We start from the raw sequence: 89133 nt of genomic DNA, 5'->3' as shown, positions 1-89133 counted from the left end.
GCAGGGGAAGCAGGGGAAGCAGGGGAAGCAGGGGAAGCAGGGGAAGCAGGGGAAGCAGGGGAAGCAGGGGAAGCAGGGGAAGCAGGGGAAGCAGGGGAAGCAGGGGAAGCAGGGGAAGAAATCCGATCAGAAATTGTTCCTTGTTCCCTCTTCCCTCAACAACTACTGAGACATCGACTCGATTTCCATGATGCGTCCATCGTTGACCATCACTTGAGTGCCGGGAATAATTTGTCCGAGTTGAGCTCTGGATAAACCGATGTTTACCGTATCCCCATTTTCTAATTCAATACTAGCGATATTACCGGTGATACTGACAACTCGACCTTGCATGGAGGCGCCGACTCCCATCCTCATCATGTCGGGTTTCATCCGATTGTTACTCATGGGATTCATCTCGACGATGCGCCCATCGTTGATCATCACTTGAGTTCCGGGAATAATTTGTCCGCGTTGAACTCTGGATAAACCGATGTTTACCGTGTCCCCATTTTCTAATTCAATACTAGCGATATTACCGGTGATACTGGCAACTCGACCTTCCCTGGGGGCGCCGGCTCCCATCCTCATCATGTCGGGTTTCATCCGATTGTTACTCATGGAATTCATATCAACGATGCTTCTATCGTTGACCATGACTTGAGTTCCAGGACGAATTTGTCCGAGTTGGGCTCTGGATAAACCGATGTTTACCGTGTCCCCATTTCTCAATTTAACCCTGGCGATGCTACCGGTGATATTGGCAACTCGACCTTGCATCGCTGTAGCATAATCAGCTTGAGCTAGGATGTTGTTGTTGAGGCGTTTATCCTGAGAATCAATGGCGACAATTCGACCATAAGCCACCCATACGTTGGTTCCGGGTTCTAATTGATCTAGTTTCCAACGGGCAACGGGAATTGTTTTGGTTTCGCCATTGTTCATTTCAATCGTGGCAAAATTAGAGACAAGCCGGACAACTTCTCCTTGTTCCGGTTGCACGGATTCAGCTTCGGTGGTATTGGGGGTGAGTTGACCTTCACTCAGGGGACGTGCGATCGCAGGAGTCCCAGCAATGGCACAAAGTACGACACTTAGCATTGTACCTGTGAGGAGTTTTGGTGTGAAAATTCGCATATAAACCTTTGTTAATTCGGTAAGGGGTTAATTTTTTCAGGAATTAAACCTATCTCAATAGTAGAAACTATCAGGCAATGAAATCATGACTCGCAGGATAGATTTTTGATTGGCTGGGTAAGTAGGAGAGAAATCATACTGAAATCTACCTTTTGGAGGTTGACCTATTTTATCGGTTATTCCCAACTTAGTTAACTTAGCAAAGTGGATAATTTTTGATCGTGTAATAATTAGCCGCGTTCATACCTGATGATATTGAATCCTTCTGCTTCTACAGGAGCCTGAAAGTATTTTGTTATTGCCTCAAATTCGGCATCGCTGGTAAATGCTGCTCCGTCTGGTTTATTCTGGCTCCGTTTCTTTAGCTGTTGTTTACATAGTTCGTTGGTTGCATCGATAAAATGAAGCTCGTGCGTAGCATTAGTTCTCTCGATAAGCTGACGAAACCACTGACGTTGATTTTGGGTATTGGCGGGAAAATCTAGAACAACTGAGATGCCATTTAATAAAAGAGTACAGATGTGAGCGGAAATGGCGGTTTTGAGACGCCAAGAATATTTAATATAACTAGGTATATCAATAATTTCTTCGGGATATAGTTGGGACAGTAGGTCATCTTCAATTAGCAGAATGGCATCATGGTTATTGGCTAGTTGTTTGGCTAATGTGGATTTTCCAGCTGCCATTTTTCCACAAAAGAAATAGAGTGTAGCTTGGTTATTCATTTAGAATTGTCTCTGTGATTAGTTCCTCTGTTCAGGTACTTATTCGTTGACGTAAGGATTAACAATTTTAGCCCAGTTTAGGTATCCTTTGCCGTTTAAATGCACACCGTCAACGGTGTATAGGGGGTCTAATTGTTTCTGATCGTTGGTAAAATGTTGATGTAAATCAATGTAGGTGTGGGAAAATTCGCTGGCTAGGTTTTGCAGGTGGCGATTGACGGCGATAATATCTGAGTTGTTGACGCTGATGGGATATTGGAGAGTGTTCATGGGTAAGAGGCTTTGAATAAAGACTTGAGTTTCTGGGGTTTGCTGTTGAATTTTCTCCAGGATAAGTCGATAGGTTTGGGCGATTTCGGTGGCGAGTTTTTGTTCATTCCATAAGTCATTAGCACCAATCATCAGAAAGAGTTTTTTGGGTTGGGATGCGGTGATTTCATCGAGGCGATTGAGTACGCCGTCGGTGGTGTCTCCAGATATGCCGCGATTGCGGATATTGGTGTTTCCCAGGAGTTCTGCCCATTCGCCTTGATCGGTGAGACTATCGCCGATGAAGATAATTTCTGTTTCGGAGTTGGGGAGTTGTTCAAACATCTGTTTCCGGATATGGTGATAGGTTGATTGATAGGTGTTGCGACGACGGGCGATTTTTACGGTTTGTTCGACTTGTTGAGGAAAGGGGAGTTTACGGACGAGATAGGGAATGCCGCCTCTGCGAATGATTAGGATACTGAAGAGGATGATAAAGAGTAGGTTTAGGCTGAGGGATGTCCAAAGGATTAGGGGGTTTTTGATCGTCATGGGGAATCGGTAGATGGGTTTGGGAATAATTGTAGGAGGGTTAGATAATGTAGGGGCGGGTTTAGGGACTAAATTTGGCTAGTTAGAACTAACTGAACAACGAAACCCGCCCTGCCTCACCGATAAGTGAACAAGAAAATCTGCCATATTTTACCAATAAATGAACAAAAAACTCGCCATACCTCACCGATAAGTGAACAAAAAAATCTGCCATATTTTACCAATAAATGAACAAAAAACTCGCCATACTTCACCGATAAGTGAACAAGAAAATCTGCCATATTTTACCAATAAACGAACAAAAAACTCGCCATACTTCACCGATAAGTGAACAAAAAATCTGCCATATTTTACCAATAAACGAAGGACAGAATTTGCTTTATATTAACCAATAACTGATCAACAAAATATGCCCTTTTTCTGTAGAAATTGGTTTTATTGATAAGGTGGTGTTGATATTGTGATCATTGGATAGGCTAAAGCCCTTACTACAAACTACAAACTACGGACGAGGATATAATATTTTAGGTGCTTTGAGGGGGAAAGTTGATGAGTGTGATTCCATCAGAAACGTGCTATTGGCTGAAAAATGCTCGTGTGCCAATCTCAATGTTACAGGTTGAGGATGCGTCGATTTTGGAGAGTAAAACGCCTGAGGGGTTGTGTTTGGTGGATATTCAAGTGGCTGAGGGGAAGGTGGCGCAGGTGGTTCGGGCGAATTCTGTGCCGGTGGGAGATGCGGCGGTGGTGGATGTGCAGGGGGGACAGGTTTGGGCGGGGTTTGTGGATTTGCATACTCATCTGGATAAGGGGCATATTTGGCAACGCACGCCGAATCCGGATGGAACGTTTGATAGTGCGTTGGATAGGGTGAAACAGGATAGTTTGCGGTATTGGCAAGCTGAGGATGTTTATCGCCGGATGGAGTTTGGGTTGAGGTGTAGTTACGCCCATGGTACTCAGGCGATTCGGACTCATATTGATGCGTTTGGGGAACAGGCGGGGATTAGTTTTGGGGTGTTTAAGCAGTTGCAGCAGGAGTGGGCGAATCGGTTGGTTTTGCAGGCGGTGGCGTTGGTGTCGCTGGATTATTATTTGACGCCGGAAGGGGTAAGGTTGGCGGATTTGGTGGCGGAATTGGGGGGTGTTTTGGGGGGCGTGGCGTATATGAATCCTGATTTAGAGGCGCAGTTGGATCAGGTGTTTCGGATGGCGCAGGAACGGGATTTGGCGCTGGATTTTCATACGGATGAGACGGATGATCCGGAGTCGATTTGTTTAAGGAAGGTGGCGGAGGCGGCGTTGGGTTGTCAGTTTGGGCGACAGGTGGTTTGTGGACATTGTTGTAGTTTGGCGGTGCAGTCGCCGGAGGTGGTGGCGGAGACGTTGACGCTGGTGAAGGAGGCGGGGATTGGGGTGGTGAGTTTACCGTTGTCGAATCTGTATTTACAGGATCGGAAGTTGGGGAGAACACCGCGTTGGCGTGGGGTGACGGTGATTCAGGAGTTACAGGAGTCTGGGATTGGGGTGACGTTAGCGAGTGATAATTGTCGTGATCCGTTTTTTGGGTTTGGAGATCATGATGTTTTGGAGGTGTTTAGTCAAGGGGTGAGGATTGCTCATTTGGATATGTTGTATGGAGAGTCTCCGGCGATGGTGACGAAAACGGCGGCGGATTTGATGGGGTTGGGGAATGTGGGGCGGATTGGTGTGGGTTTGGCGGCGAATTTGGTTTGGTTTAAGGGGCGCAGTTATAGTGAATTGTTATCACGTACTCAGTGCGATCGCGTGGTGATTCGCGATGGGATGGCGATTGATACGACATTACCGGATTACCGGGAATTGGATTCGTTGGGTTTGTAGTCAGGGATGCGAGCCCTTTAACTCAGTTAGCCAGCCAGGGATTCAAATTTTATCGGATTCGCACAGGAAAATGGTTATTTAAAATTGCACTACTCGCGTTAGCCAGCCAGGGATTCAAATCCCTGGCTCAAAGCTTAAGTCGTCTTCAGACGACTGTGTGGTAAATCAATTGAAAGTTTTGACCTCTCCCCCAGCCCCTCTCCATCCCAATTCCCATCGTTGTTTTCCGCCCCATACCAGAATAGAGAGCAAAATCAGCTAAAGCATTAATTTGCTGAATTGTCTCCGAGTTAACTTCCCCCATAATCCGAAAATTTATGTCCCCAACACAGCCAATAAACTTACTGCGAGAATCGGCAACTAATTCAGTATGAATATCAAAGAAACTGGGAAAAACATGATCCACTAATGTTTTGGGGAATTCTATGCCACTATATTGATTCCAGAAACCGTTACCCGATAAAATAGAAAATCTATCTTATGCGATCCCCTGCACTCAACAAAGCTATGCTACAACAGGCGATTGAATAGTAGGGTGGGCATTGCCCACCGACTAGCCAAACTCTAGGCGCTAAATCCCGCGTCGAAATGCCCGAATCGCTTCGCCTGCATCAGTTTCCGCCATCAAAATACACCGTCTCAGCCAGTCAATATCAAGTTCACTCAATCCAGATAGCTGGCTGCGTTCAATGGGTTGATAGCCACCATCTCCAAGATGATAAAGCTTCAGTAATCCATCTTGCCAAAACCAAACCTCTGGAACGCCCAAAGCTTGATAGCGTTCTAATTTACTGGTATCTCCACTGGTGAAAACGACTTCAATTGACAAATCCGGAATCAGCTTGACACTTCCGATACAAAAAGACTCGTCAGCTTGGGCGGAAACAACGCCGGGTTTTTCCTGAGTCATTGCCCCTGTAGGCTTGAAAAAGATTCCCTGTTCAACCAGAAACGTTGTGATTAAGTAACTAATAATACGAGCAAATGTTTCATGATCTTGCCCCGGCATGAGAATCTCGATCATCCCTTCATAATAACAGAGGCGCACTCCAGAAGAACCATCAAAACCCGTTTGAATACACTTAAACTGTTCCCAGGTTCCCTGATGAACAATGCGTTGATCGGTTGTTTTGTCAAGTAGTGGGGACATGGTATTCGGTTTTGGTTATCGCTGATGGGAGTTATAGAGGATTTCGCCAATTGTCGGCAATTGTAGGGGCTTGGTAACCAAGCCCTTACTTAAATGGGTGTTTCTGTTTCAATCCCTGATAGGGATTATAGAGGAGTTTGACCCTGATGCCAGGTTTACGGCTACCGCTACGACTGGGAAGTTTCAATCCCTGATAGGGATTATAGAGGATTTTGACCTATCGCTACTATCGATGGCGCGAGTGGAACCCAGATTTCAATCCCTGATAGGGATTATAGAGGATTTTGACCTGCCGACCTCTGAAACGCTTGCTGTATTTAGTTTTCAAGGTTCAATGGCGACTACCTCCTCTAAATATAGCATTTCAGCCCTCGGTTTTGACAACCCCTCTACCACAAAAACGCCTCAAATCCTTTCTGAATAAGCCTTTCAGCCATGGCGACCGCCTCCTGATCTGCGAAAAAGGCTGTATCCCTGACCCAGTAAGGAATACAGCCTCAAATTTTGACTCCTCGAAAAAAACACCTACTGGTAGTCGCATCAAGCCAAGAAAATGAACTTATCCCAAAGCACAAACTAAGGTAACTCCACCGATGTCGGTTTAGCAATATGAGGTAATCCCCACCCCAACTTCTCACGCAACACCCGGAAAAACTCAGGCGGTTGCAAGCGAATAAATCGAGCCGAATAGCGCGATCGCTCAACCTGTACGTGATCCTCCGGTAACACATAACAGCCCGCATTCCCATCCACCACCATCACCAACTGATTCGGCGTCGCCGGAAACACCTTCACCTGTTCCGTATCCGCAAACACTAACGCTCTCGACGCCAAAGAATGAGGACATATCGGCATCAACTGCAACACCGGCACCCCAGGAGTTACAACCGTTCCCCCCGCACTCAGGGAATAAGCCGTTGAACCCGTCGGAGTCGAAATAATCACCCCATCTGCAGCAATATCCACAGGAGAATGACGCCCAATTTGCACCTCAAAATGGCACATACAGGTCAAAGGTTCCCGGTGTAATACCATCTCATTCAAACACAGGGCTTCCCACCACATACATTCATCCCGCACCACCCGCACCAACAGCATGGTTCGTTCTTCAATCTCATACTCCCCCGCCATCACCTGTTCCATCGCCTGGGGAAGTTGATTTAGGTAAGCCTCGGTGAGGAATCCCATGTGACCGGTATTAATCGCCAGCAACGGAATCCCAAAGGGCGCCACTTGACGAAACGCCGCCATCACTGTACCGTCTCCGCCCAGAACGATCGCAAACGCCATCGTTTCATCAAATCCAGGCGCCGCCAGCTTATCTATGGGTGTATGACACACTGGAGAATCGGGACGGGAATAGCCTAAAAGTCCGCCAACACCCGTTGCCATATACACGTCCCAACCTGTAGCCATTAGCTGCTCTTGTAGCTCCTGTGCTACCCGACAAGCTACAGGTTTATAGTCGTTATAGATAATCCCTGCTTTGCCCACATTCACCAGTCCGTGTCATACATAATTATCTTCGTTGTAGCCATTTGGATAAGACTTGCTCGCTCAACTTAGACCCCCTTGACGAGAAAGCTTACACCAAAAAGCGACAATCTGTGCCAATTAAAACGTTTACATTCACTCAGGGCGGGTGCGAGTTACATCTGGGAGAGGGAGAGAATTCAAAGCCTTCTCTCTCTAACCCCCCGTTATACCCCCCTTTATACCCCCCTTTATACCCCCCTTTCAAAGGGGGGCTAGGGGGGATGGGGGCTAGGGGGGATGGGGGCTAGGGGGGATGGGGGCTAGGGGGGATGGGGGCTAGGGGGGATGGATAGAGGTTTTCCAGAGAGGTTTTACCGATCCCATGAAAAGTCAGCCCCATCACCCATCAGAACTTAAGGTTTTTTCATCGGCGTCTTCTTCTTCTTCTTCTTCGCTTTGCTCTTCTCGTAATCAATTTCCCTAAGCTTCTTCATAATTCGGCTAAAGTACTCTTGCAGGTATGCTTCCAAGGTGGTTATTTCTTTCGGATCAAGACCAAAAACCGGATAAACCTCATCCATTGAAGCTGTCATCGGTTTCCCCGTGGCTATCACCTCCGTGAATGCCAATCGATCTGCGATATTCCAACCCCACTGGAAAAATCGGGTAATCTGGCGCATTGCTCGCAAGAAATTAAGCGGGAGTCGGGCAATTCTGGCATCCTTACCAGACAAGCGCTCACATAGATTTATAATCTCATCAGCTCGCCACGCCCGTGTTCCCACAACTGGAAAGGTTTTATTTACTGTTTCCGGAACCTCAAGAGCGCGAACCGCAAATTTAGCAATATCCTGAGTATCCATATAACCGGTGGGCGCCGCTTCCCCCGTAATCCAAACCGCTTGTCCTTCTAAAATTGGCACAGCATACTGCATAATCAGTCCTTGCATAAAGCCGGCGGGTTGCAAGATAGTGTAGTTCAATCCCGATTCCGCCAGAAATACTTCAGTACACCGCTTAATCTCCATCAGCGGCACACGGGGAAATTTTTCACAATTGAGAATTGAGAAAAAGACAAAGCGTTCCACTCCCGCCGCCACAGCCGCTTGAATCAGCGCCACTTTGCCATCCCAGTCTACCTGTTTAATGGTTAGAGGTCCTGTTGGTCTAGAGGTTGCTGCATCTATAATGGCAGTTATGCCTTCAAGAGCAGGTGGTAACGTCTGTGGTTCACACAGATCCCCTTGAACCACTTCGGCTCCCCATTCTTTTAAAAACGTGGCTTTCCTAGGGCTGCGAACCATACAGCGTACCTGATGACCCTGATCCAGCGCCCGACGAACCACCTGTCTTCCTAAAGTGCCTGTTGCACCGACGACCAACAAGTTCATTTATAAACTTTTTGCCTGTAAACTTAACGTTTCTATAAGATTCTATCAGAAAGGCTTCAATGATGCTCAAATATAGAGAAGTTTTGACCCTTCACGACCTTCAAGGGCATGGTGCGTGACCCTTGGCGACCTTAGAGGGAAGCTGGTTTTTGGGGAGTGATGTCTCGACAAGCTCCCCCAGCTTCCCCATCAGGTTACCCTTCGCCGCCTTGGATTTTGAGTAACAAAAAGCCCAAACCCATACCCACGAGAATTAGGGTAAAGGATAGTACGGCAGCATTAAAAATTTCAGCGCTCATGTCTTATCTCCTCTTGCGATCGCTTTAGCAGGCTCTAAGTTTAAGATTATCGTGATTGGGTTCAAATCCAAAATGAAAACTGAGAAACATTTGTTTACACAACCGATGCGTCAACCCCTAGGGCGTCCCCGCTTAGCACTCACCTTGGGTGATCCGGCTGGAATAGGTCCAGAGGTGGTACTCAAGGCGTTGGCGGATGAGGAGATTACTCAGGATGCTGAAATAACTGTCATTGGCAGTCGCTGTTTGTTACAGGCGGCGTATAATCAACTACGGCAACAGTTGCACCCAACCACGCCTCTAGCTGAACCGGATACCCTATCAATTTTAGATATTCCCCTAGACACCTCAAGAGAAGATCAAATTACTCCGGGGTTAGGAAATGCGGTGAGTGGTGGTGCGAGTTTTGCTTACCTCAAGAGTGCGATCGCGCAAACCTTAGCGGGTGAGTTTCAGGGGATTGTCACCGCGCCAATTGCCAAGTCATTCTGGAAAGCCGCCGGACATGAGTATCCGGGTCAAACCGAAGTCCTGGCAGAATCTGCTGGTGTGCAGCGATTCGGTATGGTATTCGTGGCGCGATCGCCTCATACCGGGTGGCTATTGCGAACACTCTTAGCGACAACCCATATTCCCTTGCATCAAGTCCCCCATACCTTAACCCCAGACTTGATGAGGTCTAAACTGGATTTACTGGTGGAGTGCTTACGCTTGGATTTTGGTGTAGAAACCCCGCGCATTGCCATTTCTGGGTTAAATCCCCACAGTGGCGAACAGGGACAGCTAGGAAATGAAGAAAAAGACTGGTTGATTCCCTGGCTAGAACAGGAACGACAGCAACGTCCTCAGCTGCAATTGGATGGACCCGTACCACCCGATACCCTTTGGGTCAAAGCGGGTCAAGCCTGGTACGATAATCCAGAAATTCCTAATCTACCCGATGCTTATTTGGCACTTTACCATGACCAAGGCTTAATTCCAGTTAAACTCATGGCATTTGACCGTGCGGTTAACACAACGATTGGTCTACCTTTTGTGCGAACATCTCCGGATCACGGTACGGCTTATGATATTGCAGGTCAGGGAATTGCCAATGCTACAAGCATGAAAGCAGCGATTCAATTAGCGGCACAATTGGTGCGACACAGGCAATTTTTGTAGGGGCGGGTTTTACTGATAACGTTGGGCAAAAACTGATAACTTGACTAAACCCGCCCTCCGAAACATATTCTCTTTACTCTGTCAAGGTGTGATTCCTATAAACTAAATGTTAGCTTAGTGGTGCTAATCCTGAGTGCGATCGCCACATTTTTGGCGGTGGTGATCGCAAGTATGGAGAAAACACTCATCGCCGCCCCACCGGGACGGATATTAATTAATTGAAAAAATGAGTGCAACTTGTTTGTGAAATAAGCAAACAACCGGGAGTAATAAATAGAGGGAAAAGCCGTGAAGGTAGGGTTGCCAAGTTCACTGGAGTAACCCATCCTTATTGATCATCATGATTGACATGGCTTAATCCTCAGACCATTGCCCTCGCGGCACGGTTAAACTGATGGTTGAAATATTTTCTCCCTAGATTTAGTTAAATGGAAAACACCAATACTTTGACCTTTAACAATAACCTCATAGCCCATGTTGTTCAAGTCCACAGTTTTACTGCCTTGAAGGCGGCATTGCACCAGCTCGGTTTTGAGCAACCACGCCCTACCCTAGCCCTGGTGGGTGGGGCGAGTAAGATTAGTGAGTCTGACAAAAATGACTTGCGACATCTTTTTATCGAAGTGATTGCGCCTCTGGCTGAACAACTGGGAATGGCAGTTGTGGATGGGGGTACGGATGCGGGAATTATGCAATTTATTGGTCAAGCGCGGACAATAATTCGTGCAACATTCCCCTTAATTGGTGTCGCCGCCATTGGTACGGTTATCCTGCCTGGTGTTAAGAGTGTGAATGCTGATGCGGCGATGCTAGAGCCCAATCACACGCACTTTGTATTAGTTCCAGGCAGCAATTGGGGAGATGAATCACCCTGGTTATCTCAGATTGGTAGTTATTTAGCAAAAGGTTTACCCTCGGTTACGATTGTTGTGAATGGCGGCGAGATTACCTGGCAGGATGTGGCGCAAAGTGTGAAAGCCAAGCGACCTGCGATTGTCTTAGCCGGGAGTGGACGAACGGCGGATAAATTGGCAGCCGCGTTGCAGGGGAGAGGTAGCGGATGAGCGAGCTATAGATTTAGTAGCATCGGGACTTTTGCACGCTATTGATATGAGTAAAGGTGCAGCGGCACTGGCTCCTATGATTGGGCAGATGCTTTCTTTCCCGCCAGTTGTATTGCCGGAATAAATTGACTCCAGATAAGGTGGGAATAAGCGTTGGTATAGGTATAGAACGTGGCAAAAAAGAACTCTTATAGTCAATATCTTAGGAACCACCTGGGTAAATTAATCGATGAAACTGACTTACCCCCCTTGAAAAAGGAGTTTATGAAATCCCGATGGCTAGATCAAGTGCTGTGGTTGGAAGGACGGGCAACAAAGGAACGCGATCGCCATCACTCGCTGAGGCTACTGACGATTATCGGTGGTGTTATCGTCCCTGCCATGGTGGGATTCAACAGCACTAATCCTAAGATCAAGGAAATTGTCGGATGGTCAGCGTTCGGCTTGAGTCAAGCCGTAGCCATTTCAGCCGCCGTTGAAGAATTTTTTTCTCATGGAGAAAAATACAAACAATTCCGTAATACAGCGGAAAATATGAAAATTGAGGGCTGGCAGTTCCTGCAAATCGACAATTTCTGCTAAGATACTAGCTTGTTACTTCAAAGATAGAGGAGTCGCCACTGCCGCAAAGGTGGGAGATTGGCGCAAAGTCAGAAAATTGGTGAATGGCGGCTATAACGGTTGGGATGTTTTTTCTAAATATGTTGATAAAGCTAAAGCGGTAATTGGTTAAGGTATGGAACCCACAGAAGAAGTTTTTTTTCAACTTCAGGAACTCAAGGAAGTAATCCAGGAGCTTAAAGAACAGATTAAAGAAATGCAAACGATGCATGAGGTGCAACAAGAGTCAATTACATCTTTGATTGCTCTGTCTCAGAAGCAGACGACGGTGATTGAGCAGCAAACCTCTGTGATTCAACAGTTGGTAAGTCGGTAAGGGAACAATGTAGCTGCACTGGCTCATCGGATTGGACAGATGCTGTCTTGACTCCAGATGGGGTGGGAATCAATACAGTTCAATTAATTGTTCCCATCTACTTACTGGAATTTAGACTAAGAGGGCAGAACTTACCAAAAAATGACCATTGGTTTGACCTCTTCGTCCCATAAGGTGGGTTACGATGTTAACGTTCCCACTTCAGCGCTTTAGTTAGCAGTATTTAAGTTCTAGAAACCTGCGTCGGGGCGGGCGCGAGTCACATCTTTTGTGCAACCGAAAAGTAGAGACGTTGCATGCAACGTCTCTACTCTCATCGTTGCGCCACATACCATGAAAACTAAGGGCTATCATCAATGCAATACTCTAACTAGCTCCTTCACTTTAGCCGCCTGCCGATCCTTAAATTGCTCAGGAAAACTTAACTCTAGAGCAATTTTCTTAGGCGCAGAACTACTGCTATCACCAGGAACCAGGATTTCTAATGAGAGGATTTGGGTTAAAAATCGCTCCCGCGATTGGCTTAGGGGATCTTGACTTAAAAGCAAACCAACTAAGGGTTTTTCTTGCTGCATTTTATTTAAGTTATTGGGTTGAAGTAATTTGGCATTCGATGTGATAGAATCATCCAATTCCAACTGCAAGCTTCCCGTACCAATTGCTGTCACAGTTGCCAAATAAAAGTCTCCTTCCCAAAACAGTTGAGCTGAGGCTTGAACCCGCTTGCGGACTTTGGCACTCCCTTTTTCCACTTTAAATTCTTGGAATGCACGGAAAAGACCTGTAGCCAAAAATCCTAAAGACTGCAACGGTTTATCCACATATTCCCGTGTTTGCGAATACCATTCTTTCACGTCAGAATACGTCACTAAGGTTAAATTATCTCGCTGTGCTTGGGTGACATTAATAAACTTAACCGCCAATTCCATTTGATGATCATTGATAGACTTTGCCACCACAATCTGAGCCTCCATAATCACCCTCGCCCCATAATCACCCACCAATTCAACTTCAATTTCATCGGGTAAATTCGGTTGACCTTTGACCTCTAGGATCATGCGAGTTCCCGTTTCCGAAACATCCAGACTCACGCCACTCCAACTTTGGTCATAGCTGTAAATCGTTGCCCCCAGACGTCGCCGTAAGCGGTGGGCGGTGCGTTCTTGCGGTTGTTCAAAGGCAACAAGTAAAGCTGCCATTAATAAAACCATGTTAAAGATACACCATAAGGCGTTAACCAAAACAGCCTCTGCATCCTCCGGACGCAGGATTAACCAAAAGGGAACTGACCCTAACCCCAATACGACAAGAGCCGTTACTCCTAACAAACCCCGTACAGACTGCCAATCAAAGTTGGAGAAGCTAAATTCCCGTTTGATCAGGGTCATGTCTTTGTCTGTGACGTTAAATTCACCTAGATTAGGATTTATCAGCGCCATCAGAGTGACATAGCCGGCTTGGAATGCCATGACAAATTCAAAGATTTCATTCCAGAACGAAAAGCGTACATGCTTATAGGTAATGTAGTTAGCATTGAGGGACAGAAGGATATGAGGAAACGCATAGGCCAAAGTTTCTAATCCCAAACCCTGAATTGGGTTAAGTCCAAACAATAAGAATAGGGTAGGCGCGATCGCATAAATGAGTCGGGGATAGCCGTAGAAGAAGTGAGACGTAGCACTGAAATAACAAATCCGCTGTGGAATTGTCAAATTTAGCTTACGGTTGAACACTGGATTTTCAATCCGCAAAATCTGCGCCATCCCTCGCGCCCACCGGACTTGCTGACCCACATAAGAGGAAAAGTTCTCCGGGGCGAGACCCGCAATCATAATTTTGTCGTAGTAAATCGACTTGTATCCCAAAGAATGCAATCGGAATGCCGTGTGACAATCTTCAGTCACCGTCTCCGTGGCAATCCCACCAATCTGTAGGGCATATTCTTTGCGAATTACCGCTGCTGAACCACAGAAAAAAGCTGCATTCCAAAAGTCATTCCCTTTTTGAAGTACCTTATAAAAAAGTTCATTACCAACCGGAATCCTGCCATCTGTACGCAAGTTCCGTTCAAAAGGATCAGGATTAAAAAACCAGTGAGGTGTTTGGACAAATGCCACTTTTGGATCAAAAAAGAAGCCGGCGGTATGTTTGAGAAAATCTCGCAGCGGAATATGGTCACAGTCAAGAATCATCACCAAATCCCCCTTCGTGCGGCGAAACGCGGTATTAATATTCCCCGCCTTGGCATGTTCGTTATTATCCCGCGTCATCATGGTGCAGCCAACTTCTTCACACATTTTCCGCAACTTCTCGCGACGAGCTTTATATTTTTCGGCTCGACCATCATCCAAAACATACACATGTTTTTTGTCGGCTGGATAGTCAATTGCGATGGCTCCTATTGCCGTTTTGCGGACAATTTCCACATCTTCGTTGTAGGTAGGAATATAGATATCCACCTTGGGCCACTGGTCTTGAGGATATGCCGACAAATCTACAGGTTCACGGTCTTGAATATGCAGGGTTTGAAAATACGCCAGAACTAGCGTCAGGATGGCATACAGTTCAGCCACCAACAACAGCACACAAAATAAGCCATTGAGAAAGGCATCAAAATTGAGAGTGTAGTTGAGGCGATAGTAAAGATACCGAGATGTGGTCACTAAACTCAACCACACTAAAAATAAGTGGTAATACTCACTAATTTGTTTGTCAGAAACGCGGTTTTCCGCCCGCACAACCACTTGCCCGATCGCTAAAAGTAAAAAAGCAACAACACCCTGTTGCCAAACCTTGAGTGGGGTAATAATCAGCGGAATCGAGATCACCAGAAGAAACAGAACCAGCCATTTCAAATGGCTCAAGCCAATTCGTGCCAGCGAGCGGTCAAAAAACCCAGGCAGAACATCAACTAGCCAGTCTGTAGCAAAAGGGCGTTGGGGACGAAATCGCTGGAATTTAGACGATGACGAGGACATAGCAACGGTGTGGGTTTGTGAATAGTACGGTAGGTGTTAGGTGTTAGGTGACAAAAGGCTAACCCTGACAAATGACAAAGGACAAATGACTAATCCCTAATGACTCTTTTGATCGCTAAGCCGCTTGAGATAGAACTGAGAAATTCCATACAGCAGCAGCGCGATGACAAAAATGCCAGCCGGTAAAAAGAACCAGTTATCTTGAATAAAGCGAGACGCCTTACTCAAAAGTCCCGTATTTTCAACGCGACGAGTTGAAGGCGCACGTTCTAAGAATTCCAATGTGTAGGCATCAGGGTCATAGCTAGTTGCGTCTTGCTGATTGCTGCTAATCAGGACTGTATCTTCCTGGAGTTGAAAGAACCAAGGATCTTTGCTAATCACCTGCCGCACTCGTTCTAACCCATCCGCCGTCTGTGCGGTTAGCGCCAACAACACCCGTTCTTTGTTATCTGGCGACATGATTTGCTTAATCATGCCTTCGTTATCTGGTAAGGCTTGAATGCGGCCTTGATTCCACTGGCGAGAAAAAGCATCCTGCAAGCGGAAGCCACTGCCATCAAACACCTCTGGAAAGGGAAATTGCTCTCTTGTACCAATTCCCACCAAATGGTGTCCCTCGCGTACTTCAGCAGGCAACGTCGTCGTTGTATAGGCATCTAAGTTGACCGAATCCGCCTTACTGAGTCGTCCCAGACGTTCGCTAAAGGATAACAGCGTCAGCAAATCCGTATTACTAGGGGAATCCGGCACAACAATCGCGGTTCTGGACAAATCCTGAGGTGCCGCAAAGGGATAGCCTTCCTGCAACAGTTCTAAATCGGGGAGTTGCACCGATTGTTGGCGGTTTAGGTTAAAGCTACTGTCTGCATGGAGGGTTCCTGTCAATTGTTGGTCGGTGACGTTACCGCATACCCCCGGTTCTCTGGGATTGAGTCGGAATGCCACTTCCAGTTGGGAATCAGGTTTGATTAAGTGAGGCGGCAGATCCACTTTCAGGCTTTTTCGGGTGGCGCCGTCTTCTGAGGTCAACCGTGCCCCACCGATAAACGTCCCATCCAGTAAAACTTCTACCGCAGAGGTACGGGGATTGATTTGCGGACCATAGCTATAGCGCACCGTCATGGAACTCCCCCGCGTAAATTGGTCATCTGGCAAAGCGTGAAAATCAATCAGAATCGGGGGTGCAGCTGACCCGCGTACTGTGATGTCTTGGAACGGATCACCGTTGGTTTTGGTTTTAATTTCGCTGAGGGTAAAGGAATTTTTCTCCGGTAAATAACCGGGCCAATTCCGAAGTGATGGAGTGTCTACCTCTTTGAGATTATCCACTAATACGGCTTGACCTGTGCCAAATTTACGGCTCTCAGGCTGGACTAAAAACTGAGCAGCTTTGGCAACACCGTCGGCGCTATTTCCGGTCACGACTAAAACGGGAACGGCTCCGTCTAAAGTCGTGGTCATCATCAAGATACCCACGTCACCGGGTAAAGGGACTTGGTTCCCATCTAAAATTTGGTCGCCACTGATGCTAAAGGGCAAATCCAAATCCGCTAACACCGGTTGATCCGCGGGTGTACCAATGACGACCAACCGTTGACCCCACTCCACATCCTCCAAATCGTTGATGATTTCCGTGTCAATGGGACGGAATTCAGCCATTCTGCCTAACCCGGCTTGAAAGCGAGACGCGGCAGTTAACCAGGTATCGTTAACCTTGGGGAGGAGATAAGCAATGCGATTGGTATCTAAACTGAGGTCGTCAAAGAAGGGATAGGGATAGCGGCTAAAGTTGAGCGGAATCGGTTGGGGCTGATATTCCAACTGTAACTCTGAATCGGGTAACACTTCTGTCCAAAGCGTGGGGTCACCCGGATTGCTACATTCTTCGTCATTACTTTGTCGGGCGACAATTACCAGTTCGTTATAGTCCTGAATCAGTTGGGGTCGGATATTGAAGAGTACGCTGCCAACTTCCGATTGTTGACGGTTAAGGGGGACTGAACCCACACTCGCGCCATTAATTTGTACCGTGAGATTGGAGTCCTTGGCAATCAGGGCGGGTGAATGTTGGAAACGAATCAGGGCTTTAGCCCCTTGGATTTCCCAGCCTCGGGGACGGGTAAAGCCGAGTCGAGCTTCGGAATATACCCCTCGGAAGCGGAAGCGATTACCCACGATGGGTGAGCGATTGAATTGGAGGATGTACTCCCCAGTTGGTAAGGGTTCAGCATCCGCCGTTTCTTCCTCGCGCTCAGCCGGGGATGGCGCTGGAGAACGACGCGCGGGTGCCGGTTCCTCTTCCCTTGGGGATGACGCCGGAGAGCGACGCGCTGGTGCGCTTGATGCTGGCGCCGAGCGAGTGGGCTGGTTCTGAGGTGGCGGTTGACTGGGTGCAGGCGTTGTTCGCTTGCGCGTTGGCGATGTGGATTTTTGCGGGGGGGACGCCGGGAGCGGTTTGTAAACGGGCGTCTTCTCGGGAGCAGCGGGTAAGGTGTATTCGCGAATTAACTGATCTTCCTGCTCTTGCAGGCTGCTGTCGCTTTGAGCGACGGCAAAGTTGGTAGTGAGCACCAGTCCGACGACTAGAACGCTACACAGAAGCAACAATCCGAGTCGTGTTCCATTAGATACACGGTTGGAGTGTTGACGTCCGCGATGGCTTGAAGGAGTTGGAGATTGGAAGTGGCGAAACAGGCGTTTCATAGGAGAACTCTTACGGTTGATGGAAATGCCCAGTTACTATTGCTTGGGGACTGAATTATGGGATTCCAGATAGCTGGAATTCGGGGATGTTTAAACGAGCCAATTTAGTCGGTTGGGTTTGGCTATTGCTCTACCCAAACGACTTTTGCCAAACGGACTCCCATAAACGATGGCAAGGGACATCATTTATTCACGGAACCCGCCAAAATTAGGATTGTCTGTAGATAGCATTCCCGCTTCAGTCCAACGAGTAACAGGTTGACTTAACCTGGTTATTTGTAGAAACGGTGGTGACATTTTTCTAGCCCTCTGAATCGGTATTCGACTGGATGCCACCCTGATTTAAGATGGGATTATTCGGGGTTACGAATCAATTCTCAACGGTTTAAAGCCTTGACAGACCTTATCGGCCTCTGTATCATTGCTTTATCGATTTCCTGGAAAACTGCGGCTGGGGTTGAAAAAACTGAGAATTTTTAACCAGGTCGGGTGATATAAGTGCTATCCAGGCTAAGTTTTGGGTATAATAGGCAGATTCATCATCCCAAATTCCCTGATTGTATTGCGGTAGAAGTTTACCCTCCAGTATTTGCTCAGCTATAGCGGGGTTAATTAAGCGCATAGCTGGGTAAAGCATGGCATATTGGGAGGTTGCATCGTATTTGACCAAAGATTCTCCATCTAGATTAATTCGAGCAGGCAAGCGAGAGGTCGATTGCCATTGGTCTTGAAGATATTGAGTTGCTGTTTTCAGATAATTCAGGGCTTCGGTCGATTGGAACCATTCGGCATCCCAAGCGACTCGCCACCAGACGCGGTACGCATCAAAGCTATAGACGCTTTTCAGTTTGCTTTGTGAGGGTATGGACTGGAATTGATTGGTTTTGAAATCCAGAGCAATCCAATCACTAGGTAACCCAACCGCCGAAACTTGAGAGGAGTTCTCTAAGACGTAGTAGCTACTGTCTACTAAACTCAGCCAGTCTCGTTCGGGATCAACCTGAGCAAACAGGCGAAACGCATAAGGGGCGAGATAGGAAGGATTAAGATAAATCGTCGATGGCGACGGGACAAAGGCTTCCTTTGGTCCAGGAAGCAGATAACGCTTCCCATCAGGTCCTGCGATGGTGGAATAGTCCCACAAATCGCGCAACTTGATTCGCGCTAACTCTAGGTACTCCGGGCGATTCCAGCGGCGGTATGCCCAAATTAATGCTGTAATCGCATCAATATCAGCATCGCTGGCAAAATTTCGATCAATGGCGCCCCAATTTCCCTCATCGTCCTGACCCCACAGCCAAACCCAAAGATTGTCTTCGAGTTCGCCTGTTTTTGAGAGTCGATGCAGGTTCTCTTCTGCCCAGTTTAAGGTGAGGGCAAATGTGCTTGGGTCATTAATCAATACAGCCCTGAGCATAGCGTAGGCTTGTCCTTCTGAGGTAGAGCGATCGCTGGCTTCGTAGTCGATCACTCGCCCGTCTTCTTGAATAAATTGTTGTCTGTAGATGACCCAGCTTTGTTCGAGTATATCCTGAATAGCGGTCGATGGGGATAAAGTTGGAAAATCAGCAACCGGGGAAGCCGTTGCTGTGGGTGGGGAAGGGGATACAGACGCTTCCGGCTGTTCGGGTTCGGAGAATTTTATGGACACACAACTGGTGAGATTCAACAGCAGTAACATAGCGCTTGTAGTAAGCGCTTTAGCGCTTCTGGCACTAAAGTGCCTACTACGAACCCAGCTTTTAAGAACCCTTGGCAACTTTCCCCCTAAATTTAGGATTTGTCCTTTGTCCTTTGTCATTTGTTATTTGTCATTTGTCATTTGTCCTTGGTCATTCGTTATTTATAAAGTAAGTCATAATTCATCATTCGTAATTTAGACGGGGCGGGTTTAGTTACATTAGTGGTTTGAGTCGAAACGTTATCAGTAAAACCCGCCCCTACACATTCAAAACCGTTCCCACGGGGGTTGAAATCCTCGTCGTTGTAAAAAGTCTTCCTGAATTTGTTGCATTTGATTTGATAATTCTGGATTTAGGGTTCCTCCTTGTTGAAGTTGCTCGACTTGTATCGCTTCCAAATCCGCTAAGGCTTCAAGTTGATAGTCTTGAACCCGTTTGAGACTAATCATCGCCTGACGAATCCCTTGATCATTGGGTTCAAGTGCCAAGGCTTGGGAATAAAGATTGCTGGCTTCATCCAATCGTCGTTGTTGAAATCGAACGCCAGCTAGTGCTGATAATGCCTCTTGATTATCAGGTTGCGCCGATAAAATTAACTCATAAGCTTGTTCTGCTAGTTCTAAATCATCGATGGCTTGACCAATTTGCCCTTGTAAGAAGTAGTTGCGGATGTTCGTAGGATCTCGCGCTACCAGTTGCGCTACCCTAACCCGGGCTTGTTCGGGACTGCGTTGAGCGATAAGCTGAATCGCTCGGATTTGCACAGGCAGGTTCGTCGGATCAATCTGAAGTAGTCTGTTATAGAGTGCCTCCCGTTGGGGAGACGGGGGTAATGCTCCCACCAGAGTAAATAACTCCGAAGGCGCATTGGTGGCGGGTTGAGTCTGTAACCAATAGTTGAGAACCCCTTGGGCTTGGGACTCAGAAATCAGATCCGCCTGGTATGCTAGGTTGGCACGCGCTAGTTGTAATGTCGTCTCCTGGGGATTGCGGGCAATTAACTGGTCAAATACGGCTAGGGCTTCCGTGGGACGATTTTGTTGCAGCCGAATATTCGCTAGCCCCCGTATCGCCCCGTTGAGAATATCCCGTTCTGAAGGATTACTGGCAATTAAGGCTTGGTAGCGCTGGGCGCTGGCTTCTAAGTTGCCTTCACGACGCTCAATTTCTGCGGCTAACAACTGTGGGGCTACGTCTTCAGCACCTGCGGGGGTTGCTGCATAAGCCGCTAAAGCCTGTCTTGCTCCTGGTAGGTTATTGTTATCCAGCAAAATCTGGGCGATGCGGAAATTTAAGAAGGGAGCATTGACACCGGATTGGAGGAGACTGGTGTAAATGGGTAATAATTCCGGTCCTGGGGGTTCAATCCCGGCTAAGGCTTGGGCGATGAGTTGGCGTTCATTGGGATCGGCGGGTAGCGGTTGCAGGGCGCTCAATAGACGGGCTTTGAGTTCAGCTTCGGAAATTAAACCCAGTTCCCGTTCCAACGCCACTTGCTTGACTAAGAGGGTGCGGTCATTGGGTTGTAAGCTTAATAATTGCCGATAGAGATTTAGGGCGGTTTGCCGTTCGTTGGGGAATCCACTAAATATATCAGCAATTTCCCGCAAGAGTTTGGGTTCGGGATTGGGGGTTTGATCCAGCGCCTGACGATACAAATTCGCGACTTGTTGGGTTAGGGCTTGGTTACCCGTTTGATTGCGAATTTCATTTAAGGCTCGTGCTAAGGGTAAGGTAGCATTGGGATTTCCTTGTAGGGGGGTTAAGACATTTAACGCTTCAGTTGGCTGCTGATTGGCAAGATAGGCTTGGGATAAGGCGGCTCGGGTGAAGATGGCTAACTGCGGATCAGAGAGGAGTTGGGGCGATCGCAGTTGTCCTTCCAGAATCTGGACAGCCGCCGCCGGATTCCCGGTTTCTTGTAAGGCGCGGGCGTAAGCAACAGCAGGATACCCGGTAATTTGTCCCCCTGTCATCAGATAGCGGTTAAACAGTTCCAATCCCCGTTGCGAATCACCGCTATTGGTAAAGGTTTCGGCGGCTCCGAGAAGAATATCCGGTGTGGGATTTCCTTGTAGAACAATTTGATAGTCTGCCAAGGCTTCGGCAAATCGTTGCTGAAAGCCGTAGAGTTGGGCTCGCAAAGCCCGGGCTTCGATATCGTTGGGATTGAGATTCAGCAATGTCGTGAGTGCTTCAATCCCCTGAACCTGCCATTCCGATCGATAAGTACCAAATAGACCCACCGACTTTAAGGCTAGTTCATTTGTGGGGTCTTGCGCCAATACTCGTTGATAGGCATTCCACGCTTGATCAATATTTCCTTGTCGTCGATGAGCGATCGCTAGACCTAACTTTGCATCCAAGGAATCAGGATAGCGCCGTACCGCTGCCTCAAATGCTGCGATCGCGTCTTGGACTCGTCCTTGACTCAGCAGTGAAAAGGCTTGGCGGACTTCTGTGGGTACCGTTTGGGCATGAACAGCCGGTATGGTGTAAACCATCGGTGCGCTAATCACTAATCCAGCTAGTCCTAATCCAATGAGTTTAGTCATTTGTTATTCGTCATTCGTCATTCGTCATTTGTCATTCGTCATTGGAAAAATCTTTTCTCATCTCCCCCTGCTCCCCCTGCTCCCCCTGCTCCCCCTGCTCCCCCTGCTCCCCCTGCTCTGTTCAATTTCCTCGGGGAATCACATCGAATTCGGTTTTTAAGCGCACACCGACATCCGTCTCGGAGAAGTTATTGCGTTGCTGGAGGGTAAATCCCAGACGAAGATTGGGTAAAAATCGGAAATCATAGAATAGCTCTAAAACATCTGGATCTTCTTCACCTTCGTTATTCGATAATTCTTGACCATACCCTAATCCTAGGCGATCATTTTGGGTAAATACATCCAAAAAGCTAACACCAAAACTATAGGTCGTAGCCGCTTCGTCAATTTCGCGGTTGATATACCGACCATAGCGACCAAAGACCCCCATATTCCACTCTGGAATAAAATATTCAGCATTGAGACCATAAGCCTCTTCCCGATCATCTTCTTCGAGTCCAAAATTATTGTCCCCGCGTGGGATGGAGAAAACCTCGTTAAATCCTGTCTCTGAACCCCCGTCGCGATCAGTCGCATAAGTACCGCGAATAATGCCATTGCCATAGCGCAGACCAATTTCTCCAGCAAATCCATCTAAGGCAAAATCACCGATACTTGCCGATGATGAAAACGCCGCCGCTTTTGCTTCAATATTGTCAGTCAGTGTCCAATTGACCAAGAAGCCGGGGCGAGGGGAAATTCCAGTAGCACTTAGGGCAGGATTTGTTTGAAAAACGGGATTAAAGAAATGGGTGACGCCATCTTTAGCAAAGCTGTTGCGATCAAAGTAAGAGGTTAAGTCTAATTGACCGATAACAAAGCGTAAATTCGGCAAATCGGTAAACGGAGCTGTGGCAAAATAAAGTTCGTTAATGTTTAATCCTTGGTTGGGAGAATCGGCTAAGCCACTATCTTCGCTAGTTAAATCCAATGTGGCAGCAAATAGCGCCCTAGGAGTTAGAGGATAGACTCCAGCCAACCGCGCCCTCGCTACCGATGAATCGCCCTGTACCACATAAGTTCCTTGGAACTGTAAGGAGGGATCTCGCAACGCTGTGCTGCGTAGCAGGGAAGATGCTGGTTGATTGGGCTGGGTTTGGTCAAACTGAGGAGTCGCCACTGGAGGGAGCAGGTTTGGGTTAGGAGTACCGGGTACAACGACTGGATTGGGTGACACAAAAGGAGACTGTGCCAAGGAATTATTCCCGTTCAACCCGTTTGAGTTGGGATTAACCGTTTGGGGTAACGCCGCTTGAGTTTGTGGCAGGGAATAAAACTGTCCTGCACTGGGATTATAGCCATTAAAACTTGGGGAATTTGAATTAATCGGTGCTGGCAAGGAAACTTGGTTTTGCGGTAGATAAGAAAACTGCCCGACACCTGGATTATAGCCATTAAAACTTTGGGGATTTGAATTAACCGGTGCAGGCAAGGGAATTTGGTTTTGCGGTAGATAAGAAAACTGCCCGACACCTGGATTATAGCCGTTAAAACTTTGGGAGTTTACGTTAACTGGTGCGGGTAAGGGAGCTTGGTTTTGGGGAAAGGAATAAAACTGCCCGACACCTGGATTATAGCCGTTAAAACTTGGGGAATTTGGGTTAACTGATGGAGGTAAGGGAGCTTGGTTTTGGGGGAAGGAATAAAACTGCCCTGCACCTGGGTTATAGCTATTAAACCCAACTGGAGTTTGAGTGGGTGGCATTGACCAAACTTGCGGCGTTTGGGGGATGTAAGCAAACTGCCCGCCTCCAGGGTTATAAGGATTTGCTCCCATTGGGATTCCCATGGATTGTATTGGCACCAGGATTAGGGTTTGAGGCATATAGGGAACTTGTCCCCATCCTGGATTATAGATGCTGCCCCCGATTGGCATTCCCATGGTTTGTACAGGTACTAGAATGACAGCTTGAGGCAGATAAGGAACTTGTCCCCATACTGGATTGTAAGGATTGGCTCCCCCAGGAAAGCCCAGAGTTGACGCAGGTATAAAGTTTGGAGTTGGGGCAAAGGAAGAGGATTGTCCCCAGGTGGGGTTGTAGGAATTGATGCCCATAGCCGCTCCAGTACCGGGCATAGGGATAACGTTGGGCATTTGAGTCACCGAAAGGGATTGTCCCCAGGTGGGGTTGTAGGAATTGATGCCCATAGCCGCTCCAGTACCGGACATAGGGATAACATTAGGTGTTTGGTTAAAGGAAGAGGGCTGTCCCCATGTTTGGTTGTAGGGATTAGCTCCCTGGGGTTGCGGAGTGGGTGAAATGATAGAGGGAAAAGCGGGGAGCTGCCCTGAGCCTGAGTTAGAGCCTGTAGAACCTAGAGGAATAGTATTCGTCGGTACAGGTAAGGGAGATGAATTTTGTAAGAGGGTAGGAAGCTGCGCCACCTTCAAGTCAAAGTTATCTCTGAACCTGACAGAGGTTTCGAGGGCAAGTGTGGGGTTACAGGTGGTTTTATCTTGACAATTCTGATTAGAGGAAAGTTTGGGAGTCAGAAACTCTTCCTGAATGATCAAGGTTTGGTGGGAAGAATTTAGAGCCAGTTCTGATAAACCCGACTGAGTCGATATACTGGCTTGAATCGGAAGATTGGGGATGGGGGAAGCAATAGTCCTGAGATACGTGCTACTTTCTGCTTCCTCTATATCGATGGGGGCGGGACTATTTTCCTGACTCTGTTGCTCATCGTGTCTCGCTGGAGCGGTTTGGTCAAGTGTTTCTTTTTTACCAGCTTTAGCATTGGCTTCAAACGCTATGACTGAAGGTGTAGGATTCAGGTTCATCGAGGGAGAAGCATCTAACCCTGAGACGTTGCCAACCCTGTGGGTATAGACGGGAGTCTTATCTGGGCGTTGGCTCAGTTCAAACACCCGTTGATGCGAGCGCTTTGCTTGATTCAGAGATAATGTGAAATCATCTGATGATTTTTCTCCTCCAATATCTTGCTGATTGGCAACCTCTGAGTCAGATAGAGTTGCCTGAGCGGGTTTAATTTCAAGTAATCCTAGCGTCCAAAAAACGATAAGTGATCCAATACTAAGCAAATTAATCCATAGCAGCGGCTTAAGAAAGCCGAATCGTTGAGAATCAGGGACTATTAATTTCATTACCGGAGTTCGTTTGACCGATTGATGTTTGCCCTGCACCCTGTCGCCACTCTAGCAAAGGAATTAATCATTGGCGACTCATACAACCTCAGTTGAATTAAGGTTGAATTTTGTTTTATTGATAACCGAAGAGAGCCGATGATGTTTTTTGGTTATAAACATCCACCTGTTCTAGCTAAAATCACCCGATTACGCCTGAATTCCCGAAAATTGACAGATCAATTCCTGCCATATTTATGGCACTCTTAGCACAACGGTTTAGTTAGGAACTAATCCCCACCCCTGAAATTTTGCCAAGCCACAGAAACGTTTAGCTCTAAATAAAACGGTAAGGCAAAGCCTAAATCCGTCCTAAGCTAAGTTTACCCAAAGGTACAGGCATGGATTGCCGAAACCGTTGAGTTACTATGGCTTCGCTCGTTGCCGAAACAGCGATCGCGCCTCAGTCAATCCCCTTTGATCAAAGGTTCAATCAGCTAGCTGTGTTGGCTTGTGCAACACGATGACAGATGGAGATACTTTGACTTAAGAGAATGGGTACTCATTTCCTAGACCATAGTTTCACAGATTGTTTGCTCTTAGAGCGAAAATTGCATCCCTGAATAATTTTTAGATCCGCTCAAGAGAAGTTAGTCCATATCTAGTTTAATGCGTAGTTTGACAGAGGCTCCAGAACCCTTAAGCCATTGGAGCTGCAATTGAGCATTAATCTACAACCACGCCTTAACTTCTCAGTTTTAACATATTCAAGAAATTTGCCAAGGGGGTACAGAGTGTAGCGCTTCAAAACCTGGAAAACCCCTGGGGCTAAAGCATCGATTCACTATTCCAAATATTCGCTGGTGAAAGGATAATAGATATGAGGCATACAGGAGTAGAGTTCAGTTAATTCTGAGTGAATTCACGCCCTAGGTTCCACTTGTAAGGGCGTTGGGTCAAAACTTTGGTTGGAGTCGGTTTATTAATATGAGGGCGGGAAAAAACGGTCATAGTAAAACCCGCCCCGGAAAGACACGAAGCAAGAACAAAGTCCACACCGAACCCGATCAAGCGAGTTCGGTGTGGGGTAGTTCACCGCCCGATTCCGACATAGCGGAACCCTGCGCCTTCTAGCACTTTAGGATCGAGAAAGTTACGACCATCAATGAGTACAGCATTATGCATCAGCTTTGCCATCTTGCCATAATCCAGAGTCTGGAATTGTTCCCAGTCGGTGACTAATACCAAGGCGTCACAGCCATCAGCCAAGCGATCAGGATCACCTTCCACCTGCACACCAGATAAACCGTGACTCATACCACTTGAGGAAATAATGGGGTCATAGGCTTTGACTTTTGCTCCCAACCGATTGAGATTTTCAATCAGAATCAGCGCAGGAGCATCTCGCATATCATCAGTATCCGGCTTAAAGGTCAATCCCAGAAGTCCCACCGTTTTACCTTTGAGGATTTTGAGTTCTTGCTGGAGTTTTTCCACAGCAATTAAGCGCTGACGCTCATTAACACTAACCGCCGCTTTCAATAGCTGAGCATCGAACCCATAGTCATCAGCGGTATGAATCAACGCGGAGACATCCTTAGGAAAACAGGAACCGCCCCAACCAATCCCAGCTTGCAGGAATTTACCACCAATGCGAGTATCTAAACCAATCCCTTTGGCGACTTGAGTCACATCCGCGCCCACGCGATCGCAGATATTGGCGATTTCGTTAATGAAGCTAATTTTCGTGGCTAAAAAGGAATTGGAGGCATATTTTACCATCTCCGCCGAACTCAAATCCGTCACCACCACAGGGACAGGCGGTAGGGAGTTATCTTCTGCTGGTTGACGCTCAACGATAGGAGCGTAGAGTTCTTTCATCATGGCAATGGCGCGATCGCTATTGCTTCCCAACACGATGCGATCGGGGTTAAAGGTATCATAAATCGCTGACCCTTCCCGCAAAAACTCTGGATTACTCACCACATCAAACTCAACGCTGGAGTCTGACGTTGTATGATCGGCGACACCATCAAGTACAATCATTCGTACCCAATCCCCAGATCCAATGGGCACTGTTGACTTATTCACAATCACCTTGTATCCACCATTGAGGTGAGTACCAATACCACGGGCTACCGCTTCCACATAACGAGTATCACTTTCACCATTTGGTAAAGCTGGTGTTCCCACCGCAATAAACAGAATTTCGCCATGAGCGACACCCGCCGCTAAATCTGAGGTAAACTCCAAACTGCCAGCTTTACTGCAAGCTTGCATCAGCTCGGATAGTCCCGGCTCATAGATTGGCGACTGTCCTGATTTCATCAATTTGACTTTTTCTTCATTGTTATCCACGCAGATAACATGGTGTCCGATATGGGCTAAGCAAACTCCGGTTACTAAGCCGACATATCCAGTACCGATAACACAAACGCGCATGAGCTGATCCTCTCTGGTAGATGGTAGGAATCAGGGCTATCTAGCTGATTGATTCGTTTGCTGGTAAGCCCCCTGACTTAATACTGTAATCGCTTAGCTCGAAACCAGGGAATACCCTTAAGTCGTTAAGCGATCGCGGAAATCCTTAACAGTCGTTTTCAACCCCTCCTGTAAAGGTATAGTCGGTTGCCAACCCAGTAAAGTCTTGGCTTTGGTAATATCCGGACGGCGACGTTGCGGGTCATCTTGCGGTAGCTCTTTAAATATAATTTCTGTATCCGGATTGACCATTTGTTGAACCGCTTGAGCCAGTTGTAAAATCGTATACTCATCCGGATTCCCCAGATTAATCGGTCCGGTATGATCATTATTCATCAACCGAATTAATCCTTCAACCAAATCCGAAACATAGCAGAAACTGCGAGTTTGTGAACCCTTTCCATACACCGTTAGGGATTCACCCTTTAAAGCTTGCACGATAAAATTACTCACGACGCGCCCATCATTTTCCAGCATCCGAGATCCGTAGGTATTAAAAATGCGAGCCACCCGAATTTCCACACCATTTTGCAGATGGTAATCAAACGCCAGTGTTTCCGCCACTCGCTTCCCTTCGTCATAACAGTTGCCGCAAAACGCAACTCGTCCATGGCGACGCACACACACCACATGATTGTGCACATTAACGCAGTAAACATTGCCAGCATATCGAAATGGCTCTGGGGTGACTAAATGAGCGTCTTTTATCGGTCGAATATTCACCCGATATAAATCACGACCCACAGCATGAGACACAACTGACGCCGCATAACCGCAACGCATGGCTAACTCTTGGACATCATCAGCCAGTTGTTTTGATTTCGTGTAATAAACAAATCCATCCCCACGTTGGGAACCATCTCCCATGATTAACGCCTTAAACAAAATCAGCGACTGACGCTTAGATAACGATAAAAACTGGCGCGGAATATATTTCTCACCCGACTTACCCAGAGGAAGTAAAATCTCCGCCAGTTGTTTACTACAAATCCGAAATTGGTGGTCATCTGATGAGAAAAACTTAAAGCCGAGGTTGTTTAAACAGTGGGTGATTTTGGCTCGACCTTCTGGATTTTCTTGGGCAATCAGGATGTTATAGTCAGCCACCTCATAGTCACGTCCACCGACAACTCGCCCTCGTCGTCGGACATGAACGCAGCCTTCAGAAATATAGTAACCGAGGAATTCCAACCAATCATCCATGGAAATTCGCTCGACTCTCACCTTGGCATTTTCCGGCGGAGTTAAGAGTTCAAACCATTCTGACTCTGCTCCATGAAACTCACCCCCGGTAGGGACACGCCAAGAATGCCAATGTCGGTCTTCATCCGCACGCATAAATTGCAATTTTCCGGTTTGGCTGCGTACATACATCCAGTGATTTGGCGTTACACACAGATCGAACTTCCCATTGGCAAACCGGAGCAAATTGCCCACGTAAGGCTGCACAATATACTCATCCGGGACGTGATACTCGACTTGATTATCGGGATTGAGAGTCGCTACTCGCACCCCTGGCTGTAATTCGGGAAAAGGAACCCAGCCATTTTCCGTTAAAATCTCAGTCTCAGCGTCGTAACAACTGCGAGGTCCAATTGGATTAACATTTCCTCGGTATTCTTCCGTTTGAGGATGGACTTCCGGATCACCATACACTTCCGAGGTTGAAGCTAATAAAAATCTCGCCCCTACCCGCTTGGCTAACCCCAACATATAGAGGGTGCCCATGACATTGGTTTTAATGGTCTTGACAGGATTGTACTGATAGTGTATTGGTGAAGCGGGACAAGCCAGATGGTAAATTTGGTCAACCTCTAGTCGAATCGGTTCCGTAATATCGTGGCGGATCAGCTCAAAGTAGGGATTATCCAGCCATTTAACTATATTGCGCTTGGTGCCAGTATAGAAGTTATCTAAACAAAGAACTTCATGACCAGCTTCCATTAACCGATCAACGAGATGGGAGCCAATAAAACCAGCACCACCTGTAACTAGAATTCTCATAGGTTTTTTAGGATAGAACGACCTTGTGGGCTACTTTGAGTAAATTGATTCAGCTCTACCATGTTACATTTAAACCCACACTGGCAAGTCATCGCCATACTTAAAATTGCTTAATTCCTTCATCCCTTAGGCAATAGAACTGTTAGCTGAATAGCCTGATTGGTACCTTTCGATTAATCTTTCAGCAGAGGGATTAAATAACGTTGAACCAAATAACGGCTGCTACATTTTCATATCCGACACTTAAAGTCCCGTGAATCGGTGTTTTAGAACACTAATTCAGCGCCCAAAAGTTGACAAATTGATTTTTATGTGTATATCCGTGGAAAAGTAAGTGTTTTTTCTCCCCCTGTATCCAGAGATGCCATGACACCTCTGGAACATTGCTTCCCCTACTGGGGGTCAAGACGCAATACTGCCATAAATGCTTCCTGAGGCACATCAACTGTCCCTAAGGATTTCATTCGCTTTTTCCCTTTTGCCTGCTTCTGCAACAATTTTTTCTTGCGGCTAATATCTCCTCCGTAACATTTAGCCAGTACGTCTTTCCGCAGTGCTGGAATATGTTCACTAGCAATCACACGACTACCAATCGAGGCTTGCAGGGGAATTTTGAATTGGTGACGGGGAATCAGTTCCCTGAGTTTTTCGACTAACGCCCGACCGACGTTGTACGCTTTATCACGGTGGACAATCATTGCCAGGGAATCAACTGGATCACCATTAATTAACACATCGAGGCGGACGAGAGTGTTTTCTCGATACCCAATGAGGTGATATTCCATACTGGCATAGCCGCGCGATCGCGACTTGAGTTGATCGAAAAAGTCGGTGACAACTTCCGCCAGAGGCAATTCATACACCAAGGTGGTTCGCCCTTGGGTTAAATACCGCATATCTTTAAACTCACCCCGCCGAGTTTGGCAAAGTTCCATCAGCGTACCCACATAGGTTTCTGGGGTAATCATTTCGATGCGAACATAAGGTTCTTCAATTTTCTCCCGCTGCTGGGGTGGAGGGAGTAAGCTGGGGTTGTCAATTTCCCGAACCTCCCCATCCATCGTCGTCACTCGATAGACTACAGACGGGGCGGTAATGATTAAATCTAAATCATATTCCCGTTCTAATCGCTCCTGGACAATTTCCATGTGCAATAAGCCCAAGAAACCACAGCGGAAACCAAACCCCATGGCGCTAGAGGTTTCCGGTTCATAATTTAGGGCAGAATCATTGAGCTTGAGACGGTTGAGGGCTTCTCGTAAATCTTCGTACTGATCGGCGTCGGTGGGGAATAAACCACAGAACACCATGGGTTTAGCTTCCTTGTAACCGGGTAAGGCGCTATCGGCGGGTTCTGCGGCTAGGGTAATTGTATCGCCGACACGGGCATCTTCTACCGTTTTAATCGCCGCCGCTATGTATCCTACTTCTCCGGCGTGCAGTTGATCAACCTGGATTTGAGTCGGTGATAGCACGCCCAGTTCATCAATTTCGTATTCTTGTTTGGATGCCATCAGGCGAACTTTGTCCCCGGTTTTGACTGTACCATCCATTACCCGGAAATAGACAATGACGCCTCGGTAGGGGTCATAGTAGCTATCAAAAATCAAGGCTCGCAGGGGCTGCTGCATCGTATCCTGGGGAGGAGGAACCAGATGCACGATGGATTCTAAAATCTCATTGATACCAATCCCCTCCTTTGCCGATGCCAGGATGGCTCCGCTACAATCGAGACCGATGATCTCTTCGATCTCTGAGATCACTCGTTCCGGTTCGGCACCAGGGAGGTCTATTTTATTAAGAACGGGAATAATTTCTAGGTCATGCTCTAAGGCTAAATAAACATTTGCCAGAGTTTGAGCTTCAACGCCCTGGGAGGCGTCTACCACGAGCAATGCGCCCTCGCAGGCGACAAGCGATCGCGAAACCTCATAAGAGAAATCCACATGTCCTGGGGTGTCAATTAAATTGAGAACGTATTGCTCACCATCTTGCGCCCGATAGTTCATGCGAGCAGCTTGTAGTTTAATGGTAATCCCGCGCTCCCGTTCCAATTCCATGTTGTCCAGGAACTGTTCCTTCATTTGGCGATCGCTCACTGTACCTGTTGTCTGTAAGAGGCGATCGGCTAAAGTGGATTTACCATGATCAATATGGGCAATGATGGAAAAATTGCGAATGCGAGAGACAGGAACATCAGTCATAGAGATTATCGGGTGACAAAAAAATCGGCAACAGGCAAGGATGGGTCTTAATGTATTGTAATGTTTCTGCCCAAAATGGGGATAATACTCCTGATACTCTAACTCTAGAGAACTTTTTCAGGCGGAGCGAGTCACCAATTCTAGGTGGCAACAGAGCAAGTTGTCGTAAAATGAATGTAGGGGAACACAAAAGCGCTGAACATGAATGATCATGCCGTCCGAAGAGAGCATTCAACGGACAAAGAAGAAATATCTATCCTTATGGATGCTCAACTGTTAGACCAAATCAAACACTTAACCAACGATCCGTCTAAGGTGATAGAAACAGCCATTCGTCAGTGGCTAAGAGGAGAGCGCGATCGGGACGATGAGCTAACCCGCACTTTGAGACGAAATCCACCAGTACCGCCACGAGGCGAATGGAATGATTGAGAGCCAAAAGGTCTATCGCTTTATTCTTTCGCCTGAGGCTCCAAGGCGTTAGGGGGTTGCATTTACGTCTTGGTGCGAGCGCTAATCCTTTCGCTGCTTGTAGTTTTCAGGTTTCTTGTAGATGATTGCTCCTGCTGATTTCCACCATCCTCGATTTGGGTATACCACTATGCAATCTACTACTGCACAAGGCTCGTCAAGCTTTTTGCAGGGGCTAGATTTTGACCTGATGTGTAGCCAAGATGCGTCAGGTCAGTATCACTCCTTTTATTGGCGACAAGCCCAGCAGTATGATTTAAGCCAAGAGCAGGTGATTGGGGTTCCCCTCAACGAAACGTTTCATCCCATTGCTCTAGATGCTTATCGGGATCGAATCCAGCGGATTCTAGACAACCGCACCCCAGAACGCTGCATCCACGACTTCTGCTATGGTGATCACGTTTTTCCTTTTGAACTGGTGATCAGCCCAATTTTACAATCCGACGGTCAGGTGACTCAGGTTTTGGTGATGGGTCATCTGTTACCCGAAGGTTCGGTACAAAAAGTTATTGATTCGCTGGTTCCGTTAAGTGTCGATCCCAATCAAAAACTGCTCACTCAAATTGCCCGCCGGATTCGCCGGACGTTAGATTTAGATACAATCTGGCAACAAACGGTAGATAGTCTGGGGAAAGCCCTGCAAGTCAGTCGCTGTATTATCTGCTCCTATAGACCCGACTTCACGGATGTCAAGGTGGAAGCCGAGTATCGCCAAGATTCACTGGATGAAATGCTGGGGATGACGCTGGAACTGGAGTCGGAACTAATACTCAAACAAGCCTTGTGGAGTTCCGAACCTGTGGTGGTTGACCAAGTCCTCCCCAGTCGGTTTCAGGAAAAATCCCTGCTAGTGGTTTCCACGTCTTATAAAGACGAACCCAATGGATTAATTAGTTTACAACAATGCGATCGCCACCGTCCGTGGAGTGATGCAGAAATTGAGCTGGTGCGGGAGTTGGCTGAACAAGTGGGAACCGCGATCGCTCATGGTACGCTCTATAAAGAACTGGAACTGGCAAGAGAGCAAGCTGAAGAAGTATCCCGCCTCAAAAGTGAATTTCTGGCGAGTACATCTCACGAATTGCGGACGCCTTTAAATGGGATGATTGGCTTTCTCAAGCTGATTCTCGAAGGGATGGCGGATGACCCCGAAGAACAGCGGGAGTTTATCCAGGAAGCCCATAATAGCGCCTTACACCTGCTCAACATCATCAACGATATCTTAGATATTGCCAAGATTGAAGCCGGAAAGATGGAACTGGAGTTTAGTCCAGTTGAGTTAGAGTATCTATTCAATAAGGTCTATGATTTTACCGCGCAGCAAGCCCATCACAAGGGTTTGAGCTTCACCCTGGAAATTCCCGCCGTTTATGATGGCATTGTCATGTATGGGAACTATCAACGGCTGCTACAGGTAATGTTAAACCTGGTGGGGAATGCGATTAAATTTACCGATGAAGGGGGAATTACCATCAGCGCCGAAGTCATCCGCAAGAAAGCCCATTTTCAAGGACAGGAGTTTCCTGGACATGTGAAGGTGCGGGTAGCTGATACTGGGATTGGCGTTTCCTTGGATAAGCAAGACAAACTCTTCCAATCCTTCAGCCAGGTACATGGTGGACTCAATCGTCCTTATGGGGGAACCGGGTTAGGGTTAGCGATTTCCCAAAAGCTGGTGGAAACCATGGGCGGTGTCGTACATTTCTTCAGCATGGGAGAAAACTTAGGCTCAACCGTGACATTTACCGTACCCCTCTATCAAGAACCCGTGATGGTGTCTCGCACGGACTGAGAGTATTGTAGGATACCCTTGAATTGGGCGTATAGACGCTTCTTACTTGTGTTTATACTAGCTCTTCGGGAGGAAAAAATCAGGCTTTTGCCCATCATAGAGTCTCAATCTATTGATGAATCATTTACTAATTCCCCCTTTCCCTCACCCATCGCCGAAACGCCCTTAACGCCTGACTCGTTCCCGATAGTCGCGCCATCTCTAAAAACTGAGAAGTCCCCTCAATTACTGGAAAACCAGGAAACGTCGGACTCGTCGCCGACTCGACATACTTTCCCGACTGCAACACATAAACCTGCAATCGGCGATTCTTATAGCGCCAAATTTCTGGCACCCCTAACACCTCATAAGCACTCAACTGAGTCTTAGACGTAACATCTATTTCTATCGCCAAATCAGGAGGTGGATGTACCATTAAATCCAGACTTTCTAGCCCAATCATCTGAGCCGCATTTTGGATATAAAAACAATCATCCGGTTCAATTCCAGCCATCATATCTTGCCGTTTAAACGTCGTTGATCCGAACGGTTCCCAATCAATTTCTAATTCATCCAGTAAAATTTTTAATAAATCTCCAATAATAACCTTAGCTTTTTCATGTTCCGGTAAAGGCATCCTAATCTCCAAGGTGTGATCAAAATAAGCAATTCGACTAGCGCGATGCTCTCCCAATTCCGCTAAAATCGCTTCAAATTCTGACCAACCCACCTCATCAAACAGCACCCGATGTCCCGGCGGTACACTAATTTGTCTCAATTGCAGCGTCACCATAGTTGTTTCACTTCCCTTTTCTTCAATCTACCCGCTAACCGTTTCATCACTCATCCTCTCCCCACTCCTGCCAAATCTATGCTTCTATTGTTCCAGATGTAGCAGGCTACGTCTCTACTTTGCCAAAGGACGCTAGGATTAACGTAGTTGTGCTGTCAAACTAGGTGAACTATGTCTCAAACACTATCTCCCCCCTTGGCATTAACCTCGGAAAACGTCGAAGCCGTCCTCGATGAATTGCGTCCTTACCTGATGGCGGATGGCGGTAACGTTGATTTAGTTGAAATCGACGGTCCGATTGTGAAGCTTCGGCTACAAGGCGCTTGTGGGTCTTGTCCCAGTTCTGCCATGACCCTGAAAATGGGGATTGAGCGCCGCTTACGGGAATTTATCCCGGAAGTTGTGGAAGTTGAACAAGTCATTTGACACTCCCCACGCATAAATGCGGGAGATTCTTGCATCTAGTTACTCGCTCCTAAAAGGAGCGAGTAGTTCATCAAGTTAGGGGCTTTGCCAAGCAGCCCATTCTCTGTAGCAGATGTTAGCGCAGCGTTAGCGAGGTAACGAGCGTCAGCCATTACAGCAGCATCCCTGTGTAGCTCCAGACAACAAGAAAACCCTTATCGTCCGCGTTACTTTAGTCATGCGGTAATCATACCCTAGTCTTTACACAGATGTATAAAATCTGGTTCCTCAAAGGTAATCCAGTAGTAGATAGCGATTTTAGAGCTATCTGTGATGTCCTTGACTTTGACGCTCGATGCAATTGAGCATGATCCGTTCAACTGACGCCTGACACGGCGATTGTTTGGCGAGCGCTCCCCCGACTTCGGTAATTATTCTTCGTTTTTAGTTGAGCGTTAAGGGTTAGGAGTTATAAAGGGAGAGAATTCCTTTGTTCACATATCAACTCGATACCCTTAACGTTTACTATTAGCGATGAGCCATCCATTGTACGTCGCCTTTATCTGGCATCAGCATCAACCCCTCTATAAAAGTCGCAACAACCTGTCCGGGTCAAATGGACGATATCGCCTCCCTTGGGTGCGGCTACATGGGACGAAAGATTATCTGGATTTAGTGCTATTGTTAGAGCGCTATCCCAAGTTACACCAGACGGTCAACTTGGTGCCGTCGCTAATTTTGCAGTTAGAAGATTATATGGCGGGGACAGCCTTTGACCCCTATCTGGAGTTAGCCCTGACGCCGAGTGAGCAACTCAAGCCTGATCAACGACAGTTTATCGTTGAGCATTTTTTTGATGCCAATCACCGTACCTTGATTGACCCCCATCCTCGATATGCCGAGTTATACCAGATGCGGCAAGAACATGGGAAAATCTGGTGTGTGGATCATTGGACGCATCAGGATTACAGCGATTTACTAGCATGGCACAACTTGGCGTGGATTGACCCGATATTCTGGGATGACCCAGAAATTGCGGCTTGGTTAGAGAAAGGACGAAACTTTACATTAAGCGATCGCCAGCGGATTTATTCTAAACAACGAGATATCCTCAAGCGGATTATTCCTCAGCATCGCAAAATGCAAGAGGCGGGTCAGCTAGAGGTGACAACAACCCCTTATACTCACCCGATTTTACCCTTACTCGCCGATACCCATTCCGGGCGGGTAGCGATTCCGGAGATGACATTACCCCTACAGCACTTCCGGTGGGAGGAAGATATTCCCCGCCACCTGGAAAAAGCGTGGCAGATGTATGAAGAACGATTTGGGCGGACACCACGGGGGTTGTGGCCCTCAGAACAGTCGGTGAGTCCAGTGATTCTACCCTATATTGCTGAGGCGGGATTTGAGTGGATTTGTTCCGATGAGGCGGTGTTGGGGTGGACAGTGCAGCACTTTTTCCACCGGGATGAAGCGGGAACCCTAATGGAACCCACATTGTTATATCGCCCCTATCGCTTAGAGACACCCCAGGGGAACTTGGCAGTTGTCTTTCGCGATCACCGCTTATCTGATTTAATTGGCTTTACTTATGGGTCAATGGAACCCAATCAGGCGTCAACGGATTTTGTCAGTCACTTAGAAGCCATTTCTCGTTCCATCCGCCGCCATCAGCAGCAGGGAGAGACGGGGTTAGATCAACCTTGGCTAGTAACGATTGCTTTGGATGGGGAGAATTGTTGGGAATTTTACCAAAAAGATGGGATTCCTTTCCTCACCTCGCTGTATGAAAAACTCTCGGCGCATCCTCAGATAAAATTGGTCACGGTGTCGGAATTTCTGGATCAGTTTCCCCCCACCGCCACACTTCCAGCAGATCGACTCCATAGTGGATCATGGGTAGATGGTAGTTTTAGCACTTGGATTGGTGATCCAGTTAAGAATCGGGCGTGGGATTTACTTACCCAAGCGCGGCAGACTTTAGCCAATCATCCCGAAGCTACACCGGAAAACAATCCTGAAGTCTGGGAAGCTTTATATGCGGCTGAAGGATCTGATTGGTTTTGGTGGTTTGGCGAGGGTCATTCATCGAACCAAGATGCTATTTTTGATCAGTTATTCCGAGAACATTTGAGTGGGATTTATGAGGCATTAAATGAACCGATTCCTGCCAGTCTTAAGCAACCCCTAGACACCTACGAATCGAAAGGCGATCACCGACCGGAAACGTTTATTCATCCGGTGATTGATGGCTTTGGAGATGAGCAAGATTGGGATAAAGCAGGTCGCATAGAAGTTGGTGGCGCACGGGGGACGATGCACCGCAGCAGTGTGATTCAGCGGTTATGGTATGGTTTGGATCACCTGAATTTTTACCTGCGATTGGATTTCCAGGCAGGGATTAAAATTGGTCAGGATATTCCTCCGGAATTGCATTTATTATGGTTTTATCCGAATCGAACGGTTAACAATAGTCCAGCACCTTTAGCCGAGGTTCCTGATACTGCCCCGGTGAACTATTTGTTTCACCACCACTTAGGGATTAATCTGTTAACCGGTTCGACTTGGTTAGAAGAAGCCGCAGACTATTATCAATGGCATCCCCGCACCAGTCGCGCCCAAGTTGCGTTTAAGCAATGTTTAGAGGTGGCTGTACCCTGGGCAGATTTGCATGTTGAACCGGATTATCTGCTACAGTTGGTGATGGTTTCTGCTGATAATGGCATTTTCCGTAGTTATATCCCAGAGAATAACTTGGTGGGGTTACAGGTGCCGTAAACTGGTTGATTGTTCATTGTTCATGGTTTTTTGGCTATGAATGATGAACAATTTAGCCAATTGATTAGGAAAGGAGAATTTGAAGGATGACGGATTTCCGAAAATTGAAAGAATGGAACAAAGCCCATGAGTTAACGGTTGATGTTTATCAGGTGACTAAAGGGTTTCCAGAAGAGGAATTACTGGGATTAACTCAACAGATTCGTCTGGCTTGTGCGGCAATTCCGATTAAAATTGCTCAGGGGTGCGATCGCGAGGAGGCGGAGGACAGACTCAGCTTCCTGCGGCTGGCGCGGGATGCGGCGATTGAGGTGGAGTATTATCTGCTGCTGTGTTATGAGTTGGAATTGCTGAGTGCTACAGATTATGACCGTTTGGTTAGTGGTGTGGTTGAGGTGAAAGAACTATTGGAGTCTTTTATCCAAAAATTCTAGGGGAATTTTTGATAGTGGAGTTTTATCAAGAACACTGATAGTCAGGGCGGGTTTATTTACTTAGGACTCTCAATACCAGATAATGGTAAAACCCGCCCCTACAAATTACCTGGCTATGCGTCATTGTTTATTTTGAGGCAATTTATCTATCTGATTTTCTCTGCCTGTACTCGATCTGTAGATTTCAGATTAGAACTTTTGTACTATATTAACAGAGAGTTTGTTTTTGATCACTTCTGTGCTTGGGTGATTAAGCGCGATCGCACGATGGGTTGGTTGATCCTGATAAGCGATCGCGTTCTCAATAGAATAAGGGCTAAAGCCCTTACTACAAACTATGAACGGTTTCCTCTCCCTCCTGAACATCGCCTAACACATCATCACTCCAATGCACGGGAAACTCATCGCCCCTTTCACCAATAAATTGATCCAGTTTCTCTAGGGGTAGAGGTTCAGGGAGTGGATAACGTACCCGAATCGTCTTGGGTAAATCGGTGTAATAGTGCATAAATGTGGCAAAATCTCTAGGGTATTTGTCCTCATCCACGCCAACAAACTCACCCCGCAAACGGGCGCGGTTGAGAACAGTACGCCAATCCTCAATCGAAGACAAACCGATGGAATCGGTTCCATGAGAAAAGAGCATCATGTAGATCTCATCATAAGCGTCTGTACTGTCTAAATATTGGTTCAACCAATTGAAAGACACTTCTGTATTAAACTTCATCCAAAACGGTACTGAACCTGTTCGCAAAGTCCAAAAAGGTTCTTGCAGGATAAAGGATTCGACTAATAACCGATTAGAAACAATCTGACGCTGCTTGTACCACCACCGATAAAACTCAGCCACAAAGGGACTCATATCCTCCGGTTCCTGAAAAGTGATCCGCCGCACCCGATACCCTCGCTGACGGGCAAAACGCTCCACATCCTCACGCAAACTTGGCTCAAAGCCCCACTCCGCCTCCGGGCGATCATCGCGATCTGGGGTAGGTGAGTCCCATTTTCGTCGGGGTGACTGGTATTTCTCCAAAAACTGGGCAACTCGTTCGCCACCATGGAGGAATTCCTCTGCTGTTGCACCGCCTAAGGCGCCAAACTGGAAAATGTGGCGATCGCTAACCTGAGTGGTGGGGTAGGTACGCTGGCATTCGACGAGAAAGATTGTCCCGCCTCTGGGTAACGAATTCTCCAAAAAGCGCTCGTAAGTTTTACCCAGGCGCAAGCGCTTGACGCGAAAATAGCTCATCCCCTGACTCGTCAGTCGATCCTGACTCGGATCGTGCATCTGGTACAACTTGAGATCAGGATTAGCTTCTAGCAGATTCCTAGCGGGTTGTTTACTCCACTCTAAAATCTTTTTCGGCTCGTCTGGATCAATCCCTGGATGCTTTACTGGGATGAGAAAGGTTTGGGGTAGCCATGGCATGTCCAAAGCTGCATAGAGATGAACTAGCGCCCCACAAGAAGAACCGATCGCAACGGCTGGGTAGGAGCGCTGGGGATACTCACTCACCATCCATTGAGCCACAGCATCAGCACTGACATTCCCTAACTTATCGGCAGCAATTGCTTCACCGGCACTACCTTGAATGTAGATCGATTCCTGGAGAGAACGGGGTAACTGGTTCACTAGGGCAAGCAGCGGTTCTGTCATCGGTGAGGCAATACCGACTCCGGGAAAATCTTCCCCGCGCAAATAAGCCGCCGTCGCCCGCAGCATCCCTGAGGCGGAGTCAAAGCCGGCAAGGTAGGGGGGAGCGATTCCCATCATTGCCAACATAGAAGTTAATATGCGATTGTCAAAAGGTATTTTCATTTAGCTCTCCTGTGTCACCATCTGCTATTGGGTTGCCTCTAGGAACGCTTTCGTTACACGGCTCAATTCTACAGGAGCGCTGTAATTCAGAGTATGTCCGCCGCCGGGAATGATAGCTAATTGACCTTGGGGCAAGAGTTCCACGACTTCCTCTGCCCAATACTGTGGCACAAGCGGATCTTCTCCACCGCGCACAACCAGGGTGGGGACTTTCACGTCGGGAAGCTTTGCCTCAATGCGATCTGCTAAGGCAATTTGGATCGTACAAACAGCCCGCAGCAAACCAGCCTGCCAGTAATCATAAGCTTGAATCGGTGCTTGGGAGGGATCTTCAAGACGTGAGTCTAGAATCAATTGCCACAACTGTTGCCCGAATGTGCGGGCGTGCCGATTCATTGTCGGTCCCTGCAACACTGCCCGTTCGATGCGATGAGGGTGACGGATGGCAAACTCTACGATAATTTGGCAGCCGAAGGAATTCCCTAGCATTGTCGCTCGCTCGATTCCTACGGCATCCATCCATTTACATAAGATATCGGCTAATTCAGGTAACTCCAGCAGATAGTCTGGCTTATCACTTTCACCATAACCGGGCAAGTCGGGCGCGTAGACATGGGCAACTGGTGCGAGTAACTCTGCCGTGGGCATCATATAGCGACTGGAAACCACCAGTCCATGGATTAGGATCACAGTTGGAGCGTCTTCTGGTAGCGCCTCTGTGGATCTGCGATCGTGTATGGACAAACCATCAACTATTGTGTACTGACGTTGCAGTTTTTCTTCAGATAAACTCATTAACCACTAACTATTAAAGTTGAGCATGAACACCAGTCCAGTTATAGGGGTTGACAAATAAACTAAGGTATAAATGCATCATTTATTTTTTTTAAGTGCTGCTGTCCACTCGGCTATTTCTGCTGCTGTCATGCTACCTTGAGGGCGAAGCCGTGCATCTTGATATCCCCAGCATTCGACATCAATCAAGTATTGACTTCCAGATAGCAGTGTACCTTGACAAAGGGGATCTGAAGGAGGCGTCGTACTCATCTCTTTGTGCAAACGGTGTAACAAATCCTGCATCACCCAAGCCGGAATTCGCTCACGCTCACTCGGATAAATAAAGCCAAAGAGAATCAAGTGGGTTAGGAGTACCCGCCAGTGAGAACCGAAACGCTCCAGCAAGTGTGACCAGTTTAGCTGATCCGCACAAGCGCGAAACAAATGTGCCACATCTGCACCATCCCAACGATGGCGCTCCATGATGAATGCCTTGGATCGAATCATCTCTTCGGGTGAGCAGAGTTTAACGGGAACGCCAAAAATTTCGGCTTCGACAGCATGTTCAAACCAGATCTGATCAACCTGATCATTGGCATTGGGTGAGTTGAAGATAAAGTCAATAAAATCCTCTTCCAAGAAAACCTTTCCCAACCAATAGGCTAACGATAGCTCAGTACGCCAACCTATTGCCGCAAATGCCTCAAAGACGCGATCGCGATCGCCACGGCGAACAAATATGTCGAGATCTTTTGTATGGCGGGCAATTCCGGTGTAATGCTCAAACCCATAGGCACCACCCACCAAAAAGGGTATTCCAGCTCCCTGGAGCGTTTTCAGAGCTTTTGTATAGAATTCCTGGGTTTTTGGATCAAGATCATCCAAACTGGGTATATTTGATGACATATCATATCAACTGAGTTCCCTTGTCTACAGTTCTCCCCTCTCAAAAGGATTTAATAACTGTAACTCCCCAATCCATTGAAAGTCATTTAGATTCCGTGTGACTAAGACAAGATTATGTGTCAAAGCTGTTCCTGCAATGATGGCATCTCCTACTGTCATGCGTCTCATTTGCCGTAGTGCTACAGCTTGATTTAAAACGGGCTGCGAAATTGGCAAGACTAACGAAACAGCAAAAAATTCCTCAAGAAGTTGACGCTCCACTTCCGTCAAACGATGATAGCCCAATGTTTCAACATAACTGAGTGCTGAAACTGCGGGTTCATGTTCCGCAATGAATTCACGTAACCAGACATATTCGGGGCGAGTCGCGTAAATAATGATGTTGCTATCAAGTAGCATCATTGACTTCCCCTGGACGTTCCCGATCCTGTCTGCTCTCGCGCTGCCATACTAAAGGATCGATCCCTGAAAATGCCTGTGTCTGCGCTAATTGTTCTAGTACTGCCGCCATTTGTTGCCCACGTCTGTGGGTTGTAATCAGCGATTCTTCCTCGATAAAAGTAACTAGAACCTGAACCGGGCAATCGCCCTGAAGCCCCTGATTGACTTCTTCTTGCCATTCCAGCAAGTTGCCCTTCAGGATAGCCCGAAATGTACGCAGCATAAGCAATGGCTCCAAACTTTGCCATCCATTTTAACTTCCAGAGTTTCCTTTGCCTCAGTTACTAAGTTCTGAAACTTTTGTTAACTTGATTGAAGAACTCAGCAAGCTTACCCTCATCTAATTTGCCATTCGTGCGAACCCCATTACAAACATCCACACCAAAGGGTTTAACCGCTTGAATCGCATCTTTGACATTCTCCGGAGTCAGTCCACCCGCGAGGAAAACTGGCACGTTGACTAACTCCCGAATGCGTCGGCTAATTGTCCAATCATGAACTCGCCCGGTTCTGCCCAGTTCTTTCTCTGGTAACATGGGATTCCCCGAATCGAGGAGCAATGCTGAAACATGGGGTGCAACTGCCAACGCTTCCTCGATCGCGGCTTCGCTGGTGACATAAATCGCTTGGACAATGGCAATTCCTGGTAACGCCTGACGTAAATCATCATGGCTTCCCCATTGCAGGCGATCGCACATCTGAATCGTGTTGACGCCTAAGCGTCGTTGCTGGGCAATAATCGCGATGGTATCAAATTTACTGGTGAGTAGAAATGAACAGACACCCGGAGGTATCCTAGCGGCGACTTGGGCAATCAAGCCTTCAGACACCATACCCGATCCACTGGGCATCTCGGATACTAAGCCTATGGCACAAGCGCCATAACAAATGGCGAGATTGGCTTCGTCAACACTACCGATGCAGCAAATTTTAACTCTCGGTCGGATTGTGGGTTCCATCAAATTCCGAAGAAAAACGTTCTCATACAAAGGCTTGAGGAGAGGGCGAGCCGACCGTCTGTAGGGGCGGGTTTTACCGATACCATGTAAGCAAAAACTGGTAACTTATATAAACCCGCCCTGTTTCTGGTGTTGTTAATTAGGCTAAGCGGGTTGCCCCTACCTTGTCGATGATAACTCTATTCGAGGAACAATTCGTTTTAACTGGAGGATTGATCAACCCATTGGAAAAATAACTTGCTCTGTTGAACACCTTGATTAACACCATAGCTGGTGATGGTTAGCGATCGCAGGTGGTCAAATAAAGGTTGACCAATGAGTTCCACCACCCGCACAATGGGAATCTGACGCTCAAGCAAGGGTTGACTCTCTAACCAGTTGATATAGAGATACCCATCATTTTGAGTCGGTAAGGCTGCGATCGCGTTCTGGAAGCGGGGATTGTGCAGTAGGGAATCCTTCACCCCATTAAGCGCCGCGTCCATTGCTTCAATTGAAGTGGCAAACACTTCGTAGTCTCCCACCGTGGTGTGAACGCCCTGAACTTGGGCTTGTAAACTTAACAACCCATCTTGGCGATTCTTCAGGGCTTTTGCCGTAACCAACTTCGTCCACGCCGTAATTGTGCGATCGGCAAACGGCAGTTCTCCGACATTTAATCCTTGCTGCTGAGCCACTATATCCAAATGCTCAATCCCATCAATTGCCTGATCATTTTTACCCCTTTGTGCCACAAAAATCCAGTCGGGATTCGGCCCGTCCGATCGAGGGAACCAGGATAGGGCATAGTCTCCTTCCACCCAACTGAAAATCTCCTTTGGCAATTGAATCCCCCAACGAGACTTGAACCAGGCAATCCCTTGGTTGAGTAAGCTGTTGAGATTCTCATCGGCTTCGAGTCGGGTGGATAGTTGTCTCCAGAATTGGTTTAAATCAACCCCAGCAATTGCCAAAGCACTTTGGGCGGGAATGTACTGGAGGGCACCAACAGGCTGAGACAGGACTGGAGTAATCGGTTCTAGACTCGATTTTGACCGAGGAATAGCCGTTTGTGCCAACAGCCCCTGAGGAGTTAGGGACAGAGTAAGGGCTAAACTTTTAGACGCCTCAAACGACTCGCGATTGGGAATCGGTTGATTAGAAATCCAGGCGGCTAGGGCGGGTAAATTCACCACGCTGAATCCAATTCGCGGTTCTGTCAAACTTTGCAGCAGTTGTTGATAATCAGGATCTTCTGCCAAACTCAAATCAGCAACTTGTACCGTATTAATCGCATTCCGCAATACCTTGGGGTGATTGGCATATAGCACAAAGCGATCGCCCACGATCGCACTGGTTAAGGTGTCCGGGATGGGACGAGATTCTGTATCGTCGGCAACCTTTTTCCCACCGGGATTAGATGGCTGATAAGTCAGGTTGACTCCTTGATAGGATTCAACGACTAAATCGGCTGAGTCAGCACTCATGCGTCTGGAATAAACCTGTTCCTGGGCGGCTTGGGGTTCATTGGTGGTAAAGATGAGTAAGTATCCCGGTTGTGCGGCATTTTCGGGATTGCGGTCAACATCTAAGGAGGTTACAGCCAGAGTCAGTTCATCATCAATCCAGGGTTGAATGTCCCGTTGATAGTCCAGCCCCAAATTGAAAAGCAGACTGTTTTCCAGTTGTTGGAACTGTGCGATCGCACGTCCTCGCTTCTGGGGCTCAACCACCACTTGCTGCAACGCTGCTAAGCGATCGGGATTCACGAGTAACGATATCATCGCGGGGGCTTGTTTGGGCACGAAAATCGCCGCAGTGGGATTTTTTACCTCCCGTTCCTGCAATAGAGTTAGGGGGCTGTGGGCGTTGACCCAGAACCAGCCACCTCCAGCGAGTAATAGCAACATTACCACACCGGCTGTCAAGGCATAAAAAAACGAGCGTAGTTTCATTGTCATTTGTCATTTGTCATTTGTCATTTGTCCTTTGTCCTTTATCATTTGTCATTTGTCATTTGTCCCTCGTTGAAGAATTTTGGGGCGGGTTTAGGGATATTAGGGTGAAAGCCAAATGTTAGTGGTAAAACCCGCCCCTACAACAAATGTTCCCCCTCACCTCATCTCCTTCATCTCCCAGACACTGCTTGGATCACGTCTCTACTGGTGTGGCACAGCTAACCAGCCCCAAAAAAATGGTAGCCTATTGACAAGCTGATTGAGATTTTGATATGTTCTACACATTACTTCATATAACCTTACAAATGAAAAAAAAATTGACTTGTGTGCGTGTAGGTGATGGGCAAGTAGCCAGCTTACATGAAAAAAATTACACGATCTTGGTATAAAGACTGTAGGGATTATTGATCCCGATCCGGTTAAACAAAAAGAGGCAGCAAAAAGAGGCATAAAGGTATGTAGTTTCGACCAAGCGGCAGAACTAGAGCCTTTTCTTTGGGATATTTGTAGTCCAACCAAGTATCACTTTGAAACAATTAAAACTATTGTAGAATATGACAATAAAGCCAACATAATTGTCGAGAAACCTGCTTGTGAATATGGACAAATAAAAAGTTTGATTGATTTAATTAATAGATTTAATGGTAAGCTGGTTGTCAACGAAAACTATCTCTACTCATCGGTAACAGATAAGATAAAACAAATAATTATTGACCTGGATATAACTCCAAATAGAGTTGTATCAGAAATGACAAAAAATAGAATTAATGATTTTACTAATGGTCGCTTCTTGGATAATCATTTTTATGCCTTTGGATATGAAGGTTCACATATAGTTACCAATGTCCTGGCTCTGGGAGAGGAATATCTTCCCCAAAAAATAGGGAATGTGTTTGATGCCGATCTATGTATTGAACAGAACGGTATAAAGCAGTATCTGCCCAAGCAGGCGATGGGAGAAAAGCACTATAGGGCAGTGAATAACGCCGAAGTTGTACTATATACTTCGATGACAGGAAATATAAAATACTTTTTTCCCGGATACTCTCAGCACCACTTCTACAAAGCGCCTGAAGACCCCCATACTAGATACCGTGTATTGGCTGTAGAAGACCATAGTAAGGGTATAACTGTAGCTGGATTCTATGAGCCTATTCTTGGTCAAAATCGAAGAGAAGGGCGTGTAGTCGTTTGCCAAAATGGTATTGTCAAAACAATCATCTCCCCTATAGTTGATGATACAATGAGTAAATCATTGAAAAATGCTATAGAATATTTTCAGGAAAAACGAGAGAATCCATGCTCTGCCAGAGTAGCTACGGAAATTGTAAATTTTTTATATTTATGGTATAAACAAAAATAACAGCCATTAGCTTCTTAAAATTAGATAGATAGAAGGTCTACATAGGATGATACGTTCTAGCGATAGCATACCCCAAGAAAAAGGACACTGTGGCACGATAAGAAAACTGGTATCCCAAGGGCCAGCTAAATTTATACATCTTTTTGTAGATAATGCCCAAAAGCATTATCACAAAAAAACAACAGAGTATTATTATGTACTTAATGGCTCAGGACATATCTCCCTGGATGACGATATACAACCGATAAAAAAAGGCGACCTGATTGAAATAGAACCAGGAGTTAAGCACCAAGCCATTGAAGGTGAATTACCTTTAGAAATTCTGGTAATTGAAGTACCTCCTGCCATAGGAGACTGTTATATAGTGAATGAATAGTCCCTAATCCTAAATATATCGGTAAGCCAATGTGCATTTAAATTGTATAAGCTGTGATCAATTTAAATTGGGTATTAGTAGCGATCAAGATGATCGCACTACAAGGATGAGAGCCATTATTGACATTAAGGTTTAAATGCCCAACAGCCTGTTGCCTATTGCCTTCCTGGGAATTTAGGTATCCCAATCCAAATGCAGCAACAGGTTATTCTGGTATATATTATTTTCCTTGCATCTGTTATGTCAGCTCAATCCTTTAATCAACCCATTCCCCAAGTCAATGTTGAGGAACTCGCGCATCGGATCAGCCAATCCCCACAAGGACTCCAGCTGATCGACGTGCGTGAACCCCAAGAAGTCGCGATCGCGCATATTCAGGGGTTTGATGTTCTACCCTTGAGCGAATTTGCCCAATGGTCCGACCAAATCCACAGCCGCTTTGAAGCTGATGCTGAAACCGTGGTGATCTGTCACCACGGTATCCGTTCGGCTCAAATGTGCCAGTGGTTAGCGGATCAGGGGTTTACCAATGTCAAAAATGTCGCGGGCGGAATTGATGCCTATGCCGCAATAGTCGATCCTACCATCCCTCGCTACTAGCGGTCGATCATAGCAAGCTACAGAATCCCAGGTTCTTCTGTTATCTTAAAATCAATACCCTTTAAGACGGCATTCATCCTATGGGGAAAGTCCGTTCCTTCAAACGTCACTTTAGCGGCGTTGGCGATTTAACCGATCTCTAGGGATATCTTGGAGAAAAGTTTCTCCATAAATTGCCATGACCATGATGATTTTAAATGATTCTGGGGAAAATCTGATTACGTTCGGCTTTTTTTCAAATGTCTGTACACGTCAGTCTTAATCATCGGCAACAACATATTCTTTGGGCAACTATCCGTCATTACATTGCGACGGCGGAACCTGTGGGTTCCAAAGCTTTAGCCCAGGAGTATGATTTGAGTGTTAGTCCTGCTACAATTCGCTCTTGCATGAGCGTGCTCGAAAAATCTGGCTTACTCTATCAACCTCATACCTCGGCGGGACGAGTTCCCTCGGATTCAGGATATCGCATTTATGTGGATCACCTGATTCAACCATCCAATACGTTGGGACGTCACGCTGAGACATTATTGGCAGATCATTTGAAGGGTGACGATTTCAACTTTGAAGCTTTGCTACGGGATGCAGGGCAAATTCTCTCGACTCTAAGTGGGTATATTACCCTGATCACCTTACCTCAAACCCAAACGACACGATTGCGCCATTTGCAATTAGTATCTGTCACACCAGGGCGGGTAATGTTGATTGTGGTGACTGACGCCTATCAAACCCAATCAATTGTTATGGAATTGTCGTCGGTATCACCGGATGATCAAGCCGATGCAGCGAATGTTGAGCAAGAGTTACAAATATTATCCAACTTTTTAAGTAGTAAGCTGCGGGGACGATCTCTAGGTGAACTGGTGAACTTAAATTGGAGTGAACTTGACCGCGAATTTGTCCAGTATGCCGATTTCTTGAAGAAGGTATTGGCAGAATTGACTCGCCGGATGAAAGCATCGGTAGCCACGCCGATTTTAGTTCGGGGGATTGCTGAGTTATTGCGTCAGCCGGAATTTGCTGAATTGCAACAAGTTCAAATGTTGCTTCACCTGTTGGAAGAAGAACAGCAGCAACTTTGGCCCCTAATCTTTGAACTTCCTGATAGTGTAAGTTCTAAGCGGCGGGCAAAAGTGCGAATTGGTTCAGAGAATCCTTTGGAACCGATGCAAACCTGTACGTTGGTTAGTGCGACTTACGAACAGGATAATCTGCCTGTGGGTAGTGTGGGAATTCTCGGACCTACTCGGATGCTTTATGAAAACGCGATCGCTCTTGTGGAAGCTACGGCTGATTATCTGACGGAGGCGTTGAGTCAGGTGGCTTAGTCATTTGTCATTTGTCATTCGTTCTTTGTGATATAGATGAATCTGGCGACTGGAAGTCGCAGCTACACAAACCAAGTCCGCCTGCGCGGACTCGATTAGAAAGTCCCCCTTTTGAAGGGGGATTTAGGGGGATCGAACAGTGACATCGACAAACTCAATCTGATAAACTTACAATAAAACCATGACTATACTCGCTGAATTAGTCAAACTCTTCCCCACCCTGAACCTTCCCACCAAAGCTTACGCCTAGTCTATAATTTACTGGCAAATTCTTCTCAATTCCGATGGGAGTTTCAATCGTCTTGTTGAATTTAATACCCCCCAAGGTGAGGGGCTTCTAGCTTTCACCGGAAGTCTCTTGCACCTGGGAAAATCAGGGCGGGTTTAGTCACATCTGGATGCAACCAAAAAGATAGTTGTAAAACCCGCCCCTACACAATTCGCCCCCATAAAAAAGGAATTACTCCGATTCCTCCATAATCAATGCATTATAAATAGGATACTTACCAAACTCTCCTACTTCAGATAACTCAATCCTAAATCGCTGACTATCCTGACTAAACCTCCTCGCGGCTGAACCCTCTTCCGGTGGTTGGCAAGGGCGAAACGGATAGCAAACATACGTAAATTCTTGCTGCCCTTCCTCCACCAACGTTTTACCTAATTGAACCAAATCCTGACTCGTTTGCGCCTTAAAAAATATCTTGTCCCCCGCCAACCCTGGTTCTATCGCCTGGGCGACAAATTGATGAGAAACAGCAATCACAGGATTCGGCTGTTTCTGTAAGACTTGAATCGCCGGGAATATACCATCGTGATTTTTCTGTAAAAACTTGACCCCGGCATAACTATTTTTATGAATACTCACCAGCAAAAGGGCAGTAAAGCCAACAATACCGATATACTTTAACCCCCCTGACGAGACATTCAGGATAAACTCTAACTGCTTCGTCGCCAACAAACAAATAATCGGCACGAGAAGCAATAAAAACCTGGCTCCCCATTGTTTACCCCCAGCAATTAAACCCGCCGTTCCCTCTGGCACCATTAAAGAGACGAGGATGATAAAGAGTAATCCCCCCCCATAAATTAGGAGCATTTCCCAATTTAACCTTACATCATACTTTTTCACCCAAGCCAGAAACAACAATCCCGCTAAAACCAAAATCCATAGAACCTTGTACATCCTCCCCTGAGTTACCGAAAGTCCAACAACAGCCGTTATCCCAAAACTTAATCCCAAAAGAACCATCATTGGCATCGTTAACCGCCTCTGGGAATTTCTGCCCAACCCAACCAACAGATAAGCAAGGGCAAAAAAAGTAATCGGTAAATACTCAAACAGAGCCAAGCTTAATCCCTGAAAATTCTGCCATCCCCCTAAAAGTCGCTCCGATAAACCTGTTTCCTCCACCACTTGAATTGCATGAATTCCCAAAGGATGGTTATAAATAAGTTTATTCGACAGAAAGAACAAGCCAACCGTGGCAATTAGACTAATCGCAAAAATTTCTTGGTGTTCCGTCACATAGGATAGCTGACTCAGATTAAATCGCTCAATATTAAACTGTTGCCTACTCCAATTCCACAACGACACACCATAGACAAAAACGATAATCAAACTCACCAACGCTAAAAATTCAGGTCTAAACCAAACTGAACCGCCAATGAGAATTCCGCTAATAATAACCCGCCTTATGGATAGCGGTTGATTTTGTCGAGGAAAGAAGAATAAAGCCAACCCTAACCATGCCAATGCTAAAGAGAGAGTATGCTCCCAATACATCGCACTATAGAGGGTTAACGGTGAAGCAAATATCAAAACAATTAAAGCCACTGATGCAATCGTTTGGGACAATCCTAACCGTTTACATACCCAGTAACCAGTTAACCAGATTACCCAGGTTGACACCAGAGGAATAATATATAATCCGCGATAGCCAAACAGAGCCTGAAAGGGAGCCGTTACCAGGGGGAAGGTATAGGGAAACGTAAGATAATAGCGATCATTTATATAATAAACAAACGGTTCTTCAAAGGGATACAATCCATTTTGCCAAAGTTGACGTACCCAAGGTAAGGAAGGAGGCACCAAATCAAAGCGAAACTGCCCTTGACTCAACTGTTTTGCCAATAACGCCTTCAATCCAGCATCGCCACTAAAGAAAACCCCTTCAGGTATTAGCCATTGTAGGTACAAAGAAAATAAAATACCAACACCAATAATAATTAGAGGTAACTTATAGTCTTTTCTCGTCATTTTTAATATACCGCAGGGTGGGCAATGCCCACCAACCTTAAGTAAGTACCATTCGATTTAAAATATACTGATTATCTATATTATCCTAGATCAGAACCCTATGATAGGGAGCATGTCAGGTTTACACGCAATACCCCAGTTACCCCGATAAGTTGGGTTTCGTCCCTCAACCCAACCTACTGGCGTTGACATGCACCCGATAGATAACCATCAAGCCGTGATTAATTCCAAATCCTGCGCCACCAGCGATTCGGTTTAGTCCCAGGAAAATCAATCTTCTGGCGAATATCCCCAATTTGCCATCCCGTCAGCTTGGCTAACGTCTGCGCCTCCTGTTCAAATCGTTGATTCAAAGAGCGTTTATACTCATCAGCGGCGGGACAATTCATTTCCCCGGTGTAAGGATGTCGCAGTACATATCGACCTTGAAAATTTTGCCGACTCCCCGTTTCTTGGAACATTAAATCTTCAGGAAATGTATCACGAGTGTAGCGGACGTGTAAACGGCTAATAAACACATTATTGGGCGCATTCCCATTCAACCAAAACACACCTGCTTGCTCTAATTCCTCCCTAGTTAAAGGGTCAGCCGCACAGGGATCGCACCATCCCATATCCCAGGCATATTCTAAAAATGCAACTTTTTTCCTTTCTTGCTCATACGCCGTCTGAAACATATCCTTATAGAACTGAGCAAACTCATCCTTAACAAAAACAGGAAGTTCGGCATTAGACGGAATTTGCACAGTGCGATAATTAGTAACTTCTGCTTGACCGTTGGGGGATAAAATATACACAATTAAATCTTGCTCAGTTGTGGCATTAATCATCCCCAAACGAATCGGCAACATAAAACGCGGCGATTCATACGCCATCTGTAAAGGGCGGAGTAATTGAGAACCCCCAGCTGCAAATTCTTTCAGATTAACTTTCGCCACAAAAAACTTCATATCTTGGCGAATATAAGGTTGCAGTAGCCGACTAGCACCACGAGGGATGCGATAATCATTACGCCTCAGCCAGGTTTCCAACCCATCCGATTCTTTGGCACTAAGAATTAAAATATCGTATTCGCCAACCGAAAAACGAGATTCTATCGTAACGCCTAAAGCACTGTCTCCCAGATTTTCCCCATACTCGTCTGATGATGTTACTCCTCTCGCTGAACCTCGAAACTGCGCTGGTGCAGGAGGGATACAGGGATTCGGATCAAAATATTCTACCAATCGCGGCGCACTAAACCCATCCAGTCGTTCGATAATCTTCGGGTTTGCTACCTGTACCTGTTCTTGTTCTAGAACCACAGGAACAGGCACAACCAAGGCAAAATCTTTAACATCGCCTTGATAGTCATTCGCCATCGTCAAAATCGTGCGATCGCTATCCCGTGCGATAATTACTTGAGAGGCTTGGTTGTAAAGCTTTGTATCCGCTTTCGCCACATAAAATCCACAAAAAGCCAAGGCTTTTGGCGCAAATATCATAATGGCAAAAACTGCCAAGAATAACGCAAATAATACCTGTACTAGCTTTTTCATCATTTCCTCATTGGGACAAAGAATTTATTAACCTAGGTGTTTGTTGAATTTCCCTCCTCACCCATCACCGTGAAACCTCCAAACAAATCGCGGTGATGACCAAATCCAATCTAAAATAACGGTTAGGGGAGAAAGGGCAAATAACGCCCAGAAAACCGCCGTAGACATAAAGAAATGATTCCGCAGAATAAAGGTTAAAATCGCAATACTGACAGCCCAGAGTAAACGACTCACCCTAGCATTGGGAATGGAGCGGGGATCAGTTAACATAAACAGGGCAAACAATAAGAACGAGCCACTCATCAACCGATGCGCCCATACATCCCAGGTCCAGCCCAACCAAAGATTGCGAAGGGCTTCGAGTAAAGCATAAGCGCTGAAAAAAGCCGCCGTTGTATCCCAACGCCCCACCCGTTTTAAAATCATGCCCCCAGTCCCGACAAATAATAGGACATACCAACCCTCCTCTCCCCACTGTCCTGGAGAAACCCAGGCATCCTTGGTAAGGATTAAAACTGAAATTATGCCAAAATTAGCCGGATTAAAAAAATGTCTGCCCTGGAATCGAAACAGAAATTTACTTAAAATCGCCAGCGCCCCCGCCAAGATCATCGTGCTGTAGTGATCGACTCGCAGGAGTAGACTTAATCCTAATGCGGTAATCATGGCACTTTTGAGGGATATGGGGGAAGTGTTGAGTGTGGACTCTTCACGGCGTTCGAGGGTAGGGTTTTGAGTGAATTCCTCATCTGCCTTATTTCCCTGAGAGATAGACCAAAGCCTGAGGCTGATATACTGGGTCAGCAAACAAGTCGCGATCGCAACACCAATGAACTGAGGCTGTAATGTCCAATCTCTCGTACCAATACCCAATACCAGGAAGAGTGAGAGAAACAGAATCTGATAGTCTCTGGGATCGGATTGCTGCATTTGACTACCGTGGGAAGATATCACATGCCCATGATCTCATATCCAGCATCGACATATAATACTTGACCCGTGATCCCACTAGCGAGATCACTACATAAAAAGGCGGCTGTATTGCCAACTTCTAGCTGAGTAACCGTTCGTCGCAGGGGTGCTACCTGCTCCACATGATGAATCATATCCAAAATGCCGCCCACGGCTGAAGATGCCAGGGTGCGGATTGGACCTGCGGAAATCCCATTGACGCGAATATTACTTGGTCCTAATTCGGCGGCTAGATAACGGACACTCATCTCCAATCCCGACTTAGCAATCCCCATGACATTGTAATTGGGGATCACCTTCACACCCCCAAGATAGGTCAGGGTGACAATACTTCCCCCCTCTTTCATTAAGGGTTTAGCAGCGGCGGCTAATCGGGTTAGGGAATAGGTACTAATTTCTAAGGCTGTGGTAAACCCTTGTCGCGAGGTTTGGCTAAACTCTCCGGATAAATCCTCTTTGTTGGCAAATGCAAGGCAATGGATGAGGATGTCGAGTTTGCCCCACTGCTTCTCAATCGCCTCAAAGGTGGCATCGATTTGAGCATCATCTTGGACGTTACAGGGTAAAAATACACTGGGCTTTAGGGGTTCTACCAACTCTCTAACTTTCTTCTCAAAGCGCCCCTTGTCATCGGGTAAATAAGTGACCCCCAACTCGGCGCCAGCTTGGTGCAACTGTTGGGCAATGCCCCAGGCGATTGATCGATTGTTGGCAATCCCAGTCACCAGGGCATTCTTTCCAGTCAAATTCAGCATAGGTATCTTAATTTTTCCAGGCAATAGAACAATTCGTTATAGAATAACCGTGTTTGGCGATGTTCGTTGTATGATAACGCCAAACCGTTAACCATCAACTCAACTCGTCAGATGTCCGTTGACATCTCACTTCATTATGTAACAATTGGTACAAAAAACCTATTGGGACTCATATTAAGTATTCTTGAATACAATATAGGGATCGTTCATTGAGCCGATTTTGGAGTCTCAAGCTTCATCGGCGACCACTTAGAAGTCAATAAGGCTTTGGCGCAAGGGTAATAGATATGGTCGTAATGCAAGATAGACCGTTGGCTGCTGTGTTCCGTCAAATCGGCGGAAGCTCATTTCCTCCCGTTGTTGAAACCTTTGAGCGGGGCAAAACTATTTTTTTTCCGGGAGATCCCGCTGAACGGGTCTACTTTTTGATCAAAGGAGCTGTGAAGCTTTCCCGGGTTTATGAAGCGGGGGAAGAAATTACAGTTGCCTTGTTGCGGGAAAATAGTGTCTTTGGGGTATTGTCCTTGATTACAGGTCATCGCTCTGATCGTTTTTACCATGCGGTGGCGTTTACCCCAGTTGAATTGCTTTCGGCTCCGATTGATCAGGTAGAGCAAGCGCTCAAGGACAACCCAGAGCTATCGATGTTGATGCTACAGGGATTGTCCTCGCGGATTTTACAGACGGAAATGATGATCGAGACATTAGCTCACCGGGATATGGGATCTCGCTTGGTCAGTTTTTTATTGATTCTCTGTCGTGATTTTGGGATTCCTGGCAAGGATGGGATTACCATTGACCTGAAGCTATCCCATCAAGCGATCGCGGAAGCCATTGGCTCCACACGAGTAACCGTCACTCGTCTACTGGGGGATCTGCGAACCGATAAAATGATTTCTATTCAAAAGAAAAAAATCACGGTTCACAACCCTGTAGTGCTGAGTCAGCAGTTCACCTAGGCGTTATTAACCATACAGTAGGACAAACTCCCCAACTAAGCCGAGAGTCTTTTTTAGCGCGATCGCAAGAACTATCAAGAATCAAAGGCTTTATTGTGACCAGAATGGGTCACTAATTCATCCTGATTTGATGCTTCACGCTGCACCCGTTCTGGACGCCCCATACCCGTTGTCATGGCATAATGTTGGGCTAACAGTCGCAACCATAGCGCGGGATAACGATTTTCAATCCACGGTTGTAAGCGACGAATCAGATTAGGGAACCACCCTTTAAGGAATCCACTCACTATCGCATTTCCAGTAAACGTGAAGTAGCTCTTGAGCCAACGTAATAAATCCTTTGCCCCTGCCATGTCCCAAATCCAAAAAATCAGGGCAGGATTACGTCTAGCTGCTTTTAATGCCAGTCGGTTGAAGGTTAACCAATCAAAACGGTCTTTAATAAAGGTATCAGCAACCTCTGGCGGTTCATCAGCTAAAAGCCCAAAGAAAGTATTCAGCATGGCGTTAACCCGTTGGGGGGGCAAATGACGCCAGGTTGGCACCATCATGCCTTTGGAAAAGAGCCAGGTGACTGCAATATTGCTTTGATGAGCGCGAATTTGGTTTAAATCTTTGGCACTCAAGAGATTATGCCGCAGGGCGGTATCGAGTAAGTCGGTTAAGCGCTCCAGATTCCGAACCAGGGAACCAAATCCGGTAAACACCAGAGGCGATTGCAGGGAAGCCGCATCTCCAATGGCAACCAGCCGATCAAACGCCACTGTGCGATCGCGACTATCTAGGCTAAAATGTCCGGGAATATAGCCGAATGTGGGTTTCTTCCACACCAATTTTTCCACGTCGCAGCGGCGGTATTCAGGTAAAATTGTAAAAAAGTCTTCATACATTTCTAATAAAGAGCCGGGGTTCTCAGGATGCACCTGATGGTAGTGGAACAAATAGATTGTCAGTTCCTCCCCTGCTCCCGGAAACAGTTCCCAAATCAACTGCCGTCCCCGGGAGATGTCGCCGTGGCTATTAAGAACGTCTCCATAGTTAGAATCCCACACCCCAGGATCAAACCCACTGGCAATTACTGCACCGACGGTGGGGCAGACGCTATCAAATGCCCTGCCACCATTCAGTTGCCAAGCAATGGGGGAAGCGGTACCCATGGCATCGACTAAAAGCCGTCCTATGGCTTGTCGGGGGGTTTTGCTGGGCAGATGCTTTAGACTGACGACAACTTCCTCTGGAGTCATCTCCGCCCGGATAAACTCCGTCTCATCCCAGATGTCGCCGCCCGCTTTTTGTAACTTTTCTCCACATAGTTGTAACAATTTCTCTGAATCAATTGCCAGATTCAGTACAGTTGGTGTATGTAATACAGGTGCTTTTAGATGAGGAGGGTTGTTGCCATCAAAGAATTTGTTGAAGCCATCGATATATTCTCTAGCGATCATGGCTTCAAACTCATCGGGGGTAAATAACCCCAAATCGATGAGACTCTCAAACTCAGCCCGGGAAATATTCCACTCTCGGTTCATGCGCCCAAAGGGTAAGCGTTCTACCAGTAGGACTCGATACCCCCGTTGTGCCATTACAGCGGCGTGAATGACTCCCAGGGCGCCACCGATATAAATTAGGTCATAGGTGGACTTTGATCGGCTGCTTCCTCGAAGCTGTGTTGGTTCCTCGGTTGCCTTAAACACAACTTGTTTAGGCTGTTGTGGATATAGCACTCCTTCGCGCCATCGTTTCTCCCACCAATAGACGCGGTTGAGGTCATATTCCCCTTTGGGCATTTTTTGGAAGAAATGAACCGTCTGGGGATAATAGGGTGCGAGCGCCTCAAAGATAGACTGTTGGGATAAATCAACCTCTGGGGGTTCAGGATAGTGGTAGGGAAACTTACCGCGTAAATCCGCAGTCAGCTTCTGGAGCAATTTCCGTTCGAGAGCGATCGCGCGATCGCAACCGCGAAAGGCTTTCAAGTACGTGGTTCGCTGCACCGACCAAACAAAAATGGAGATTTCCGGAATCGGAAGCTTTATCGGTGTAGATGAATTGGCTAAAGGCGCAGGTTCAATTTGTACCAGGATACCATCAGGGGTTATAGTTTTCTTCCCCAGCTCAAAGTGCCAGTCCTGCTGCAACCAGGTGCGAACAGTGTCGGTGTCGGGGTTCGGTATTTCTACGTAGAGCAGTTCTTTCATCGGAGTGATCTGATTCGCTGAGGAATTACGCAAGATAACGGAGGTGAGTTGAAGCAAAATACGCTACACTTCCGGATACTGATTGGTTTAATATTAGTAAAAAAAGTTTACACTCTTCTCATTTTTAGTCAATTAGGGTGCTTTTGTTAACTCACCATGAATTATCCCATCCCAGTTAGTCCTCAAGAAATGGCGGCTCTCCGTCAAAAACCAGTGAACGAAGAATTAGTGGCATCGGCAATTGCCGGTGTCATTCAGATTGCTCGTTCTCAGGGACAGTCCCTAGACGAGCTTACCGCCGAAGTGCTTGCAGAAGATAGTGTCTTAGATCAGGCACAACGCCGCTGGCTTAGTGATATTGTCGCCCAAGCCTGGAACATTCTGCCATCCATAGAGGCGGTAGAGAGTATTCCGGTTTCTTGAAGATGTCAAGCGGTGTCAATCATCGCTTGTCGTCAGGTTAGGCGTCAGGTTGCTCCCGCGTCCTAGCCGTCCCCTACAGAGTCTGTGCGTAAGTCCTACCCCAGGCGTCGTTTTACACTATCCGGACGGCTATTCGGGATAAAGGATTTTTCTTTATTGAGTGAAATATATCTTGATTAAAGATTTAATAAAAAATTAGCAATTGAGGGAATTATCGGACAGCTTCAGGAACTGGCTAAGCTAGCATTAGAGTAATCTGGTTAACCCCAACGTTATGTTTAAAGCCCGCACTCTGATTAAATTCCTGATCATTTTTTTGCTGACGGTCTTTATTTTAACATTTAACTGCCTTCACTATTTTATTTTCGGGGTATTCAATATTCTCGGTCAAGACTCTCTAGCAGGCAATCAGTACAATTACGGAGAAGTTTTGCAGAAAGCGGTCTATTTTTATGATGTGCAGCGTTCCGGAAAACTCCCTGCCAATAATCGGGTGGAATGGCGGGGGGATTCAGCATTAACTGATGGTGCGGATAATGGGATTGACCTAACTGGAGGCTGGTATGATGCAGGCGATCATCTAAAATTTGGCTTTCCCATGGCAGCTTCAACCACACTTCTGGCTTGGGGAGTCATTGAATACGAAGACGCCTATAAACAAAGTGGTCAATATAACGCCATGCTGGATAATTTGCGCTGGGTTAATGACTATTTTATTAAAGCCCATTCTGCACCAACGGTGTTGTGGGGTCAGGTGGGTAAAGGGAGTTTAGATCATGATTGGTGGGGGGCGGCGGAGGTGATGCCGATGGAGCGTCCTACCTATAAAATTGATGCCACTTGTTCGGGTTCGGATTTAGCAGGAGAAACCGCCGCCGCGATGGCAGCTTCGGCAATGGTTTTTCAAGAAACCGATGCAAATTATGCCCAAACTTTATTAAAACATGCCCAAGAACTCTATGACTTTGCCGAGCAATATCCGGGCAACTATTCGGATTGTATTACCGAGGCGGCGGACTATTATAAATCCAGTGGTTATACTGATGAACTGGTTTGGGGTGCGGCATGGCTTTATCGAGCAACCCAAGCGCCAGAGTATTTACAGAAAGCTGAAAACTATTATGAGAAGTTAAGGGATCAACCTAATGCAACTCTCGCCTATAATTGGACGCATACCTGGGATGATAAATCTTATGGGAGTTATGTATTATTAGCTGAATTAACCGGAAAAAACAAGTATCGACAAGACGCAGAACGCTGGTTAGACTATTGGTGCGATCGCTGTCAGTGGAAACACGTCTCCTATACCCCAGGGGGACTGGCTTGGCTGGATGAATGGGGTTCGTTGAGATATGCGGCAAAAACGGCATTTTTAGCGTTTATTTATGGGGACTCCGTAGACTCGGCTTGGACGCGACGAAAGTATCATGCCTTTGCTGAACGGCAGATTAATTATATTTTAGGGTCTAATCCAGATCAGCGGAGTTATGTGGTCGGATTTGGCAATAACCCACCGCAACAACCCCATCATCGGACAGCACATGGTTCTTGGGCAAATAGTAAAGAAATTCCGGAAGAAACGCGGCATATTTTGTATGGAGCCTTAGTTGGTGGACCGGATCAGCAAGATAACTTTATCGATGAACGGTCTAATTTTAAGATGACTGAAGTGGCGACAGATTATAATGCCGGATTTATCGGCGCTGTGGCGAAACTCTATCAGAAGTATGGGGGGAATCCATTAGCAAATTTTCCTCCAACCGAACCACGAGACGATGAATTTTTTGTTGAGGCGCAAGGGAATCAACTCAGTGATAATTTGATGGAGGTTCAAGCCACCGTTTATAACCAATCCGCCTGGCCCGCCCGGATTATTCCTAATTTATCATTTCGGTATTTTATTGATATTAGTGAGGTGATTGAAGCCGGAGGAAACCCAAAGGATATCCAAGTCAATACCAGTCCGGAATCAGGAATAACGGTATCTGGACTCACGCCTTGGCAAAATTCGCCAACGATTTACTATATCCAGGTGGATGTAGACGGAACTCAACTTTATCCTGGGGGAGAAGCGTATTATCAGAAAGATGTTCAGTTTCAGGTAAATACACCAACAGGTATCTGGACTATGAATAACGACTGGTCATACCCAGTAGAACAAGCCGGGAATGGCAAGGGCATTCATATTCCGGTTTATAATAGTGGAAAATTAATTTTTGGAATTGAACCGCCAAAGGAGGTATAAAATCAAATATAGGGGCGATTACCTTGTCTAGATAAACAACTCCAGAAACAGGGCGGGTTTATATACGTTACCCGTTTTGAAGAGCATATTATCGGTAAAACCCGCCCCTACAGACCTTCGGGTTAGCCTCTTCTCAAACCCTTGTGTCAGAACGTGTTTTTCAGGAATTAAAGGTGCGTCTACAGATTAAAATCTGTAAATAAATGGGATGGAATGATGCCATGAAAATCGATAGACGTTTTTTCCTCGGTTGGGCAATATCAATGGCTTATGGATTCTGGGCTAAAGGACAAGCGCAATCGGTAAATTTAGATAATCTAACTAAACTGTTGATTAATCAAGTCGGATATTCGCCAACCCGTCCTAAATTAGCCTTTTTACTCAATTCCCCTCATTCTGCCACGAATCCAGTCCAATTAATTAACGTCCGTAATAACCGCCCCGTATTCGAGGTGGAGTTATCAGCACCGATGCAAGATGCAGCCAGTCAGGATAATATCCAAGGGGTTGATTTCAGCGCATTCAACCGTCCCGGACGCTATTACCTGAAATCTGGAGATATTCAGTCTTATCCCTTTGATATTGGTCAGGATATTTATCAGGATGCCTTCAATACAATGCTGCGTTCCTACTATTTACAACGCTGCGGGGTAGCCATACGAGATTCTATCAATGGGATTGGTCATTCTCCTTGCCATTTAAATGATGGCAGCTTTGCTCATACCGATGATATGCATCGGGGGGGTGAAATGAAACGCGCCCAAGGGGGTTGGCATGATGCAGGAGATTTTGGCAAATATGTAGGACCCACGGCGGTAACTGTGGGTCGTTTATTAAGTTTATATGAGCAATATCCATCGTTATTTTCTGACCGCCAATTAATGATTCCTGAAAGTGGCAATGGCAGACCCGATGTGCTGGATGAAATAAAGGTAGGATTGGATTGGATGGTGACTATGCAACGGCGTGATGGTGCGGTTTATCGGAAGCTTTCGGGGAAAGAGTGGCCCCCCATGATTCTACCGAATGAAGATATCCAAACTCGCTATATTTATGGGATTTCTACACCAGAAACGGCAAAATTCGCTGCCGCGTTGGCAATGGCGGCGAGAGTGTATTCAGCTTATGATGTGTTATTGGCGAAGAATTATTTGAAAGCGGCGCAAAAAGCTTGGGAATTTTTGCAAAGTGAACCATCTATGCGGGTGGATTGGGTTGAGGGTGATGATAGTGGTTCGGGGAAATATCTGGCTGGAGAGTGGGATACGGAAGCCTCGTTAACGACGGATAAAGATGATCGTTTTTGGGCGGCGGCGGAATTGTTGATTACGACAGGGGAGGCGAGTTTTGCTGAGTATTTAGAGCAAGAGCTTCCTGAGTTGTCTTATACTTTATTTGAATGGAAAGATCCCTCAGCTTTGGGGATGGCAGATTATCTGCTGCAACCGCGTCAGCAAGGTTCAGAGAATCTGAAGGCGCAAATGAAGCAGAAGTTATTAGAACGGGCAGATCGTTTGCTGGAGACGGTGAATGGTAGTGGTTATCGCTTGGCAATTGATAAGTTTATCTGGGCGTCGAATAAGATGGTGGCGGAGGAGGGGATTACCTTGTTTTATGCCTATAAATTAACTGGAAATCAAGGGTATTTTCAGGCGGCGGTAGATCAGTTAGATTATTTGTTAGGACGCAATCATTTTAATCTATCCTTTGTTACGACTGTGGGGTCAAATTCAGTCCGCAATGTCCATCACCGAGTTGCTGTAGCGAAAAAAACGGTGATTCCTGGGTTAATGGTAGGGGGGGCGAATGCAGAAGCCCAGGATGGAATTGCCCCGAAAGGATTGGGTCCGCTAAGTTATTTAGATGATGAGCGATCTTATGCCACGAACGAATATGCGATTGATTATAATGCCTCCGCGATCGCACTGATGGGGATGGTGATGGCGGAAGGTTCATAGTTGTGCTGTCTTCGCGATCGCATCCCGTTGATGAGGATAACAATAGCCCCTACGTTATTTGGGGATGGTGGGTTGAGTTGCGGTGGTGAGGGCGGGTTTTGTTGAGGCGTTAGGGGTTAATGTTGTTGAGTTAGCGGTGGTGAGGGCGGGTTTTGTTGAGGCGTTAGGGGTTAATGTTGTTGAGGTAGCGTCTAAACCCGCCCCTACATTATTTGGGGATGGTGGGTTGAGGGTGTTTTTTGGGTTGGTTGCGGTGGTGAGGGCGGGTTTTGTTGAGGCGTTAGGGGTTAATGTTGTTGAGGTAGCGCCTAAACCCGCCCCTACGTTATTTGGGGATGGTGGGTTGAGGGTGTTTTTTGGGTTGGTTGCGGTGGTGAGGGCGGGTTTTGTTGGGGCGTTAGGGGTTAATGTGGTTGAGTTAGCGCCTAAACCCGCCCCTACGTTATTTGGGGATTAAGTTCATCATGAAGTTCATAGTGGAAAACCTTAACCTTAGATTTTGTTGGGTTTCCTTACGTCAACCCAACCTACAATGCTTAATCCCAATCAAAGTCCCCCTTAAAAAGGGGGATTTAGGGGGATAAAAAATGCATCAACGAAGCCATAGCGACTTTTCCAACAACCTCTCAGGCGCGGTTTCATTTTCGCAATAATCTACCAAGTTAGATGGTGTAGGGTGGAACATTTCATGATTCATAGTTTATCTAAGCTTATCCATTGAGTAACGCATTGATAATCGTTGCTAGTTTCTTCAAATTAACAGGTTTGGTCATATAATAGGATACACCGGCGGCTAAACATTTTTCGCGATCGCCTGACATCGCTAGCGCGGTTATCGCAATAATTGGAATGTTGGCAGTGCGGGGATTGGCGCGAATCTGCTGCGTGGCGCTTAACCCATCAAGTTCTGGCATCTGAATGTCCATTAAAATCAGATCAGGCTTCCGCCTTTGGCTGAGTTGTACGGCTTCTTTGCCATCTTTTGCTATGATCATTTCATAGCCGATTCCCTGTAAGTAATCGGATAAGGTTTGGGTGTTGGCTTCGTTGTCTTCGGCTAATAAAATTAAGGGAGTCGTTCGCGGCAACTTCGTGTCTTCAATGTCTGATAAACTACACCCCAACGTCGCCTTTTCCTCTGGGGAATTGATGGGATGATTTGCTGAATGAGAACGCCAAGGAAGTCTCACGGTAAAACAACTTCCTTTTCCGAGTTCACTGTCTACTGTTACCCATCCCCCATGTAATTCCACAATTCGCCGGACTAATGCCAATCCTAACCCTGTTCCCTGATGACGCCGGGATAAACTGCTATCAATTTGGACGAAGGATTGAAAGAGTTTCTCTAGATGTTCTTGGGCTATTCCAATTCCGGTATCACTAACACTAATATAGAGAATCTCTTCTGGGGATGTAGAGACGTAGCCGGCTAAGTCTCTACATTCCATATCTTGATGAATTTCTACCGTAACCCGTCCCCCCTCTGGGGTAAATTTCACCGCATTACTTAATAAGTTAATTAAGACTTGCTGTAAGCGTCGTTCATCGCCCAGAATCGTCCCTAATCCTTCGGCAATATTAGCCGTCAACGTAATATTTTTATCCAAAGCGAGAGGTTTAATCAAGGTTAAACTCGCATCACACAGTTGGGTAATACTAACGGATGTCAGGTTTAACTCTAACTTCCCCGATTCAATCTTTGCTAAATCGAGAATATCGTTAATTAACTCCAGTAAATGTCTACCACTTTTTTCAATCGTGGCGAGAGATTTGCGCTGCTTCTGAGTAATCTCCCCATAGACTTCTTCTTGTAAGCTTTCAGATAAACCCAGAATCGCATTTAGAGGCGTTCGCAATTCATGACTCATATTTGCCAGAAACTCGTCTTTTAACTGGGTGGCGTGGGCGAGTTCCGCATTTGTTGTCGCCAAGATATCGTTATTGTGGCGCAATTGCTCGTATAATTGAGACTGTTTAATCGCGATCGCGAGTTGGGTGGCTAGGGATAGGAGTAACTCAATTTCCCAGGTTTTCCACTCTCGCGGATGGGAACATTGATGCACGATTAGCAATCCCCAAAGGATATCCTGTTGCACAATGGGGACAACCAGTTTTGCCCGGATTGCGTACTCCCCCATGAAGTCTACCATACAGGGTAGAACCTCTTCGCGATCGCGATCGGCTAAAGTATACACTTTCCCCTGAACATAATTCTGATAACAGCTTCTGGGAAAGGCTTCCGCCGAAAAAATAATATTCAATAACTGGGGAAATCCTGACGCTACCCCTTCCGCAATTGCCCGTCCCCGATTATCCTCAAAAAGCTGATACACTAATACTCGGTCAGCCATCAGTAATTGTTGGACTTCTTTAACCGTTGTAGTGAGAATTGTCTCCAAGTCTAGGGATTGACGAATGCGTTGAGACATCGCACTGATTAATCGTTCCCGTTCAACCTGTTGACGCAGAGTTTCTTCAGCCTGTTTGCGCGACGTAATATCTGACGCCGTACCCAGAATCTGCTTCGGTTTCCCCTCAGATGTGCGAGTAAAAATGGTATCCCAACTATACAACCAACGCCATTGACCATTTGCATGGCGCATCCGATACTCACATTCAATAATATCCCCATCTTTCGCCTGATCAAAGCGTTGTTGCTTGAGTGACATTAAAGCTAAATCATCGGGATGCATCAGAGAGGGAAACAATCTAGATTCCATCTGCTGAATTTCTTCTGGGCTATAGCCCAGAATTTGAGCAACGGAACGGTTAATGTAGATATTTCGTTGTTCTACTAGGTCATAAATATATAACACATTCGGGTTCGTATCCGCAATCCGTTGGATAAATCGCTGACTTTCTTGCAGCGCCAATTCTGCTTGTTTGCGATCGCTAATATCCCGAAAATAGACAGATAACCCCTCCTCCGAGGGATATACCCGCACTTCAAACCAGATATTATGGGGTGCATACAACTCCTCAAACGCCATCGGTTTTTGTTCCCGCGCCGCTTGGCGATAGACGTCTTCAAATTTCGTTCCCATGGCGTCAGGAAATTCATCCCAGATACATCTACCAATCATGTCGGGTACTGGACGATTAATTAAGGGGGCTAAGAGGGAGTTAAAGTGGGTAAACCGCCAATTTTGATCCAGGGCAAAAAAGCCTTCAGTAATACTTTCTAATATATTATTAATCTTGCGATGAGAGTCTTGTAGAGCTAATTCCGTTTGATGGCGTTCATTAATTTCTCGGTGCAGTTGTTCCACCGTCTGTTCTAACGCCGTTGTTCGTTCTTGCACCCGCCGTTCTAGGGCTTCATTCAAGTGTTTCAGCGATTCTTCGGCTTGTTTGCGATCGCTAATATCTCGATAGGCACTTAAAAAGAAAATTTGATTATCTTGGTAAATAATTGAATTCGATACTAACAGGGTTTTCTGTCTGCCGATTTTATCGACAAATGTGGTTTCAATATTTCGCAGTTTGCGTCTGCGATTGGGATTTTTTTGCCATTGCTTCACTTGCTGATATAGAACCGGATCAGGGTAAACTTGGAGGAGAAAATCATCACAACGATTTGCCTCCTGGCGTGTATATCCGGTAATTTGCTGCATTTGATGATTAAAGATGCGGAATTTTCCCTGACTATTACTCAGGGTAATTCCTTCGCCTACGGTATCAATCACTGTAGACAATTGTCCCGCCATAGATTGAATCGCTTGTTCGGCTTTTTTTCGTTCCGTAATATCCGTAACCGTGGTTACCCGCAAACAGCGTTCCCCTTGCTGCATGATTGGTCCAGTGGTAACCTGAATATCAATTAATTTACCATCATGACGCCGTACCTGCCATTCACCGGAATGGTTAGGGTTAAGGAATTCAGTTAAGGATCGTCCTAATAAATAATCACACGGATAGGCAAATAGTTGGCAAAAGGCAGGATTTACCCGAACCAGTTGCCATTGTTCATCGGTAATACATAAGCCCACTGGGGCAGATTCATAAAATAACTCTAACAGTTTTTCACTGGTTTGGGCTTTTTCCTGCGCCTGAACCCGATGGGAAATATCCAGCCACGCACCAATTATTTCTTGGGGAATTCCTTGTTCATTGCGAATCAATTTCCAATCATCTTGTAGCCAAATATACTCTCCATTTTTCTGTTTAAATCGATATTCTTGAATCGAATATCCTTGCTGAAAAAGTTGAGCAAATCCGGTGAGGGCGGTGGGTAAGTCTTGGGGATGAATATGATTTAACCAAAAATCTGCTTGTTCGAGAATTTCCGCTGGTGTATAGCCAATCAGGGCGGTAATATTATCACTAATAAATGTAGTTTGATAGGGAGGAATAAACTGGCGACTATAAATTGCTGTGGGACTCGCGGAGAGTAAATAATGCAGTCGTTCTTGAGTCGCCTTTGCCAATTTTTCTGCCTTTTGCCGTTCAGCGAGTTCAGTTTGCAATTGGGCAAAAGCATTCGCTTGTTGAATCGCGATCGCGATTTGAATGCTGAGTTGTTCTAATAAGTCCAATTCCTGGGGTTGCCATTGATGGGGGGCGGCACAGTGATGGGCGACTAATAAGCCCCAGAGTTGTTCGTTAATAATAATGGGTACGGTGAGAATAGCTTTGACTTGAAACTGTTCGAGTAATTCTAAATGGCAGGGGTTTAACCCTTGATGATAGATATTATTCGTCACCTGACGCCGCCCATTCAGATAGTCAGCCCCCTTGGTTTCTTGGAAGTAACTATCACGAATTTGTGATCCGATAACTGGGGGAAAATCACCCACCGATTCAGCGACAATCTCCCCACTCCAATCCTCAGTGAACTGATAAACCAAGACGCGATCGCAATGGAGTAATTGCCGCACTTCCTGAACCGTGGCTTGGAAGATATCCGGCAGTTTCAGGAAGCAGCGAATCCGTTGGGCAATGGAACGTAAAATATGTTCCCGTTCTGCCTGTTTTTGTAACTGTTCGGTGCGGGATTGTACTAATTCTTCTAGCTGAGTATTGCGACTTTCTAATAACTCAATCTTTTCCGCTTCTAACTGACCGATGACTTGCTGTAATTGGTCAATCACGCCATACATTTCCATCGGATCAAGAACTTGCAGCAACCGAGTTTGGGTGACAATTCCCAACAATTCCCCCTCGTCACCCGTGACGACTAATCGCCGTACATAGCGACGCTGCATTTCCTGATTTGCGTACCAAAGATTATCTGTGGAACCCAGGCAAAATAGGGGTTGACTCATGACATCATTTGCCTTTAATCCACTCAGATTGACGCCCAATACCTGAAACTGGACAATATCCCGTTCCGTCACAATTCCTACAGGTTTTTGTTGATTTTTTCCCGGAATCTCTTGACAAATTACCACACAACTGACTCGATGTCGTGCCATCAACTGTGCCAGTTTGAGAACTGAGGTATCGACGGTTGCTTTAATTACGGTAGTATTCATCACCTCATCTACCGTTCGTAGTTTCAGCAGATGAGATGGTTCAATGACTGAACGCAGGGTGGAAAGCGTAATTAAACCTAGCAACTGTTCGTGATCATCCACCACAGGTAGATGACGAACCTGGTATTGTTTGAGAATACGCAGGACACTAAAAACATCTCGAAACTCGCTCGACTTGAGGCGATAATCTGGGGGACTCATTACCTGGCGAATACTCACCCCCGCCAAATTTCGCCCTTGTGCAGTTAAGCGCACCACATCCCGTTCAGTAAAGATACCCATAAGCTGTGATCCTTGGGTGACTAACACACAGCTAGTGGAGAGAAACAGTAAGGGATTCTCAGAGGGTTCTGGCGTCTGATCTTTATCCTGGGAACAGGAACATCCCTGCACCTGACTCATTCGCGCCAAAACCTCAACCACCGGGGTATCCAGCGTCACTGTAACCGGCTGGCGATCGAGGATATCGTTCAGTTGGGGAGAGTGGAAGCACCAAGGTTGGTTAGGGAGATGAGGAGCGGATGCCATAGGGATGCTAAACTAATAAGCTATGAGTGATTAAGTCATAAAGTCGAATGGAAGGTCGCATTAGTGACCGTTTTGGGATAGAGGTGTACTATTCCTTTTTCAGCATACTGTTTTGATTGCTGTTCGTAGTTGCGATGCAAGCGCCATAAGCCAGTGGAGCGCTGAGGACTGGCGTGATACAGCTAAAATAGTTCTTGTTGGAAACGTGGAAAAGCCTAACTCCCCAGCCCCCTTAAAAGCCTATGGCTTACTCACATCTTTCTGGGCTCAATAGGTTTTTCTCTATATCTATAGAGGTAGAAAGCCGCTTTTGAGATGGTGATCGCTAAAACGATTATGGGATAAAGCTTTAGTATTGCTGTAGTATATCTACACTGGGGAGAGTTCCTTCTAAGATTGCTACTGCGCCGAAAATCAAAAATAACACTCCCCCTAACGCCGTCACCCAACGTTCAGAAATTCGTCCTGCAATTAATCGTCCACCGATTACCGCAATCGCCGTGCAAATCCCATGACCTAAAATTGCCCCTAAAGTAACGCCAATCGGTTGATAGGAGGCGGCTAAGGCGATGGTGCTAATTTGGGTGCGATCGCCCCACTCCGCCAGAAAGGTCATGGTAAAGGCTTGCAGTACAATAGCGAGATTGGCAGAACGTGACTTATCTTTTGCTGAACGTGCGATCGCGCCATCCGGATTCTGCTTGGCGACTTCCATCGCCGCTTCCTTTGCCCCTGTATTTTCAGCTTGAGCTGGCATTTGACTGGCATCATACAACAGCTTAAAGCCAAATCCTAAAAATAAAGCAATTTCCCCATAATGAATATAATATTGAGGGAGCAACGACACCACCTGTCCCAATAACACGGATAGTAATGTCATCGCGGCTAACGCCCCTAGGACTCCTAAAAAGACCAGCCGCCGCGAATGGCGCATGGACAAGATTACGCCGATAAAAAACGTCTTATCCCCTAACTCAGAAATCGTAATCAGTAATAATCCGGCGGTAAATGCGGCTAACATTCTCTCAAGCTCCTTAACTAATATACCGCTGATAGAGCTTGATGAGAAAAGGCAGACCTCACCAAGCTCACATCAACTTGTGAACTTAGTGAAAGTCTCGCTACCAAGGGACTAGAAAAAAGTGCAGATCGTGATTCTGGAAATTTAACTGAAATTACACTTCAGTCCCTTGTCACCTGAACCAGGCTCATCGCCAGTATGTTGATTCAGGTATCCTGGTAATATTATGACCAGGAGCTACTCCCTTTCATTATTTTTTAATATAGCATAATTTAAAGTTTTAATCCAGCATTTTTAGTAACTAAATTTAGAATCCCTTTTTCTACTATTTTCATTTTTTATTCATATTTGTCTCATTTTTATGATTAGATAAATTTGGTTTCTAGCAAGGGATTTAGCCTTTTTTGTGAGGTAACAAGCTCCTCGACCCAACCTACCTATCCCATCCTTTGACTTATGCCAAGCTAGCAACTCTCTTGGAGAAGGATAATGGAGCTACTCAACGGCTCAGGGCAAGCTCATCAATCAAGTTTTTCAATCGTAGAGATAGACACAGGCAACATCCGTCTACACCGGATCAGCTTGACTAAATTTTCAGTATCAGTTGTAGCAGATTTAGGTTCAACGTCCTGGAAAATGATTCTCCAAATGCCAATTGACGAATCTTGCCGAAACCTGCAAGCTTGAAAAGAATTGACAATCCGTCTATAAACAGTAGGAGATACCTAACTCTTGAGCAGGGAGCATTCTAAAGAAAACCTAAAGAAGACGCGGGTACAGCTAATGTCATGTCAGACGAATGCTACTGAAAACGCTTACATTGGCATTGGCTGATACTTAGTATGCTCCCCTTTGACGCTGTACCCTAGAGCATACCCTGGCATACTCAGTACAAATTAACCAAAAGGAGAATTTCATGGCACCTATCAAAGTCGGCATTAATGGATTTGGTCGCATCGGACGCCTAGTTTTCCGGGCTGGACTAGAAAACCCCAATATCGAGTTTTGCTGCATTAACGACCTGGTTCCGCCAGAGAGTATCGCCTATTTGTTAAAGTACGACTCAACCCATGGTCGTTTCAACGGTAAGGTAGAAGCCAAACCCGACGCCATTGTCGTCAACGATAAGGTAATCCCCTGCGTCTCAATCAAGAATCCCGAAGAACTACCGTGGGGTAAATATGGCGCTGAGTATGTGGTTGAGTCCACGGGTCTATTTACCGATTATGCTGGTGCATCCAAGCACCTCACCGCAGGGGCGAAGCGAGTCGTCATCTCGGCTCCCACTAAAGAAAAAGACCCAGAAAAAGTCCCCACCCTCTTGATGGGTGTGAATCACAAAAGCTACGATCCCGACAAGCATACTGTCGTATCCAACGCCAGTTGCACCACAAACTGCCTCGCTCCCATTGCCAAAGTCATTCAAGACAACTTCGGTTTGGCAGAAGGTTTGATGACCACCGTTCACGCCATGACCGCAACCCAACCCACTGTAGACGGACCGAGTAAGAAAGACTTGCGGGGTGGACGCAGTGCGACTCAAAACATTATCCCCGCCTCTACAGGTGCAGCCAAAGCCGTCACTTTGGTTCTACCCGAACTCAAAGGCAAACTTACCGGCATGGCATTCCGTGTACCGACTCCCGATGTCTCGGTGGTTGACCTCACCTTCCGTACCGACAAAGCCACCAGCTATCAAGAAATCTGTGACGCGATGAAGAAAGCCTCGGAAGGGGAACTCAAAGGAATTCTGGGATATACGGACGACTCCGTTGTTTCCACAGACTTCACCACCGATCCCCGTTCTAGCATCTTTGATGCTGGGGCAGGTATGGAACTCAACTCCAACTTCTTCAAAGTCGTGGCTTGGTATGACAACGAGTGGGGCTATTCTAATCGCATGATTGACCTAATCCTGTCCATGGCAGCACAAGGGTAAGTAGCGGTAGAACATCCTCGACAAAATCTATCTTGGGTAGGGGTACAGCAAAGACAAGGGCTTGCTTTAACTTGCGGTGGGGGATTGGGGGAGGAACCATAAGTCCCACACCATAATCTGGAGATTTGGTGTGGGATACTTGGGATCACCCCCAAGCTGATTTTATCCGGTCAAACAGGCGTAAAATCAGCAATTACTGTGACTTGCCTTTTGTGGTAAGATTACTTCTATGCTGAATCTCAACTACACTTATCGAATTTACCCAGACGAGAAACAGGTCGAGTTATTGAATGAATGGCTCGAAACTTGCCGTCATGCGTATAACTATGCACTCAGGGAACTAAAAGATTGGATGGCTTCATAGAGCCAGGACGCAAATTTTTCAAGGATATGCACCGTAGGCTGAAAGTGCTGCAACGCAGATTATCCAAGAAAAAGCGACGAGACCCCGCGTCGCCGAAAGGCGCACCTTGTAGCTCGTCAAGACAGAAGCGCTCTAAAAACTATGAAAAAGCCAGACTCAAGGTAGAGCGTCAACACAATCATATTGCTTTCAAGCGGAAAGACTATCAGTTCAAATTGGCTCACAAACTGTGTGACATGGCAGGAACCATCTTCTTGGAAGATATCGACTTCCGAATTATGGCGAAAGGGTTTCTAGGCAAACATACAGTTGATGGAGCGTTTGGTCAGTTCAGGGATATTCTCTTCTATGTGGGCAAGCAGCGAGGTGTTTATATTGCTGAAGTTGACCACAAAGGCACATCTCAGACTTGTCCAAATTGCCGCATTGAAGTCAGAAAAGAACTGTCGGATAGATGGCATAGTTGCCCAGAATGCAAGTATGAGGTCGATAGAGATATAGCCTCAGCACAGGAAATCTGTAACCGAGGCTATGAGCAACTGAGTACCCAGGGACTCTGGGGGAAAGAAATTGGCTGTCAAGTCGGGCTGTCGGGGGCATTTTGCCTAGATAAGTGGCGCAGGGCAGCAATGTCTAACAGCGATGTTGGAAGCCCACACCAAATCAAAGATTATGGTGTGGGAGGATGTCACTCAAACCAAGTTGCTACCCCCAACAAGGGCGGGTGTGAGTAAAGTTATCGGACATCGACAAAACTTTGCTCTGTTAAACCCGCCCCTGTCCCCCTGTTGACAATTGTTTGACAATTCCGAAACTGATTCCGTAAAATCGTATTTTTTCATAGCGCTGTTGAAGACAACCAACCGGGTTGTCTTTACAATTTTTATAGCCAGATTAAGGATAAAGTGGGATGACAGAACCTTTTGCGGATGTCTTTTGGTTGACCTCGGTGAATCGGCATCAGTTATTATATGTCAATGGGGCGGCTGAGCAGATATGGGGTCACACTCCTGAACAATTATTGAATCATCCGGGAGGGTATCTACAGTGTATCCTCAATGGGATTGAGCCCAGGGATCGAGAGCGAGTGGCGGCGGCTTGGACTCAACAACCCGCAAGTGAAGTGCCGCAAGAGTATCGAATTGTCAAATCTGATGGCTCAATCCGATGGGTGCGATCGCGCTCTTTTATCATCCCTAATCCCTGGGGGGAAAGCCAAACAGGTGTTCCTCAAGTTCTCCTCGCCACGATTACCGAAGATATTACCGAAGACAAACAGATTGCAGACACGCTCAATCAACGGGAACAGGAATTTCGAGTCCTACTGGATCATTCTCCGGATATCGTCGCTCGCTTTGATCTCAATCTGCGTCATGTCTACGTCAATCCAGTCATTGAACAGCAAACAGGTATACCCTATCAGGACTTTCTGGGGAAAACCCACCGGGAATTAGGATTACCAGAATCTGTTATCCCAGTATGGGAGGAATCCTTACAAACTGTGTTCCACAAGGGTGAGGAAAATGAGAGTGAATTCAGTTTCTTGACCCCCCATGGACAACGGTATTACCAATCGCGTCTGGTGCCCGAATTTGCCCCGGATGGTTCCGTCGAATTCGTCCTCAGCGTTTGCCGCGATATTACCGAAATTCATCAGGCTCAACAAGCTGTGCGTGACAGTGAAGCGCGTTTCCGCACCGTATTTGAGTTAGCGCCGATTGGGATGGCGATCGCGAATGCTCAAGGGCGGGTCATGCATACTAATCGGGCGCTGCAAGATCTACTCGGCTACAGCGCTGATCAATTATTAAATAAGTCATTCCATCTGTTTATCCATGCCGATGATCTGACAGAGTGCTATCAAAACTTACAGAAACTGATCACTGGGGAAATTACTCACCTGAACGCCGAAAAACGCTATATTCACAAGCAAGGTCATCTGGTTTGGGTGAATGTGTCGGTGTCAGCCGTTCGTGGCGCTAATGGCTTCTCCGAGTACACGATTGCTCTGATTCAAGATATTAGCGATCGCAAACAGGCTGAATTTCTCCTGCAACAGGCTCATCTCCAATTGGAACAACGAGTTAGCGAACGAACCGCCGAATTAGAACAAGCGAATATCCGCCTCCAGCAAGAAATTACTCACCGTCAGACGATAGAGATACAATTACAACAAGCCAAGGAGCAACTGCAAGCGGTTTTGGATGCGGTGCCAGGGTGCGTCTCCTGGATGAATCGCCAAGGACAATACCTGGGAGTTAATCAGTATTTGGCAGACATGTTCAACCTGTCGCCGATAAATTTTGTCGGTCAACCCCTCGGCTTTCTCAACAATAATCCGACCTTTGTCAGCCATATCGAGCAGTTTATAGAGAGTTCGGCTCAAACTGACCAAAATATTCTTGAAATTAATATTAATGGTTCCCGTAGATACCACCTGATTGCTGCTCAGAAATACCAGCAAGGAACAAACATTGTTTGTGTGGGAATTGATGTCACTCAAAGTCAAAAGGCTCAGCAAGAATTGCAAGATCAAAAAGATTTTTTGCAAACAATTATTGACACAAATCCGAATTTAATTCATGTTAAAGACAAAGTGGGAAATTATATTTTAGCAAATCGCATGTTTGCCGAGCATTGGGGTATTCCGGTAGAGGAATTGCTGGGAAAAACAACAGCACAACTCCATAATAATGCGGCAGAGGTAGAACGCTTCCTCGCTGAAGACCAAGAGATATTGACGACCTTACAGCCCAAGTTAATTCCCGAAGAATTTTCCTGGAATCACAGGGGTGAAATGCGGTGGTATCAAACTATTAAAACTCCCTTAGTTTCTCCAGATGGACAGGTAAATCAAGTTCTAGGTGTGAGTACAGATATCACCGCCCGTAAACTAGCAGAGGAACTCTTACAGCAAAGTGAAGCCCGCTTACGTCTTGCCCTAGATGCCGCACAAATGGCAAAGTGGGATTGGAATTTGCAAACTGGAACCATCACTTGGTCTCATCGCCTCGAACAACTCTATGGATTGGCATTTGATCGTCCAGAAATTCCCTACGAAAAATTTTTAGAAAAGGTTCATCCGGAAGATAAAGAACTGGTTAAGAAAAATATGCAAAAGGCGATTAAAACGGGGGAGGATTATGATATTGAATACCGGATTATTTGGCCCGATCAGATTGTGCGTTGGATTCAAAGCAAAGGTCAGATTATTTATGACAAAACAGGTCAGCCTATCTGGACAATTGGACTAAATCTCGATGTGACAGAACGTAAGCTCGCCGAAGAACAGCTACGCCAACGTGAAGAGCAATTACGTTTAGCCCTAGATGCGGCTCGTATGGGATTCTGGGATAGAAATCTGGAGACGGAACAAATTACCTGTTCCTATCATCTGCAACATCTGTATGGGTTAGACGCCAAAACTACGCAGATTAGCTACGAAACGTTCCTGGAAATGGTTCATCCCGAAGATCGCGATCGCGTCAACCAGGCGGATCGACGAGCGATTGATCAGCAGGAAGATTGCTATGATATTGAATTTCGCATTCTCAGAAACGAGGGTAACCTGCGTTGGGTGGAAAGCAAATCTCAGGTATTTTACGATGAAGCAGGTCAGCCTGTACGGGTGATGGGAATTAATCTGGATATCACGGAGCGCAAGCAAGCTGAAATCCAAATTCAAGCCTCTCTGCGAGAAAAAGAAGTCTTGCTTCAGGAAATTCACCATCGGGTTAAAAATAATTTGCAGGTGATTTCGAGTCTGTTGGATTTACAATCTCAGTACATTACCGATCCAACGACAGTGGAGTTATTCCAGGAAAGTCAGAATCGGGTTAAGTCAATGGCGCTGGTTCATGAAAAATTATATCAATCTCAAGATTTTGCCCGGATTAACTTTGCCGAGTACATAGAGAATCTGACCAGTTATTTGTTTCAAATTTATATTGTCGAATCCAACCCAGTGAATTTAGAATTTTGTATCCATGAGGTTAACTTAACCATTGATACAGCCATTCCCTGTGGTTTGATTATTAGTGAATTAGTCTCCAACGCTCTCAAATATGCGTTTCCGGATGACAGAGAAGGGACGATTGAGGTATTTCTTACCGCAGAATCTGGTGATCGATGTCACCTAACGGTCAAAGATAATGGCGTGGGATTTCCACCAAACCTTGAATTTGCTAAACCTAAATCATTAGGATTACAACTCATTAATGTTCTGACTGAACAATTGGAGGGTGATCTAAGCTTTAACCTGGAAAAGGGAACAGAAGTTAATATTACTTTTCCCATGGGAAGTTGTAATTATAGCAATCGCCATATCGGTTAGGACGCATCATTTTGTATTTTCAACTAAACAAATGGTCAAAGCCAAAATTTTAGTCGTTGAAGATGAGAGGGTTGTCGCTCTCAGTATTCAAAATCGACTAGAAGCCCTCGGATATATCATAACCGCCAATGTGATATCCGCCGAAGTTGCGATTACTGGAATCCGGCAAAACCCTCCCGACTTAGTGCTGATGGATATCAAGCTCAAAGGCAAGATGGATGGAATTGAAGCGGCTGCTCAAATGCGCCAACAGTTCCAACTACCCATAGTATATCTGAGTGCCTATAATGATGCGGAGACTCTGGAGCGGGCTGAACTCACAGAACCTTATGGTTACTTGCTCAAGCCCTTTGAATCCAAAGATTTAGCGACCACGATTGAAGTAGCGCTCTACAAGCATAAAATGGAGCAACAGCTTCTGGAGCGAGAGCAAAGTAGAAACTCAAGCAGTTTTTAACCCGATAATTTAATCCCACACCTTTACGGTAATCTTGCCCGTGCCGGAATCAGTGGGATGATAAGTGTGGCACACCCAGAAACCGTAAGGGCGCAAAGGATGGTGTCCGATTTAACCGTAAAATCTCTTCCACAATTTTAGCTGTGTCACACCACTAGATTTAGGTGATTCCGTTTCAGTGTACTTTAGCGTAAAATCGAAACATAAGTACACACTTAGAACCAACATGCAACAGGGGCATCTGTCAACGATGGAAAGTAGAAGCACTCAAAGTCAGCCAGATATGAAAAAACCCGAAATGCAAATGAGACGGATTACCAGTTATCAGGCACTGTGGAGACCCCTAGACAATAAAGGTCACTTTTGGTTTACCTATTTTGATGGCGATAGAGAACGCACGGAAGATTTAGATGCCGACAATTTCCGAATCATGCTCGATATTTTAGATACAGATAAGCCGATTTTCGGCGATCACTCCACATCGGCTGTTGCCGTACATTGGCCCGATAACGATATCCAGACTGGAGCCTGGGCGTAAATAGGGAAGATGGGGGAGGTGGGGAAGATGGGGAAGGTGGGATGAAACGAATTACCAGCTATCAGGCATTGTGGAAATCTCTGGAAAACAAAGGTCACTTTTGGTTTACCTATGCAGATGGTGAGCAAGAACGCACCGTTGATTTAGATGCCAAAAACTTCCAGATGATTCTGGAAATGCTGGGAACCCAGAAGCCAATTTTCGCCGATCGCACCACCTCAACTGTGGCATTACAGGGGGCAGTTCCCCAGAAACGCCTAGAGGTTCCGCTTAACGATGTTACGTTGTGTAAACCTCCCTCAAACCCTTACCAATGACAAAGAACATAGAGCCAATGATGATCCTCACCGTTGACGTTAACCCGTGCTGACCTACTGATTGGACTTGATCTAACATAATTGTTAAGAAGTTTCATCAATGTTGCCTTTCCCCTGAATAATGATATAAGGAGAATTTTTTGGGAGAGGTTATTATGGCTTACGTATGCGAGATAGGCACAGGCCAAAGAGTTTACCTCGATAATCAAGGAACACAGACGGTTGTCACCACTCTCAGTGGTAGTCCCGGACAGCAGCAACAAGCCAGTAACGGGTTTCAAACGGGAAACTGGACATCACCGCCGGAGATATTCCGCACGCCTAACGGTGTGGTGTTAAAGATTTCGACAGCGCAAGGTGACCATTTTATTCAAGTGCAAGGAAGCAGCATGGGCGTAATCAGTGGAACTCCGTCTGTTGGTAGTTCCCAACAAATGCAAGTGCAGCAAGTCGATAGCACACCCGCTTCATCCATGCCTTCGATGCAGCCGATGCAGCCGATGGAACCGATGAAGCCGATGGAACCGATGAAGCCGATGAATATGGGAGACATGCAAATGAACATGAACCCCATGGAAATGCGGATGGGCAATATGGAGATGCGGATGGGATCACCGAAGCCATCTTCGTCTCCGGCTCAAAGCAGCAAACGCTTTTGCCCTCAATGCGGCTCATCCCTGACTCCTAGCGCTCGCTTTTGTTCAAGTTGCGGACATCAGCTCAATTAAATCTGATAGTGGAAACTCTACTACCATTTTTCTGTAATCATGCAACGAATACACCCTCCGGGCTATCGCCAGGGGGGTCGGATATGGCGCAACATCATGGAAAATTGGTATAACGTGACGATAGCTAAAAGTCCTGTATAGTAGCGGCAAGGAGGTGATGCAAATGTTCTGTCTAACCTACGAGTACAAGCTTAAGCCAACCTCTAACCAAATAGTCATTTTTGAAGATTGGTTAGAGCAAAATCGCCGTGTATACAACTACGCATTAGCTGAACGTAAAGATTGGTTTCGTTCTCGTTCGTGCCGGATAGACGCTTGCTCCCTTCCCGGTGAATACATCATCCCGGCTGATGTACCCCGTCCCACCTATAACCGTCAAGCGGTAGCTTTAACTGCCTATCGCCAAACAAGGGAAAACCTGCAACAAGTCCACTCACAAGTCCTACAACAGACACTTAAACGGTTAGAGCAGGCATTCGTCAGTATGTGGGAAGGTGGGCATGGGTTTCCACGCTTTAAAAAGGTCGGTAAAATGCATTCCTTTGTGTTTCCTCAGTTAGGGAAAGACCCTATCCAAGGAAACACAATTAAGCTACCCAAAATTGGGTTAGTCCGTTTCCGGCAATCGCGCCCTATAGCTGATGGCGCAACCATTAAACAAGCCCGTGTAGTTAAGCGTGCGTCCGGTTGGTACGTTATGCTCACTTTGCAGTGGAATGTGTCTGTACCAGAGATTCTTCCCCACGGAGAACCCATTGGGATTGATGTTGGAATAAGTCATTTTGTCGCTGTGTCTAATGGGCAATTATTTCCTAATCCGCAACCGTTTAAACGCCTCGAACGCCAGCTTAAATTGCTGCAACAGAGGGTTAGTCGGAAACGGCTAGGTTCAAATAATTGGCGCAAGGCACAAGCTAAGGTCAGTAGACTGCATGAACGAATTGCCAATGTTCGTAAACAGTATCACTGGAAATTAGCTCATAACCTTTGTGATTGGGCGGGGATGATATTTGCTGAGGACTTAAACCTAAAAGCCTTAGCCAAGGGAATGCTAGCTAAGCATTGTCTAGACGCGGGTTGGGGTCAATTCCTTAATATTCTTCCCCAGTGCTGTTTTAAGCGGGGTGTTTATTTCCAAAAAGTAGACGCCAAAAAGACATCGCAAATATGCCCAAATTGCTTAACACAAACGGGCAAAAAACCATTGTCACAGCGCGTTCATTCATGCCCAGAATGTGGCTACACAATCGACCGGGATATAGCCGCAGCACAGATAGTCTGTATTCGTGGACTTGCAGCCGTGGGACACACGGTCAAGATGCTTTCCGAGGGTAAATTCATTGGAGTCCCTGCGACGAAAAAATCACCGTCCTTTTAGGGCGGTGATTGTCAACAATCTGCTTTCACTAACATCCTCCCAGATCAGAAATTGCATTAAATCATAAATTATCAATTATTAATTATCAATTATTAATTATCAATTATCAATTTCCTATTTCCAGACCAATGACAAAAGGATGACCAATGTCCATCAAAGTTAACCTAAATCATCAGCTTGCCTATCACTTCGAGCGCCCCGTTATTCTTGGTCCCCACACCCTAGGATTGCGTCCATCACCTCACTGTCGCACACCTATTCAAAGTTATTCTCTAACCATCCAGCCTCAAGAGCATAGTTTAACCTGGCAAAATGACCCCTACGGGAACCGCCTAGCCCGGTTGAATTTTCCTAAGCCTACCGATACTCTCGCTATTGAAGTCGATATTATTGCCCAACTGCAACCCATTAACCCCTTCAATTTCTTGGTGGAACAGTATGCTGAACGCTATCCCTTTAACTATGATCCCCAGCTACAAAAAGAACTAAGTCCTTTTCGAGAAATCAGCGAATCGGAAAAACTCTTATCAGCTTGGGTAGAAACGAATCGAAAAACTGATATATATATTACCGAATTTTTAGGAGCACTTAATCAACAGCTTGCCCAGGATATTTCTCATACCATTCGCTTAGAAGCCGGGATTCAATCCTGTGAAGAAACCCTGACCAAAAAAGTCGGTTCCTGTCGCGATACCGCCTGGTTACTGGTGCAAATCTTGCGGCATTATGGTTTAGCGGCGCGATTTGTTTCCGGTTATCTGATTCAACTCAAAGAAGACAACCCCCCTATAGATGGACCTCAAGGTATCGAAGCCGATTGTGCCGATTTTCACGCTTGGGCACAAGTGTATCTTCCTGGTGCCGGTTGGATTGGTTTAGATCCCACATCAGGTTACTTGGCGGCGGAAGGACATATTCCCCTTGTCTGTACTCCCAACCCAGAAGCGGCGTCTCCAGTGAGGGGAACCAGTGAATCTTGCCAGTCTCGATTGGAGTTTGCTGTAACGGTGTCGCGTCATGAGAACATCGCCAGCCCCAGTCAACCCTATACGGAAACCCAATGGCAAGAGATTGATACCTTAGGGAAAGCCGTAGAGGAAACGCTACAAGGTGCAGGTGTGGGCTTAACCATGGGAGGTGAACCCACTTTTGTTTCCATTGACGATTTTGAATCTCCCCAATGGCAAATTGCTGCCCTCGGTGATGAGAAACGGAAAATTGCCGGACAGTTACTCAAACGCTTAGAAGCCCGGTTTTCTAAGGGAGGTGGATTATTACATTATGGTTTAGGGAAATGGTATCCCGGCGAGATTTTACCCCGTTGGGCATTGGGATGCTATTGGCGCAGTGATGGTATTCCTATTTGGCGGAATCCAGAGTGGTATGCAGAGGAAGGGAAGAATTACAGTCATATACAAAAGCACGGAGAGTCTTTTATTCAGGCGTTAGCGAAGCATCTGGGTGTTAATCCAACCTGTATTATTCCAGCTTATGAAAATGAAGGGGACATCGGTGGGTATGTTTTACCGATATTACCGGTATTAAAAGATGAGCAATTGTATTGGAGTACCTGTCATTGGCGATTCCCGGATGAGAAGTTGAATCTTCTGGTTGGCGACTCCCCCGCCGGGTTCCGTTTACCCCTGAATTCCATAGATTGGTCTGAGGAATTGGTACAGGAAGGAATTGTACCGTTGGACGCTAACCCAGCCATACCAAGTCCTGAATTTATTGATTCGCCCGATAATGCAATTCGTATTGCTTTAAGTGTAGAAGCTCGGCAAGGAATTCTGCATATCTTTCTACCGCCTCTGACTTCAGCGCGAAGTTTTTTAGATTTAATCACTGCGATTGAACAGACAGCCGCAAAGGTCAAAACCCCGGTGTTAATTGAAGGCTATACGCCTCCCGGTAATGCGGGAATTGAAGGGTTTCAAATTACGCCTGATCCGGGTGTGATTGAGGTGAATATTCATCCGGCAGGAAATTGGCAGGAATTGGTTGATATTACCACAACGCTGTATGAAGAGGCGCGGCTTTGTCGTTTGGGGACAGAAAAATATACGTTAGATGGACGGCGAGTGAGTACGGGGGGCGGTGCTCATATTACGATTGGCGGCAAAACTCCATTAGAGAGTCCTCTATTACGGCGTCCCGATTTATTAAGAAGTTTGATTAGTTATTGGCAAAATCACCCCAGTTTGTCCTATTTGTTTGCTGGGTTATTTGTTGGACCAACCAGTCAGTCGCCCCGTGTTGATGAGGCGCGACATGAGAGTTTGTATGAGTTAGAGATTGTCTTTCAAAGGTTACAACCGGGTGAGGAGGTATCGCCGGAATTAGTAGACCGATTGTTACGCAATCTATTGGTTGATGTGACAGGGAATACCCACCGCACAGCCTTCTGTATTGATAAGCTTTATCCGGTAGAAAATTACCGAAATCAGTTGGGATTACTTGAGTTTCGGGCGTTTGCAATGCCTCCCCATCTGAGAATGAGTTTACTGCAAATGCTGCTAATTCGGGCGCTGGTGGCATGGTTCTGGGAGCATCCCTATACCCAGAATTTAATTCGCTGGGGGACGATGTTGCACGATCGCTTTCTGTTACCGTACTACATCGGCGAGGATTTGCGGCAGGTAGTCAGCGAGTTACAGGAGGCGGGGTATCCGTTTAAATGGGAGTGGTTTGAGCCGTTTTTTGAGTTCCGTTTCCCCCGCTATGGCGAGATTAGCCGAGAGGGAATTGAGTTAGAATTACGACACGCGATCGAACCCTGGCATGTTTTAGGGGAAGAAACGGGTACTGGCGGAACGGCTCGTTATGTGGATTCTTCCATGGAACGGATGCAGGTGAGGTTGCGGGGAGCGATGGGACATTCGCCAAATCGAGATATTTTTTCATCCCGTTATCAGGTTACTTGTAATGGTGATCCGGTGCCGTTAAAGTCTACAGGGATACCGGGAGATTATGTGGGTGGGGTACGCTTCCGCGCACGGCAATATGCGGCGTTATTACATCCCTCGATTAATTCTCATTCTCCATTAGTATTTGACATTGTAGATACCTGGATTCAACGGTCAATTGGCGGATGTCGCTATGACGTGAATCCTCCCAATGGCATCGTTTATGAGAAATTTCCTGTTAATCACCGGGAAGCAGAGTCACGGATGTTGGAAAGGTTTATCTCCGAGGATCATACACCGGGAATAATTTCGATTCCACCATTATCATTGAGTCCGGAATATCCGTTGACATTAGATTTGCGACGGGTTAATTCGTTTCAGAAAGAAACATAACTCTCATGAAGTCTTGTTGGGTTTCGCTATCGCTCTACCCAACCTACAATAACTGGTTCATTATTTAACAGTGCCAAAAGTGCTGAAGCCTCCAACACATAACTACTCATGCTGACTTTCGCCAAACGTTTGTTTTAGCGAACTGCTACGAACCCAATATTGCGATGCAGTTCTTCCATGAGGCTATCCCGTACATAGTGTGATAAACTTTACTTATGTATGTAGCGATTGGCTTGATTTGAGGAAAACCTAGCTTTTATAGCGGTACTAAGACAGGTTAGGACATTCTTTACTGTTCCCTGTTCCCTCTGGGATTAACTGATGTCCTAACGTAGCCTCGTAGTGCTATAAGCTGGATTAGTTGGGTTTCCTTTGTCAACCCAACCTACAAGCATTACACCGTGGAACTTTAGCTTAATTTATAAGACTTTCTTATCACTCATATTCGGTAGAAAAATTAGCGGCAAAACTTATGAGTCAACTGTAGTGCTGTCATAAATGGTTCTCCAGTAATTAGTATACAAAACAGTTATTAGAGAGAATAATAACCTTGAAAAAATAAACTAATTGATAATAATCATGAATAAGCTGTTCGTCATTTAAACCATAATGTTAGGAACTGCGAAATCCTTGTGATGCAACCATCTTGGTTACTGCCCATTCCCAATTTAAATGCATAACAGCTTATTTACTTCAATATATTGCTGAAACTATAGAAAAAACGTCAGCGTTCTTTGCAAGATTTTCGTGAAATTGCACCCAATTTATTAAAAGGTCAAGATGCTCAAGAATGGGTGAGTCAGATGCGGGGTGAATGGGAGGAACGGGAGCGGGTGTGGAGGAAGCCGGAGTGAACTTAGATGAGGGGTTAGAGGGAGTAAAACGAATCTTTATTGATAACTCACTTTAACCCTGAAACCCTTACAAATGACAAATGACCAATGACAAAGGACAATCCCCACCTACTTAACCATTCCCCAATCAATCTCCAGAAATGTGAACCACAACCTCCCGATTGTGTCTCTGCTGGCGATGCTCCCAGATATAAATCCCTTGCCATGTCCCTAACATCAATCTACCATTCCCAATGGGAATCTGTTCTGAGGTTTTGGTTAAAGCCGTCCGGATATGGGCGGGCATATCATCGGGTCCTTCGGTATCGTGGATGTAGCTGCCATCTTCTGGCACTAATTTGGCAAAGAAATTCGATAAATCAGTTAGAACATCGGGGTCAGCATTTTCTTGAATCACCAGACTGGCTGAAGTGTGGCGCAAAAATACGGTACAAAGTCCGGTGCCAATTCCTGACTCCTCAACGATGTCTTTGACGTTTGAGGTGATTCTGGTGAAGGATTTTCCCGTTGTCTTGATTGTAAATTTCTGTTGATAATGGGTCATCGATTCATTGAATTAGGACAGAGGTTCTCAATTGTTGGCTAGAAGGCTAACCCAGTTGCTTGAGTTCGTGTTCTTCGTGCTCTTCATCTTCTGGTAATTCTTCAGCATCCTCCTCATCGTCTTCGCGATCGCCAATTCCCAATTTCTCCGATAAGTGTGCGACTAAAGGATCATCCTCATCTACGTTTTCCACTTCATCAAATTCTGCTTCTGGGTTAATGTCGGGTGCTTCAGGTTCTACCTCGGCGGATTCCACCTTTTCTAACGCTTCTGTTTCACCGCATTCCTCGTCAAGTTCCCGGGTTTGTGATTTTTCGATGCACTCGGTAACAACTTCTAGACATTGTGTCTCACCCACTTTATCTTCAACGTCATCCGCTAATTCCTCTAGAGTGTCAGCCATAACCTGTTCGGCGATGTCATCGGTATTCGATACCTCATCGGTATCTAATACCTCAGACTCATCCGCCTGTTCCACCTCAGGATCACGCCAAGGAGAATCATAACGATTCCACGGTAAAATTGGCTTGTTGGGCAGGTTGCGCGTCAACACCGTGATGTTGTCTGGGTCGGGTTCTGGTAAGTTTAACTGTTTCCCAGAAGAGTTGTTGTGAACGTGTTGAGAAGTCATAATCGCAAGACCTAGCCAAAACTACTCAGGTCAATCAAAGGCACAAAGTAAATCCCTAGAACATGCAAGGTAACAACCAAGGCTAACCCCCAGGTCACATAGGCAGAATATTGTAAGGATGATGAGACATCCTCCAATCGCTGCTTGTTTGCATTATAGGTCTCTACTAGGTTAACAATCATTCGCAGTTGATATTCCTCCGGTGACAGGACAAGATAACGTTCCAGAAATTTTTTATCGCCCAAATTGGGGCTAACGGCTAACTGGCGCGGTAAGAAGGCGTTGATCAGCAGAGTGAAATTTATCAGAAATCCTAGAAGTTCGGCAAGGCTAAACCCATTGGGAAAAAATAACAACCGTGATATGGTTAAGCTAGTGAACAAGGCGCCGTTGGTAACAAATAGGATATTTAACTTAGTGGTTAGGGTTTGGCTTTGCTCCCGTTGCTGATCAATGACCAAGCGTACATCATGAGCCGCTAATTCCAGGGTAGACGATGTGGAACTCTCTTTGTTGGGGTCTGAGGGTTTGGTTGTCTTGGTGGCTTTAGTCGTCTTGGTTGTCTTTGTCTTAGTCGTTTCAGTCGTTTTGGGGGTTTGAGTCGGTTTGAGAGTTTCGGTGGTTTCTGAACTTTTCGGGTTCTTTGAGGTTTCCGTTGTCTTGGACGTTTTAGCTGTCTTCCCCCTCTCTGCAATCTCTGGCGTTTTCGGCTTGTCTGACGTTTCAGTCAGTTCTGGAGTATTGGTTGTTTTAGGCGTTTCCGGTGTATCTGAGGTTTTCGGGGTAGGTGCGGTTTTGTCTAGCAGAGAATTCACAGTAGCTATCATGTCAGGTTAGGGAACTTTGATGAGTGAGTTTGCAAATAATGGACAACAGCTTGAGCGATCGCGTCAGCCCCATCTTTGGCGATAGGCTGGGATTGTTTGGGAGGATTTGGGGATTGGTGCAAAAAGTCCCAGCTACCTGGGAAAAATTCTTTGGGGGTCACAATTTGATGGTACCCATAATTTTGAATACCTTCCAGTAGGAAGGAGGATTCGGCAAAATCTTCGCGGGTGAGAGAGACAATGGGAATGTCTAGGCGTAGCGCTTCTGCAAAGGTACTGTATCCCGGCTTAGACACCACTCGTCCGCACAAGGGCATAATATCTACAGGGCGATAGTCTCGACCCAAAAGTTTCAGTAAATTGGGTAAATCGGGGGCATTGGCGTCAAAGGTGATGAATTGCCAGTCGGGAAACTGGGACAGTGTATTGTAGGGAATTGCTTGTAAACCGAGTCCGCCAAAGCTGAGTAATACCGTTTTGTCTGGAGGTGAGGTTAAACCTAACCTTTCCCGCAACTGGCTTTTTGGATAACTGGGTGTCCCACCCGTGAGTCCCACATCGGTAATATGGGGGAATGCTGTCATGGGTTCGTGTAAGGGGAGACGAAACAAGCGATCGCATAAGCCATAACACTCGCCAATCCAATCCGCAATCTCCACAAATTCTCCACCCCACGCCCGGTAAATAAAGTCCCAGCCGAAGTTACTCAGCATCCAACCGGGAATCCCCGCCGTTTGCGCTATTTTGGCAGCTAAGGGTGGAATATCAGCTAGCACAAGTTCTACACGATTGGTTTTGATAAAATTAACTTCACTGGCAATTATTGAATTTTCGGATGCACGAATTTGCTTGAGTTTTGCCAATGTCGCCGCTTTATCCATGGTCAAGCTATCGGACTGAATCACGCCAATATCAAAGGCGCGGGGGCGATGAATAAAATCTCCGGGAATATAAGAGTCTAACAACCAACGTGGGGCTGTGGTTACCAGCATCAGTAATATGTCTGGACAGAGCTTTTGGATTGCGGCGGCGACACAAGCCGCACGAACTCCATGACCAAAGCCATGGTTGGTTATCGCAATGTATACAGTAGGTCGAGACATGTTCAGGTGTTTAAAATGGGGAACAGGGAATAGGTAATTAGATAAGTCTTCGCTTAATTAATCTCGTTATTTATTTTATGGATGTTTTTTATTCTGTTTTTTCTCCATCAAGTTAACTTATAAAACGACTTCACAGATTCCTATAATCCTGTATAATCCTCTTAGGAATCCGGTTGAATTCAGATGATCATCTGATTCAATTACCGTACTTCACCACAAAGCAGGGTAATCTCTCAAGAAAATAAAATAACCCTGTTTCCGCGACCTGTCCGGGGTGGCTAGTTTTATCCTGATTCAGAAGGAAGTTTCTGTAGAACAAGACAAAACCCTTGGAAGGATTTAAGACTGTGACAGCCAAACGTAGCTTTAATGCTCGTCATCAAAATTTACATCCTGCTAATAAATTTTACACAAGGGAATATCAACCTGTTCCGCAAACGTTAGAGAAAAAAGGCGATAGTCACCTGAATACATCTTTACAGAATGTATCCAGCCTTGCCCTCTATAGCGTAGCGGCAATTGCTGCTCCAGGTTTTTCCCATCCCGCTTGGGCAAAGTCCTCAGTGCAGACAACCTATCAGCCTGATAGTGTTGTCCTGACTTCGATTGAACCGAGTGAAACTCAGCCAGGAACATCCGCAACATCAGCAACTAAGACTCAAGCTGTTGCCTCACCAGAATCTATTATTGTCCAGGAATTTACGCCAGAATCCTTGCAGAAGGCAGACGGTAGACGGCAGACGGCAGACAGCTTGTTGAATACAGAAGGCTTCAGCGCGAGGGCAGAAGGTTCTCTGAAAGCAGAATGGAAGGAGTCACTAATCCCTGATCACCAATCACCAATTGAGGAAGATAGGGTCAGGCTGGAGTTTTCCGGGGAATCAGAATTAACCTTGCCAATCCAAGAGGCTTCTGAGTGGGAGATGGCATCGCCCGAATTGGACAGTCCTCACCCAGTTGTGCCAATAGGGGTGAGTGATAGACAGACAGCGGAAAATCGCCAACCTAGAGGGGGCAGATATACACGAGATGAGCCTCATGTCAATAGTTTTGCCGTAGATAGGGAACACAAGGAAGTCAAGGAAAAAATGCAATCTGTTGCCATTAATCCGAAAAAGCCCTGTAATGCGACTCAACAGACGATGTTGGCACAAGCACCAACTCAACCGACACAACCCTCACCCTGTCGGGAGGTTAACCGCTTGCAGGAGGAGTTGCGATCGCTAGAAGATATAGACACTCAAGCTCAATTACGCGCATCTCCAGCCCTGAGTATTGTCATTCCCACAGCCTATGGCGCTCATCGCAATACAGGCTTTGTCAGCGCTACTTATCAAGAACGCACCCGCTATAGTGATGTTAATGATGGGGCTTTAGGCATTGGCATTGGTTTGGGCGATGCTGAAAAGTCTGTGGGGGTAGAACTCTCATACACACTTGCCAGTTTCGGCTCCAATCGGGATTTTGGCAGTGGCGGTTTTAATGCCAAAGTGCATCGCCGCTTACCCCAAGGTTGGGCTGTTGCGGCGGGGTGGAATGGCTTGATTAACCTGGGTGATGACAATGACTTTGAGCATTCGGTTTATAGCGTGGTGAGTAAGATTATTCGGACGCGAGAGGATATTACTCAGCCGTTTAGTCGTGTGGCAATAACGGCTGGAATTGGCAATGGACAGTTTCGCACGGAGGAGGCGGTAGAGGATGATAATGGAACGATTAATGTGTTTGGTAATGTTGCGGTGCGAGTGGCTGAACCTGTGAGTTTAATTGCCGAATGGACTGGACAAGACTTGGGCTTGGGCTTGTCCATTGCTCCCTTTAAAAATATCCCTTTGGTAATTACCCCAGCATTACGAGACATTACGGGGGCTGGAGATGGTGCGCGGTTTGTTTTGGGTGCGGGTTTCGCGTTTAAGTTTTGACCCAACGCTAGGCTTAAGGGAACGACGCCTGTGTAGGGGCTCTTTTCACGACTATCGTTTCCTTTTCACAACAGATGTAACTCGCGCCCGCCCAGACTAAGTTTTGCATGAATTGAAATGTGGAGTAAATGTGATGAAAGTAAGGCAATGGATGGGTTGGACTATAACTACTGTATTAATGGGTAGTGGTTTGATAGCAATGTCTGCTAATGCTCAACCACCCAACCAGTCAGATATTACCGGAACAAACATCTGGAACAATACTGCACCCATTTTTGATCAGGATGGAAAATTAGATCCAGCTATATTAGAGAATGCCCGTCGTCTTGATCAAGCCTTAGAAGAGGCTTCAGAGCGTTGCTGTAATGCAGTTGCTCCAGTACGTCCGCGTCGATTTGCTAGAGAACCCGGAACCGGAAATCCTAATCCAGCTTGTGCAGATTGTCTGGAGTTGAATCGTTTGGTTGAGGAAACCGAGATATTTTTGGATGAAGTCAATCGCACTCAGGTAGAGGGAGTCAACGCGAGTCGCAACCGTCTTTGGTAAATTTACCGAAAAGCGATGGTGAAAGCCCCCGTCTTTTCAAGCGGGGGATGAAACGAGCGGCGTCGTGCAGATAGCGGGATTTATCCCGCACGAATTCTCTAACCAGTGATATAATATATCTCTAAACAAGGAGGTGATAAGCT

The 89133-nt window shown here is 46.3% G+C and carries 66 protein-coding genes and 5 pseudogenes; 33 read left to right on the top strand and 38 right to left on the bottom strand.

Translation table 11 applies throughout. The features are described from left to right. Window positions 1–162: 162 nt before the first annotated feature. The 3 genes from RLO19_RS21685 to RLO19_RS21675 all read right to left on the bottom strand — a co-directional run bounded on the left by RLO19_RS21685 (window position 163) and on the right by RLO19_RS21675 (window position 2642). A complete protein-coding gene (locus RLO19_RS21685; protein WP_446359496.1) occupies window positions 163–1116 on the bottom strand; it encodes a hypothetical protein in 954 nt (317 codons plus the stop codon). A gap of 230 nt (window positions 1117–1346) precedes the next feature. Further along, on the bottom strand, window positions 1347–1841 hold the full coding sequence (locus tag RLO19_RS21680; protein ID WP_446359495.1) for an AAA family ATPase: 495 nt from the start codon (window positions 1839–1841) through the stop codon (window positions 1347–1349). 39 nt (window positions 1842–1880) lie between these two features. Further along, entirely contained in the window at window positions 1881–2642 is a 762-nt protein-coding gene (locus tag RLO19_RS21675; RefSeq protein WP_446359494.1) for a GDSL-type esterase/lipase family protein, read from the bottom strand. Window positions 2643–3191: 549 nt separating this feature from the next. On the opposite strand from RLO19_RS21675, the gene RLO19_RS21670 reads away from it, so the two are divergent. Then, window positions 3192–4505: a cytosine deaminase gene (locus RLO19_RS21670; protein ID WP_446359493.1), complete on the top strand. Its 1314-nt coding sequence runs from the start codon at window positions 3192–3194 to the stop codon at window positions 4503–4505. A 145-nt stretch (window positions 4506–4650) separates the two neighbouring features. On the opposite strand, the pseudogene cas6 reads toward RLO19_RS21670, so the two are convergent. Continuing rightward, window positions 4651–4950 (bottom strand): annotated as a pseudogene (gene cas6, locus RLO19_RS21665) (CRISPR system precrRNA processing endoribonuclease RAMP protein Cas6); the annotation flags it as partial. A 126-nt stretch (window positions 4951–5076) separates the two neighbouring features. Next, window positions 5077–5655, bottom strand: a complete 579-nt coding sequence (locus RLO19_RS21660; RefSeq protein WP_446359492.1) for a Uma2 family endonuclease — start codon at window positions 5653–5655, stop codon at window positions 5077–5079. A gap of 70 nt (window positions 5656–5725) precedes the next feature. On the opposite strand from RLO19_RS21660, the gene RLO19_RS21655 reads away from it, so the two are divergent. After that, window positions 5726–6079, top strand: coding sequence for a hypothetical protein (locus RLO19_RS21655; RefSeq protein ID WP_446359491.1), 354 nt, complete (start codon window positions 5726–5728; stop codon window positions 6077–6079). Between the two features lie 152 nt (window positions 6080–6231). On the opposite strand, the gene RLO19_RS21650 is transcribed toward RLO19_RS21655, so the two are convergent. The 3 genes from RLO19_RS21650 to petM form a co-directional block, all read right to left on the bottom strand. Then, window positions 6232–7149, bottom strand: a complete 918-nt coding sequence (locus RLO19_RS21650) for an NAD(+) kinase (protein ID WP_446359500.1) — start codon at window positions 7147–7149, stop codon at window positions 6232–6234. Window positions 7150–7544: 395 nt separating this feature from the next. Further along, the gene (locus tag RLO19_RS21645; protein ID WP_446359490.1) at window positions 7545–8522 is read right to left on the bottom strand and encodes an SDR family oxidoreductase; all 978 of its coding nucleotides are present in this window, start codon (window positions 8520–8522) and stop codon (window positions 7545–7547) included. A gap of 194 nt (window positions 8523–8716) precedes the next feature. Beyond that, window positions 8717–8821 carry a cytochrome b6-f complex subunit PetM gene (gene petM, locus RLO19_RS21640; RefSeq protein WP_446339326.1) on the bottom strand — a complete coding sequence of 35 codons (105 nt, stop codon included), beginning with the start codon at window positions 8819–8821 and terminating at the stop codon, window positions 8717–8719. A 72-nt stretch (window positions 8822–8893) separates the two neighbouring features. Here petM and pdxA point away from each other — a divergent pair, with 72 nt between their 5' ends. Then, entirely contained in the window at window positions 8894–9982 is a 1089-nt protein-coding gene (gene pdxA / locus RLO19_RS21635) for a 4-hydroxythreonine-4-phosphate dehydrogenase PdxA (protein WP_446359489.1), read from the top strand. A gap of 95 nt (window positions 9983–10077) precedes the next feature. Here the strand turns inward: pdxA and RLO19_RS21630 are convergent, their stop codons facing one another. Continuing rightward, window positions 10078–10308: a hypothetical protein gene (locus RLO19_RS21630; protein WP_446359488.1), complete on the bottom strand. Its 231-nt coding sequence runs from the start codon at window positions 10306–10308 to the stop codon at window positions 10078–10080. A 102-nt stretch (window positions 10309–10410) separates the two neighbouring features. On the opposite strand from RLO19_RS21630, the gene RLO19_RS21625 reads away from it, so the two are divergent. The 3 genes from RLO19_RS21625 (at window position 10411) to RLO19_RS21615 (ending at window position 11983) form a co-directional block, all read left to right on the top strand. Next, on the top strand, window positions 10411–11046 hold the full coding sequence (locus tag RLO19_RS21625; protein WP_446359487.1) for a hypothetical protein: 636 nt from the start codon (window positions 10411–10413) through the stop codon (window positions 11044–11046). A 171-nt stretch (window positions 11047–11217) separates the two neighbouring features. Further along, window positions 11218–11628 carry a DUF4231 domain-containing protein gene (locus RLO19_RS21620; RefSeq protein WP_446359486.1) on the top strand — a complete coding sequence of 137 codons (411 nt, stop codon included), beginning with the start codon at window positions 11218–11220 and terminating at the stop codon, window positions 11626–11628. A gap of 154 nt (window positions 11629–11782) precedes the next feature. Next, window positions 11783–11983, top strand: coding sequence for a hypothetical protein (locus tag RLO19_RS21615; protein WP_446359485.1), 201 nt, complete (start codon window positions 11783–11785; stop codon window positions 11981–11983). A 353-nt stretch (window positions 11984–12336) separates the two neighbouring features. On the opposite strand, the gene RLO19_RS21610 is transcribed toward RLO19_RS21615, so the two are convergent. The 10 genes and pseudogenes from RLO19_RS21610 to lepA form a co-directional block, all read right to left on the bottom strand. Then, on the bottom strand, window positions 12337–14961 hold the full coding sequence (locus RLO19_RS21610) for a glycosyltransferase family 2 protein (protein WP_446359484.1): 2625 nt from the start codon (window positions 14959–14961) through the stop codon (window positions 12337–12339). 96 nt (window positions 14962–15057) lie between these two features. Further along, a complete protein-coding gene (locus RLO19_RS21605) occupies window positions 15058–17667 on the bottom strand; it encodes a cellulose biosynthesis cyclic di-GMP-binding regulatory protein BcsB (protein ID WP_446359483.1) in 2610 nt (869 codons plus the stop codon). A 418-nt stretch (window positions 17668–18085) separates the two neighbouring features. Beyond that, complete coding sequence (locus RLO19_RS21600; RefSeq protein ID WP_446359482.1) at window positions 18086–19468, bottom strand: glycosyl hydrolase family 8; 1383 nt, start codon at window positions 19466–19468, stop codon at window positions 18086–18088. 147 nt (window positions 19469–19615) lie between these two features. After that, complete coding sequence (locus RLO19_RS21595) at window positions 19616–21904, bottom strand: tetratricopeptide repeat protein (RefSeq protein ID WP_446359481.1); 2289 nt, start codon at window positions 21902–21904, stop codon at window positions 19616–19618. Between the two features lie 121 nt (window positions 21905–22025). Beyond that, window positions 22026–25049, bottom strand: coding sequence for a hypothetical protein (locus RLO19_RS21590; RefSeq protein WP_446359480.1), 3024 nt, complete (start codon window positions 25047–25049; stop codon window positions 22026–22028). A 1071-nt stretch (window positions 25050–26120) separates the two neighbouring features. Continuing rightward, window positions 26121–27470 carry a UDP-glucose dehydrogenase family protein gene (locus RLO19_RS21585; RefSeq protein WP_446359479.1) on the bottom strand — a complete coding sequence of 450 codons (1350 nt, stop codon included), beginning with the start codon at window positions 27468–27470 and terminating at the stop codon, window positions 26121–26123. A 117-nt stretch (window positions 27471–27587) separates the two neighbouring features. Then, window positions 27588–28199: pseudogene (locus RLO19_RS21580) on the bottom strand (GDP-mannose 4,6-dehydratase); the annotation flags it as partial. 33 nt (window positions 28200–28232) lie between these two features. Continuing rightward, window positions 28233–28712 (bottom strand): annotated as a pseudogene (locus RLO19_RS21575) (LAGLIDADG family homing endonuclease); the annotation flags it as partial. 365 nt (window positions 28713–29077) lie between these two features. Then, window positions 29078–29513: pseudogene (locus RLO19_RS21570) on the bottom strand (GDP-mannose 4,6-dehydratase); the annotation flags it as partial. A 392-nt stretch (window positions 29514–29905) separates the two neighbouring features. Further along, window positions 29906–31717 (bottom strand): translation elongation factor 4, encoded by a 1812-nt coding sequence (lepA, locus tag RLO19_RS21565; protein ID WP_446359478.1) that lies wholly within the window; start codon window positions 31715–31717, stop codon window positions 29906–29908. A gap of 201 nt (window positions 31718–31918) precedes the next feature. Between lepA and RLO19_RS21560 the strand changes: the two genes are divergently transcribed. Both RLO19_RS21560 and RLO19_RS21555 read left to right on the top strand, forming a co-directional pair. Beyond that, window positions 31919–32149: a hypothetical protein gene (locus tag RLO19_RS21560; protein ID WP_446339352.1), complete on the top strand. Its 231-nt coding sequence runs from the start codon at window positions 31919–31921 to the stop codon at window positions 32147–32149. Between the two features lie 121 nt (window positions 32150–32270). Then, entirely contained in the window at window positions 32271–33980 is a 1710-nt protein-coding gene (locus RLO19_RS21555; protein ID WP_446359477.1) for an ATP-binding protein, read from the top strand. 127 nt (window positions 33981–34107) lie between these two features. Here the strand turns inward: RLO19_RS21555 and RLO19_RS21550 are convergent, their stop codons facing one another. Next, on the bottom strand, window positions 34108–34752 hold the full coding sequence (locus tag RLO19_RS21550; protein WP_446359476.1) for a Uma2 family endonuclease: 645 nt from the start codon (window positions 34750–34752) through the stop codon (window positions 34108–34110). 171 nt (window positions 34753–34923) lie between these two features. On the opposite strand from RLO19_RS21550, the gene RLO19_RS21545 reads away from it, so the two are divergent. The 3 genes from RLO19_RS21545 to RLO19_RS21535 all read left to right on the top strand — a co-directional run bounded on the left by RLO19_RS21545 (window position 34924) and on the right by RLO19_RS21535 (window position 38372). After that, a complete protein-coding gene (locus RLO19_RS21545) occupies window positions 34924–35178 on the top strand; it encodes a NifU family protein (protein ID WP_446339354.1) in 255 nt (84 codons plus the stop codon). Window positions 35179–35691: 513 nt separating this feature from the next. Then, the gene (locus RLO19_RS21540) at window positions 35692–37938 is read left to right on the top strand and encodes a glycoside hydrolase (protein WP_446359475.1); all 2247 of its coding nucleotides are present in this window, start codon (window positions 35692–35694) and stop codon (window positions 37936–37938) included. 86 nt (window positions 37939–38024) lie between these two features. After that, window positions 38025–38372, top strand: a complete 348-nt coding sequence (locus RLO19_RS21535; protein ID WP_446359474.1) for a four helix bundle protein — start codon at window positions 38025–38027, stop codon at window positions 38370–38372. A gap of 328 nt (window positions 38373–38700) precedes the next feature. Here RLO19_RS21535 and RLO19_RS21530 read toward each other — a convergent pair whose 3' ends face one another. The 7 genes from RLO19_RS21530 to RLO19_RS21500 form a co-directional block, all read right to left on the bottom strand. After that, window positions 38701–40191, bottom strand: a complete 1491-nt coding sequence (locus tag RLO19_RS21530) for a hypothetical protein (RefSeq protein ID WP_446359473.1) — start codon at window positions 40189–40191, stop codon at window positions 38701–38703. A gap of 24 nt (window positions 40192–40215) precedes the next feature. Further along, window positions 40216–40986 carry an alpha/beta fold hydrolase gene (locus RLO19_RS21525; RefSeq protein WP_446359472.1) on the bottom strand — a complete coding sequence of 257 codons (771 nt, stop codon included), beginning with the start codon at window positions 40984–40986 and terminating at the stop codon, window positions 40216–40218. A gap of 78 nt (window positions 40987–41064) precedes the next feature. Next, the gene (locus RLO19_RS21520) at window positions 41065–41874 is read right to left on the bottom strand and encodes a nucleotidyltransferase (protein WP_446359471.1); all 810 of its coding nucleotides are present in this window, start codon (window positions 41872–41874) and stop codon (window positions 41065–41067) included. 24 nt (window positions 41875–41898) lie between these two features. Next, a complete protein-coding gene (locus tag RLO19_RS21515; protein ID WP_446359499.1) occupies window positions 41899–42273 on the bottom strand; it encodes a type II toxin-antitoxin system VapC family toxin in 375 nt (124 codons plus the stop codon). Then, window positions 42263–42538 carry a hypothetical protein gene (locus RLO19_RS21510; RefSeq protein WP_446359470.1) on the bottom strand — a complete coding sequence of 92 codons (276 nt, stop codon included), beginning with the start codon at window positions 42536–42538 and terminating at the stop codon, window positions 42263–42265. Before RLO19_RS21510 ends, RLO19_RS21515 begins: the two co-directional genes overlap by 11 nt. 61 nt (window positions 42539–42599) lie before the next feature. Then, window positions 42600–43274 carry a phosphoribosylanthranilate isomerase gene (locus RLO19_RS21505; protein ID WP_446359469.1) on the bottom strand — a complete coding sequence of 225 codons (675 nt, stop codon included), beginning with the start codon at window positions 43272–43274 and terminating at the stop codon, window positions 42600–42602. A gap of 200 nt (window positions 43275–43474) precedes the next feature. Further along, the gene (locus RLO19_RS21500) at window positions 43475–45214 is read right to left on the bottom strand and encodes a DUF3352 domain-containing protein (protein ID WP_446359468.1); all 1740 of its coding nucleotides are present in this window, start codon (window positions 45212–45214) and stop codon (window positions 43475–43477) included. Between the two features lie 382 nt (window positions 45215–45596). On the opposite strand from RLO19_RS21500, the gene RLO19_RS21495 reads away from it, so the two are divergent. The 4 genes from RLO19_RS21495 (at window position 45597) to hrcA (ending at window position 48878) form a co-directional block, all read left to right on the top strand. Then, entirely contained in the window at window positions 45597–46574 is a 978-nt protein-coding gene (locus tag RLO19_RS21495; RefSeq protein ID WP_446359498.1) for a Gfo/Idh/MocA family oxidoreductase, read from the top strand. Between the two features lie 46 nt (window positions 46575–46620). Further along, window positions 46621–46950: a cupin domain-containing protein gene (locus RLO19_RS21490; protein WP_446359467.1), complete on the top strand. Its 330-nt coding sequence runs from the start codon at window positions 46621–46623 to the stop codon at window positions 46948–46950. A 240-nt stretch (window positions 46951–47190) separates the two neighbouring features. After that, window positions 47191–47550, top strand: coding sequence for a rhodanese-like domain-containing protein (locus tag RLO19_RS21485; RefSeq protein ID WP_446359466.1), 360 nt, complete (start codon window positions 47191–47193; stop codon window positions 47548–47550). 239 nt (window positions 47551–47789) lie between these two features. Then, entirely contained in the window at window positions 47790–48878 is a 1089-nt protein-coding gene (gene hrcA, locus RLO19_RS21480; protein ID WP_446359465.1) for a heat-inducible transcriptional repressor HrcA, read from the top strand. Between the two features lie 460 nt (window positions 48879–49338). Here the strand turns inward: hrcA and RLO19_RS21475 are convergent, their stop codons facing one another. The 4 genes from RLO19_RS21475 to fabI form a co-directional block, all read right to left on the bottom strand. Continuing rightward, window positions 49339–51138 (bottom strand): LA_3751/LA_3752 family putative glycosyltransferase, encoded by a 1800-nt coding sequence (locus tag RLO19_RS21475; protein ID WP_446359464.1) that lies wholly within the window; start codon window positions 51136–51138, stop codon window positions 49339–49341. Window positions 51139–51359: 221 nt separating this feature from the next. Beyond that, a complete protein-coding gene (locus tag RLO19_RS21470) occupies window positions 51360–52676 on the bottom strand; it encodes a DUF2330 domain-containing protein (RefSeq protein ID WP_446359497.1) in 1317 nt (438 codons plus the stop codon). 57 nt (window positions 52677–52733) lie between these two features. Then, window positions 52734–53606, bottom strand: coding sequence for an RnfABCDGE type electron transport complex subunit D (locus RLO19_RS21465; RefSeq protein ID WP_446359463.1), 873 nt, complete (start codon window positions 53604–53606; stop codon window positions 52734–52736). A gap of 20 nt (window positions 53607–53626) precedes the next feature. Next, the gene (gene fabI / locus RLO19_RS21460) at window positions 53627–54403 is read right to left on the bottom strand and encodes an enoyl-ACP reductase FabI (RefSeq protein WP_446359462.1); all 777 of its coding nucleotides are present in this window, start codon (window positions 54401–54403) and stop codon (window positions 53627–53629) included. Window positions 54404–54690: 287 nt separating this feature from the next. Between fabI and ntcA the strand changes: the two genes are divergently transcribed. Next, window positions 54691–55362: a global nitrogen regulator NtcA gene (ntcA, locus tag RLO19_RS21455; RefSeq protein ID WP_446359461.1), complete on the top strand. Its 672-nt coding sequence runs from the start codon at window positions 54691–54693 to the stop codon at window positions 55360–55362. Window positions 55363–55436: 74 nt separating this feature from the next. Here the strand turns inward: ntcA and RLO19_RS21450 are convergent, their stop codons facing one another. After that, complete coding sequence (locus RLO19_RS21450) at window positions 55437–57560, bottom strand: NAD(P)/FAD-dependent oxidoreductase (RefSeq protein WP_446359460.1); 2124 nt, start codon at window positions 57558–57560, stop codon at window positions 55437–55439. A gap of 156 nt (window positions 57561–57716) precedes the next feature. Between RLO19_RS21450 and RLO19_RS21445 the strand changes: the two genes are divergently transcribed. The 4 genes from RLO19_RS21445 to RLO19_RS21430 all read left to right on the top strand — a co-directional run bounded on the left by RLO19_RS21445 (window position 57717) and on the right by RLO19_RS21430 (window position 62643). Then, window positions 57717–57983 (top strand): hypothetical protein, encoded by a 267-nt coding sequence (locus tag RLO19_RS21445; RefSeq protein WP_446359459.1) that lies wholly within the window; start codon window positions 57717–57719, stop codon window positions 57981–57983. Window positions 57984–58257: 274 nt separating this feature from the next. Continuing rightward, a complete protein-coding gene (locus RLO19_RS21440) occupies window positions 58258–60228 on the top strand; it encodes a glycoside hydrolase family 9 protein (RefSeq protein WP_446359458.1) in 1971 nt (656 codons plus the stop codon). 221 nt (window positions 60229–60449) lie between these two features. Further along, window positions 60450–62186, top strand: a complete 1737-nt coding sequence (locus RLO19_RS21435; RefSeq protein WP_446359457.1) for a glycoside hydrolase family 9 protein — start codon at window positions 60450–60452, stop codon at window positions 62184–62186. A gap of 85 nt (window positions 62187–62271) precedes the next feature. Next, window positions 62272–62643, top strand: a complete 372-nt coding sequence (locus RLO19_RS21430; RefSeq protein WP_446359456.1) for a hypothetical protein — start codon at window positions 62272–62274, stop codon at window positions 62641–62643. 253 nt (window positions 62644–62896) lie between these two features. Here the strand turns inward: RLO19_RS21430 and RLO19_RS21425 are convergent, their stop codons facing one another. Together RLO19_RS21425 and RLO19_RS21420 are read right to left on the bottom strand one after the other, a co-directional pair. After that, window positions 62897–68188 (bottom strand): PAS domain S-box protein, encoded by a 5292-nt coding sequence (locus RLO19_RS21425; RefSeq protein WP_446359455.1) that lies wholly within the window; start codon window positions 68186–68188, stop codon window positions 62897–62899. Between the two features lie 349 nt (window positions 68189–68537). Further along, complete coding sequence (locus RLO19_RS21420; protein ID WP_446359454.1) at window positions 68538–69209, bottom strand: TMEM165/GDT1 family protein; 672 nt, start codon at window positions 69207–69209, stop codon at window positions 68538–68540. A gap of 489 nt (window positions 69210–69698) precedes the next feature. On the opposite strand from RLO19_RS21420, the gene RLO19_RS21415 reads away from it, so the two are divergent. The 11 genes and pseudogenes from RLO19_RS21415 to RLO19_RS21365 all read left to right on the top strand — a co-directional run bounded on the left by RLO19_RS21415 (window position 69699) and on the right by RLO19_RS21365 (window position 82562). Continuing rightward, the gene (locus RLO19_RS21415; protein WP_446359453.1) at window positions 69699–69896 is read left to right on the top strand and encodes a hypothetical protein; all 198 of its coding nucleotides are present in this window, start codon (window positions 69699–69701) and stop codon (window positions 69894–69896) included. 229 nt (window positions 69897–70125) lie between these two features. Further along, window positions 70126–71148: a type I glyceraldehyde-3-phosphate dehydrogenase gene (gene gap / locus RLO19_RS21410; protein WP_446359452.1), complete on the top strand. Its 1023-nt coding sequence runs from the start codon at window positions 70126–70128 to the stop codon at window positions 71146–71148. Window positions 71149–71377: 229 nt separating this feature from the next. After that, window positions 71378–71512, top strand: a complete 135-nt coding sequence (locus RLO19_RS21405; RefSeq protein WP_446359451.1) for a helix-turn-helix domain-containing protein — start codon at window positions 71378–71380, stop codon at window positions 71510–71512. Next, window positions 71500–72246, top strand: a pseudogene (locus RLO19_RS21400) (RNA-guided endonuclease InsQ/TnpB family protein); the annotation flags it as partial. The gene RLO19_RS21405 and the pseudogene RLO19_RS21400, both read left to right, overlap by 13 nt. A gap of 176 nt (window positions 72247–72422) precedes the next feature. After that, window positions 72423–75845 (top strand): PAS domain S-box protein, encoded by a 3423-nt coding sequence (locus tag RLO19_RS21395; protein ID WP_446359450.1) that lies wholly within the window; start codon window positions 72423–72425, stop codon window positions 75843–75845. A gap of 31 nt (window positions 75846–75876) precedes the next feature. Next, the gene (locus RLO19_RS21390; protein ID WP_446359449.1) at window positions 75877–76302 is read left to right on the top strand and encodes a response regulator; all 426 of its coding nucleotides are present in this window, start codon (window positions 75877–75879) and stop codon (window positions 76300–76302) included. A 283-nt stretch (window positions 76303–76585) separates the two neighbouring features. Next, on the top strand, window positions 76586–76840 hold the full coding sequence (locus RLO19_RS21385; RefSeq protein ID WP_446359448.1) for a hypothetical protein: 255 nt from the start codon (window positions 76586–76588) through the stop codon (window positions 76838–76840). A gap of 41 nt (window positions 76841–76881) precedes the next feature. Continuing rightward, window positions 76882–77157: a hypothetical protein gene (locus RLO19_RS21380; RefSeq protein WP_446359447.1), complete on the top strand. Its 276-nt coding sequence runs from the start codon at window positions 76882–76884 to the stop codon at window positions 77155–77157. Between the two features lie 155 nt (window positions 77158–77312). Beyond that, window positions 77313–77885: a zinc-ribbon domain-containing protein gene (locus RLO19_RS21375; protein ID WP_446359446.1), complete on the top strand. Its 573-nt coding sequence runs from the start codon at window positions 77313–77315 to the stop codon at window positions 77883–77885. A 163-nt stretch (window positions 77886–78048) separates the two neighbouring features. After that, on the top strand, window positions 78049–79263 hold the full coding sequence (locus RLO19_RS21370) for an RNA-guided endonuclease InsQ/TnpB family protein (RefSeq protein WP_446359445.1): 1215 nt from the start codon (window positions 78049–78051) through the stop codon (window positions 79261–79263). A gap of 146 nt (window positions 79264–79409) precedes the next feature. After that, window positions 79410–82562, top strand: coding sequence for a transglutaminase family protein (locus RLO19_RS21365; protein WP_446359444.1), 3153 nt, complete (start codon window positions 79410–79412; stop codon window positions 82560–82562). A gap of 981 nt (window positions 82563–83543) precedes the next feature. Here RLO19_RS21365 and RLO19_RS21360 read toward each other — a convergent pair. The 4 genes from RLO19_RS21360 to RLO19_RS21345 are packed head-to-tail and all read right to left on the bottom strand — an operon-like array spanning window position 83544 to window position 86521. Continuing rightward, entirely contained in the window at window positions 83544–83960 is a 417-nt protein-coding gene (locus RLO19_RS21360) for a secondary thiamine-phosphate synthase enzyme YjbQ (RefSeq protein ID WP_446334825.1), read from the bottom strand. 46 nt (window positions 83961–84006) lie between these two features. Next, window positions 84007–84591 carry a hypothetical protein gene (locus RLO19_RS21355; protein ID WP_446359443.1) on the bottom strand — a complete coding sequence of 195 codons (585 nt, stop codon included), beginning with the start codon at window positions 84589–84591 and terminating at the stop codon, window positions 84007–84009. A gap of 11 nt (window positions 84592–84602) precedes the next feature. Beyond that, window positions 84603–85418, bottom strand: a complete 816-nt coding sequence (locus RLO19_RS21350; RefSeq protein WP_446359442.1) for a hypothetical protein — start codon at window positions 85416–85418, stop codon at window positions 84603–84605. Continuing rightward, the gene (locus RLO19_RS21345; RefSeq protein WP_446359441.1) at window positions 85415–86521 is read right to left on the bottom strand and encodes a glycosyl transferase; all 1107 of its coding nucleotides are present in this window, start codon (window positions 86519–86521) and stop codon (window positions 85415–85417) included. The genes RLO19_RS21350 and RLO19_RS21345 overlap by 4 nt, the downstream gene beginning before the upstream one ends. A gap of 347 nt (window positions 86522–86868) precedes the next feature. Between RLO19_RS21345 and RLO19_RS21340 the strand changes: the two genes are divergently transcribed. Next, window positions 86869–88443 carry a hypothetical protein gene (locus tag RLO19_RS21340; RefSeq protein WP_446359440.1) on the top strand — a complete coding sequence of 525 codons (1575 nt, stop codon included), beginning with the start codon at window positions 86869–86871 and terminating at the stop codon, window positions 88441–88443. A 133-nt stretch (window positions 88444–88576) separates the two neighbouring features. Beyond that, entirely contained in the window at window positions 88577–88990 is a 414-nt protein-coding gene (locus RLO19_RS21335) for a hypothetical protein (protein WP_446359439.1), read from the top strand. Window positions 88991–89133 lie beyond the last annotated feature (143 nt).

The sequence above is a fragment of the Coleofasciculus sp. G2-EDA-02 genome, assembly GCF_040226375.1.
Lineage (GTDB): Bacteria > Cyanobacteriota > Cyanobacteriia > Cyanobacteriales > Coleofasciculaceae > Coleofasciculus.
Note: the sequence above shows the minus strand (reverse complement) of the source record. Positions and strands in the feature narration are given on the sequence as shown.

Bases quoted from the DNA above. Each gene is read 5' to 3' on its own strand.
- RLO19_RS21685 (WP_446359496.1), bottom strand. From the start codon at position 1,116: ATGCGAATTTTCACACCAAAACTCCTCACAGGTACAATGCTAAGTGTC.
- RLO19_RS21680 (WP_446359495.1), bottom strand. From the start codon at position 1,841: ATGAATAACCAAGCTACACTCTATTTCTTTTGTGGAAAAATGGCAGCT.
- RLO19_RS21675 (WP_446359494.1), bottom strand. From the start codon at position 2,642: ATGACGATCAAAAACCCCCTAATCCTTTGGACATCCCTCAGCCTAAAC.
- RLO19_RS21670 (WP_446359493.1), top strand. From the start codon at position 3,192: ATGAGTGTGATTCCATCAGAAACGTGCTATTGGCTGAAAAATGCTCGT.
- RLO19_RS21660 (WP_446359492.1), bottom strand. From the start codon at position 5,655: ATGTCCCCACTACTTGACAAAACAACCGATCAACGCATTGTTCATCAG.
- RLO19_RS21645 (WP_446359490.1), bottom strand. From the start codon at position 8,522: ATGAACTTGTTGGTCGTCGGTGCAACAGGCACTTTAGGAAGACAGGTG.
- petM (WP_446339326.1), bottom strand. From the start codon at position 8,821: ATGAGCGCTGAAATTTTTAATGCTGCCGTACTATCCTTTACCCTAATT.
- pdxA (WP_446359489.1), top strand. From the start codon at position 8,894: ATGAAAACTGAGAAACATTTGTTTACACAACCGATGCGTCAACCCCTA.
- RLO19_RS21630 (WP_446359488.1), bottom strand. From the start codon at position 10,308: ATGGGTTACTCCAGTGAACTTGGCAACCCTACCTTCACGGCTTTTCCC.
- RLO19_RS21625 (WP_446359487.1), top strand. From the start codon at position 10,411: ATGGAAAACACCAATACTTTGACCTTTAACAATAACCTCATAGCCCAT.
- RLO19_RS21615 (WP_446359485.1), top strand. From the start codon at position 11,783: ATGGAACCCACAGAAGAAGTTTTTTTTCAACTTCAGGAACTCAAGGAA.
- RLO19_RS21610 (WP_446359484.1), bottom strand. From the start codon at position 14,961: ATGTCCTCGTCATCGTCTAAATTCCAGCGATTTCGTCCCCAACGCCCT.
- RLO19_RS21605 (WP_446359483.1), bottom strand. From the start codon at position 17,667: ATGAAACGCCTGTTTCGCCACTTCCAATCTCCAACTCCTTCAAGCCAT.
- RLO19_RS21600 (WP_446359482.1), bottom strand. From the start codon at position 19,468: ATGACAAAGGACAAAGGACAAATCCTAAATTTAGGGGGAAAGTTGCCA.
- RLO19_RS21595 (WP_446359481.1), bottom strand. From the start codon at position 21,904: ATGACTAAACTCATTGGATTAGGACTAGCTGGATTAGTGATTAGCGCA.
- RLO19_RS21590 (WP_446359480.1), bottom strand. From the start codon at position 25,049: ATGAAATTAATAGTCCCTGATTCTCAACGATTCGGCTTTCTTAAGCCG.
- RLO19_RS21585 (WP_446359479.1), bottom strand. From the start codon at position 27,470: ATGCGCGTTTGTGTTATCGGTACTGGATATGTCGGCTTAGTAACCGGA.
- lepA (WP_446359478.1), bottom strand. From the start codon at position 31,717: ATGACTGATGTTCCTGTCTCTCGCATTCGCAATTTTTCCATCATTGCC.
- RLO19_RS21560 (WP_446339352.1), top strand. From the start codon at position 31,919: ATGAATGATCATGCCGTCCGAAGAGAGCATTCAACGGACAAAGAAGAA.
- RLO19_RS21555 (WP_446359477.1), top strand. From the start codon at position 32,271: ATGATTGCTCCTGCTGATTTCCACCATCCTCGATTTGGGTATACCACT.
- RLO19_RS21550 (WP_446359476.1), bottom strand. From the start codon at position 34,752: ATGGTGACGCTGCAATTGAGACAAATTAGTGTACCGCCGGGACATCGG.
- RLO19_RS21545 (WP_446339354.1), top strand. From the start codon at position 34,924: ATGTCTCAAACACTATCTCCCCCCTTGGCATTAACCTCGGAAAACGTC.
- RLO19_RS21540 (WP_446359475.1), top strand. From the start codon at position 35,692: ATGAGCCATCCATTGTACGTCGCCTTTATCTGGCATCAGCATCAACCC.
- RLO19_RS21535 (WP_446359474.1), top strand. From the start codon at position 38,025: ATGACGGATTTCCGAAAATTGAAAGAATGGAACAAAGCCCATGAGTTA.
- RLO19_RS21530 (WP_446359473.1), bottom strand. From the start codon at position 40,191: ATGAAAATACCTTTTGACAATCGCATATTAACTTCTATGTTGGCAATG.
- RLO19_RS21525 (WP_446359472.1), bottom strand. From the start codon at position 40,986: ATGAGTTTATCTGAAGAAAAACTGCAACGTCAGTACACAATAGTTGAT.
- RLO19_RS21520 (WP_446359471.1), bottom strand. From the start codon at position 41,874: ATGTCATCAAATATACCCAGTTTGGATGATCTTGATCCAAAAACCCAG.
- RLO19_RS21515 (WP_446359499.1), bottom strand. From the start codon at position 42,273: ATGCTACTTGATAGCAACATCATTATTTACGCGACTCGCCCCGAATAT.
- RLO19_RS21510 (WP_446359470.1), bottom strand. From the start codon at position 42,538: ATGCTGCGTACATTTCGGGCTATCCTGAAGGGCAACTTGCTGGAATGG.
- RLO19_RS21505 (WP_446359469.1), bottom strand. From the start codon at position 43,274: ATGGAACCCACAATCCGACCGAGAGTTAAAATTTGCTGCATCGGTAGT.
- RLO19_RS21500 (WP_446359468.1), bottom strand. From the start codon at position 45,214: ATGACAATGAAACTACGCTCGTTTTTTTATGCCTTGACAGCCGGTGTG.
- RLO19_RS21490 (WP_446359467.1), top strand. From the start codon at position 46,621: ATGATACGTTCTAGCGATAGCATACCCCAAGAAAAAGGACACTGTGGC.
- RLO19_RS21485 (WP_446359466.1), top strand. From the start codon at position 47,191: ATGTCAGCTCAATCCTTTAATCAACCCATTCCCCAAGTCAATGTTGAG.
- hrcA (WP_446359465.1), top strand. From the start codon at position 47,790: ATGTCTGTACACGTCAGTCTTAATCATCGGCAACAACATATTCTTTGG.
- RLO19_RS21475 (WP_446359464.1), bottom strand. From the start codon at position 51,138: ATGACGAGAAAAGACTATAAGTTACCTCTAATTATTATTGGTGTTGGT.
- RLO19_RS21470 (WP_446359497.1), bottom strand. From the start codon at position 52,676: ATGAAAAAGCTAGTACAGGTATTATTTGCGTTATTCTTGGCAGTTTTT.
- RLO19_RS21465 (WP_446359463.1), bottom strand. From the start codon at position 53,606: ATGCAGCAATCCGATCCCAGAGACTATCAGATTCTGTTTCTCTCACTC.
- fabI (WP_446359462.1), bottom strand. From the start codon at position 54,403: ATGCTGAATTTGACTGGAAAGAATGCCCTGGTGACTGGGATTGCCAAC.
- ntcA (WP_446359461.1), top strand. From the start codon at position 54,691: ATGGTCGTAATGCAAGATAGACCGTTGGCTGCTGTGTTCCGTCAAATC.
- RLO19_RS21450 (WP_446359460.1), bottom strand. From the start codon at position 57,560: ATGAAAGAACTGCTCTACGTAGAAATACCGAACCCCGACACCGACACT.
- RLO19_RS21445 (WP_446359459.1), top strand. From the start codon at position 57,717: ATGAATTATCCCATCCCAGTTAGTCCTCAAGAAATGGCGGCTCTCCGT.
- RLO19_RS21440 (WP_446359458.1), top strand. From the start codon at position 58,258: ATGTTTAAAGCCCGCACTCTGATTAAATTCCTGATCATTTTTTTGCTG.
- RLO19_RS21435 (WP_446359457.1), top strand. From the start codon at position 60,450: ATGAAAATCGATAGACGTTTTTTCCTCGGTTGGGCAATATCAATGGCT.
- RLO19_RS21425 (WP_446359455.1), bottom strand. From the start codon at position 68,188: ATGGCATCCGCTCCTCATCTCCCTAACCAACCTTGGTGCTTCCACTCT.
- RLO19_RS21420 (WP_446359454.1), bottom strand. From the start codon at position 69,209: ATGTTAGCCGCATTTACCGCCGGATTATTACTGATTACGATTTCTGAG.
- RLO19_RS21415 (WP_446359453.1), top strand. From the start codon at position 69,699: ATGGAGCTACTCAACGGCTCAGGGCAAGCTCATCAATCAAGTTTTTCA.
- gap (WP_446359452.1), top strand. From the start codon at position 70,126: ATGGCACCTATCAAAGTCGGCATTAATGGATTTGGTCGCATCGGACGC.
- RLO19_RS21405 (WP_446359451.1), top strand. From the start codon at position 71,378: ATGCTGAATCTCAACTACACTTATCGAATTTACCCAGACGAGAAACAG.
- RLO19_RS21395 (WP_446359450.1), top strand. From the start codon at position 72,423: ATGACAGAACCTTTTGCGGATGTCTTTTGGTTGACCTCGGTGAATCGG.
- RLO19_RS21390 (WP_446359449.1), top strand. From the start codon at position 75,877: ATGGTCAAAGCCAAAATTTTAGTCGTTGAAGATGAGAGGGTTGTCGCT.
- RLO19_RS21385 (WP_446359448.1), top strand. From the start codon at position 76,586: ATGAAAAAACCCGAAATGCAAATGAGACGGATTACCAGTTATCAGGCA.
- RLO19_RS21380 (WP_446359447.1), top strand. From the start codon at position 76,882: ATGAAACGAATTACCAGCTATCAGGCATTGTGGAAATCTCTGGAAAAC.
- RLO19_RS21375 (WP_446359446.1), top strand. From the start codon at position 77,313: ATGGCTTACGTATGCGAGATAGGCACAGGCCAAAGAGTTTACCTCGAT.
- RLO19_RS21370 (WP_446359445.1), top strand. From the start codon at position 78,049: ATGTTCTGTCTAACCTACGAGTACAAGCTTAAGCCAACCTCTAACCAA.
- RLO19_RS21365 (WP_446359444.1), top strand. From the start codon at position 79,410: ATGTCCATCAAAGTTAACCTAAATCATCAGCTTGCCTATCACTTCGAG.
- RLO19_RS21360 (WP_446334825.1), bottom strand. From the start codon at position 83,960: ATGACCCATTATCAACAGAAATTTACAATCAAGACAACGGGAAAATCC.
- RLO19_RS21355 (WP_446359443.1), bottom strand. From the start codon at position 84,591: ATGACTTCTCAACACGTTCACAACAACTCTTCTGGGAAACAGTTAAAC.
- RLO19_RS21350 (WP_446359442.1), bottom strand. From the start codon at position 85,418: ATGATAGCTACTGTGAATTCTCTGCTAGACAAAACCGCACCTACCCCG.
- RLO19_RS21345 (WP_446359441.1), bottom strand. From the start codon at position 86,521: ATGTCTCGACCTACTGTATACATTGCGATAACCAACCATGGCTTTGGT.
- RLO19_RS21335 (WP_446359439.1), top strand. From the start codon at position 88,577: ATGAAAGTAAGGCAATGGATGGGTTGGACTATAACTACTGTATTAATG.